Origin of the sequence: Mangrovimonas sp. DI 80 (assembly GCF_001975575.1) — a bacterium.
GTDB classification, from domain to species: Bacteria; Bacteroidota; Bacteroidia; order Flavobacteriales; family Flavobacteriaceae; genus Mangrovimonas_A; species Mangrovimonas_A xylaniphaga.
This window is the reverse complement of record NZ_MSDT01000005.1, coordinates 1-115343: the sequence shown is the minus strand read 5'-3', so window position 1 is coordinate 115343 and position 115343 is coordinate 1. Positions and strand designations below refer to the sequence as shown.

Sequence of the window (115343 nt, the reverse complement as noted above, 5' to 3'; positions counted from 1 at the left end):
AATTGGTGGTAAAACCGGTAGACGAAGCTGGTGGCTATGGTATTTCCATTGGAAACAAACTCACTAAAGAGGAAATTGAAAACGTAAAAAAAGTCGTTAAGGAAAACCCTAGAAAATACATCGCACAGCCCATCATGTCACTTTCTGTACATGCCACTTATATTGAAGATTCCAATTCCTTTGAGCAACGCCATATCGACCTAAGAACCTTTACGCTTTTGGGTAACAATAAGGAATTTGTACTTAAAGGCGGACTAACACGTGTTGCACTGCAGAAAGGAAATCTAATTGTGAATTCTTCGCAAGGAGGAGGCTCCAAGGATACCTGGGTTTTAAAAAAATAACACAATATGCTAGCAAGAGTAGCCAATAATCTTTTTTGGATGGGACGTTATATTGAACGTGCTGAACACACAGCCCGTTTTATGAACGTGAATTACTTTTCGTCGCTTGATGCACCGAATAAACTATCCCAGTCCCGAAAATTTGTACTACAATCCATAGCCACAATGGTTGGGGATGTTCCGAAAAAAGAAAAAGATCTCAGTGAGGAAGATATCATTTATAATGTAGGCTTAAACCCCAAAAAGCCCTATTCCATTTTTAATTGCATAAAATATGCACGGGAAAATGCCAATACTTCCAGAGATTCCATGTCCACAGAATTTTACGAATCCATTAATAAGTTTTACCACTATGTCAATGATTTCCCTAAGGAACTTTTAATTAAAAGTGGACTTCACGATTTTACTACACATGTTATAGAGCAGACCTCTATTTTAAGGGGAAGAATACGCAGCACCTTATTACACGACGAAATTTATGCCTTGGTGCTCTTAGGAATCAACATTGAACGCGCCACACAAATCATCCGCATCATCAAAACCAAACATGAGGACGCCCAAAAGGCCTTGGGAGGTTATTCTAAGCCTATTGAAAACAGTTTTGAATGGACCACGCTTTTAAAGTGTTGCGAATCTTACGATATGAACAGACGGTTTTATAAAAAAACGCCTAATCAAAACACTACGCTGGAATTTTTGTTACTCAACCCAAATTGCCCCAGGTCTGTGATGAATTCCTTGAATCAAATACAAAACCATATGGCAACCATAGATTCCTTAAAGGAACGAGACAAAGCATCGGCAGCGTTTCTTGTTGGAAAAATGCGAGCAGAATACGAATTTAAAACCGTGGAAGAAATTGAAACAGATGTTTCCAAATTTATAGATTACACTTTGCAGGATTTAGCGAACATCTGCACAAAATTAGATTATGAATACTTCAACTATTAACTTTTTTTAACTCAAACTGTTCCTCTCAATAGGTTATTTTTGCATCCCTATTTTATTGAAGACATGGCATTTGACTACACTATTAAATATAAGTCCAATAACACCTACGAAAACCCAGTTTTTGAGGCATATTGGCAATTTATGATCATTCCTGAAAACAATGTTTCCCAAAAGTTGGTGTTCAGTGATTTTAAAACTTCCGTTAATGCCCGAATCGAAAAATCCATCAACGGTTACAACTTTCAAACGGCTAGGATTCATTGCAAGCAACCTTTTGGAGATATTCAGTTTGAAGCGGAATTTAAATTGACCAAAGAGGAAATTAATCCGTTTCAATTTACTTCCAATTTGGAGCCTTCACAAGAATTTGAAGCTATCAATAGTTTAAACTTCAAAATTGAACACGAAAGTTACCTTACCCCCACAGAGCTTACCAAACTTCCATCTAAACATCTTGACCTCTATAAATTTGATCCGTCAATTTCAATTTTGGATAATCTTGTTGCCCTCAACAAATGGACTTACCTATATATCTATTTTAAAGCTGGTGTGACCCATATTGGTTCTTTATTGGATGAAATCATTGAACACCGTCATGGAGTTTGCCAAGATTTTTCGCATCTGTTTATTGCCATTGCACGTCAAAACAACATTCCTGCCAGATATGTTTCGGGCTACCTACATCAAGGAGATGGCTTTTTTGGAGATTCACAAATGCATGCTTGGGTAGAAGCTTATATTCCTGAAGTGGGATGGGTTGGTTTTGATCCTGCCAACGATATTTTGGCCGATCACAACCACATAAAGGTTTCGCATGGAAAAGATTACAACGATTGTTCCCCAATTAAAGGTGTCATTTATTCTACAGGAAAAAATGAAACCCAACATTCCGTAGAAGTCACCTACGAACAATAAAAGCCACCAAAGGTTTAGTCATTTCAAAAATGTGTGTTATTTTTGAAAAAAAATTAATCTTTATGACTACATCCGATCAAATAAAAGATCTTGTAGAACGCCTGGGAGCGTTGAGGAGGTATCTTTGACATTGATGCCAAACTAATCGAAATTTCTAACGAAGAAGAAAAAACATTCGACCCTAATTTTTGGAACGACTCTAAGCAAGCCGAACTGATCATGAAATCCCTCCGGGAGAAGAAAAAATGGGTTGAAGACTACAACACTTCAAAAACACTGGTTGAAGATTTAGAAGTCCTTTACGAATTCTATAAAGCCGATGATGTTTCTGCTGAAGAAGTAGACGCGCAATATGCTAGCGCTTTAGAGCTTATTGAACGCTTGGAATTCAAAAACATGTTGTCTGATGAAGGTGACAGTTTAAGTGCTGTATTGCAAATTACTGCCGGTGCTGGAGGGACAGAATCCTGCGATTGGGCAAGCATGCTTATGCGTATGTATTTGATGTATGCCGAAAAAAACGGATTCAAAGTAAAGGAACTGAACTTTCAGGAAGGTGACGTAGCCGGTATTAAGACAGTAACCTTGGAAATTGAAGGCGATTTTGCCTTTGGTTGGCTAAAAGGTGAAAACGGTGTACACCGATTGGTGCGTATCTCTCCTTTCGATAGTAATGCCAAAAGACACACCAGTTTCGTATCGGTGTATGTGTATCCTTTAGTGGACGATACTATTGAAATTGAGATCAACCCTGCCGATATTGAAATTACAACCGCAAGATCCAGTGGTGCGGGAGGACAAAATGTAAACAAGGTGGAAACCAAAGTACAACTTGTTCACAAACCTACTGGGATTCAGATTTCCTGTTCCGAAACACGTTCGCAACACGACAACCGTGCCAGAGCCTTACAAATGTTGAAGTCGCAGTTATATGAAATTGAGCTTCAAAAACAGATGGAACAACGCGAAGACATTGAAGCCGGTAAAATGAAAATTGAGTGGGGAAGCCAAATTAGAAACTACGTAATGCATCCATATAAATTGGTGAAAGATGTCCGTACGGCTCATGAAACAGGTAATGTAGATGCCGTTATGGATGGCGATATCGAACCATTTTTAAAAGCATATTTAATGATGATGGGACAACAGGAAGCTCCCGAAAATTTATAAACAACATGATTGAGATTTATCACAACCCAAGATGTAGCAAATCCCGAGAAGGCATTGAAATCCTAGAAACTTACGGAGCGCCATTTAAGGTGATTAAATATCTTGAAGACACTCCTGACAAAACACAAGTGGCCAACTTGGTGAAACTCTTGGGGATTTCACCTATTGAATTGGTTAGAAAAAATGAAGCTATCTGGAAAACGGAATTTAAAGGGAAAGACCTTAGCGATGACGACATCATTACGGCTATGGCAAACAACCCAAAACTTATTGAACGTCCAATAGTTATTAAAGGAAACAAGGCCGTTGTTGGAAGGCCTGCTTCCAAAATCCTTACCATTCTATAGCCCTTTCCTTAGGGTTTCTTTAACATAACTTTAACCTATGCTGGCTAAACCTTAAGCTATTTTTGCGGTCAAACACGTAAAAATAGAGGTTTATGCATAGGTTAATTTTGTTTTTTATACTCTTCACTTTAGGAACAACTGCAGTAGTTTCCCAAACTAGCGACAGCCAAAAAAGGGAAATGGAACGCTACAAAGAAAAACTAGAAGAGGAAAAAGAAAATTTCATTCAAGAATTAGTAGATAGTTTGGAAGTGGACGACTTCCAAAAACACATTATCAAACAAAAACTCTACTCCTATTTTGATGCCAAGCAAGAGCTTTATGAGGCTCGTTTGGAAAGTTATGTTCTACAAGAACAACTTGCCGAACTTGACAGAACCCACTTTGCAGATTTAAAAGACATTTGTTCGGAAGAAACCATCCAGAAAGTTCAAGACGCTGTCCAACATCCACAAGAGCAAATTAAGAAGAATAAAAAAAACAAACGAAAGAGAAAAAAAGCTGACAACTAGAAATGAAGTATTTATTAACGACCCTTATTGCTTTAATTTGCTTAAACAACAGTATTTACGCCCAAAAACACAAGGAAATTGTAGTTACAGGAAAGGTTATGGACGCCGATGTGAACCTTCCATTGGAATATGCCACGGTTTCCTTTTTTAATACAAAAGAAAACAAAATAACCACTGGAGGAGTTACCGATACGGAAGGTAATTTTTCCATAAAAGTGCCCACAGGAACTTATAACATTTCTATTGAATATATTTCATACAAGAAAAAAACACTAGAAAATAGAACTTTAGACCACAACACTAATTTAGGAACCATCAACCTTTCATTGGACGTGGAATCCTTAAATGAAGTGGAAGTAATTGCCGAACGTACTTCTGTGGAAATCAAACTGGATAAAAAAATCTATAATATAGGAAAAGACATCACCACGGCTGGTGGTACGGTCAGCGACGCTTTAAATAATGTGCCCTCCGTTTCTGTAGATACCGAAGGAGCTATTAGTCTGCGTGGTAACGAGAACGTGCGTATTTTAATCAACGGAAAACCTTCTGCAATGGCAGGTTTTGGAGACTCGAATATTTTAAGTCAGTTGCCGGCTGAAGCCATTGAACGCGTAGAAGTAATCACCTCTCCTTCTGCGCGCTACGATGCCGAAGGTACTGCTGGGATTTTGAACATCATCTTACGTCAAAAAGAGACCCTTGGTTTCAATGGTTCCGTGAACTTTAACCTTGGTACACCTGATAATGTTGGGTTAACTGCCAACCTTAATTATAGAACCGAAAAGTTCAATTTGTTCTCAAATATTGGGTGGCGTTATTTTGATGCGCCTGGATATTTCTTCAGAGATGTGAACTATTTTGACAAGGAAGAAGATGGTGTGATTGAGGAGCCTGAATTCCGTCGTATTCGTGAAAAGCAAGAAATGGAGCGCTTAAACAGGAACTATAACGGAAACATTGGGATTGAATATTTCCTAACGGAAAACTCTTCGCTTACTGGTAGTGTATTCTATAGATACGGGGAAGATGCCGATCTTTCCACAAACAATAGCCAGCGCTACGATAATGATGGTACAGAGGTTGAAAAAACGCTTCGTCGTGAAAAACAAACTGAAGATGACAACAATTACCAATTCTCTTTGAATTACATCAACCATTTCAATAAAGAAGGACATCAAATTACGGCCGATTTTCAATACGAAAACGATCATGAAAACCAATACACTTTTATTAAGGAAGACTATGTTTTTACAAATGAAGATGATCCAGAACTTATAGTACCTGAACAAATCTTTTCAATAGAAGATAAAAATGAATTCCTTATCCAAACAGATTATGTATTACCATTAGGAAAAGATGGTCGTTTTGAAGCTGGTTATCGAGGGAATTTTAATAATGCGGTTACAGATTATATACTTGAACAGGATAATGATTATAATGGTATATATGAGTTAAACGATACCTATTCCAATATTTTTGAATACACACAAAATGTTAATGCTGTGTATTCGCAATACGGAAACAAGTTTGGAAAGTTTTCGTTCCTTTTTGGATTGCGTTTGGAACAGACACAAATAAAGGGAAAAATTGATTCCAGATTATCTGAAGAAGATTTGAACACTGCCTTTGGATTTCCCATCCAAACCAACTTTAAGAAGGACTATTTAGGATTGTTCCCAACGGTGAATGTGATTTACAACCTTTCAGGAAACTCATCAGATTCAGAAGAGAACATTTCTTTTGGATACAACCGAAGAATCAACAGACCTAGAAGCTGGTTTATCAACCCCTTCCCTACCAGATCTAGTAGTGCCAATGTATTTCAAGGTAATCCTAACCTAGAACCAGCCTTTGCGAGTGCCTTTGATTTGGGCTATTTAAAACGTTGGGATAAATTGACCTTTACGGCTTCGGTATATTATCAACATGAAACCAATTCGTTTCAACGAGTTCAAGAAATTGCAAATCAAGAGAATAATCAAAGCATACAAGTAATCAGAACCATTCCAATAAACCTTTCTACAAATACAAGAACTGGTGGAGAATTTGGAATCCTATACAATCCAAAACAATGGTTGCGATTAAATACAAGCTTTAACTTTTTCCAGTTTAATACAGATGGAGACTTTAATGGTGTAGACTATAGTGCCAAGAACAACAGCTGGTTTGCAAGATTTAGCTCTAAAGTTACTCTACCTTACAAAATAGATTGGCAAACCAACGCCCATTATAGAGGTGCTGTGCAGGATGCACAAAGTGATACCGATGGGATTTTCTCTATGGATTTGGCCTTTAGTAAAGAGATTATTAAAGACAATGCCACTATTTCGTTAAACGTAAGAGACGTATTTAATTCTCGTAAACGAACTTCGTTAACAACAACCGAGTTCTTTACAAGATACAGTGAGAGCCAATGGCGTCAGCGCTCTATAAACTTATCGTTTATATACCGTTTCAACCAACAAAAGCAACGTCAAAGACGTGAAAACAATGGTGGTGACGACATGGATTTTGAAGGATAACTTCAAAATCACTACAAAAAGAAAAGGAAGCCATTTGGCTTCCTTTTTTTATATTGTAAAAAAACAATCGAATATTAACTGTTAATACGACTTGCCTTTTTTTCTTCTCTCATTTCTTTAAGACGTTCCATTAAAGCTCCTCCAATCCAATAAGGAATTACAAACGTCAATAAAAATATCATTAACCAGAATCCAATAGTCAATATGGTTAAAAATGCTAAAAATCCTAAATACTGATCAAACTCAAACATGTGGTGTCTTTTTTATAACTTCCGCAAAGATAACACAAAGTGTTTTGTTTTACAATAAGAGAATGAATTTTATTAACATAATATTAGGAATGTCCATATGAGGGCAAAAACACAAGAAAACAAACAGCTTTTAAAGTATTATATGTAAATAACTTACACATGTTTTGCTTTGTTTCAAATACAAAAATGTATTCAAATACCATTCTTGATAACATTTAGCTTTCAGATAATTCCTTTACCTTTTTTAACGCTTTCGGAAATGTCTCATTGAAATAACCATCAAAACCAGGCACCGTATCCAACTTGACTTCCAACAAAGTGTTTCCTTCATTTTCAGTCAATGTATAAATCTCTTTGGAACCTGCCCAAGATTTTGTTTGTTCATCAAGTGGTTGCTCTTTACCATCCTTGAACATTCCCAAGTGTTGAAAAGCCATTAATTCATTAGTAACCATTTTATCTATTTTACTATACATCCCCTCACCTTTTCCATCCAGAAACAAAATCTTGCCTCCTTCTTTCCAATCGGTTTCAAAATGGGAACCTTCCGTAAATACACTTGTCCAGTTTCTGTAATTCTCATCTTCCCAAAGGGCCTTCCAAACTTTTTCTTTTGGCGCTTCAATAGTAGTAGAAAACGCAATTGTCTGTAACATAATTTAAATTATTAAGCATTTTTATTAAAACTCACCATCCACATCACACCAAATTGGTCTATCACCATTCCAAAATAGTCGCCCCAAAATACATCGGCCATCGGCATAGTAATTTGACCGTTTTCCGAAAGGCCGTTAAACAATTTATCCGCTGCTTCTTTGGTTTCCGCTGAAATTGAAATATTAATGTTCTGTCCAAAACTCACCTCTCCATAAGCAGGATGGTTGTCACTTCCCATCAATATGTGATGTTTCCCAATAGGGAGAGAAACATGCATGATCTTGTCTTGATACGCTTCGGGAATTCCCGGTCCGCTTTCCCCTGGAGGAATTTCGTTAAACCTTCCCAAATACACAAACTCCCCTCCAAAAACCGATTTGTAAAAGTTAAATGCCTCTTCGCAATTACCGTTGAAGGTCAAATAAGGATTTATAGCTGCCATAATTTCAAAACTATTTCACCTTAATTAAGGTTTGGGTGTGGTGTGATACGTAAATAGGGCTTCACTTCGGTATAACCCTTTGGGAACAATTTGGCGATTTCTTCTGTAGTTACCGAGGGTGAGATTACACAATCATCGCCTGCTTGCCAATTAGCTGGCGTTGCCAATTTATGATAAGCCGTAAGCTGCAAAGAATCTATCACGCGTAATAGTTCATCAAAATTTCTACCTGTAGACGCTGGATATGTAATAATCAATTTTACTTTTTTATCCGGATCAATCACAAACACCGATCTTACCGTAAACTTTTCACTGGCATTAGGGTGTATCATTTCATAAAGCTCTGACACTTTCCTATCTTCGTCTGCGATGATTGGAAAATTCACAGTTGTATTCTGTGTTTCGTTAATATCGTCAATCCATCCCTTGTGGGATTCCAGTCCATCTACGCTCAAAGCTACCACTTTAACGTTGCGTTTGTCAAATTCCTTCTTGTACTTAGCCACGGTCCCTAATTCGGTGGTACACACTGGTGTATAATCGGCTGGGTGGGAAAATAAAATCCCCCAACTATCCCCCAGCCATTCATGAAAATTGATATCTCCTTCGGATGATTGCGCCGTAAAGTTGGGCGCTTCATCTCCTAATCGTAATGCTGCCATAATAATTGTTTTTTGATTCCTCTTTAAAGGTAGCAATAAAGCTTCTGAAAACGAAACAGTTAACACAAACATCACTTTTTATTTATCTTAATTTCAACATCTTAAAATACCTGTCAACTACCTTTTTCATACCCAAACTTTCACCATAAATACAAGGAATTTTTATCTCAAACACTATTCAAATTTGATATAGAAAACCACTGTCAATAATTGCTGATTCGTTATTAATTCACCTTCAAATAACTTAAATTTGTGTTTTTAAATAAAAATCCTAATCATCATGAATTATAGAATAGAAAAAGACACCATGGGTGAGGTACAAGTGCCTGCAGACAAACTATGGGGTGCACAAACCGAGCGTTCAAGAAACAACTTTAAAATTGGAGCACCTGCTTCGATGCCATTGGAAATCGTTTATGGATTTGCCTACTTGAAAAAAGCGGCGGCTTATACCAACTGTGACCTTGAGGTACTTTCTGAAGAAAAAAGGGACTTAATTGCTCAAGTATGTGATGAAATTCTAGAAGGAAAACATGATGACCAATTTCCGTTGGTAATCTGGCAAACTGGTTCTGGAACCCAAAGTAACATGAACGTTAATGAGGTTATTGCCAATAGAGCCCACCAAATTGCAGGAAAAGTGATTGGAGAGGGAGAAAAAACCATTCAACCTAACGATGACGTAAACAAGTCACAATCTTCCAACGATACGTTCCCAACGGGAATGCATATTGCTATCTACAAGAAAATTGTAGAAAACACCATTCACGGAGTAATCAAATTACGTAACACACTTCACGAAAAATCATTGGCCTTTAAAGATGTGGTAAAAATTGGTAGAACCCACCTTATGGATGCCACTCCCCTTACTTTAGGTCAAGAGTTTTCTGGTTATGTATCGCAATTGGATCACGGCTTACGTGCTTTAGAAAACACCTTACCTCACTTAGCTGAATTGGCTCTTGGAGGAACCGCTGTTGGTACTGGTCTTAACACACCTAAAGGTTATTCTGAATTGGTTGCTGAATACATTGCAAAATTCACTAACCAGCCTTTCGTGTCTGCCCACAACAAATTTGAAGCTTTGGCGGCTCACGATGCCTTGGTAGAAACCCACGGAGCATTAAAACAATTGGCTGTTTCCTTGAATAAAATTGCCAACGATATTAGAATGATGGCTTCTGGACCACGTTCAGGAATTGGAGAAATCATCATCCCAGCAAACGAACCTGGAAGTTCTATCATGCCAGGAAAAGTAAATCCAACCCAATGTGAAGCTTTAACTATGGTTTGTGCCCAAGTAATGGGTAATGACGTTGCTGTAACTGTTGGAGGTACACAAGGACACTATGAGTTGAACGTATTTAAACCAATGATGGCTGCCAACGTATTGCACTCTGCACAACTTTTGGGTGATGCCTGTGTAAGCTTTGAAGAGCACTGTGCTTCTGGTATTGAACCAAACCACGCCGTTATCAAGCAATTACTGAACAACTCCTTGATGTTGGTAACTGCTTTGAACACCAAAATTGGTTATTATAAAGCTGCTGAAATTGCCAATACTGCCCATAAAAATGGTACTACTTTAAAAGAAGAAGCCATCAATTTAGGGTATGTAACCGCAGAAGACTACGATGCTTGGGTGAAACCAGAAGATATGATTGGAAGTATCAAATAATTGGAAGTATCAAATAATTGGCTCCAATATTCAAAAACTGATAAATATCATAATATCAGATGAAAACGCCGACAATTGATGTCGGCGCTTTTTTTTTAACAAAAAATTGAAGAAATTTGAAAAAAATACTACGTTTTGTCAATACTTATCAAAAACATTAAGGAATTGGTACAGGTTCGAGAAACCAATGTAACCATTGTAAAAGGTAAGGATATGAAAGTCTTACCAACCCTAAAAAACGCCTATTTACTTATTGAACATGACACTATTGTGGAGTTTGGCCCCATGGAAGATTGTGAAGACATCTACGCCGAAGAGGTTATTGATGCTACGGGCAAAACAGTGCTCCCTTCTTGGTGCGACTCACATACCCACATTGTGTATGCAGGCAACCGTTCCAAAGAATTTGTAGACCGCATCAATGGGCTTAGCTATGAAGAAATAGCTAGCCGTGGTGGCGGCATTTTAAATTCTGCTGAAAAACTACAAAACACAAGCGAAGAGGAACTTTACAAGCAATCTTTGGAGCGTTTGAACAAGGTTATCAAACTTGGAACAGGTGCAGTTGAAATAAAATCTGGTTATGGATTGACAGTTCCTGCCGAACTCAAAATGTTACGTGTCATCAGACGTTTAAAGAAGGAATCCCTAGCCTTTATCAAACCCACTCTTTTGGCGGCTCATGCAGTCCCAACAGAATATAAAAATGACAAGCAAGGCTTTGTGGATTTGGTTGTTGATGAAATGATTCCGAAAGCTGCTGAAGATCGATTGGCTGATTATATAGATGTGTTTTGCGAACAAGGATATTTTTCCTTGGAAGATACAGAACGCATCCTTAAAGCAGGAATAGAACATGACCTCATTCCCAAAATTCATGTGAATCAATTTAATGCCTTTGGAGGCGTTGAATTAGGCGTAAAATACAATGCGTTGTCCGTAGACCATTTGGAGGAAATGGTCCCCGAAGATATCGAAGCCCTCAAAGACAGTAATACCATGCCGGTGGCGCTGCCTTCCTGCTCTTATTTCTTAAGCATTCCTTATACACCTGCCAGACAAATTATTGATGCTGGATTACCTTTGGCCTTGGCATCCGATTATAACCCTGGTTCTACGCCAAGTGGCAATATGAACTTTGTAGTAAGTACTGCTTGTATTAAAATGAAAATGACTCCAGAGGAAGCGATTAATGCAGCAACTATTAACGGAGCCTACGCTATGGGAATTAGTAATATGTACGGTAGTATTTGTAGAGGTAAAAAAGCAAATGTTATTATTACGAAACCTATTTCAGGCTACGAATACCTACCTTATGCCTTTGGAGATAATTTGATAGATCAAGTCATCATTAATGGCCAACTTCTGAAATAATCATATTAAAAAAGCCGAAAGTTTAACTTTCGGCTTTTTGCTATCAATCAATCAAAATCTGTGGTTTACTGAAGTGTAAACTCTGTAGTAGATATTAATTCTTTTTCATTGAAAACGTTTACTACATAACGTCCTTCTTCAAAGTTCTCATCTGCTGGAGCAACAAACTCACAAATATTCAAACTTCTGTTCTCGTAGTTAAACTTGCTTATCAAACTATAGTTTAACACTTTATCTTCAAATTGAATTTGCTCATTGGCACCCAATACATTGTCATGTGGATCCAAAACCTGAACATACAATTCTTTGTCGCCCGCTCCTACCAAAGTGTTTTTGGCAACGGTAAAACAAACTCTAATTTTATCACTTCTACGAGCTCTTTCAGTAGGAATCAATTTTCCTGAGCTTCTTTCAATAACTCCAAAACCCTTCAAACCTACTGTTTGTAAAGTAGAAGCATTAGCCATTACGGTTGCCAATTCTGTATTCTCAACTAAAAGAGAATCCGTAAACATGGTACGTTCTGCCAATTCTACTTGTGTACTGTCCAAAGACGCTGCCAAAAGCAATTTTTCAGCTTTCAATTGGTCGTTTTCAACCAAAAGTTGATCAAACTCTTCCTGAAGGGCTAAAAACTTCTTCTTGTATCTCCAAAGACTGTTTACACTGTTTTGAGAGATTTTTAATGAATCCATCAAGCCTTGGATACGCTCTCTAGCTTCTACCAAGTTCTCATTGGCTACTTGATTTTCATTAATAGCAATGTCATACTGCTTTGCCATGTTGGTTAAATCGGCCATCACCTGATCTTTTTCCTTGATTAGTGTAGCTTCAGTTTGCTTTTTGTCAGTGTACAGTTTAGAAGTATAAAATCCAGTCCCGATAAACAGAACCAATAAAATACCAATGGCTACCTTTAATCCCGTACTCTTACTGTTTGTATTCTCCATAATTGTTCTTTTTTTAGTGAGTGTAACGTTAATTCTTAATTGTTTTGTGAGTCGAAAGTAAATAAATAAAACTGTATTTTTACGTTTTTAAAACTAAAAATCCTACATGGATCAACTTATACTTTTTAAAGAGCAAGATTTAAAAAACCTAACTAAAAAAGGTTCAACCGATTCCAAGTTTGGGGCACAGGTCAAATTACTTTCGGGCCTCACAAATATATACGACGATATTGTTAATTTGGACGTTGACTATGTTCTTTTTGGTATTCCTGAAGATTTAGGAATCTTCGCCAACACCAGTAAAATAGGGACTTCCAAGACATGGGAAGTGGTTCTAAAAAATTTAACAAATAGAAACCGTAATACTATTACTACACCCGAAAAAGTACTCATTCTAGGGTCTTTAGACTTTAAAAAAATCCAAAAAAAACTACTTTCCTACGACCCAGATAGCAAAAAAGATATTGCTAAAGCGCGACGTAAAATGGAGTTGATAGATCAAAAAGTATCCTATGTTGTCCATCAAATCATCAAAGCTGGAAAAAAGCCCATAATTATCGGTGGCGGACAGAACAATGCCTACGGAATTCTTAAAGGAGCATCCCTTGCACTGAACACTAGATTGAATGCCATCAACTTATCTTCGCAAACTGGTTTTGTAAAAAAAGAAGGAAGACACAGCGGAAACGGTTTTAGTTACGCATACGCCGAAGGATTTCTAAAGAATTATTTTGTGCTTGGCATTCATGACGAAGCAACTGCTGAAACCACTCTAAGAACCTTGGATAAACTAAAAGCTGTTAAATATGGTAAGTTTGCAGCTTTACAGCAGAAATATGATAAGCAACTACGTCGTGCCACCAAACATATAACTGCAGCCTCATTTGGCTTGGATATAGATTACGGCATTGTCCATGACATTGAACCAACGCCTACCTCCATTCCTGTTGAAAAGGCTCAGGAGTTTATATCACATTTTAGTACCATGCCAGAGGTTTTGTATCTCCATATAAGCAACGCCGTTGTAAATTCTGAAACGAACAAAACGGTGGCATTCAACGTGGCCAACATGATTGTGGATTTTATAAATGGGAACTCGCGTTAATACAAATCAACGCATTTTAGTTTTGTACACTTTTTAATGAATCCAATTGACGCTCCAAATGTTCTATTTCTGCCTTATTAGGATCAACTTTTGGAATGACTTTTAAAGAATCTTCTACCTCTTCCCGTAGGACATCAATATTTTTCGATTGTTCTACATAGTACTCCCCTATCCCTTCACTGGAACGCCAAGCTTCATTCAGTTGGTCGTACACAGCCTTGTCCCAAGTACTAGGACGTTTTACGTCAATCCATACTACATCTCGATATTCACTATCCACCAAAGCTAAATCTGGAGTTGCCGCGCCATCAAAATTTTCAGAATCTTCTCGTACTGCAGAAATAGTCCCTAAGAAGAACATCCGTTTTTTACCCGCAATATTTTTAATATAAGGGCGAAACTCTACAGGTTTGTTCACACTCCAATCAAATTCCTTCCTAGATTCAATTACTTTTAAAGGCATGGCGGAAACCCCGGCATACCCTTGCTTTTTGGCTGCATGGTCGTAATAATACAAGGCATCGGTTCCGTCTGCAGGTATAAATACGCTAAACGTTAAACTGGTACGCTCATCGCCAACCGGCTCCAACCCAAACCAATGGTATAAACCACTATAAGCTCCTGTTTTCGTATCCGAAAAATCACAATCGGTTACGAAAGGTTGCTGATTTTGGTCATCAGGGAGATTTGGAATTTTTACCGCTGTTTTCATGTTCCATGGCAACGGATCTGAAAAACCACCCAAAAACTTTAAGGATTCAGCCTGGATTCGTGATACTTTTTCTGAAAGAATGTTTTGTCTCAAAAGAAAATCATGGCCTTGCATGTTATCTAGACTTACAAAGGTTCCCTTTCCAATAAAAATACGTTCTAAATAATCCTTGAAATCGTGCTCTCCGTTTTCAATAATCATCACACCACCAAAGGTTGGATAAGGAAAGAAAAATCCATTCCACTTTATAAGACTTACTACTTCCACCCATTTCCCTGAATCGTCTTTCATATAGAATACATCCCCCGGTTCGTAGTTCAACAACATCCACGGATTGAATTTCTGCACTACCGCATTGTAAGTGTTTCTACTGAATTTTAAAGACTCGCCTATGGAAAAGGTTACCGGAATTCTATTGTCACTTGAAAATCGAGGAAATGGTGTGGTACTGGAAACCGCGAAGACTTCTTCAGTATTATCATTGATACGTTGCCACACATATTTTTCGGTTGGCTGAATAGCCATGGTCCATTTGTTTTCGCCATCTACCCTAACCAAATGTGGCAACGACACATCCTTGGTTTCGCCAACACTTTCGTTGGCCATGGAGAAAATATTCTGAAGCGGTTGGATACGCTCATTTTGGGTAAGCGGTAAATCGTCTATCTCTACTCTATTTAAATGGTTAAAAACGTTATACGTTTTCATATAATCGTACATTTTGAAATGCCAGCCCAAGACATATAGAAATCCAAAAAACACTAATAAGATTCCTAAAATTAGAATCCGTTTTCCTGTATGGGCTTGATTACGGAATTTATACAACCCAAAGGCCAATACAATTCCCGACAACAAAATGAAAAAGATATATTTTCTAATGAACAACAGCGCTGGTTGGTAATCGTCTCTTAAAATGAATAGTGCAAGCAATATCACGATTCCCAAAATGACAGTGATTTGCTTTTGGCGCTTTCCTTTGTTCCAGTAATTTTTAATCATGGTAGATGTTAGTTCAATTTATAATAGCCCCTTGTCCTTTAAGCGCTCACGAGCACTTTTTTGTTCCTTATCGGTTGGAGTTTCTTTAGGTAATTCCTCTTTTGGAATTTCTTTATCCAAGTTTTTTTGCTTAAAATCGTGTATAAAATCCTTCCCTTTTTCAAAAGTTTCCTGAACTATCCCCTCTAGAGATTCACTTTGCTCATCAATCACCTCATTCGACTTGAATATCAATTGTGCCAAATACGTACCTAAAATAGTCCCTACGATCATAGAGGCAAACAGTGAAATGGCTGCTAGGTCAATGGGTAATAAAAATTGAGCAATGACTATAGCGATCAAGAACAAAAATGTAATAGATACCAACCGGATTAAAAACGACTGCTGATAGACAAAACCCGTTTTGTCTTCAGGCTTCATCTGCAGTTTTTTGGAATTGATTATTTTGTTAAAAGTACGATACATTCCATTTCCGTTGGACTCTCGCCAATAGATAAGAAGTCCAAACAGAATTGAAGCAATAAATACAATGAGTTCGAGTGTCATGACAATGCTTTAAAGGTTATGATACTTACTAAATTAGTCTAAAAAACTTAGATATTGTTACGAATGGTTTGGATCACCCAATCCTGAAGGGAATCCTCCCAATTATTAAACTCTTGGTAAAACGCTTCCTTGTCGTACCAGTAAAAAAACAACACATCTTTTGGTGAAATATTCACTAATAACTGCCAAATCAAATCTTGGTGTTTCGCTTTCAAGGAAGAATGCGGACTATGAAGCGCTTCGTACATTTTTAAGTCTACGATATCCGAAATTTTGTATTGATTGCTCACTTCCATTTTCTCCAAATAACGCTCAACACTCATCACACGCTTACGGCTTTCAATATCCAGTTTGTTCAAATAACTTTTAAACAGGACACTGTCGTTAAGTATATCGCAAATAGGATGATTGGGTTCCGTTAGACTTTCGGCCAGTTCCATTTTCTTGACACGGTCATACCTATCAGTTTTCACAACCTTTTCCAAATCGCATTCAATCAATACATGGTCTCGCAATTTTTCCATTAATTCCGGTTGGAACACATGGTAAATCAACACCTCATAAACCGTATCCTTAATAGCCTCCTTGTACCAATGCAAATCTTCAAACACCACTATCGGCATTATGAAATCACGCAACACATAAACACCTCCAAATGCTCTGGTATAGAAAGACTCGGTAGTAAATTGTAAATCGGGTAATTCTAGATCACGATTGCGTAAATCCCCATATTTATTGGCCGATTCCAGCAATTTTGAATGAAGCCCTTCATCTATAAAGTTTTGATCTTTTTTGAACTTTTCAATAAGTTGCAATTGTTTTTTCTGAGCTTTATCAAGGTCATTGATTAAATGAAACCGTATCTGAACATCCTTATATTTGAGCAAATCCAAGGGTTCGTAAAACACATCTATTTTTTGGTCAAAATCCAAGCAAATGGCACAATCCCTTGTGATATCGGTGATTTTTTGACCATGTATCCTAAATACATATTGCATGATTTCCCTATCAAACGTATGAAAGGGCACATACACAGGCTTCCCTTTTTGTAAAGGCGAAATCAAAATGCCATGTGGATTGGCTTCCCCATTATTGAGGTAGTGTATTTCATTTTTTTCTTCAGCAATTTCTGGACTCCAGCCTATGCCATCAATCGAAAACTGTGTCAATTTTGTAGGCGTAAACCCCAACTTTACCAAGCATTGGTTATACCTCTCTACCAATTTTCCACTTACGGGAAGCAACTCACTTCTAAATAAATTTGCCGCTTTTAGCTTTTCCATCACAATAACTTATGAATTTGGGCATATTGTACTAAAATAATCGTTTTGGCATCTTGGATTTGCCCTTGGGCCATCATTTCAATAACCTCTGAAAACGGCAATTCCATGACTTCTATATCTTCCAGCTCACTCGCAAGACCACCACCTTCATTAACTTTCATTTCGTCTGAATATTCTCCAATAAAATAGTGCATTTTTTCGGTAACTGCTCCAGGAGAAGAATAGGCTTCCATAACTTTTTTTACTTCCTTAATTCTGTAACCTGTCTCCTCTTCTACCTCTTTAATGATACAGTCTTCCGGATGGTCCTTATCCAACATACCGGCACAGGCTTCAACTAAAAAACCATCGGTATTGTCATTTAGATAGGTAGGCATTCGAAACTGCTTCGTTAAAACCACTGTACCCTTTTTCGGATTATAAAGAAAAATAGCGGCACCATCACCTCTATTATAAGATTCCCTATTTTGATGCACCCACTCTCCAGATTTCAATTTGTAATCATAATTGACTTTTTCCAACAAAGCCCATCGGTCCGACAGTATTTCCTTGTTTATATTTTTCACACGATTAGTGCCCATTGTCAAACATTTTTCTTGCTTCCAAATCTATTTTCAATTGTGCTACACGCTCATCTACTTTACGTTTAAAGTCGGTATCAGCAATAGTTGCTACATTGTCCAAATAGCGAACTACCTCCTGTCTTCTAATTTCCGAAAAGTTCAAACCATTCATATTCTCACGCATCAATTCTTTCAACATCCCAAATTTGGTTTCATAATCCTTTTTGAAATAGAATTCTGGATTGTCAAACCAATTTTGATCTAGGTCGAAATCTGTTAAGCGCAATGAAATGGCCGATTGGATATTACGAACATCTCTAGACGAGAAAAAAGGAAATGTAGTTTGAATTTCCTTATACAAATTGGCGTAAAACAAATGCGAATTGGAAGGATATGAAGCTTCCACTCTATCATAAATATCATGCACTCTTGCCTCCGTTGGTTTATCTACAGCCTGAAGAATTTCTCCCATGTTTTTAGCCAATCCTTGATGCTGTAAATAAGTATAATCTTTTGGATTTTCCATATTTACAAAATCTGGCATGGTGTCTTCAAATTTGCGCCACCATAAATAATCCTGATCCAAGAAGTCATGCTCTGTCTGGGCTCCATCAATTTTAAAGCGCCCCTGCACACGTGAAATCACAGCCTTATCCAACATTTCCGGGAGGTTGGTAAACAAACCGATGGAACTATTCCCATAATTCACAGCATAAGCCCCTTCGGTATAACGTAAAAAGACACCAATAACCTCCTTAACTCCTGCCGAGACCCCTTGAGAGGTTCGCTCCTGAAGATTATTTTCTGCATCATCTATAGGGGCAAAAATCAATTTTGAAGGATCCTGTAAGGGTTTCATCCATTCCACCATTTTCTCTGCGGAACCACCCTGAAACGTACTGATTAACGTATCTGGCATTGGGTGAAACAAAAACGGAATGTCCAAATTATCACAATGCTCTTTGAGCCTTGTGGCAATAGCTGCAATCAACATACTTTTCCCTGTACCAGGGATTCCATACCCCATAAAAACCGGCATAAAACCGCCTAATTCTTGAAAAGGATTCTTTTTTTCAATGAAATCATAACTCAACAAACGTTCTGTTAAACGTCGAGCGAAATGTTTAGCATCTCGGTTTCCAACGATTTGTTCAAATTGGACTTTATTGAACTCCACACTTTTGGCAGCCCCCATAAACACATTTTCCCATCCTGAAATGGCAAAATCCGAATTCTCCAATTTATAAGTGCGATCCAAAATGGTTTCTTGATATTCCAAAGTACTTTTACGCATTTGGATTTCAGCAATCAAAGCTTCAAAATACACCACGGTAAAATCAACTACATCTTTGTCTGACTTGATAATATCAGGATGTGACAAATATTTATCATAGTAAAACAACATACAGGAAATTCCTTTTAAAGGAGACAACAATGATACTTCTGGAATGCCTGCAAACTTTTGCTTCATCACACTTAAATCGTCTGAAGCGACAGACTTTAAACGAAACAAAATATTATAAGCCGTGGCGTATAACATAAAAGCCGTTGCCGTTTGCATTTTGCTTTCGTACTCGCGCTTCCCTGAAGTATCCAAAGCCGATTTACGTTCATTCAAACTGGAAAGTCCCGAGGCGTCGTAATAACTATCCTTAATCCAAATACCTAAGGTAATCCCTTCCTGAACTGCATAAAGTGTTTCATTTAAATACAACGGAATAGCCACAGATTCCGGCAATAAACGCTTTTTTAAACCTAAAATCGTTTTGGAAATGGAGGTGATTTCAGTTGCACCACCGCCATTATTTGCTCTGGAGAGATATAGCAAAATAGAATCATCTTTACTATCCTTATCTCTGTTTTTGGCACGCTGCCCCTGTTCCCATTGAATACTTTTTAAATATGAGGTTGCTTCATCGCGAAGCATATCCAATTCATTTTGTTTTATAGGAAAAGTGGAATTATGTTCCATATATTTTCATTCAATATTTTGAAGGTCATTTGTTCTTCTTCTTTTCTCTAAAATGACCTAGGTTGAATACACTTAAATTTTTAGTTGGTTGGCAAACTGCTAATTTCAATAGGCGGTTTTGCCAGTTGATTCATCACTTCTGGAGTCTTGCTGTATAACATTTGGATGATTCTGTGAGGCGCGAACACATACTTTTCCTTTGTTGGTTCACTCCATTTTTGAAAGGTTTGCTTCGAAAAATAACCGCCTTCACTAAAGTCCCCTCTGGAACGCACTTCGTCAATTTCCAAAGACATGGCATAAGATTCCAACGGAATTTCCTTTTTCCCTATTCCCTGTAAAATGGCATGGGTAATTTTGTTTTCATCCTTGGCAAATACATTATGAAGCGGTCCTAAATCAATTCTTTTGATAAGTTTCGGAAGGATATTCGGCAATTTTTTGTCGATACCATAGGCCATGGTGTCCATAGCCATTTTTCTGTCCCCAACCGTTTTAAGCGCTTCATAAATATCATTTTTAATGTCTTCGATATGATTGCTTCCTTTTAAGTCGAAATACATAAAACATATAAAAGGGCGGTTGAGTACCAAATCAAAGAAACTCCAACTGGTCATTAATTCGGTTCGAGCTGTTTCTGGTGCTGCAATAATTTTCCCCTGAACAAAACGATTAAAAATGTAATTTTTGTTCACCGATTGATAATAAGAAATGGAAGCTGCCTGAAACAACCTGCTTCGCTTAACTGGTTGTTTTTTTCGTAACAAGGTATCCAGAAATTCCTCTTGCAACACAGGAATGGGCGTCAACTTTTCCAAATATTGGTCACGAAGTTCAAGGTCGTTGAACAAATACCGGAATTCCAAATAATTTGGAAAGCCAGATTCTGTTAAATCTACCTTCATGTTATCCTCGTCATCATACATATATTTAATACGCATGGCCTCTATGGAATACATCAACAAATCGCAATATTGCTTAAAAAAGACAATTTCCTGTTTGGTGCACAATGCATTGCGCTGTACACTAACAATCAATTCCTTCAAAGCAAAATCTACCATATTGTGGTAAAAATTATAATGTTCCTTTGAATCGAGGAAGGCAGAATCCAAGGGAGTTACAATATGCTCTACAGACATATAAAAATTACTTTAAACTTTTATTTGATTAGATAGACAGTCATGAAGTTTCCAAGTTTCTAACATTTGATCAATTCACCTAAGCGGTGTTTTAAAAAAGAGATTCCCTCTTTCGAGGGAATGCTTCTATTTAACTTAACAAATCGTCGTTACCTTCGTTTGTTTTTTTTGCCGGTTTTGTAGTTTCTACTTCAACCGATTCTTTGGAATCTGCTTTATAGTAATCTTCAAAAATTTCTTTCATATCGATACCATAACGCTCCGCGAAATTCTTTTGAATATCCATATCCTTCTCTCTGATTTCCTGCAAAGCTTCAGCATAACTACTATACACACCTTGCATAACTTTTTCATGAACAGGAATGTTATCCATCATTTCCTGACGAGCTTTAGCACTAGCAGTATGCATTGCAGCTAAAGTCTCCCCAATGTGCTCATCTGTTTTAACTCCCAGATGTTCCAAAATAGCAGCAAATTCTTGATCGGTGCGCGCTTTTAATGCCACTACATAGCCATCATAGTATTTTAAACGCTCTTCAGTATCACTCTTCAATTTCGCTCTATGTGTCTGCAGATTGCTTCTTAAAGATGTCAGTACCTTAATGGTTAAATTGTGCTTGTGCACAAAGCTGTCCTTGGAAGCCGCCAAAGTAGTGTAGGCATTTTTAAGACCTTCCAACTCCTCCACCTTTTGCTCAAGTTCGGTAACTTTTCCAACGGCTTGCGCATATTCAGCAGATTGTTTATCCACAATCTCTTCCAGTTCCTGGCGAGCTTGTTTCAACAAAGCATATTGCTCTTCAAGTTTTGCTTCAACTTCCTTTTTCTTTTCAAGCGCTTTCGTATGGTTTTTGGTAGCTTCTACAATGGCATCCTGAAGCTTATCTTCAACTTCTTTGATTTCCATTTCACGGTTCTTTAATCGAGATACCGCAGCCTGACTCTTGAAAGACAATTCACTTAACAAAGTTTGAACATCTGCAGATTCTATACGTTGCTGAAATAACGCTTTGGCTTTATTATCGGCTGCATCTCTATCTTTTTGCGCATTTTGCAATTCTTGCTCAGCTTCCTTGATTTTACTTTTTCGTCCCCAAAGATTATTCCACCATGTGTCTGGCTTCCCCTCGGCATCTTCAAGTTCAACCCTGGCGCGTTCCAAACGTTTTATAGCGTCATCAATAACTTTTTGCTCTTCAGCATTTAAATGAGAAAAATCCTCAAATATGATTCCTACTTCGTCCTGATAGTCTGTTAAATCCTTTATGGCATCCAACAACGTAGAACGGTCCTTTTCGGCCATATGAACTACGTCATCCAAAGTGGCATTCAAAATCTTTTGACGCACTTCAGGATCGTCCTCTTGAGCTAATTTGGACTTCATGGTGTCAATGGCTTTTCCCCAATTGACATCTACTTTTTCTTGGCTTTGATTGGAGTTGGTTTCCAATAAATCGAAATCATCAGACATATTTTGTTGTAATTTTTTAGTTGAACGTTAATTTTTCGGAAAGGCAATTTCGTTAAAAAAATACCATTTATAAAATTAAATCTCTCTAAAAATATAAGTAGTTTAACAATTTAATTTGTTACATGATATTTATTTAAAATTTCTTATTCTATATTTAACTAAAATCTTATGAACAATAAATTCTACCTTACAATAAGTTTAGCCGCGACCTTACTATCATTTAATTGTAAAAGCGACAAAAAAGAACCAATTGAAACGCCTCCAACGGTGGAAAGTCCAACGGCCACTCCCACTGAAGATGAAGATATTGAAGAGGTAGAAAAGGACTCTTCGGTAACTAATGAAGTGCCCAATAAGAAAGAAACTCCTGCACCCACTGAAAAAAAATCTGATGTTAAAAAGAACATCGCAAGTAATGTTTCTGTAGAAGGAGCCATCAAAATTACGGCCATAGAGCATGCTTCGATGGTTTTAGAAACTAATGGGACAACTATCTATATTGACCCTGTTGGTGGTTCAGGATTTTATAAAGGGATTAACCCTCCTAATTTCATTTTAATAACAGACATCCATGGCGATCATTTGGATGTGCCCACTTTGGAAGCTATTACCGCACCAAATACCATTATTATAGGTCCTCGTGCAGTAAAAGAAAAATTAAGCCCTGCTTTACTCAAAAACTTTGAGCTCATGTTTAATGGCTTGAGCAAAGGGTTTAAAACTTCAAAAGTTGAATTGAATATCGACGCAATTCCAATGTACAATCTTAGAGAAGAAGCTTTACAATTCCACACTAAAGATCGTGGCAATGGTTACGTATTAAGTATTAACGGTACCAGAGTGTATGTGTCCGGAGATACCGAAGACATTCCAGAAATGAGAAGCCTTAAAAATATAGACATTGCTTTTGTATGCATGAATCTTCCTTACACGATGACCGTTGGAAGTGCTGCGAGTGCCGTCCTTGATTTCAAACCTAAAAAAGTATATCCCTACCATTATAAAGGAACTGAGGGTTACAGTGATGTGAAAAAATTCAAGAATTTGGTAAATGCCGGTAATAAAACCATAGAAGTTGTACAGTTGGAATGGTACGACCAAAATATGTAATTCAATTTATTAACAAATTTAGAACGAATAGTTTATGTTAAAATTTATATTGTACCTTTGTTAGGTAAACCCTATCTATCTGTATAATTATGATAACCTTAGCCTATACTTCTCATTTTTTGGTCAGTACTACAGAACTTACATTAATTCTTATTATTACAGCTGCTGTGTTTATTTTTTTTATAGTCATTGCTATAATAAAAATGTATAAACTAAAAGCAGAAAACAAACGGCTAACAGAACTAGAATCCTTCAAAGCTTCGGTAGACGAAAGCTACAAAGACTTTACCGAAGGACATTTATACGATAACAATTAAGAACCTTATTAAGGTTCTTTTTTTATACGTAAAAGTGTCATGAAATTAATTGATTTCACACATTCTTATAAAAATCTTAAAATTAATGAGTAATATTTTCTATTATCACTGTTAAAAAAAATTAACAAGAAAAATCTAATTAATTTTAACAGGTTTTATTAGATTTTTAAGCATATAAGTATATCTTTGGCGACGAAATTTTAATTTTAAAACAACAACTATGAAAAAACTTTTATTATTATGTTCTTTGTTTGTAGGAACATCTGCCCTAGTTTCTTGTAGCAGCAGTGATGACGATTCTTCAGGAGGTGATCCAGTTGCTAATTCCATTACCTTAACTGCTGATGTTACAAGTATCGAAATGGGAAGTTCAGTAAATCTTACTGTAATGAACGATCTTGACGAAAATGTAACTGGAACTTCAACTTATTATGCAAACGGTGCAGTAATTTCTCAAGTATTTACTCCTACCGCTGCAGGTTCTTATACTATCCATGCTGAAAACGGTAGCTTAGTAAGTAATACCGTTACAGTAACAGTTATTGCTGTACAACAAGATAATGCTATATTCTATAATGAAATGAACTATGAATTAGCAAACTCTGTATTAGTATATTATGGAGCAGTTGATGCTTCAGATGACGGAATTGATGAAAACACTCATGGGCTTTGGGCTTTAGTGGCAGGAAATGGTGATTTTCAAACAACAGAGTCAACCAATTACATTCAATTCATTTTATTGACAGACCTCGATACTGAAGGTCTTCCACTTTTCCCTAGCAGCGAAGCTTCAACTTATTACTACTCTTTAGCTTATTTAGCATTAGACGGAGTTGATATTGTTACCGAATTTGGTCATGAAGCTGACCCAGCTTTTGCTATCAATGCTGACTTCTCGGAAACAGCTGATTTTTCATATAGTGCTTCTGTAGATGGTACTCCAATTGCCCTTGATTATGCAACAACCTATTTAGGCTATATTGATCAATCTACAAGCGGACGCCCTGCTGCTGTTACTCCAATTTCTGAAGTAAACACAAAAATTGATCCTATTTTATTGAACGCTTTACTTAAGTAATTCGCGAAATACTTTAAATAAAAAAAAGCCTGCAAATTGCAGGCTTTTTTTTATTTAAATTCAACACTACCAATTACACAATGATTTATCAATGCAACCTAACATTGTTTGTCCATCCAATTCTAAACCAATAAAAGAAATGATTTCTGGCAAAATCTCTTCTGGATGTTCCATTAAATCCTTATAATTCACATACAAAAGTTCCACGCCTGGTTCCTTATCTTTCCAAATTTCAACTTCCTTTAAATGTTTTCGGTAAGCATTCAACAAATTCACTGGTAAATTATCAGTATCCCTACCAATCATTTTTTGCTGAGATTTCACTACACCTGTCAAATCTCGATTCATAAAAATAACTTTATAGCGGTATTGCGGATCTAAAAATTTCAATAACGGAGCTACCACCTTTACAGATTTACCCCTAGCCAAATGTAACCAAGAATTATCCTTATGTATTGACATCACAGGGTTATACTCAAAATACCCTTTGGGATTTGATTCATCTGGTTTCCTTGAAAAATCCGTTAAGACCTCGATACCTCCATTGTGTAACATTTGCATCATTAAAGAAGTCCCTGAACGAGGCAAACCAGACACAACTACTATTTGATTCTTTCTATAGATTGAAGACACTTTATCGTTAGGCTCATTTTGATTGAGTAGTTTTTCTTCTACATTCTCAAGAGCCATGTCCATTCTAGAATTCTTTTTAACTACAAATCTTGAGGCAGTTTCATAAGCAATCTTTGCATTTTGCAAATCTCCCAACTTCTCCAAAGCCTCACCCAATGTGTAGTGTGCAGCAGGATTATATTTTATAAAATTAATACTAGATAGAGCATGATGTGCGGCCCGTTCAAAATCCCCTGTCCGGATGAGAGTTTCAGCCAGTGCCTGGTGATATTTCGCCGAATCACTTTCCATCTTAATAGATTCTTCAAAAGCCGCCTTGGCATCATCAAATTTCTGAAGTTGTCTATATATGATTCCTATTTGGTACCAAACTTCGGAATTTGGCTGGCGTTTTTTTGCAGCGAGAAGTAATTTTAAGGCTTGATCTAACTTTCCTTTTCCTATAAGAATTTTGGCTTCTGAAAAATAAGTGTTTATCTGAAACCTTTTATCCAAAGTACGTAACTTGTTTAAATAATTCTCAGCTACATCAAAATCTTTTTCAGACAAACTAATGGACAATAAATCCATATAATAAGGAATGACATCTATGGGTTGCTCATACTTTATGAGCTCCAAAAGCAATGGCTTTGCCGATTCAAAATCATGCTTTCCTATAAACACCCTTGCCAAATTATGTTTTAAATCGCATTGGGTTTTCAAAATGGCTACTTCAAGTTTTTCATCTGGCTTCTCAACATATCCCAAATCAATCAATTGTTGCATGGTTTCGACATCTGATAGCTCTTCCCTTAATTCATTAGAATCATGTTCTCCAAAATCACCTTTCACTTGTTCCCAACTATCAATAAACTTGGGTGTTTCAGGATTTTCAAATATGTCTAGGGTAACATTGCCATCCATATCCTTACCAATGGGTAAACCATACATATGCAAAATGGTAGGAGCAATATCAATTAGCCTTAAACCAAATGCTTTTTCTTTCTTTTTTATATTGGGGCCAGCGGCTACAAAAATGCCAAATTGCCGATGCTCCAGAGCTGGTGCCGCTGGATATTTTGGCATTTTCAAAATACGTTTGGCACCCGATTCAAAACCGTGGTCGGACATTACAATGATGGTGGTTTCCTCATCCACCAATTCCATCACTCGTTCCAACATCATATCTTGAAAACGATAGGCTCCAATGACCGCCCTATTATAAATATCGTAATGCTCTAGGGAAACACCGTTCAGCTTAGGAGGGTAATACTTCATAAAGGAATGGCAAAAATGGTCTATCATGTCATAATAAACCGCCATAAAATCCCATGCTGTCTCTCGCATAAGATAGGTTGCCACAGCATGTACCGAAGTATTTTGAGCAATTAAATTTGCCAACGACTGTAATCCAAAATCCTTTTCTTGATCAATCTGTGCTGCTTTGGGAATAAAAGGCAAAATATGAGCTTCCGTAACTTCATAGGGGAACATTCGCAAATCCTTGATATCATGAGCCAATTCTTCAGGATGAATCGTGCCGATTTTTATTGGATTTGTTTTTTTGGGGTCTGGATCCACTTTTTGAAATCTATCCGACACCACAACACCATTAATTGGTTCTGCGGGAAAACTTGGCCACCAACCTACCACATTACTTTTTAATCCCTCATGATGCAGGATATTCCAAATGGCTCTAGACTTTCTAGAAGTAGCCGTAACAGGCCTGATTACCTTCATGTTTGGGGCCACTTCCATAAAACCCAATACTCCGTGTTTATCTGGGGTTTTTCCTGTTGCAACTGACGACCATAACATTGGTGAAAAAGGCGGGCTCATTGTTCCCATATTCCCAGAAACACCCTTATCCATTAAACGCTTTAATGCTGGCATTTGGCCCTTTTCCAAAAGCGGTCTTATAATATTCCAATCAGCGGCATCCCAACCAATTAAAAGTACCTTAGTCATTGGGAAAATCTTGTTGACGCATATGATGTTTCTTTACTTCCCTCCAGGCTCTCAAGCCAATATCCCCTAACGCCAATAATCCCAAAGATCCTTCTGGAGTAATAGTATACTTGTATTGCTTAATAAAATGGTTGGTGTGCGATTTCATACTACTAAAATTAAAGTCACATGAAATTAATAAAACTCCACAAATAAAACAACGTAAAAATATAGCTACCAATATTTTAATGTGAATTATTTTAACTGATTATTCATCTTATAATTAATCCACCGACAAAACATATTTGTTTGTCTACAAAACCCCTACTTTCGTCTTCAAATGCTTTTATTACTGGTATATTCAGTAACTTAGGAAATAATACAGTTTCTCTATTTCTCCCTGTATTACATTATTCTCTCTATTCCTTAGAAATTAATTTTTAGTTGAAGTTTGACATGTTTAAGTCTGTTTTAAATCTCGATTTTGCTTTCAACCAGACTAGTGTACCAATGAGGTTTATTCGAAATAACATTTTTCGCCAAAACAATTGCCATGAACACTCCCAACAATAAAAATTTTATTCTGAATTTAACACAATATAGCACACTAGCTATGGCCTTATCTAGTGCCACAGATACCAATGGACAAATTATCTACACAGATGTTGATCCAGATATAACCACAGCATACTACAACTTGGATTTAAACAACGATAGTACCGATGATTTTCAATTTGACATAACTAATTCTTTCGGTACATGGTTTAATTTACAACCTCAAAATTCCAATGCTGCTTTGGGAGAATATGGGTTTTGGTATAACTCCCTAAATGTCTTAAACAATGACCAAGTTATCAGTTTCGGCCTATCAGAATGGGTAAGTGGATGGTTATTTATGTGCAACGGGGCATGGGGAGGTTGGTGTGGCAAAACCGACAAATATATCGGTTTACGATTAAAGATAGGATTAAACATACACTATGGTTGGGTAAGGCTAGATGTAAACATGAATACTTTTACCATTAAAGACTATGCATATAATATAACACCAGGAGAATCTATTAATGCTGGTCAAACTGTTTTAAGTATAGATAATCTTGATCCAAAAGAAATAAAGGTGATTTCATTAGCAAACAGAATTAATCTTTACAATTTACCACAACCATTGGAATATAAAATATTTTCGTTAACAGGGCAATTAGTCCTTGACGGAAAAACGAAAGAAACCACGTATACGATCCATACCAATGCACTTACAAAGGGTGTATATGTTATCGAACTGTTTGACAAACAATGGAAATCAACATTAAAAAAGAAGATTGTCATTTAATCAAAAATAAGTTATGAAAACTCCTACCTCTTCGAATTTACCCAAAAGAATAGCACAATATAGCGCAATGGCAATGACTTTAATGAGCTCGACAAATGTATTGGGACAAATTGTTTATACTGATATAGATCCAGACATAACCACACCAAACTACAACTTGGATCTCAACAATGATAGTACTGATGATTTTCAATTTGACATATCTGATTCTTTGGAAACTTGGGTTAATATACAACCTCAAAATTCTAATGCTGTTTTGGGAGGATATGGACCTTGGTATGGTTCACCAAATGTCTTAAACAATGGCCAAGTGATCAGTTCTGGCCAATCTGAATGGATAACGGCAGGGATATTTATGTGTAACGGATCATGGGGATACTGGTGTGGCAAAACCGACAAATATGTTGGTTTGCGATTCAAGATAGGGTTAAACACACACTATGGCTGGGTAAGGCTCGATGTAAACATGAATACTTTTACCATTAAGGATTACGCCTATAATGGAACTCCTAACGAACCTATTAATGCAGGGCAGACCACGTTAAATGTTAAAGATTTCAATTTAAAAGGAATTAAGGTGGTTTCCCTAACCAACCAAATTCAGCTTTACAACTTACCTGAACCACTGGATTACAGAGTATTTTCTATAACCGGACAAATTATCCTTGAAGGCAAAACCGAAGAAAACACATTTATAATTAACACCAATACATTTGCAAAAGGCGTATATATCATCGAACTGTTGGATATACAATCTAATTCTACATTAAAAAAGAAAATTGTCATTTAATCAAAAAATAAGTTAAACCCCTATTTTAAATACTTTATAAGCTATGAAAACTCAAGCATCTTCAAATTTATCCAAAAGCATTGCCCAATATAGCGCTATGGCATTGGCTTTAAACGGCTCCACAAATGTATTGGGACAAATTGTTTATACCGATGTTGATCCTGATATTACCGGTACTTTTTATAATTTAAACACTAATAATGACAATACCAATGATTTCCAAATTCAAATGGTATTCCCATGGGGTAATATTGTATATCTCCAAACTTTAAACACCAATTCCTTTATGGGAACCGAGAATGGATACAATTGGATTTCAACAACCCCTCTAGATATTGGACAAGCCATTAGTTCTGGACAAAACTGGTTTCAGGGCAATGGATTTATTGCTGGGGGCTATTCAACTTCTATTGCAACACCCAATAAATATGTGGGTCTACGCTTTAAATTAGGTTCAAATACCCACTATGGTTGGGTACGTTTAGATGTAAACGCCAATAACATTACCATTAAAGACTACGCCTATAATACCACTCCAGGCGAATCCATCAATGCGGGACAGACCACATTAAGTATTGAAGATTTCAATCTAAAAGAAATAAAAATAGTTTCCAAAAACAGCGTAATTGAACTATATAACCTCCGTGAATCATTAGACTACAAAATGTTTTCCATAACGGGACAGATTGTACTAGACGGTAAAACTGAAGAAAACACATATACCATTCAAACCAATAGACTTACAAAGGGTATCTATGTCATTGAACTGCTTGACAAACGATCAAAATCTACATTAAGAAAGAAAATTGTGATTTGATAAGTAACATATCAAACAAAAACAGCCTGCAAATGCAGGCTGTTCTATTTTATGTAGTTAAAAAGTATTATCTCACCAACTTCTTGTACTTGATACGTTTTGGCATTAAGTCACCTCCCAAACGTTTCTTTTTATTTTCTTCATATTCGGTAAAGCTACCTTCAAAGAAATACACTTGGCTATCACCTTCAAAGGCTAAAATATGGGTACAGATACGATCTAAAAACCATCTATCGTGACTGATGACTACCGCACATCCCGCGAAGTTTTCCAAACCTTCTTCCAAAGCCCTAAGCGTATTTACATCCAAATCGTTGGTAGGCTCATCCAAAAGCAATACGTTTCCTTCTTCCTTCAGCGTCATCGCTAAATGCAAACGGTTACGCTCACCACCAGAAAGTAAGCTTACCTTTTTGTTTTGTTCGCTACCAGAAAAGTTAAATCGGCTTAAATAGGCTCGAGAATTCACTTGACGCCCTCCCATCATAATCAACTCCTGTTCATCACTGAAATTTTGCCAAATTGACTTTTCAGGATCAATGTTAGAGTGACTCTGATCGACATAGGCAATCTTAGCAGTTTCACCAACCACAAATTCACCTTTGTCCGGAGTTTCCTCCCCCATAATCATTCTAAAAATTGTCGTTTTACCAGCACCATTAGGTCCAATCACCCCTACAATTCCTGCTTGTGGTAAGTTAAAATTCAAATCTTCATAAAGCAATTTGTCTCCATAAGCCTTGCTCACTCCTACTGCCTCAATAACATTGGTACCCAAACGAGGTCCATTAGGAATGTAGATTTCCAATTTTTCATCCAATTGCTTTTGGTCTTGGCTCATCAACTTATCATAATTCTTCAAACGTGCCTTTTGCTTGGTTTGACGTCCTTTAGCACCTTGACGTACCCATTCCAGCTCTCGCTCCAACGTTTTTTGACGTTTGGATGCCGATTTGCTTTCCTGAGCCAAGCGCTTGGATTTTTGATCCAACCAGGAAGAATAGTTCCCTTTCCAAGGAATACCTTCACCTCTATCCAACTCCAAAATCCAACCAGCTACATTGTCCAAGAAATATCTATCGTGCGTTACGGCAATAACCGTTCCTTTATATTGTGCCAAGTGATGCTCCAACCAATGCACCGATTCGGCATCTAAGTGGTTGGTAGGCTCATCCAACAACAAAACGTCCGGTTCTTGCAACAACAAACGACACAACGCTACCCTACGGCGTTCCCCTCCTGAAAGGACTCCAATTTTTTTGTCGCCTTCGGGCGTACGAAGCGCATCCATGGCGATTTCCAATTTGGTATCCAATTCCCATGCATTAGTTGCATCTATTTGGTCTTGAAGTTCCGCTTGGCGATTCATCAACTTTTCCATTTTATCTGGGTCGCTGTAAACCTCCTCCAAACCAAACATATCGTTGATTTTGTTGTATTCTTCCAAGATGGCCACTGTTTCGGCAGCTCCCTCCCTTACAACTTCCATCACCGTTTTATTATCATCCAATTTTGGCTCTTGTTCCAAATACCCAACAGTATATCCTGGAGAGAACACTACATCTCCTTGGTAATTTTTATCTACGCCAGCTATAATTTTTAGCAAGGTAGATTTACCAGAACCGTTAAGTCCCAAGATTCCTATTTTTGCCCCATAGAAAAAGCTTAAATAGATATTTTTAAGCACCGGTGTATTGGCACTTTGAAATGTCTTGGTAACACCAGACATTGAAAAAATCACTTTTTTATCGTCACTCATGTGTTTTGAAATATTATTCCATTAAACTAAAAAGACTCTTAATACTGTAGACTGGTTATACCCTTCCTTTAAGAGCATTAAATACCCAAGCAATTGCAAAAAAGCCAACACCAACAGCAGCAAAGCCCCATCCCGCTACTTCATTGTACCTAAAAGCACCCAATGCAATTAAACCTATTCCTACAAATATCATAATGGTTGTGGCCCAAGCCAAAACCGTATTTTTGTTCATCGCCATAATCTCTATTAAATTTAGATCGTTAGTCGAGTACAAATATCGTGTTTTTAAACTAAAAAATGCGCCACTTTCATGACGCATTTATATTTAATATATTCTGAAAAAGCCCTATATCATTGGTACTTCAATAAATAATATCTCAGAATTTTCATTGGCTGTTATTTCAAAAGTCTCTGTCTCCCAAATACCAATGGCATCTCTAGTATTCAAAACTTGGTCTCCAATTTTAAGTTCCCCATGAATATTCATCACGTAAACTCCGTGGTTAGATGATTTTAATTGATACTCGAAACTTTTTCCCTCATCTAGATCAATTCTTGACAAGACGGCATCCTGGTGGATTTTCAAACTTCCTTCAAAATCTTCATCAATAGAAGACACTAAAGTCTGTAATTTGTTTTTACGCTCGGAAGCATCAAATCCCTTTTGGTCGTAGCGAGGTGCTACATTCTGTTTGTTTGGAAACACCCAAATCTGGAACAAACTTAAATGTTTTTCATCCGAACCATTAATCTCAGAATGCTGTACTCCAGTACCTGCCGACATCACTTGCACTTCCCCTGGCAATACAGATTGCCATTCGTTGTGCATAGAATCTCTATGTTTTAAAACACCTCCCAACGGAATGGTAATAATTTCCATATTATCATGTGGATGTGTCCCAAATCCCATTTTGGGGGCAATAACATCATCGTTAAGTACCCTCAAAGTCCCAAAGTGGATCTTTTCTGGATTATAAAATCCTGCAAAACTGAAGGAGTGATTTGCCTGTAACCAACCATGGTTGGCAAAGCCTCTACTATTTGCTTTATGAACTACTGTTTTCATTGTAATTTCCTTTCTTTTTTCTTCCGTTTAGAAGATTTATTCAACTTAAATAGTTACTCAAATTTTTATTAACGCATTTTATCTAAAAGGTCACTTAATTGACCTGCTTCTTCTTCAGTAAGATTCTTTACCAATTGTACATCAAAATCATCTGCAATAGCATCCAAAAGCTCTAAGCCTTTTTTAGTAATTTCAATAAATACCACCCTTCTGTCGCTCTCACATGGAATACGTTCAATCAAACCCTTTGCGCATAATTTATCCATGAGTCTTGTGGCATTGGGTGCACGATCTATCATGCGTTCCTTAATAGTCTGAACCTTTAAAGAGGACTTTGCTCCTTTTAATATTCGCAATATGTTGTACTGCTGAGGAGAAATGCCAAAAGGCTTGAAAAAATTGTTTTGATGATTTGTTATCCAATTTGATGTATACATCACATTTATCAAAGCCTTTAATTTATTGTTGGCAAAACTTGAATTGATGTCTTTTGAAATATCTCCCATGACTGCAATAGTTTTCTATTTTAAAGCTTCCTTTAATTTGGCAACTTCAACCTTCAATTGTTCATCCAAATCTTTATTTATAATACTTCCTTTGGAAAAATTTTCATTAAAGGATGGCAAGGAAAATTTAGCAACAATATTGGCTCCATGCCTTGGAAACCTCTCGGAAGCCATACCTAAAACCGTAGCTCCTCCTCTTCCCCCTGGCGAAGTAGCCATCAATAACATGGGCTTCTCATTAAATAGATTTCTGTCAATTCTGGACATCCAATCAAATATATTTTTAAAGGCAGCCGTATAAGCGGCATTATGTTCAGCTAATGAAATTACTAAACCATCCGCCCATTGCATTTTTTCCAAAAACAGCTGTGCATTCTCAGGATATCCCTGTTCTTTTTCCAAGTCTACCCCAAATAGTGGTACTGTGAAATCATTCAGATCAAGCAATTCAGTTGTAACATCTTCCATTTGCTCCAAAGTATACTTTACCAATTGTTTATTGATAGAAGTCTTACTGTTACTACCCGAAAAGCCTACAATATGTTTCATGATTTCGAAATTAGCTTCCATGGCAAATATACGACAAAATAAATTATTTTCCAAGGAAACTATTTACATGTAATTTAATAATTCCTATTTATTCTTATCAAAAATTATACTTTCAGCAAAAAACTTATTTTTTTACTTTAGCGAAAATTAAAATTCAGCTATGGACATCAACTTCAACAAAAACGAAGACCACAATAAATTACTTCTCTCCGATCTAAAAAGACGCTTAGCTACTGTAAAATTGGGTGGTGGTAAGAAACGAATAGAAAAACTTCACGAAAAAGGGAAATTATCGGCCCGTGAACGCATTGATTATCTTTTAGATAAAAACTCTAAAAGCATTGAAATTGGTGCTTTTGCCGGTGAAGATATGTATCAAGAACATGGCGGTTGTCCTTCTGGAGGTGTTGTAGTAAAAATTGGTTACATAAAAGGAAAACAATGTATCGTTGTTGCTAACGACCCAACCGTAAAGGCCGGCGCTTGGTTCCCTATTACAGGCAAAAAGAACCTGCGCGCCCAAGAAATAGCCATTGAAAACAAACTTCCTATCATTTATCTCGTGGACAGTGCTGGTGTGTATTTACCACTGCAAGATGAAATATTCCCAGATAAGGAGCATTTTGGACGGATTTTTAGAAACAACGCCGTAATGAGCAGTATGGGAATAACCCAAATTGCAGCTGTAATGGGAAGCTGTGTTGCGGGTGGCGCTTATTTGCCAATTATGAGTGATGAAGCATTAATTGTAGATAAAACAGGTAGCATCTTTTTGGCAGGAAGCTATTTGGTAAAAGCTGCCATTGGTGAAACTATTGACAATGAAACCTTGGGAGGAGCTACAACCCATTGTGAAATTTCGGGAGTCACCGATTATAAAGCTAAAGATGATAAAGATGCTTTGAACACTATTAAGAACATCGTAGATAAAATTGGTGATTTTGATAAAGCAGGTTACAATAGAGCTGCAAGCGCAAAGCCTAAAGAATCTCCAGAAGAAATCTATGGAATCCTTCCTAAAAGTCGAGCCGAACAATATGACATGTACGAAATCATTAACCGTTTGGTGGACAATTCAGAATTTGAAGAGTATAAAGCTGGTTATGGACAAACTATTATTACTGGCTATGCACGTATAGATGGTTGGGCTGTTGGAATTGTGGCCAATCAACGCAAATTAGTGAAAACCAAAAAAGGCGAAATGCAGTTTGGAGGCGTCATATATAACGACTCTGCCGACAAGGCCACAAGATTCATTGCCAACTGTAACCAAAAGAAAATCCCATTGGTGTTCCTTCAGGATGTTACAGGGTTTATGGTAGGTAGTAAAAGTGAACATTCTGGAATCATCAAAGACGGTGCAAAAATGGTTAATGCCGTGAGCAACTCCGTAGTTCCAAAATTCACCATCGTCATTGGAAACAGTTACGGTGCTGGTAATTATGCGATGTGTGGAAAAGCTTACGACCCAAGACTTATTGTGGCTTGGCCAAGTGCTGAACTTGCAGTGATGAGCGGTAACTCGGCTGCAAAAGTATTGTTACAAATTGAAACCGCTGCTTTAAAGAAACAAGGTGAAACGATTACCAAAGAAAAGGAAGAAGAACTGTATAAAAAAATCAAAGACCGTTACGATAATCAAGTATCTCCATACTATGCTGCTGCACGCTTATGGACCGATGCCATAATCGATCCTTTGGACACTCGAACTTGGATAAGTATGGGCATTGAAGCTGCAAATCATGCCCCTATTGAAAAGCCTTTCAACTTGGGCGTGCTACAGGTATAATTTCCTTATCTCGCTTATTTTTTGTAATTTAAAGACTAATAATCAACACTTTATTAGTCATGGGTACCATAAAAACATTGAACAAATGGGCCAATGCGCATACCTATTATCCACTGGATTTATTACGTATTGTGCTGGGAGTCTTTTTGTTTACAAAGGGCATTAGTTTTATGGCCAATAGCCAAATTTTAATGGACCTCTTCTCTCCTATCCAAAATATGGCCGGGGGAATGATAACGGTTCATTATGTTGCACCTGCCCATTTTATCGGGGGTGCTTTAATTGCTTTTGGTCTCCTTACCAGATGGGCCATTATCGCTCAGCTTCCAATATTAATCGGGGCCATTCTGATTAATTTTGTGGGAGAAATGAATACCACCAATTTGGTGGTGGCCACAATTACACTTTTGGTGTGTATTTTCTTCTTGTTCTATGGATCAGGAAAACATTCTGCAGATTATTATTTTAAAATGCAGCAATGAGAAGGCAAAAAAAAAGCCACTCTTAAAAGAGTGGCTTTTTTTTACTTATTAAAATTCTAAAGTTTATTCAATACTATAACAGATTCCACTGTACTAGTAACTTGAACTCCTTGTTGGCTTTGACTTAAATCTTGAGACTGTGTTATTGTTAAGGTTTGTCCATTATTCGTCAAGGTATATTGCCCAGTTTGAGCCTCTCCAAGTGCAGAAGTATCTAGGCCGTCCACTTCCAATTCAAATAGAGAACCATCAAATGTAATTGTGTTGCCACTTGTTGAATAATTTCCATTCCCATCGACATCTGTAAGTGATGATGTGGTTGTGCCATTATCAATTCCATTTACAGTCAAATCAGTTTCGATATCATAACTTCCAGCTGAAGTAAACGAATTTGCTGTAAATGTTACTACATAATCCATATTCACAGCTTCCATAACAGCCTCTACATCCATATTCATACCCCCCATTCCTGTAGAAGTACTCATGGTCGCATTGAAAGAAACTGTATTCCAATCTCCTGACAATTGGGAATTCGCAACATCTTCTTCTATATTAGCAAGCTCAGTATCTATAGGTTCGTTTTCACAGGTAAATGCTGAAAGAAGTACAAATAATGACAAAAGCATTCCTAATTTTTTCATAACAAAGTAGTTTTTTAGTTAATCAATAGTTTTGAGTTGATTCCACAAACATAAACATTTTAATCAGTTTGCAAAACTTGTTTTGGGACACGTAGCAACAAAATGATACCAATCAAAAAGAAAATAAATAAAAATAGGATAGAGTTTCGCATGCTTCCCGTTATTTGATCTATTGTTCCATAAATCACCATACCAATGACAATACCAATTTTTTCAGAAACATCAAAAAAGCTAAAATACGAAGTGGTGTCCTTGGTTTCTGGTAAAAACTTGGAATAGGTAGAACGCGACAATGCCTGAATGCCTCCCATCACCAAACCTACAAATGCCGCAGTAATGTAAAACTGAATAGGCGTTTCCACAAAATACCCATAAAAACAGAGAGCCATCCATATAAAATTGATGACTATCAATGTTGGAATATTACCAAATCTCTCAGAAGTTCGTGAGGTTAAAAATGCTCCCAAGATAGCCACTACCTGAATTACCAAAATACTTACAATTAAACCCAGCGTCTTTTCACTTTCTCCTCCCCAATTAATTTCCTGCTCTCCAAAATAAGTAGCTACCAACATAATGGTTTGAACCGCCATACTATACACAAAAAACGCATATAAATAGCGCTTTAATCTTAGATTATGTGTTAAACCGTCCCATACCTTTTTAAGCTCCTTAAAACCATTAAAAAGTACTTGTTTATTAACTTTTCCATTGCTTTTTGAAAGTCCTTTTGGCAACACTCTAAAGGTATATTGGCTAAACAACACCCACCAAACACCAACAGTAATAAACGAATAACGCATGGCCTTAATGGAGGCTACATCTTTTGCTTTTTGAAGCGCTTCTGCAATTTCAAGCTCAGAGCCTGTTTCTCTTAAGGTTTCTGATATACTAATATCAAACCCAAAGACATTTGGGAACATTACCATGGCTAAATTCAAAAGCAACAACAAAACACTTCCTATATATCCCAAACTAAATCCTTTCGCACTGATTTTGTCCTGTTGTTCTTCAAAAGCTATATCTGGTAAATAGGAATTGTAAAACACCAAACTACCCCAATAGCCAATCAATCCAAAAAAATAAAAGAGTAAGCTTAAATAAATATGATCTAGACTGAACCAATAAAGTCCTAGGCAACCCACAGCTCCTAAATAGCAAAAAAACTGCATGAACACTTTCTTATTTCCAATATAATCGGCCACCCCTGATAAGATTGGAGAAATAAAGGCTACAACCAAAAACGTAAAAGCTGTTATAAAAGTGATTAAAGCTGTGTTTTTAAATTCATAACCAAAAGCGTGAACTTTATTGTCATCAACAAAATTTAAGGTCCCATAAAAAATGGGGAAAATGGTTGAAGCAATGGTTAAAGTATAAACGGAATTGGCCCAATCGTAGAAGGCCCAGGCATTCAGAAGTTTTTTACTTCCCTTGGGGTATGTTGTCATAAAAAGTGGTTATAAAAAAAAGCTACACCTAAGGCGTAGCTTCGAAAGTAAACAAATTTTTAAAATTATAACTTTATTTGATGAAGGATGTCACTCCAAACTTTTTGGCCTCTGCCCTCGCAGTTGGCACCAAAGCCTTCAAATTATTGATTCTTGTTTGATTGGAAGGGTGTGTACTCAACAATTCTGGTGGAGCCTGTCCTCCACTGTCAGCCGCCATACGTTCCCATAAACCAACCGCTTCCGCAGGATCGTACCCCGCTATAGCCATTAGGGTCAGCCCTATTTTATCAGCTTCGCTTTCATGACTACGGCTAAATGGCAACATTCCCAACACATTGGAACCTACCCCATAATAAGAGTTGAAAGCATCCCTATCACTCTCATTGTTGATGGCCATATTACCTGCCAAGGCTATTCCCTGTTGCACATATGCTGCGCTCATTCGCTGTTGGCCGTGATTGGCCAAGGCGTGCGATACCTCATGTCCCATAATGGTTGCTACTCCAGCTTCTCCATTGGCAATAGGTAAAATACCTGTATAGAACACAATTTTCCCTCCAGGCATACACCAAGCATTCTTTTGGTCATCCTTGATAAGATTGTACTCCCACTTGTAATCCTTTAAATAGCCTTGATATCCATTGGCATCCAACCATAGTTTTGCAGCAGCTGCAATTTTTTCTCCTACACGTTTAATCATTTCAGCATCTTTAGTGCCCTTGATTATTTCGTGTTCATTTAAAAACTGATCATATTGTTGAAATGCAGCTGGAAACAATTCTGAATTTGGCACAATGGCCATGGTCTGTTTTCCTGTAAACGGGTTGGTTGCACATGAAATAAATGCAAATGTTATAACAGCAGTAGCTAATAGATTTTTTGAGGTCATGTAATAAAAAGTTCGATTTGAAAATCTAAATTACAAAAATCATTCAAGACAAATTATAATTTAAATTTTCAAAATCTGTTATTTTTCGCCCCTTAGTCGCCAATAATGTGTAACTGAGTGAAGTTCTCGCTCACAATCATACTATTGCTTCCGTTCATTTTAACTTCAGACAAAGGAATATCGACATTGTCAATTTCAATCTTTGTGGCATGAAACGGCAAACCGTGGAATTTCACCATAAAAGTTTTAAGATCCGATTCATACTTACCTTCCTTATGCTGTTGAATAATGAGCTCTTTTGGCTTTCCAGTCAATTTAAAGGTTCTCAAACTATAGCGTCCTTTGGTATAATCGTAACCATCATGGGCATCATCGTACAACACAGAATCTTCCTTGCCTTCCTTATAATAAACTTCCAAGGTCATTTGTTCAATTTCCTTTTCATCTACATATTGCTGAACGGGATACTTTGGAATGATAGCACCTGCCTTAATAAACAAAGGAATAAAGTCAATATCAGCATCTACCCACATTTCTCGACCACCAAGGACTACTTCATCACTCCAGTAGTTATACCATTCACCTCTAGGAATAAACATTCTTCGTCCTCTAGCATTTGGCTCAAGAACAGGACACACCAAAATTTGATCGCCGAATACAAATTCGTCCGTTCTATAGTGGGTGTGAATATCTTCTTGATCAAACAACACCAGAGACTTCAAGATTGGAGTGCCTTCGTCCACCAATTGCCAAAAGGTCGTGTATAAATATGGTAACAATTCATATCTCAACTCAATGAATTTGCGTACAATTTTGGTAACATCGTCGTCAAAAGCCCATGGTTCTTGATTTCCGTGATCTCCCGAGGAATGCACACGACAAAACGGATGAAAAACCCCCAACTGTATCCAACGGGTGAACAATTCGCCTTGAGGTTGCTCAGCAAAACCACCAATATCACTCCCTACAAAAGAATACCCAGACATGGCCATACGTTGCACTTGGATATTAGCTATCCATAGGTGTTCCCAATTGGCTACGTTATCTCCTGTCCATGTGGAAGTGTAACGCTGAGTCCCTGAATAAGCCGCTCTAGTTATGACAAACGGACGTTTTGGATAGGTATAGCGCTTAAGCCCTTGATAGGTAGCTCTTGCCATTTGCATTCCATAAACGTTATGTGCTTTTCTATGACTACATGGATTTCCTTCATAATCGTGACGCACATCATCAGGGAATGTTTTATTCGGCACTTCCATTACGGCTGGCTCGTTCATATCGTTCCAAACTCCCCTTACACCGGTTTCTTCAATAAGTTCCTTAAAAAGTCCAGACCACCATTCCCGAACTTCAGGGTTGGTGAAATCGGGGAAATAGCATTCTCCCGGCCAAACTTTTCCTTTCATATATGGGCCATCGGCACGTTTACAGAAATAGTCATTATCCAAACCTTCCTTAAAAATGCTGTATTCCTTGTCTATTTTAATTCCGGGATCAATAATCACGACTGTTTTAAATCCGTCGTCCATGAGTTCCTGCACCATTCTTTTCGGATCTGGAAAATGCGTTTTATCCCAAGTAAAACATCTAAAACCGTCCATATAATCAATATCCAAGTAAATGGCATCACATGGAATTTTTAAGTCCCTAAATTTTTGGGTAACCTCCTTCACCTTAGATTCCGGATAGTAACTCCATTTACATTGATGGTATCCCAATGCCCATAATGGTGGTAATTGGTGTGGCTTACCCGTTAAATCGGTGTAATTGGCCACCACATCACTCATTTGCGGACCGTAAATGAAATAATAGTTCATTTCCCCACCCTGTGCCCAAAAACTGGTAACATTTCGACGCTCTTGTGCAAAATCGAAAAATGATTTAAAAGTATTATCGAAAAAAATTCCGTAGGACTTATTACCATTCAAGCCTGTATAAAAAGGAATGGCCTTATAGATGGGATCTGTATTTTTTCCGTAGGCATACGAATCTGTTACCCAATTTTCAAACCGCTTCCCTTTTAAATTGAGCTTAACCGGTTTATCTCCCAAACCAAAATAACTTTCGCCATCATGGGAGGTTTTGCTCATCTTTACAATATCTCCACCAATCTCATAACTTTCTTCCCAATGAAAGCCTAATTCATCTTCATTAATCAGGGTTAAATCCTTGGCATCAAACAAAGACACCCTTAAATTTGACTTTGATATATGGCAAATAAGTTTTGACGTGGTGATTTTATATAAAGTAGCTTCTTCTTCTATTTCCAAAAAATTGTAGCCTGTGCTAGCATATTTTGTAATGGCATAGGAAAAATCATTATCGAATGTTCCTGAAGTAGTATATCGAAATCGTAACACACTATCTCTTACAACTGTTAACTCCAGAATAACATTATTCTCTGTAGTAAAATATAAGGTATCAACATCCTTATTATATGCTACAATCTTAGAAGGAAATAAATCTCCCTTTCTTTCTAATTCAGTATTTAAAATCATAAGTAATAGTTCTTATATACAAACAAAAAAACGCATAAGTTTAGAGATAAAAAACACTTAGCAACAAGTTTTACCAATAGTCACAATTTAGCTGTGGTATTTTAGCAATAAAACAACAAAACCCTCTGTTTTATAATAAATTACATTTTAACATTTTGATATTTAAAGGCTACCATTCCCAAAGGTGGAATGGTTATTTCCACAGATTGATCCCGAAAATGCCAAGGCTCATTTTGAGACGTTTTCACTCTGTTTTTATACTCCCCGGTTCCTTCATACTTTTTAAGGTCGCTGTTGAAGACTTCTTTTAGTTTCCCTTTATGTGGCAAGCCTATTCTGTAGTCTATTCTTGGGGTTGGGGTCATATTACAAGCTACCAACACAAGATCCTCTTCATTTTCTCCTTTTCTGAAATACACCAAAACAGAACTCTCAGCATCACTGAAATCAATCCACTCAAAACCATCGTTGGAAAATTGTTTTTCATGAAGCGCCGGCTCTGCCCTATAGAAGGCATTTAAATCCTTTACCAAGTTTTGCACACCTTTATGCACTTTGTACTGTAGCAAATGCCAATCGATGCTTTGGAGAAAATTCCATTCCTCACCTTGTCCAATCTCTCCTCCCTGAAACAGTAATTTTGTGCCCGGGTGTGTAAACATATAGGCGTACATCAACCTAAGGTTAGCGAAACGCTGCCATTCATCCCCTGGCATTCTTCCCAATAAGGAACGTTTTCCATAGACCACTTCATCATGCGACAATGGCAAAATAAAATTCTCTGAAAAGGCATAGGTCATAGAAAAGGTCAAATCGTTTTGATGATATTTTCTATAAACCGGTTCCTTGGAAAAATAGACCAAGGTATCATGCATCCATCCCATCATCCACTTCATCCCAAATCCTAAACCACCTAAATATGTGGGCTTGGAAACCATTGGAAAAGCTGTAGATTCTTCGGCGATGGTTTGAACATCCGGGAAACTTTTATACACTTCCTCGTTCAATTCCCTTAAAAATGAAATGGCTTCCAAATGTTCCCTTCCTCCAAACATGTTAGGTTCCCACTCGCCTTCTTCACGAGAATAATCCAAGAACAACATAGATGCTACAGCATCTACACGCAAACCATCCGCATGGAACTGTTCCAACCAAAACATGGCATTGGAAATCAAAAATGATTTTACCTCATTTCTTCCATAATTAAAAATCAAGCTTTTCCAATCTGGGTGATAGCCCTTACGTCTATCGGGATGTTCGTAGAGACTGGAACCATCAAAATAGCCCAAGCCATGGGCATCTTCCGGAAAATGCGAAGGCACCCAATCTAAAATAATCCCTATATCGTTTTGGTGCAGTTTGTCCACCAAAAATTTAAACTCTTCGGGGTATCCAAAACGTGATGTTGGGGCAAAATACCCTGTAATTTGGTAACCCCAAGAGGGGTCGTAAGGAAATTCCATAATGGGCATGAGCTCTACATGTGTAAAGTTCATGTCCTTCACATATGTCACTAAATCTTCAGCAAATTCGGCATAGGATAAATAGTCCTCGCCATTATTCTTTCTTTTCCAAGATCCTAAATGCACTTCGTACACAGAAAAAGGCGCATTCAAGGCATTGTAATCCTTTCTTTTTGCCATCCATTGCTTATCCTTCCATTTGTAAGTATCGTCCCAAACAATGGAGGCCGTTTTTGGAGGCAACTCGCATCGTCTGCCATACGGGTCAGCCTTTTCTGTGACGATACCATCATGATGGCTGTGGATTTTATATTTATATAAACTTCCTTTGCCTACGCCAGGTATAAAACCTTCCCAAATACCACTTTTATCCCAACGGACATGCAATTGATGTTCTTGGTCATTCCAATAGTTAAAATTACCCACAACAGCAACCGATTTGGCACTAGGTGCCCACACAGCAAAATACGTTCCTTCCTTACCGTCCAAAGTCATGATATGAGAGCCAAACTTCTCGTATAAACGATAATGCTTTCCAGCTTTAAAAAGATCTATGTCAAATTCTGAAAACTTACTGTGTACAATTACTTCGGCCATATAGTATGAAGGTTTTGGTATAACTGCGATGGATATATTATCAATCCATACACACAATTCATAGCTTGTAAAGTTCTAAATTAGCAATTTTAAACGCATAAACCCATTAAGCAACGTAAATAAAATCCTAAGAATTTATTATAACGATTTCGTAATGACATTCTTCCTACATCGACTAAACCCAAAATGTAAGTTTTTTGAATTTGTCCTATCATGAAAAAGATCCTAACCGTTATTCTTATCAGCCTTGCGTTTAGCTGTAATACTAAGGCTCAAAAAGCCAATGAACCTAAAAATGAAACATATAAAATGAATAAAACAGAAGAAGAATGGCGCAAAATACTCACGCCAGATCAATATCATATATTAAGGGAAAAAGGTACCGAGCGCCCTTATACAGGAGAATACAACCTTCATTTTGAAAAAGGGGCCTATACCTGTGCTGCCTGTAGCACTAAATTATTTGAAAGCACAGATAAGTTTAGATCAGATTGTGGATGGCCTAGCTTTGACAATGCCATTGAAGGCACCATCACTTACAAAGAAGACAAAACCCACGGCATGGTAAGGACTGAAATACTCTGTGCCAACTGTGGAGGCCATTTAGGCCATGTATTCAATGACGGCCCAACCCAAACAGGATTGCGTTACTGCGTCAATTCTTTAAGTTTGGATTTTGATAGTGCCGAAACCCAAAAAGATTCTACAGAAAATAAGCTTCCTAAAAATTAAAAAATTCATTTAGGCATTTTAAGGCACTCGCTTTATTTATATGGGCGAAGTGCCTATTTTTTTGTTGGCTAAATTCATATTTAAAAATAGGTTTCGTAAATTCGTAGCGTCAAAAAAATACACTAAACAAATTCTCATGAGTAAATATGATATAATTGTTCTAGGTAGTGGACCTGGAGGCTACGTTACAGCTATTAGAGCGTCTCAATTGGGCTTTAAAACTGCAATAGTAGAAAAGGAAAGTCTTGGTGGAGTATGCTTAAATTGGGGTTGTATTCCTACTAAAGCCTTATTGAAATCGGCACAGGTTTTTGAATACCTTAAACATGCCGAAGACTACGGCCTTTCAGTAAAAGGTGCTGACAAAGATTTTGGGGCTATTGTAAAGCGTAGCCGCGGTGTTGCCGAAGGGATGAGCAAAGGTGTTCAATTCTTAATGAAAAAGAACAAAATTGACGTTATTCAGGGCTACGGAAAACTTAAAACTGGAAAGAAAGTTGACGTAGACGGAAAAGAATATTCTGCAGACCACATTATCATTGCTACCGGAGCACGTTCTCGTGAGTTGCCAAGTTTGCCACAAGATGGTAAGAAAGTAATTGGCTACCGTGAAGCCATGAGCATAAAAGAACAACCTAAGAAAATGATTGTAGTTGGTTCTGGTGCTATTGGGGTAGAATTTGCTTATTTCTACAACTCTATTGGTACCGAAGTAACTATTGTTGAATATTTGCCAAATGTAGTGCCTGTTGAGGATGAAGAAGTTTCTAAACAATTAGAGCGTAGCTTCAAGAAAAATGGCATTAAAATCATGACTTCTGCCGAAGTAACTAAAGTTGACACTTCTGGAGCAGGAGTAAAAGCAACGGTTAAAACCAAAAAAGGCGAAGAAGTATTGGAAGCTGATGTTGTGTTATCAGCTGTAGGTATCAAAACCAACATTGAAAACATAGGCTTGGAAGATGTAGGTATTGCAGTAGACCGCGATAAAATCATGGTAAACGATTACTACCAAACCAACATCCCTGGATACTATGCTATTGGAGACGTAACGCCTGGTCAAGCTTTGGCCCACGTTGCTTCTGCTGAAGGAATCCTTTGTGTTGAAAAAATTGCAGGAATGCATGTAGAGCCAATCGACTATGGAAACATTCCTGGTTGTACTTATTGTGCTCCTGAAATTGCAAGTGTAGGTTTAACTGAAAAGCAAGCAAAAGAGCAAGGATACGAAATTAAAGTTGGTAAGTTCCCATTCTCTGCCTCTGGTAAAGCTAGCGCTTCTGGAGCTAAGGACGGATTTGTAAAAGTAATCTTCGATGCCAAATATGGCGAGTGGTTAGGTTGCCATATGATTGGTGCCGGTGTTACCGATATGATTGCTGAAGCCGTTTTAGGTAGAAAATTGGAAACTACAGGTCACGAAGTGCTTAAGGCAATTCACCCTCACCCAACTATGAGTGAAGCGGTAATGGAAGCTGTAGCAGATGCTTATGATGAAGTGATTCACTTATAAGCAACAAATTCATTGATAAAAAGAAAAGACGATACTTTTGGTATCGTCTTTTTTTGTACCTATAATTTTAGTATTTGATATCACAAAAAACTTTGGATTCCCAATTCGTAGCTTTGTAAACCAAAACCAACAATGACACCTTTCGCATTTGGCGAAATAAACGACATATGCCTAAAAGACTCTCTATCGAAAGTATTGGAGATATGCACTTCCACAACAGGGGTTTCAATGGCAGCCACGGCATCGCCAATACCCACTGAAGTATGTGTATAAGCCGCTGCATTTAAAATAATACCATCATAACTAAACCCAACTTCCTGAAGTTTATCGATCAGCTCCCCTTCTATGTTGGACTGAAAATGTTCCAATTCTACTTGCGGGTATTTGTCAACTACCGTTTCAAAAAATTCATTAAAAGTGAGACTTCCATAAATATCAGGTTCTCGTTTCCCCAATAGATTAAGATTTGGACCGTTGATGATGATGAGTTTCTTCATAAAGTAAATATATTAAAAATAGCACATAAAAAAACCGAAGCCTTTCAGCTTCGGTTTTTCTTTATCATAAATCTCAATAATTAGAACATATACCCAACAGAAAGTTGAATTACGCCATTGTTTACAATAAACTGATCACTATAATCACTATCATTAAGGTTCATTAAACCTAAACTAAAACGAGCTCCAAAATTTAATCCATTTTCCATTTTGTAACCAGCTCCTACATTTAAAGCAAAATCAATGGATTTGATATCTTCCAAATCACCTTCTCCAGACTCATTGACAGAAACACCTCCAAAATCTTCACTATATTCATATTCATACTTTGCAGAAGCTAAAATTCCCAATTGAGGCCCTGCTTCAACGCTAAAACCATTTACAATATAATATTTAAAAGATACCGGAACATTAATATAATCTAGTTTCCAAGTTTCTTCTTCCGAATAACCTTCTCCGGACCAATCATATTTTGCTCCCTGTGTTGAAAATAAAACTTCTCCCTGCAGTCCCATTCTTTCATTGAATTTGTATTCTACGATTCCCCCAATGTGAAATCCTAATCTCATATCAGCATCTTCAATGTCTCCTCCTAGAGTTGCAAAATTTACACCCGTTTTTACACCAAAGTTAAGTTCTTGAGCATTGACATTTGATAATCCTAAAACTGCAATTGCAGCACATAGTAATAATTTTTTCATAATAGATTTGGTTTTGTTTAATTGGGCGGCAAAATTAGAAACTAATTTTGTTCACACAAGAAACTTTATAGATTTTTCTGACATATAAAAAAATTAAAAATGATGCCTGAAAAGAGTCTTTAACATTTCAATATGCTATTAACTAGTAATAAACACCTTGTCAATGTTTAAAATTATAGTTAAAACAAAAAGGTCGAAACTTAAGCTTCGACCTCATAAAAAAAATTATAAACATTGTTTATTCCAGCAGATTAAGAAATTAAAACTGGAACAACACCCCAACATTGGCATTCCCCCAATTAAACCGGTCGGAATAATTCTCATAAGAAACATTGATTTCAATAAAATCCCCCACATCAATTCCTGCAATAGGCCGTACGTAAAAACCACCATCGAGATAGTCCGATATTCCAAAGGCATACCCAACATCTATTCCACCCGTGAATATACCGAATACCTTCACTCTGGCAGCTCCTGCCACAGGTACAAATTGAGCATCGTCCCTGTAGAAGTAGCGATTATTGTTATCAATAAAGAAATTTCTGTAACCGACCGTGGGTCCAAAACTTAAAAAGGCATCATTATACCCAAACATATAATAAGCATCAACACCTAAGGACAAATCGGAACCGTTCAACGCATCGGATGAAGCCAATCCTACATTGGCCCCTAACTTGAAAACTCCTTGCGCTTTGCCAAAGAAGGAGATTCCAGCGATAAGAACCACAGTTAATAATAGTTTTTTCATGATTAATAGCTTTATGTTTACATTTTAAAAAGAGTATTCAATACCAATATTAAAGGAATTAAATCCATTGACATTGTAGAAATAGCCTTGTGCCGAATGGTCTACTTCTGCTGTAATTACCTGAAAGGAAGCCAATAGATTAATCATCCCCAAATTGTACCCAAACTTAGGTCTAAAGTACATTCCTGTATCCGCATCTCCCGACACATTTAGGGCAAATCCAAGATCTAAAGCGGCAAAAAATGCATGATCCATAAAATGATAACGAGCAGAAGCGGCAATAGGCAAAAATGAATTACTATCATTGTCTATCCTTATCGATGTTCCATTTGATCCTCCATTGTTGGGAAGATAACGCTCATAATAACCGTCTCCAGAAAAATGAGTATACCCAACCAAACCTCCTACCTCAAGATTTTCTGCAACTTCAACCAAATAAGTACCATAAAACCCAAAATTAAAATTGGAAATATCTGTGGTTCCGCTCAATGGAAACCCTACATCCGCTCCAATTTTAAACCCTCCTGTCTTTATTTTTTCTATCATATCATCACTTACTTCTTCACTATCAGTTTGAGCCTTAGCAGCAATAATTGACATGGACATAAAGATGGCTAAGCATACAATTCTTTTCATACGTATTCTAATTTTAATGAATTACTATTTAGTTAATTGGAATTTTAATCATTGTTTCTCTTACCGTCAACAACACTAACAAATTTACTTATATAACTTATTTAAAACACTTTATCTGCATATTTTTTTTACAATCCCTACGAAACCCCCTTCTAATCTGTATTTTAAATTTTGAATATTCCCTTAAAATAATAGTACATTTAGCCAATGAATTGGCAAAACGCGCTTCAAGATTACAAACACTATTTAAAGATAGAACGGGGCCTATCCCAGAACTCTATTGATAATTATGAGTACGATATCCTAAAGCTCATTAATTATTTACAGCAAAATGATATTTCTGTTTTACCTCTAGATATTACAAAGGAATCAGTTCAACCTTTCATTTATGAAATCTCCAAAAGTATCAACGCTAGATCCCAATCACGATTGATTTCTGGACTGCGAAGCTTTTTTGGCTATTTGGTATTTGAAGAATATCGGGATACCAACCCTATGGATCATATTGAATCACCTAAAATTGGAAGGAAACTACCTGACACTTTAAGCGTTGACGACATAGACCATCTTATTGCCGCCATAGATTTAAGTAAAGACGAAGGTGAACGCAACCGAGCCATTTTGGAAACCCTTTATAGCTGTGGCCTTCGTGTGAGCGAGTTGACCAATCTAAAATTGTCTGATCTCTATTTTGAAGAAGGCTTTATAAAAGTAACTGGAAAAGGAGATAAACAACGCTTTGTGCCTATTGATCCACAAACACAGAAATACATCAATATTTACAGGAAAGAAGTGCGCGTTCATCTTCCTATAAAACCTGAATTTAAAGATACCTTGTTCCTTAACCGAAGAGGCAGACAGCTTACTAGAGCCATGATTTTTACCATCATCAAACAATTAGCTGTTAAAATCAATCTTAACAAAAGTATTTCACCTCATACCTTTCGACACTCCTTTGCAACACATTTATTGGAAAATGGTGCCGATTTAAGGTCCATACAAATGATGTTGGGCCACGAAAGCATTACCACTACAGAAATCTACATGCATTTGGATAGAAGCCACTTAAAAGAAGTACTGATGACGTATCATCCTAGAAAACCAAAGGAAGAGGAAAACGAGGGAGAAGGTATTAAAGAACAAATCGATTCTGACAACTCTGGTAAATAACAAAAAAGGCATCCGAATTGGATGCCTTTTTTATGATTAATTTTCTTAAGTTATTTAGCAATGTTCACCGCTCTAGTTTCTCTAATTACGGTAACTTTTACTTGTCCTGGATAGGTCATGTCTGTTTGGATTTTTTGAGAAATCTCAAAAGACAATTTAGCAGCTTGATCATCAGAAACTTTTTCGCTTTCCACAATCACCCTTAGCTCTCTACCAGCTTGGATAGCATAGGCTTTGTTTACACCGCTAAATCCAAAAGCAACATCTTCTAAGTCTTTCAAACGTTGGATATACGAATCCAAAACTTGACGTCTTGCCCCTGGTCTTGCTCCAGAAATAGCATCACATACTTGAATAACTGGCGCCAACAAAGTGGTCATTTCTATTTCATCGTGGTGAGCTCCAATGGCATTACAAACTTCTGGTTTTTCGCCATACTTTTCTGCCCACTGCATTCCCAAGATAGCGTGAGGTGTTTCAACATCTGCTTCGGAATCTGGCACTTTTCCTATATCATGCAATAGTCCTGCACGTTTTGCCAATTTTGGATTTAAGCCCAATTCCGCGGCCATAACTCCACAAAGTTTTGCAACTTCTCTAGAGTGCTGTAATAAGTTTTGACCATAAGAAGAACGGTATTTCATACGCCCGACCAATTTGATCAATTCTGGGTGCAATCCATGAATACCTAAGTCGATTACTGTACGCTTACCAACTTCGATAATTTCCTGCTCAATTTGCTTTTGGGTCTTTTTAACAACTTCCTCAATACGCGCAGGGTGAATTCTACCATCGGTAACCAAACGGTGTAACGATAAACGTGCTACTTCACGACGCACAGAATCAAAACAAGACAAAATGATAGCTTCTGGTGTATCGTCTACTATAATTTCAACACCTGTGGCGGCTTCAATGGCACGAATGTTACGTCCTTCCCTACCAATGATTCTTCCCTTCACATCATCCGATTCAATATTGAAAACTGATACACAGTTATCAATAGCTTCTTCGGTACCAATACGCTGAATGGTATTAATAATGATTTTCTTGGCTTCTTGCTGAGCGGTAAGTTTGGCCTCTTCAATGCGGTCTTGAACATAAGCCATAGCATCCGATTTTGCCTCATTTTTAAGAGACTCTACAAGTTCTGCTTTAGCGTCTTCTGCAGACAGTCCAGAAATCACTTCCAGTTGCTTGATTTGGCTTTTATGAGCCTTTTCAATCTCTACCTTCTTCTTTTCCAAAAACTCCAAACGAAAATCGTAATCCTTAATCTTATCTTCAATGGATTGGTTTGCCTTTTTATGCTTGGCCAACTCATTGGATACCTGAGATTCTTTATCCCTAGTACGCTTTTCTGCTTCGGCAATTTTCTTATCGCGCGATAAAATCACCTTTTCATGCTCCGATTTCAGCTCAATAAATTTCTCCTTAGCCTGAAGTATTTTGTCCTTTTTGATAGATTCTCCTTCGGCAGTAGCCTGCTTGATGATTCCTTCGGCCTCTTGCTTTGCATTGGCGACAACTTTTGATGCATTGTTCTTTTCAAGAGTCTTTGCAACAATATATCCAATGACTACACCAAGTACCACGCCTCCTACAATCAATAAAATTGTGTTCATTTCCATGTTTAGTTAGTTAATATATATAAAAAAGCCTACATCGGTTTAACATTTTGTATAAACTCCTTAAAAACAAGTTTAGGGCTAACAAGCTGATCAACCCTCTGTTCAGAGACAGCTCGGTTTTACAACTTAAACTCACCCTTTTTAAAGAATTAACGTTGAGTTTATCAAAAAAAATAACCAATGTAGGCAGTAACCTTATTTTATTTAAAGAACGTTATGAGTTTAAATGTAGCTGCAGGAGTTCATCCAGGGCCAACAACTTGTTTTCCACCTCTTCGCTTACATTTTCTCGATCTATAGATTTTTGCTCTAATTGGGAGGCAAACTGCAAGGCACACATGGCCAATACATCTTGCTTATCCCTTACAGAATAATTTTGCTCAAACTGGCCTATCATTGCTTCAATCTTCTTCGCCGCCTTTCGCAACCCTTCCTCCTGGCTTGGAGCTATTGTTAAAGGGTACACCCTATTTGCAATGGAAAGCTTTATCTTAAGCTGTTCTGACATACATCATACAATTACATTATTCAGACAATTGCGCAATACAGTGGTCAATATCCCTGATTAATGCGTTTATTTTGAGCTTCGTTTCTCTGTTATCTTCGTCACTGCCCAGTAAGGATTTTGCTACCTTGAGCGCTTCGTATTTTTCAACCCAAGCACTTATTTCTTCCTGGTATTGTAAATTCTTGTGCTGTTGAAGAGCTAATTCCTGCGAAAGCTTAGCATTTGTTTGCCTTAAAACCTCGAGTTTGTGCAAAAGCTTGCTAATTTTATTCTCTAAAGAATCTACAATCTCTTCAATTTTACTCATTTGCAATATCCACTACTGTCTCAACAAAGTTAACATACCAAAACAAAAATCACAATTGTTTTACAATAATTTTTAAAATAATTAATTATACAATGTAAAGTGCTGTTTTCTACTATTTATGGGCAATCCCTTTTGAAGATTAGTACCAAATTAATATTTTAGCCTCTCAAATTTGCTTATGAAAAAGACCCTATTTTTCCTACTGTTACTGTGCCAAATCAGCTTTTCACAAACTGAATACCCTCAGGACTATTTTAGAAATCCTATGGAGATTCCAATTGTGCTTGCCGGAACCTTTGCCGAGTTGCGTCCCAACCACTTTCATGCCGGATTGGACATAAAAACACAACAGCGCGAAGGCTTAAATGTGCATACTTCGGCCCCGGGATATGTGAGCAGAATTAAGATTTCGCATTTTGGCTACGGTAAGGCACTATATGTCACCCACCCAAATGGTTACACCACAGTATATGCCCACTTGCAAAAGTTTTCAGATAAAATTGAAAAGTATATCAAGGAATGTCAATATCAAAAGGAAACCTACGAAGTAGAAGTCTTCCCTACACCAGATGAACTTCCTGTGACGCAGGACGAAATCATTGCACTTTCAGGAAATACCGGAGGTTCTTTTGCTCCCCATCTGCATTTTGAAATTCGTGATAACGAAGAGCGCCCGATGAACCCCATGCTTTTTGGTTTGAATGTAAAAGATTCGCGAAAGCCTACCATAAATGGAATTTTTGCCTATGCCAAAAATGAAAAATCGCATGTAAATGGGTCTCAAAAACGAATCGAGCTTCGATTGATTCCAACCGCAGGCAGCGATTTCAACGTTGAAGAAATTGAAGCATTAGGAGATATTGGATTCGGAATTAACACCTACGACAGGTTGGATGATGCGCCCAATAAAAATGGTGTAAATAGCATTCAGTGTTTTTACAACGGAAGTAAACATTTTGAAATTGATTTTAAACGCTTTAGCTATTCAGAAACGAAACATATCAACCGCTTGATAGATTTTGAAAACTATAAGACCAAGCACAATTACATCCAAAAACTCTTTGTTGAACAAAACAATCCATTGAGCCTTTATAAAGATGTGGAAAACAACGGCTATGTAACTGTTCAGGACAGTACTTCCTCTGTATATAAAATCAGGGTAAAGGATTTTAAGGACAATGATGTTTGGATTACCATTCCTATTAAAGGAACCGAACTTGAGTTGCCAAAACAAGAAGAAGACATCAAACCTATGTATTATGCGTTGCCTGGAAAAGCTACCAACTTGGAAAAAGGCAATATTTCAGTTAACATTCCCCAAGGAACCTTTTATGATGATACCTATTTGGATTTTGATGTGAAAGCAGACACCCTTTTGTTAGGAAAAGATATTGTCCCGCTTCAAAAAAGTTTCTCCATTAAATATGATATCAGTAATTATCTAGATGACGACAAAGAGAAGCTTTACATTGCCGAACTAACAGGTTATAACAAAACGCCAAGATACCTCACTACCTCCCGTCAAGGCGAAACCCTTGCTGCTAAAACAAAATCTCTGGGTACTTTTACCCTAGAATCCGATTTGGTACCACCAACCATTACACCCGTAAATTTTTATGATGGTAAATGGATGAGTAATGCCACTGAATTAAAAGTGAAAATTGGAGACAAAGACTCCGGCATCAGCAACTATCGCGCAACCATTAACGGAAAATGGATTTTAATGGAGTATGAATACAAAAAAGGCACTTTGACCTATAATTTTGAGGATAACATTATTAGCGATACAGAAAACAATTTGAAGGTCATCGTTACGGATAATGTAGGAAATAGTTCTACATTTGAAGCTACGTTTTTTAGAAAATAAAATCTCAACTATTGAAACCTAACGTTTATCTCGTAATTTTTGCATTTTTCTGTTTCTCCCTTTTAGGATTTTCGCAGCAGGCCACTATTAAAGGAGTTATTTTGGACGACACCCAACTTCCGGTGCCAAATGTTTCTATAAAAGCAGGTGCCTCAGGCACTTCTTCCAACAGTAATGGATTTTATGAGCTAAAAATTCCTTCCAATACAGAGGTGACTATTGAGTTTACTCACCTCTCCTACAAACGTGTGGTGGTGACCTTCAACCTTAAAAATGGGCAAGAATTGGAGTTCAATCCTGTGATGAAGGTGGATATAGAGCAAATCGCTACCGTGGTTATAAATACCAATACAAGACAATCTGTAAATGGGGTTACCACAATTGCCCCAGAAGTTATCAGAACCATAAAAGGCGCGCAACCAGGCGTAGAAAATATTTTGAAGACACTTCCTGGAGTCAATGTTTCCAATGAATTGAGTACGCAATATTCGGTTAGAGGTGGAAATTTTGACGAAAACTTGGTATATGTCAACGAGATCGAAGTCTACAGACCGTTCCTGATCCGTTCGGGCCAACAAGAAGGTTTGAGCTTTGTAAATACCGATTTGGTTCAAAATGTAGATTTTTCCGCCGGTGGATTTCAAGCCAAATATGGAGACAAGCTATCCTCTGTTTTAGATATTACCTATCGAACGCCAGTTAAATTTGGAGTCCGAACTGATTTAAGCTTACTTGGCGGAAGCATTGCGGCAGAAGCCATCAGTAAAGATTCTAAATTCTCTGGAATTGTTGGATTACGTTACCGCGACAATAGTCTGCTCATTAATTCTATGGAAACGGAAACCAATGTAAAACCAGTGTTTGCAGATGCCCAAACTTATTTAACTTATAAGTTTTCAGATAAATTTCATTTGAATTTCTTAGGAAATTTCTCTGTCAACAAATACCATTTTGAACCACAGAACAGACAGACCAACTTTGGAACTTTAACCGACCCTATTGCCCTTTTGGTATTTTATGAAGGTCAGGAAAAAGACGAATACGTTACCAATTTTGGAGCATTTAAGGCCAATTACTTCGTGTCGGATAAATTGACCTTAAAATTAATAGCTTCTGGATATCACACCACAGAAGAGGAATATTTCGACATTTTGGCCCAATACCGTCTTGGAGAAGTCAACAGTAGTATTGGAGATGAAAATTTGGGAGAAGTGGAATTTAGTGAAGGGATTGGTTCACAGCTTACTCATGCGAGAAACGATTTAGACGCCCTTATTTTTAATGCAGAACACAAAGGAGATTACAAACCAAGTGAAAACACCACTATTGAATGGTCTGTAAAATATACCCATGAAGACATTAGAGACCGTTTGGTAGAATGGGAAGTTATTGACAGTGCAGGTTTTTCCATCACGCCTCCTACCCTTCACATTCCCAACAATCAGCCTTATAGTCCATACGAAGGTCCTTTGGTAGCGTTTCAAAACGTGAGGGCTACCAACAAGGTTCAGATCGATCGTTTACAGGCCTATGCCCAATGGAGCAAACGATCCACTTTAGGAAATCATGAGGTCTTTTATAATTTAGGAGCTAGAGCCCATAATTGGACCGTGAGCGGAGACGGGGTTGAAACCGTAACACAAACCGTGATTAGTCCTCGTGGACAATTTGCCATAAAACCAGATTGGGATAAAGACATGCTCTTTAGGGTTGCAGGAGGGCTGTACTACCAACCTCCTTTCTACAGAGAACTTAGGGATTCTTCAGGAGTTGTACAACCTCATGTAAAAGCCCAAAAGTCAACCCATATCGTATTTGGGAATGAATACAGCTTTGAGCTTTGGGACAGACCTTTTAAATTGGTTTCTGAAGCTTATTACAAGCACCTTTCGGATGTGAATCCATATACTTTGGAAAATGTTCGTATTCGCTATCGCGCAAAGAATAATGCCAAAGCTTACGCCTATGGATTGGATATGCGACTTAATGGAGAATTTGTAAAAGGCACCGAGTCTTGGTTCAGCTTTGGATATTTAAAAACTGAAGAAAACATCGAAGACCAAGGTTATATTGCCAGGCCTACAGACCAACGTTTAAAGTTTGGAATTCTCTTTCAGGATTATGTGCCAAGCATCCCAGAACTTAAAATGTACTTGAATTTGGTTTACAATACGGGAGTTCCCGGAGGTTCGCCAAGTTATGCCAATCCTTACCAATACCAAAACAGGCTTCGCGACTACAAACGTGCCGATTTAGGGGTAAGCTATGTATTGGTAGATCAAAACAAAACTTACGATAGCTGGAAGCGTCATTTTAAAGACCTTACCTTAGGATTTGAAATCTTCAACATGTTTGATGTGCAAAACTCTATTACCAATACTTGGGTGAGGGATGTTTACAGCAAGCGTCAGTATGCCATTCCAAACTATTTAACGCCTAGAGTTTTCAACGTAAGATTATCAGCTCGTTTATAATCCCAAAACAACTGCCCATATTTTTGTAAATTAGAGAAGCTAATTCACAAATAGTCAAATTATGGGCAATAGACGGTCATTTCTAAAAACTTCAGGGATTCTTTTGGCGGCAAGTGCATTGCCTCTATCCAGTTTTATGATTCCACAAAGGAAATCAAAGTTAGGAGTAGCTTTGGTGGGTTTGGGCTATTACAGTAAAGATATTTTGGCACCTGCACTCCAGTTAACCAAATATTGTGAGTTGAGAGGTATTGTAACTGGATCCCCAGAAAAAATTCCTGTTTGGCAAAAGAAATACAAGATCCCAGATGCGAATGTTTACAATTATGAAAACATGCATACCATAGCAGATAATGATGATATTGACATCGTTTACATTGTCCTTCCCAATTCCCTTCATAAACCGTATAGTATTATTGGCGCCGAAGCAGGGAAACATGTGTGGTGCGAAAAACCAATGGCCATGAATGTTTCGGAATGTGAAGCCATTATCCAAGCCTGTAATAAAAACAAAGTGCAGTTAACCATCGGTTACCGCCTTCAGCATGAACCAGTAACCCAAACCATCATAAAATGGTCACAAACCAAACCGTATGGCACTATAAATTCCTTATATGCCGAAGCGGGTTTCTATAATAGAGCAAGCGACCACAATAATTGGAAACTTCATAAAACTTTAGGTGGTGGCGCTATGTATGACATGGGGGTATATCCACTCAATGCCGTACGTTATGCTACAGGACTGGAACCAATTTCTGTGAGTGCCACGCATGAATATACACGACCAAATGTTTTCATTGCAGATGAAATTACCCATTTCAACTTAGAATTTCCAAATGGCATCACGGCTCAATGCAAAACCTCTTTTGCAGAAAACATTAATACCATGAAAGTTGACTGTGCCAATGGCTGGTACAAAGCCGAACCTTTGCAATATTATAACGGTGTTAGTGTGCTAGGAAGTGATGGACAAAAAGTATCACCATTTCAAGGAAACCAACAAGCGAAACAAATGGATGATGACGCATTGGCGATCATGAATAAAACGGCACCTATAGTCCCTGGTGAAGAAGGTTTTAAAGATATTAAAGTGGTTGAAGCCATCTACAAATCAGCGGCTCAAAATGGAAAAAGAATTCCTATTGCCTAGTATTTGTATAGGTTCGGAACTTAATTTTCTTCTCAATATCCCATAGTCAATCTTCGAGTAATTTGGAATAACTATTCAATAAGAATACTTTATATTTATACCAATAAATGACGTGTCACATTGAGAAATATACAATATCTTCTACGCATTAATTTCAATACTTTAAAATATTGTTTTAAGCCTATGGTTTTTACCATGTTTTATCTCTTTGTTTTGGGGTGTACTACAACCAATTCCACAGATAAAAGTAATAATTCTAGGGAGCGAATTTCAATAAATGAAGGTTGGAAATTCATGAAATATGAATCGGAAACATTGGCCGACAATCTCATTTATGATATAAGACCTCACATTGAAAATGTTGATGACACCAAAGAAGCGGATTCCAAACCAACCGAAGCTGTTGAAATAGCTACTTCTTCCGAAGTTCTAAAACCCTATATTTTACCAACCGCTAATCCTTTTATTAAGGACAGTAACAAGCATCACAAAAGACCTCAGGGTAATCCTGGTAAAAACTTTCCTTTTGTGCAAACTAATTTTGACGACAATACTTGGGAAACGGTGGATTTACCCCATGACTGGGCCATTAAAGGTCCTTTTATGAAAGGCGATGATTCTGAAGTTGGAGGAGGCATGGGACGGTTACCTAGTAATGGTGTGGCATGGTACAGAAAGCAATTGGAAATTCCCGAAACCGATAAAGAAAAATCTATTTTTTTGGATATAGATGGAGCCATGTCCTACGCTATGGTATGGCTTAATGGTCATTTGATTGGTGGTTGGCCCTATGGTTACAATTCATGGCAATTGGATTTAACACCATATATCAAATTTGGAGGAAGTAACCAACTAGCAATTAGAATTGATAACCCAAACCATTCCGCGCGTTGGTACCCTGGAGGTGGGATTTATAGAAATGTTTGGCTTACCAAAACTAACAAAATTCATGTTGGTCAATGGGGAACCTATGTCACTTCCAAAGAAGTTTCTAAAGACTCCGCAACCATAGATTTTGAAATAACTATCGACAATGATGCCTTGAGTAATACAACTGTTGATGTCGTAACAGAAATTTATCCCTTGGAAAATGGCTTCAAAAGATTAGGATTAAGAGCTGCGAGCATCAAGGAAAATAACATAATCCTAAACTCTAACAGTCGCAAAACAATAAAAGGATCCGCCGTCATAAAACATCCAAAATTATGGGGACCGCCACCAACCCAAACACCAAATCTTTACAAAGCGATTACAACCATTCATTCTCAAGATGGCACTATTATAGACAATTATGAAACTGTTTTTGGCATTCGCGAAGTTATTTTTGATGCCGACAAAGGACTTATAGTGAATGGAGAAACTATAAAAATACAAGGTGTTAATCAGCACCATGATTTAGGTGCTTTAGGGGCAGCCTTCAACCTAAAAGCGGCCAAACGTCAATTGGAAATCCTAAAAGAGTTAGGATGCAATGCCATTAGGATGGCGCACAACCCTCCTGCTTCAGAACTTTTGGAGTTAACAGACCAAATGGGATTTTTGGTAATTGATGAAATATTCGATAGCTGGGAACGTAAAAAAACACCACATGATTTCCATCTTATTTTTGATGATTGGCTTGAAGCCGACACACGCTCTTTTGTACGACGAGATAGGAACCATCCTTCCGTAATATTATGGAGTTTCGGCAATGAAGTTGGAGAGCAGTATACAGATGAAGAAGGTGCCAAAGTGGGGGCTGAATTAAGTGCTATTGTAAAAAACGAAGACCCCTCAAGGCCAACTACCGCCTCAATGAACTATGCCAAGCCCAACATGCCCTTCCCTTCCATTATGGATGTTATCAGCTTAAACTATCAAGGAGAAGGTATTAGAGATGCCCCCGCTTATGCTCATCTACAAGGTATCAAAACGTCCCCCTTGTACCCTGCCTTCCACCAAGCATTTCCAAACAAAGCTATTATCAGCAGTGAAACGGCTGCGGCATTAAGTTCGAGAGGAACTTATCTGTTTCCAGTAACAGGAGATATTAGTTCTCCTATTTCAAATGGTATTGGAGGGGATCCCAAAACTGGTTATGTGAGTTCGTATGAATTGTATACTGCCAATTTTGGATCTTCCGCAGATAAAGTATTTGCATCGCAGGACAAACACCCTTTTGTAGCAGGGGACTTTGTCTGGTCCGGATGGGATTATTTGGGAGAACCTACTCCCTACTATTCTTCTAGAAGCTCCTATTTTGGACTTATTGATTTGGCAGGCTTTAAAAAGGACCGTTTTTATTTATACCAAGCCAGATGGCGACCTGATTTACCCATGGTACATATTCTTCCGCATTGGAATTGGCCAGAACGTATCGGACAAATTACTCCTGTGCATATTTTCACCTCTGGAGATGAAGTAGAATTGTTTTTGAATGAAAAATCCTTGGGACGCAAAAAGAAAGGACCTTTTGAATACCGTTTACGTTGGGATGATGTTGTATATAATCCGGGAACCCTAAAAGCTGTAGCTTATAAAAATGGCCAATTTTGGAGTGAAGAAACTGTTCACACCACTGGGGAACCTTCAAAATTGGACTTAAAAACAGATCAGGACGATTTGTTATCAAATGGAAAAGACTTGGTATTTATTACAGTAAAAATCACAGACAACAAGGATCTTTTTGTGGCCAATGCCAACAATCTCATATCCTTTACAATTGAAGGCCCTGGTGAGATAGTTGCCACTGACAACGGAGATCCAACTGATTTGACCTCCTTTGCTTCCTCAGAAAGAAATGCATTTAATGGATTGGCTCTGGTTGTTATTAAAGCAAAGAAAGGGGCTAACGGCCCAATAAAAGTAACAGCGAATTCTAGTGGTTTACAGAGTGGTTCTGTAACCATAAATTGCCAATAAACAGGATCACGACTATTTACCTATAATCCAATAAAAAAGGAGTATAAATTTTATACTCCTTTTTTATTTATATGTTTTGAAATATTAGGCTTCCGGTTCCTCATTTCTACCTCCAAACAAACGCTTTCTAAAACCACTGAATAAAGCCACAGCTCCAACGGCAATAACTTTCCAAAATTTTAGAAGCAATGCAAAAAAGCCTGCTTTAGCCAGTACCTTACCGGCAATAAGTCCACCAATTCCATAGGCAGCCACTTCGTCTAAATCAGGATTAAAATCGGAGTAGCGATTTCCTTCCGAAAATCTTACACTCTCAATAATTTGATCTCTGTCTCGGTTGAATGTATCCAACATATCGATATCCCCAATGGCATTCAAATTAAGGTATCCCTTTCTCCCCAGCACTCTAATGTTATAATTCAACGTATTGATATCTGTTCCTTCAAAATGTATTTCCTTTGCCCAGTGCAGCTTTTTAGTCACATTATCATAGTACGGTGCAGAGGCCCATCCTACCAATTCCATTTCGCCATACCCTTGTGCCACACGCTCTGGGTTACCTGCTTTGATATCTTCCTGCATTTCCTCTAAAAGATCGTCATAGTCCAAATCTTCAGCATCTTCATCTTCAATATAACCTTCTTCGGAATACCCTAATTCTACGCAATAGGTGAAGTTATCACTAAGAGGAAACATGTTCTCTGGAAATAACAACCCTAAGGTTTCACTTGGTGGATTTTCCCAAAGCTCTGTAAGCACGTAATTACTTTGTTCTGGATCTAGATATTTAAAGCCTTGAGGGACTTCCAAAGTGGCAATGCCATCCTGCAAAGTGATTGTTCCCTTTTGAAATTCAAAGGAATTGTTGATGCTATCTGTGTAAAACTTTACAACATCCAAGTCAAAGGAAATGGTGTCAGTTTCAGTTTGGGAATAGCCCAACTGTAATAGCATTAAAAAGCATAGGTTAAGTAAAATCTTTTTCATGATTTAAGATTAGGTTTGGTTATTGTTAAAGAGTTGAAATATAAAAAAATAATGTCCCCTTTTGACCAATAAATCTTAACAAATAAAGAAAATACTTAACCTATGAATATAACTTAATAAGTGTCAAACCTATAACACATTATCCATAATCTCCTGAACTACCTCAGGGTTTAACAATGTGCTTGTATCTCCAAGATTAGAAGTGTCGTTACTCGCAATTTTACGAAGAATACGACGCATGATCTTACCACTTCGTGTTTTTGGCAATCCTTGGGTAAACTGAATTTTGTCCAATTTCGCAATAGGTCCAATACGATCGGTTATCAATTGGTTGATCTCCTTACGAAGGTTCTCATGGTTTCTGCTTTCACCCGTATCTTTCAAAGTTACATAACCATATAGCGCATTTCCTTTCACATCATGCGGGAACCCAACAATTGCGGATTCTGACACTGCAGGATGTTCGTTGATGGCGTCCTCAATTGGTGCTGTTCCAAGGTTATGTCCAGAAACAATAATTACATCATCCACTCGACCTGTGATACGATAGTAGCCAACTTCATCTCGCAAGGCTCCATCCCCTGTAAAATATTTATTTTCAAAAGCAGAAAAATACGTGTCCTTATATCTTTGGTGATCTCCCCAAATGGTTCTGGCCATAGAAGGCCAAGGGAATTTAATACACAATTTACCATCTACTTGGTTGCCTTTTATTTCCTGTCCATTGTCATCCATTAACGCAGGTTGCACCCCAATAAACGGCAAGGTGGCATAGGTAGGTTTTGTAGGTGTTACAAAAGGAATTGGCGTGATCATGATGCCTCCTGTTTCAGTTTGCCACCAGGTATCAACAATAGGGCTTTTCCCTTTCCCTATGGTATCGTTATACCAGTGCCAGGCCTCTTCATTGATAGGCTCACCAACCGACCCCAACACTTTCAAGGAAGACAAATCATATTTATCAACCAATTCCACACCTTGTTTTGCTAAAGCTCTAATGGCCGTAGGCGCGGTATAAAATTGGGTGACTTTGTGTTTCTGAACAATTTCCCAGAAGCGTCCAAAGTCAGGGTAACTTGGCACACCTTCAAACATTACGGTGGTGGCGCCATTTGCCAACGGTCCGTAAACAATGTAACTATGCCCCGTAATCCAACCTATATCTGCGGTACACCAAAAAATGTCATGTTCTCTATACTGAAACGTGTTTTTAAATGTGTAGGCTGTATACACCATATAACCAGCCGAAGTATGTACCATCCCTTTTGGTCTTCCCGTAGATCCAGAAGTATATAAAATGAACAAAGGATCTTCGGCATTCATGATTTCTGCTTTTCCCTCTTTGGAAGCCTTATCCAATAAAGGTTGCAACCAATGGTCACGACCTGCTTCCATATGGACCTCTTCATTGGTGCGTTTGGCTACCAAAACACTTTTCACGGAAGGACAGTTCTGCAAGGCTTCATCTACAATTCCTTTTAAATCGATGGTTTTTGCTCCTCGATACGAACCATCTGCAGTAACTACCAGTTTACATTCACTATCGTTGATTCTTGTAGCTAATGCTTTGGAAGAAAAGCCTGCAAATACCACCGAGTGAATAGCCCCAATTCTAGCACAGGCCAAAATGGAAATTGCCAATTCAGGAATCATCGGCACATAAATACATACTCTATCTCCTCTTTGAATGCCCTGTTCCTTTAGCACATTGGCAAACTGATTAACCCGTTCATAAAGTTGTCTGTAGGTAATGTGTTCTGCAGGTTCACTTGGGTCATTCGGTTCAAACAGAATCGCGGTTTTGTCCCCTCTCGTAGATAGATGTCTGTCGATACAGTTTTCTGTTATGTTCAATTGAGCCCCTTCAAACCATTTTACTTCCGGTTTGGCAAAATCCCAACTAAGGACTTTATCCCATTTTTTCCGCCACAAAAAGTGTTCTTCTGCAATTTCTTCCCAAAAATTTTCTGGTTCCCTTACCGACTTTCGGTACACTTGGTAATATTCTTCTAAATGTTTTATATGATAATGACTCATGTATTAAAATTTGTATCCCAATTTTGACAAATTGAGAGAATTGATTTGGTTCTAAGGTATAAAAATTATGTTTAGAGACAGTTCTTTTTCTACCGACAACATTTTTCTGTCGACGGAAGTATCCTACCCAAAAGATTAATGATAAATCCTACTCTTTTTTATTGAAAAAGGCTTCTTCCGCTTCGGTCAACAACCTTGAATGAATCAAAAACCTGACACCCAGAGGTATTTCCAGAGAGAAACTAGCCCCTCTTCCCTCAGTGACATCTATTGTTAAATGGGTGTGTTTCCAATATTCAAACTGATCGCGATTCATATAAAAAGGAAGGTCCTGCAGATAGCCCAATAGCACATCGCTCTCATCAATATACATGTCTTCTTTTTCTAAAATCATTGGCGAAGACCCATCGCAACAGCCACCACTTTGATGAAAAATAAGCGCTCCATACTTCTGCTTTAGTGTCTCTACTATTTCAGCGGCCTTTTCTGTAATTGCTATTCGTTCCATAGTTATAAGATAAAAAAAAGGCTGACTTTGGGGACATCAGCCTTCTTCAATTGCTATCAATTACTTCTAAAAAAAGCCTAGTTTATTCTTATCATAAGAAATGAGCATATTCTTGGTTTGGCGGTAATAGTTAAGCATCATAACATGGTTTTCTCTACCAAATCCTGATTTTTTATAGCCTCCAAACGGTGCATGCGCAGGATAGGCATGGTAACAGTTTACCCAAACCCTACCCGCTTTTATTGCTCTAGGAATTTGATACAATTGGTGGGCATCACGTGTCCATACACCTGCTCCCAAACCATAAAGCGTATCATTGGCAATTTCAATGGCTTCAGCTTCGTCCTTGAATTTCGTCACACAAACTACAGGGCCAAAGATTTCCTCCTGAAATACGCGCATCTTGTTGTGCCCTTCCAAAATGGTTGGCTTAATGTAAAATCCGTTAGCAAAATCACCATCCAACTTATTGGCCTCTCCTCCCGTGAGTACTTTGGCACCTTCTTCTTTCCCTATTTTTAAATAAGATTGAATCTTTTCATATTGATCATTCGAAGCCTGAGCTCCAACCATTGTACTAGTATCATAAGGATTCCCTTGAACGATGGCGTTGGTTCTTGCAATAACGCGCTCCATAAACTTATCGTAGATATCCTCTTGAACCAACAATCTAGAAGGACACGTACAAACCTCCCCTTGGTTAAAGGCGAACAACACAGCACCTTCAATGGCCTTGTCTAAATAGGCATCATCTGCGTCCATCACACTATTGAAGAAGATATTGGGGGATTTACCTCCCAATTCCATAGTCACAGGATTTAAGTTTTTAGACGCATATTGCATGATTAATTGTCCTGTGGTGGTTTCACCAGTGAACGCTACTTTATCCACTCTTGAACTCGATGCCAAAGGTTTTCCTGCCTCTGGTCCAAAACCATGCACTACATTAACAACACCAGGAGGAAACACATCCGCTATTTTTTCCATCAATAAAGTAGCTGAAGAAGGGGTTTGTTCGGCTGGTTTCAACACCACGCAGTTCCCTGTAGCCAAAGCTGGTGGTAATTTCCATGATAACATTAATAGAGGAAAATTCCAAGGAATGATTTGCCCCACCACACCAAGTGGTTCTTTAATATTCATGGAAAGTGTATTGGCGTCCAATTCGGAAGCCGTCCCTTCTTCTGAACGAATACAAGCCGCAAAATAGCGCCAATGATCTACCGACAATGGCACATCGGCATTTAAGGTTTCACGGATTGGCTTTCCGTTATCGCAGGTTTCCACCAAAGCAAACTCTTCCAAATTGGCTTCAATAATATCGGCTACTTTGTTCAATAATAAAGAGCGCTCAGTGGCCGAAGTATTGCCCCACGCTTCTTTGGCTGCATTGGCCGCATCCAAGGCCAATTCTATATCCTCTTTTTGTGATCTAGGATACTTAGCGATTAAGCTATTATCAATTGGTGACGTGTTTTCAAAATAATCGCCCCCAACAGGTGGCACAAACTTGCCGTTGATAAAATTGTGGTAGGTGTCCTTAAATTTTGGTTTAGAATAACTCATTTTTTTAACTTTTTAGGTTTAACTTTTAAACAACTCCAAATCAAAACGTTACAAAACAAACTGAAATTGTCATGTTTACAATATGAAGCATAAATATTTGACTATTGTGTAACTTTTATAAATATATTTTACCATATTAGCAATTTATTGAACATAATTATCATATTTTTGAACAAACCTATCATTTCAACCTTTTTTTGAATAATTTGAAAATCACGCTATGAATTCCTTGTTGAATCAACATAAAAAACACAGGAAACTAACCACACTTGTAGAGAACAGAACAACCTACAATGCGGACTATGCCGAATTGAATATTTACGAAACCCACGCCTATGCAGAACAGGTTTCCTTAACATTCGATTTCCCAATTATTGCCAGTATGCTTACAGGTAAAAAAGTGATGCATTTGGATGGCATGCCTGCCTTTGATTTTTATCCGGGTGAATCGGTAGTGATGCCCACCAACAAGGAAATGGTTATTGACTTTCCTTTGGCAACCGCTGAAAGCCCAACACAGTGTTTGGCTTTGGGAATTGATGAAGGCAAAATAGATGAAGTGGTAGAAAAGTTTAATCAAAAGGTGACCATTGAGAATGAAAACAATTCATGGAAACTGAATGAAACGGCCTCTCACCTAATCAACAATACCGATGTAAACCATTTGGTGGAGCGCTTGGTGTATACTTTTACCAATAGTAACAAATCCAAAGATGTGCTTTTGGATTTGATGATCCAAGAGTTAATTGTAAGGTTATTACAAACAAAAGCCAAGGCCTTTTTACTAAATGACCCTGACCATATGTTTAATGATACCCGTATTGGAATGGTCCTTAAGTATATTAAGGACAATCTTACCAACAAGGATATAACCGTAGATTTATTGGCTGAAAAAGCCTGTATGAGTACCTCACATTTCCATAAGAAATTCAAAAATACCTTAGGTATTTCCCCTATAGATTACATAAACTCCGAAAAAATCAAGTTCTCGAAAAAGTTAATGAAGGAAGTCAAGGATTTTAGAATGTCTGAAATTGCATTTAAATCAGGGTTTAACAATACCAGTTATTTCAACCGACAATTCAAAAAACTGGAATTGATGACACCGCAACAATTTAAAGCCTCTATCACCAAGTAATTATTGCTTTAAAAAGTCTGCAAACCATTTTGCCGAAGCTTTAGGTGTGCGCTCCAAAGTATCAAAATCTACATAGTGCATTCCAAAACGCTTGCTGTAACCTGACGCCCATTCAAAGTTATCCATAAAAGACCAAGCGAAGTAGCCTGTTAGGTTTACCCCCTCTTCAATGGCTTTGGCACATTCTTCCAAATAACCTTTAAAGAATTCCACACGCTTTTCATCGTTGACTTCTCCATTTACAAGTTGGTCGTCATAAGCACAGCCATTTTCGGTAATGACAATATTTGGATGGTCATAACGATCGGAAATCCAATGCAACAATTTCCTACAGCCCCAAGGCACCACAGCCCATTGCATTTCGGTTAATTCCCAATTGGGATCCAATGCTAAATTCACATCTTGATCCTCACTCAAACCTCCGTTACCATAAACCGAACCTGCATTAATTTGTTTAGCTTCCGAAGCCAACATGGTTGTATAATGGTTCAATCCAAAAAAGTCCGTGGATCCTAAAAGCATTTGGCGCTCCTTCTCTGTAAACTTAGGCAAACGATCTCCCAATCTGTCCTCCATACATTTTGGATATTTTCCAAAATAAATGGGATCTGCAAACCAAGCCAAGAAGAATTCCAAAGCACGTTGAGCGGCTTTTTGGTCTTCAACCGCATCGGTTAAAGGCTCTCTCCAATCACAATTATTGGTAATACCTATTTTCCCTTGTTGTTCCTTTTGAAATTTAGTTCTGTAAAGTTGTACCGCCTTGGCATGGGCAATCAAAATATGGTGTCCAGCCAAATAAGGCTCTGTATTCGAAATACGTCCCGGTGCAAACACGCCTTGACCGTAACCCAAAATAGCAACAACCCAAGCCTCATTGAACGTAATCCAATGTTTTACACGGTCTCCAAAACGCTCAAAACACAATTGGGCATAGTCCACAAATACATCGGCGATGTCCTTGTTAAGCCAACCGTCCATTTCCAACTGAAGTGCCAAAGGCAAATCCCAATGGTACAAAGTCACCCAAGGCTCTATGTCATTTGCCAAAAGCTCGTCAATTAACTCTGAATAAAATTGAATTCCCTTTTCGTTGATTTCGCCTTGTCCCTGAGGAAAAATACGCGACCACGAAATAGAAAATCGGTAGGCCGTAAGCCCCATTTGCTTCATTAGGGCCACATCTTCCTTCATTTTATGATAATGATCACAAGCAACATCGCCCGTATCTCCTTCAAACACTTTGCCCGGTATTTGGCAAAAAGCGTCCCAAATAGATGGCCCTCGACCATCTGTATTCCATGCACCTTCAATTTGATAGGAAGAGGTTGCCGAACCCCATACAAAATCCTTCGGAAATTTCATTTTTCAGTAGTTTTTATTGAGTCGGCAAGTTATTTATTAATGCGCAGACATGGTAGTAATATTTTGTCAAAATTGAATAAAATATAACAGCAATAGTCAGAAACTTTCTCTAATGTCCCTGCGCTTCTTTGGCACCACTCGGAATTCTAATCAATTCCACAATTTCCTGAACATCCTCTGGCGGTGCTTTTGTAAACTTCATGATGACAATAGACACTACAAAATTGCAGAGCATCGCAATACTCCCAAAGCCTTCAGGAGAAATACCAAACCACCATTCACTTTTATCCGGAAGCTCTTCATCCAACCAACCCAATTTGTATTTGATCATGTAGAATAGCATTAAAGAAATCCCCACAATCATTCCTGCAATAGCCCCTTCTTTGTTCATTCTTTTATTGAAAATCCCCAAAATAATAGCAGGAAAAAAGGAAGCGGCGGCCAACCCAAAAGCCAAAGCCACAACAGCCGCAACGAAATCTGGAGGATTGATACCGAAATACCCAGCCACACAAACCGCACCAACAGCCGATAATCTTGCCGCGATGAGCTCTCCATTTTCAGAAATGTTTGGTTTGATGATTTTTTTGATCAAGTCATGAGATACTGATGCCGAAATCACCAACAGTAAACCTGCAGCTGTAGACAAGGCCGCAGCCAATCCTCCGGCCGCTACAAGGGCAATCACCCAATTGGGCAATTTGGCGATTTCTGGATTTGCCAAAACCATAATATCATTATCAACCTTGAGTTCATTTTGAGTTTCATCTGCCACATAATTGATGATTCCATCATTATTTTTATCCGTAAAGGAAATTAAACCTGTAGTTTCCCATTTTTTGAACCAATCCGGAACAGAAGCATAGGCTTTATTCGACACCGTTTCAATCATATTGGTTCTAGCAAATACCGCCACAGCTGGAGCCGTGGTGTACAAAATAGCAATTAGCAACAATGCCAATCCTGCCGATTTACGGGCATCCTTTACTCGTTTCACCGTAAAAAACCGAACAATCACATGCGGCAATCCAGCCGTTCCAACCATTAAGGCCAAAGTAATAGCGAAAACATCCGTCAAAGACTTTGAGCCGTTGGTATATTCTGAAAAGCCCAGTTCGGCACTGAGGCCATCCAATTTATCCAATAAATAGGTTTCGGAACCATCCGCCAACTGACTTCCAAATCCCAATTGCGGAATCGGGTTTCCCGTCATTTGAATAGAAATAAAAATGGCAGGAACCATAAAGGCGAAAATCAAGACGCAATATTGAGCCACCTGTGTATAGGTGATGCCTTTCATGCCTCCCAAAACAGCATAAAACAAGACAATAAGCATCCCGATGATCACACCGGTATCAATATCCACCTCCAAAAATCTCGAAAATACCACGCCCACACCACGCATTTGTCCTGCCACATAGGTAAAGGACACCAACAAAGCACAAAACACGGCCACGATTCGTGCGGTTTTAGAATAATAGCGATCGCCAATAAAATCTGGCACAGTAAACTTCCCAAACTTTCTGAGATAAGGCGCCAACAACAAGGCTAATAACACATAACCTCCAGTCCAGCCCATAAGATAAACGGAACCGTCATACCCACTGAAAGAGATGATTCCTGCCATGGAAATAAAGGACGCCGCACTCATCCAATCGGCAGCGGTGGCCATTCCATTGGCCAAAGGAGAGACACCTCCACCCGCAACATAAAATTCGTTGGTAGATCCTGCCCTGGACCAAATAGCAATGCCTATATACAATGAAAAAGTTACTCCCACCAAGATATAGGTCCACATTTGCACATCCACTGTCAAAAAGATATTATTCATCATAGCCATACTTTTTATCCAATTTGTTCATCAACCTCACATACACGAATATCAAAACCACAAATACATACATGGAGCCTTGTTGGGCAAACCAAAACCCTACTTTAAATCCACCAATTCTTATGGCATCCAATTCCTCTTTTAATAAAATTCCGGCACCATAGGACACCGCGAACCATATGGCCAACAAAATGAGTACATACCTAATGTTTTCTTTCCAATAGGCTTTAGATCTTTCTTTATTATTCATTTGATTTTAGTTTTTGAAGATATTTTTGCAATTCTTTCACGACTCTAAGTGCCATGATCAACGTGGCAATCATCGTGGGGAATGCCATCAAGGCAAATACCCCATCTATTAAATTGATTACTAGATTTAACTTAGTGGCAGCACCAAGGATGATACTTCCTATATAGAAATAATTGTAATAGTGTTTTTTATCGGCTCCAAACAAAAAGGACATGCACTTTCCTCCGTAATAAGAATAGGTAAACAAGGATGAGAAGCTGAATACGGCAATACATAATAAAAGAAGATAAGTTCCTATATGCGGAATTGCCTCTGAAAACGCCATGGCAGTTAAGGATACCCCATCTACATCTGAAGATTGCCACACTCCTGTGACCAAAATGGCTAGAGCTGTTAAAGTACAAACCACCAAGGTATCAATGGCAGGACCTAACATAGCCACTAGACCTTCTCGCACAGGTTCCGATGTTTTGGCGGCACCATGTGCCATGGGGGCTGTCCCTATTCCAGCTTCGTTGGAAAAAGCGCCCCGCCGAATTCCCAAAAGGATCAATCCACCGACCATGCCTCCCAGAAAAGCATCACCCTTAAAATTATTGGCAGCGAAAGCATCTGTAAAAATCATCAGTAAATATTTGGGTACTTCCTTAAAATTCACCGCAAGAATGATCATGACCAAACCAAAATACAATACCACCATGCCCGGCACCAATTTGGAGGCCGTTTGACTGATACGTTTCAATCCTCCTAATACCACCAAAGCCGTGATGGATGCCAAAACAATTCCCAAGACAATTTTGGATTTCCAATCTACAGAAATCCCATTTGGAATCAACAAAATATCATTGATGGCTTGCGCCAATTGGTTGGCATTAAATACTGGCAATGCTCCAACCAAACCAGCCATACTAAAGAATACAGCCAAAGGTTTCCATGACTTTCCTAGTCCTTCTATGATAAAGTACATAGGCCCTCCTTGCAATTCACCTGCACTGTCCTTTCCCCTGTACATTATGGCTAAAGTGGACGTAAAAAACTTGGTAGACATCCCAACCACAGCACTAATCCACATCCAAAACACAGCTCCAGGACCTCCTATAGAAATGGCAACCGCCACTCCCGCAATGTTTCCCATACCAATAGTTGAAGACAATGCTGTGGTCAAGGCTTGAAAATGACTAATTTCTCCAGGATCGTTAGGATTGTCATATTTTCCCCTTAAAACGTGAACGGCGTGACCAAAAAGCCTAAAGGACATAAATCTAGATAGCACCAATAAATACAAGCCTCCCCCTATTAACAATATCAATAATGGCAATCCCCAAGCAAGCGAAGAAAAGTCGGAGACGAGTTGGTTAAGTTGGTTCATATTGGCTTTTGTGGATTATAAATGTAAGAAAAGCCAATGAATATTTTGAACTTTATATTTTTAGAGCTACACTTCTTTAAGGATACTTTAATTATAATCCCATTTTTTTATAAATCAAACATAAACCCAAAACTGATACGCATGGCATCCCGTTTAAACGTATCGTCAAAATAGATGCCGTCAATATTTCCATCGAAATTCACGGACTTCACCCCATAGTCAACTTCCAAGCCTAAAGTCATTCTATCATAAGCATCGTACATCAGGTTAAGAATACCATAATAATGTCTATGACGGAAATCTCCTGCGATATAGTCTAATTCAGCTTCCGATTCATCAATAACAACATAGCGTTCGGAATCATCCGTACTATAACGTGTGTACCCAAAAACTGCATTGCCGTGCAGCTTTTCATTGAAAAAATATTCATAAGTAACCCAGCCTCCAAAGGCCAAAGTTCCTTTGAAATCATTCCCAACGGCAGGGTATCCATCATATCCAAACCCTGAGATGGTTGTGAGATAAGAAGAGATTCCTTCACCTCCAACCAGTTGAAATTGGAAACAGTTACGACCTACGGTATGCTTACCACTAAATGTTGCACCATAGCCAAAAAAGTTATCAACTTTATCGTTGAGTTTATATTTAATGTTCCTTAAAATAGATGCCAAACGCAAATGTCCCCAAGCCTTCTGATAGGTCATTGCAAAAGTGACGTCTGGTGTAGACTGATGTGTATCATCCAAAAAAGGCTGAATTTCCTGAAGGGTGAAATAATCATCTTGAGGCGCTTCCAGGCTTATTTCGTACTTCCATTTTTCATCATTGAAAGTATTCATATATTTCACATGAGGGTTACGAAGCCAAATTCCAGAAGGAGGCCCTTCCAACTCCATAATATTGGGCCAAAGATCTTCATCCCCAAAATTGTTCCAGTTTTGCCCTATTTGCCAATGCTTACTTTCCACATAGGCTTTCCTTAAACGTACATGCCCATTGCCACCCCAAAAATCGGATTCTACTATGGCCTTAATCTTTTGCCCATCTGGCATCACAATAAAAGTTGACCACCTAATCTGGGTTTGGTACATATCCACATTAAGACTTGTTTCATCATCATCTCCAAATACATTGATATAACCAATATTAAAAGTGTCATTCCCCTGAAGTCCTCCAAACAAATCCAAATAACCATTAAGTTTCATATGCACCCCCATACTACTTTTAAATTTGGGAGCACCATTAATAGAATCTTTAGAGGTTATGGTGAGATAGGGATCTTGTGCGAAACAATCTGTGGTAAAAACAAGGCACAAAAAAAAGCTAAGAATATTGAGTGGTTTCATGGTTAATTAATTTACGATTAAAGTTAAAAAAATTAACACACAAACCACACTAACTTACTCTAAAAGAAAAAGGTAGCCTTAAAAAAACTACCTTTTATAACATCCAAAATGGAGTATTGTTTTTATTTTAAATATTCCAAAACATTAGCTTCTATCCTGCTTTGAATATCGCTTACATCTGCCTTTACGAAAGTTTCTCCTGTGATGTTTTCGAAAAGCTCAATATATCGTTCACTTACCGTTGTAATGTACTCATCTGTCATTTCTGGAACCGTTTGGCCTTCCAAGCCTTGGAATCCATTAGAGATTAACCATTGACGTACAAACTCTTTAGACAATTGCTTTTGTGCTTCTCCTTTTTCTTGACGCTCTTCATAGCCTTCAGCATAAAAATAACGAGAAGAATCAGGCGTATGGATTTCATCGATCAATACAATTTTACCTTCCTTGGTTTTACCGAATTCATACTTGGTATCTACTAAAATCAAACCTCTAGAGGCTGCGATTTCAGTTCCTCTTTGGAATAATTTACGCGTGTAATCTTCCAATACCAAATAATCTTCTTCAGAAACAATCCCTCTAGCCAAAATATCTTCACGGGAAATATCCTCATCGTGGTCACCTTGCTCCGCTTTGGTTGCAGGAGTGATGATTGGCTGTGGAAATTTACCATTTTCCTTCATACCTTCAGGCATCTCCACACCACATAACACACGCTTTCCTGCTTTATATTCCCTAGCAGCGTGACCAGACAAATACCCACGAATTACCATTTCTACTTTGAAGGGCTCACACATAGCACCTACCGCTACGTTAGGATCTGGAGTAGCTGTTAACCAGTTAGGCACCAAATCTTCGGTAGCTTTCATCATGTTGGTCGCAATTTGGTTTAAGATTTGCCCTTTGTATGGAATCCCTTTTGGCATCACCACATCAAAAGCACTTAAACGATCTGTTGCAATCATGACCAATTGCTCGTCGTTGATATTGTATACTTCCCTAACTTTTCCTTTGTAAACGCTTTTTTGTCCAGGAAAATTAAAATTGGTATCTATGATAGTATTACTCATAAGGTCTTAAAAATTGTCTGTATAGTTTGATCAATAAAAATTAACCCGATTGGATTAATCGGTGCAAATTTACAAAATAGTTAAGCAACCTGTATCATTAAAAAAGGTTACTTACATCAAAATTTACAGGCACAAACTATTCCCTGTTTTCAATGCTTTTATAAGCCTCAATGACCTTCTTCACCAATTTATGACGAATCACATCTTTGTCATCCAAGAATACCATCCCTACCCCTTCTACATTTTTTAAAATGAGTAAAGCTTCCTTAAGACCTGAAATGGTACGCCTAGGCAAATCGATTTGTCCTGGATCTCCCGTCAATAAAAACTTGGCGTTTTTTCCCATACGGGTCAAAAACATTTTCATTTGGGCGTGAGTGGTATTTTGACCCTCATCCAAAATCACAAAGGCATTATCCAAGGTACGTCCTCTCATAAAGGCCAAAGGCGCAATCTGGATCGTACCGTTTTCAATAAGCGTCGTCAATTTTTCAGCAGGAATCATATCCCTTAACGCATCGTACAAAGGTTGCATGTAAGGATCTAATTTTTCCTTTAAGTCCCCTGGTAAAAACCCAAGATTTTCCCCAGCTTCCACAGCTGGCCTTGTAAGGATAATTCGTTTGACCTCTTTGTTTTTAAGAGCTTGGACGGCTAGCGCAACTCCCGTGTAAGTTTTTCCTGTCCCCGCAGGGCCAATGGCAAAAACCATGTCGTTTTTACGCATACTTTCCACCAATTTACGTTGGTTTAGGGTTTGGGCCTTTATCAGTCTTCCACCCACACCGTGTACAATGGTTTCTCCACTTTGCTCTGAAGTTGTGTAATCATCAGTGCTTTGGCTAGTCAATACACGTTCTATAGCGTTTTCATCCAGTTTGTTGTATTTGCCAAAATGGCCCATCAACATAGTAAGGCGGCGGTCAAATTCTTCGAGTAAATCTTCGTCGCCATAAGCTTTAATTTTATTGCCTCTTGCGACAATCTTCAGTTTGGGAAAGTACTTTTTAAGAAGTTCGATATTTACATTGTGCGCTCCAAAAAACTCTTTTGGAGCAATTTCTTCCAATTCAATTATAAGTTCATTCAAAAGCTAAGTGATTTAGTACATTATTCTGTTTTTGTTTTATTAGTTTTGTGGTAAATAAAACGGGCGCCATTTTTTTAATTCTCCGAATAAAAATAGCAGAAATAAATTGTAATTAAATTGACTTCGGTTATTTTTATTTGATTTTTTTACACAATGGAAAGCTACATAATTTTAATGAAATTTAGGTTAAAAAACTATCAACAATTTTAAATGGCAATTATCACATTAACGACCGATTTTGGAGAAAAAGACCACTTCGCCGGAGCCGTTAAAGGCGCTATTTACAGTCAACTTCCTGACGTTCGCATTGTTGATATCTCGCATTCGGTGTCCCCTTTCAATGTTCCCGAAGCTGCCTATATCATCCAAAGTGCCTATAGCAGTTTTCCAAAGGGAACCATCCACGTTATCGGGATTGATTCTGAATTAAACCCTGAAAACAAGCACATTGCCATTAAATTGGACGGCCATTATTTTATCTGTGCGAACAACGGCATTATGAGTATGATTTGCTCCGAAATTGCGCCAGAGAAAATTGTGGAAATCAACATACACGATAAAATTGAAACCAATTTCCCTGTGCTGGATGTGTTTGTAAAAGTGGCTTGCCATATTGCCAGAGGCGGAACCCTTGAAGTGATAGGTAAAGTAATCAGTGATATCAAACCTATTAAAAACCTAACTCCTTTTGTTAATGATGAAAAAAACCAGATTATTGGTAACGTCATTTACATTGATAACTACGGAAATGTGGTAACCAACATCAAACGTAAATTTTTTGAATCCATCCAAAAAACACGTGCATTTGAAATTTCGGCACGCAGCTACAAGTTCAAGGAAATTTATAATAAATACAGTGATGTTATCAACTTCGACATTCCTGAAGAAAAACGTTACGACCAAGGAAAAGGTCTCGTGGTGTTCAATTCTTCCAACTATATAGAAATTGCCATTTACAAAAGTAACAGCAGTACTGTAGGAAGCGCCTCTACCCTTATGGGACTGCAGATGCGGGATACGGTGACCATCAACTTTTTTTAGCGCAAGACCCTTTAATATTCAATTAACTAAATTACACATATGTTTGTACGGATCGTGAAAATGAGTTTTCAACCCGATAAAATTGACACATTTCTTTCCAATTTTGAAGCCAATAAAACTAAAATACGAGCTTTTGAAGGCTGTCAGTTTTTGGAATTGTACCGAGACAAAAACAACCCCAACATTTTTTTCACATACAGCTATTGGGACACCGAAAACGATTTGGAAAACTACAGACATTCGGAACTGTTCAAAGGTGTTTGGGCCAATACCAAACCTCTCTTTAATGCCAAACCAGAAGCCTGGAGCGTTGATAAGTTGGAATCATTGGCTTAATACGTTCCTTCTCTCAAAATCTTCAAAGGCAATCCCATTTATTTTTTTACTTTTAACACCTAAAGTCAAGAAATGCTAGCTATACTTAAAAAAGAAATCAATTCGTTTTTTGCCTCCCCCATAGGCTACCTTGTTATTGCGTTGTTTTTATTGCTCAACGGTTTATTTTTATGGGTCTTTAAAGGCGATTTTAATATTTTGGACAATGGTTTTGCAGACCTGACCACCTTCTTTACCCTAGCACCTTGGATTTTAATTTTCTTGGTTCCCGCCATCACCATGCGAAGTTTTTGTGATGAGAAAAAACAAGGTACCCTGGAACTTCTGCTCACAAAACCGGTGAGCCAAATTCAAATTGTGTTGGGTAAATATTTAGGCTCCCTGCTGTTAATTGTGATGGCTTTATTACCTACGCTGCTTTATGCTTATAGCATTTATAAACTAGGAAACCCTGAAGGTAATTTAGATGTGGGCAGTACCCTTGGTTCGTATTTTGGATTGTTGTTTTTAGCCGCCGCTTATACTGCCATTGGTATTTTTTCTTCGACACTTACCGACAACCAAATTGTAGCGTTTATCAGTGCGGTATTTTTATGCTTCTTCTTCTACTTTGGATTTGAAGGGCTTTCCAGTCTCAACCTTTTTGGAGATACGGTTTACCTAGAAAAACTAGGGATGGAAAACCATTTTAAAAGTATGAGTCGTGGGGTTTTGGACACTCGGGATTTACTGTACTTTTTGAGTATCATTGCAATTTTTGTGTTGCTGACTGCTAAACGCATCCAAACAAAAAACATCAATAAAAAAGATATCATAGGGCTATCTACATTTGTAATAGGCTTATTGGTTCTTAATGTTATTGCCCAAAGCATCTACAAAAGATTCGACCTTACCCAAGATAACCGGTATACACTGTCGCAAGCTGCTTTAAATACAGTTTCAGAAGTAGATTCTCCTTTAATTGTAGATGTATTTTTGGAGGGAGATTTCCCTTCGGAATTTAGACGCTTAAAAGAAGAGACCCGTCAAATTTTGGAAGAGTTTGCTTTATACAATTCCGATGTGACTTTCAATTTCATCAATCCAGTAGCGGATGAAACAACTCGTGACCAAAACATTCAACAATTGGCACAACGTGGCCTACAGCCCTTTCAATTGTCGATAAAGGAAAGCGGCAAATCGTCACAAGAACTTATTTTTCCTTGGGCTTTGGCCAGCTATAATGAGCAAACAGTTAAAATTCCGTTGTTGAAAAACAATATTGGAGCCACAGACCAAGAACGTGTGAACAATTCCATTCAGCATTTGGAATATGCCTTTGCTGAGGCTTTCAAAAAACTTACCACTACAAAAGAAAAGAAAATAGCCATCCTCAAAGGAAATGGCGAACTGGAAGACATTTATATCGCCGATTTCTTAAAGACCTTGAAAGAGCATTATAATATTGCGCCTTTCACCATGGACAGTGTTGCCAAGGCTCCTGAAAAAACGTTGAAACAGTTAGAAGGTTATGATCTGGTTATTGCTGCAAAACCAACCGTTCCTTTTTCCGAAGAAGAAAAATATGTTTTGGACCAATACACCATGAACGGTGGTAAAAGTTTGTGGTTAACGGAAGCTGTGATTATGGATAAGGACAGTTTGCTTAATGAAACTGGACGTGCCATTGCCGTTATGAGAGACAATAACCTAAATGATTTCTTCTTCAAATACGGAGTCCGAATTAATCCTGTCCTAGTTAAGGATATGTATTCGGCGCCAATTACTTTGGCGATTGGAGAAGGTAACAATACACAGTTCCAGCCACTACAATGGCCGTATTCGCCTTTAGCTGCCAACAATCCCAACCACCCTATCACGAACAATATCAACTTGGTGAAATTTGATTTTGCCAGTCAGATAGACACCTTGAAAAACAGTGTTGACAAAACCATTTTATTGAGAAGTTCCAGCCTTACGCAGTTGGAAGGTGTGCCACGCGAAATAAGTTTAGAGATCGTTACCCAAGAGCCAAATCCGGAAACCTTCAACAAAGGGCACCAAACATTGGCGGTTCTTTTGGAAGGCGAATTCACTTCGGTATACAACAACCGTGTAAAACCTTTCAAACTTTCCGAAGATAAAACTACCAGTGCCCCCACCAAAATGATAGTAGTGGCCGATGGTGACGTGATCAAAAATGACGTGGTTAGAAACCAACCTCAGGAATTAGGATTTGATTTCTTTACCAAGCGTAATTTTGGCAACAAGGAGTTCTTGGAAAATGCCGTAAATTACCTTTTGGAGGATGATGGACTTATAAACATTAGAACCAAGGAAATTGATTTGGCCTTTTTGGATCCTCAAAAAATAGTCGAGCAAAAAAACAAGTGGCAGCTTATAAATCTTGTACTTCCACTCCTTTTATTGGCCCTTTTTGGACTAGGTTTCAACTACGCCAGAAAGCGAAAATACACTTAACAGTTGTTAATAAGTTTGTTTTAATTTAAAAGTGGTTTAGGATATATTTGTAGGACAATCTAGTATATAAAAACAAATACATGAAGTTTATAGTATCGAGTACGTATTTACTTAAACAATTACAGGTTCTGGGAGGCGTGATCAACAACTCCAATACGCTACCTATTTTAGATAATTTCCTTTTTGAATTAAATGATTCCAAGCTTGTAGTTTCTGCAAGTGATTTAGAGACTACCATGTCTTCTGTGATAGATGTAGAAAGTGATAGTACAGGAAGTATTGCCCTACCAGCGCGCTTGTTACTTGATACCTTAAAAACATTCCCTGAGCAGCCCTTAACTTTTGTGGTTGAAGACAACAATACTGTTGAAATTAGTTCTAACCACGGTAAATATGCTTTAGCATATGCCGATGGCAATGAATTCCCTAAAGCTATTGCTCTTGAAGATCCAAGTACTACAACTATTGCTGGTGATATTTTGGCGACTGCCATTAGCAAGACCATTTTTGCTGCTGGTAACGATGATTTGCGTCCTGTAATGAGTGGTGTGTTCTTCCAGTTTTCAACAGAAGGCTTGACCTTTGTGGCAACCGATGCCCATAAATTGGTAAAATATACCCGTGAAGATGTAAAAGCCTCTCAAGTGGCGGAATTCATCATGCCTAAAAAACCTTTAAATCTTTTAAAAGGAATTTTGGCCACTAATGAAGATGCCGTAACTATTGAATACAACGATTCTAATGCCAAGTTCATTTTTGACAACTCGGAGTTGGTATGTCGTTTGATTGATGGAAAATACCCTAACTACGAAGCGGTAATTCCTAAAGAAAATCCAAATAAACTTTCCATAGACCGTACGCAGTTCTTAAACTCGGTACGTCGTGTGAGCATCTTCTCTAACAAGACGACTCATCAAATTAGATTAAAAATTGCTGGTGCAGAATTAAATATTTCTGCGGAAGATATTGATTACTCAAACAAAGCCGAAGAGCGTTTAACTTGTGATTATCAAGGAGACGATATGCAAATTGGGTTCAACTCACGTTTCTTAACTGAAATGTTGAACAACCTAAACTCTGATGAGGTACAATTGGAAATGAGTTTACCAAACAGAGCCGGTATTTTGACTCCTGTCGATGGCTTAGATGAAGGAGAATTGATTACCATGTTGGTAATGCCAGTAATGCTAAATTCATAATTAACTGACCCAAAATAAGTGTTAAATAAAAAAGAGCTCACAATTTTAGTGAGCTCTTTTTGGTTCATCTCTTTATAAAAATAACTAACTAATAAAATTAAGAGATAAGGGATATTTAGGAACTTCTCCGTTACTTGCTTTTATGGCGTTAATGATTGGAAATGCCAATGAAATCAATCCTACTACAATCAAGGTTACAATTCCAAGACCCAACAGAAAAATCAAAGGAATACTTAAAAGCGAGTATACAATGATGCTTAATTGAAAGTTTACAATTTCCTTTCCCTGTTGGTCCATAAAGTACACACGGTCCTTTTGGGTCAACCAAAGCACCAAAGGCACTATGAGCCCTCCAACACCAGTAAGACATGTCAACAACTGGCTTAAATGCGTTACTACCAATAGTTGTTTATCTTCTCTCATCGCTATTAATTAAATTGATTACACCTATTGGTAGGATAAATTTCAAAAACGTTACAAAGCAGATAAAATATTTTTATAAACTCTTCTTAAAAACGAAAAAGGCCAATTCGCGATTCACGAATTGACCTTTTTCCATCTATATTAGTTTTTGTCTTACTTTAATGTAGAAGGACAAACATAATTGGTTACGGGAATACCTGCATTTTTAATGGCTGCAAATCCTCCTGCAACATCCACCAAATTGTGGATCCCACGGCTCTTTAAAATCGACGCTGCAATCACTGAACGGTATCCTCCGGCACAGTGTACATAGAATGTTTGATCCTCCGGGAACTCTGCCAAGTGATCATTTAAGAAATCTAACGGCGTAAAATGAGCAGTCTCAATATGTGAGGCAGTAAACTCTCCATCTTTTCTAACGTCAAAAATTGGCAAGTCTTCTTTTTCCATACGGGATTTCAATTCTTCTGCAGAAATTGAAACTAAACTGTCGGTCTCCTTCCCTGCTTCACTCCAAGCTTCAAAACCACCTTTTAAATAGCCAAGGGTATTATCAAAACCAACTCTTGACAATCTAGTCACGGTTTCTTCTTCTCTTCCTTCTGGGCATACCAATAATATTGGTTGTTTGGTGTCTTTTATCAAAGCACCTACCCATGGCGCAAATCCACCATTGATTCCAATAAAAATAGAACGTGGAATATGACCTTTTACAAAATCTTCCGGATTACGAACGTCCAACACGATAGCACCAGTTTCATTGGCGGCCACCTCAAATTCTTCAGGACTTAAAGCTCGTGTACCACGTTCCAATACCTCATCGATATCTTCGTAACCTTCCTTGTTCATTTTTACATTCAATGGGAAATATTGTGGAGGCGGCAACAATCCATCGGTTACTTCCTTAATGAATTCCTCTTTGGTCATGTCTGCTCTCAAAGCATAATTCATCTTTTTCTGGTTACCAAGGGTATCTACCGTTTCCTTCATCATGTTCTTTCCACAGGCAGAACCAGCACCGTGTGCAGGGTATACAATCACCTCATCTGCCAACGGCATGATCTTGGTACGCAAGCTATCATAAAGATATCCTGCCAAATCTTCCTGAGTCAATTCTTTTCCTTTTTGAGCTAAATCTGGACGTCCTACATCTCCCAAAAACAAAGTATCTCCACTGAAAATAGCGTAGTCCTTTCCGTTTTCGTCTCTCAATAAATAGGTGGTACTTTCCATAGTATGCCCTGGTGTATGTAGAGCTATAATGGTAACATTCCCCAATTTAAACTCCTGACCATCCTTAGCGATAATTGCCTCAAAAGAAGGATTGGCATTTGGTCCGTACACAATTGGGGCTCCTGTTTGCTTGGACAAGGTAACGTGACCACTCACAAAATCGGCATGGAAATGGGTTTCAAAAATGTATTTGATGGTTGCATTGTTTGCTTCTGCTCTATCTATATAAGGCTGTACTTCCCTTAACGGATCAATTATGGCCACTTCACCATTACTTTCTATGTAATAGGCTCCCTGCGCCAAACATCCTGTGTATATCTGTTCTATCTTCATAATAAATGATTTTCTTAATTATTCGCCTACAGCACTTTACAAAGTTACTATATGCTTTATTACCATTGAATAAATTCTTTAATTATAATATAAACTGCCATGATCAATATAAACCAACCAAAACTCTTTTTAAGCTTGGAATTTGACACATATTTTGAAAGGGAGCCCCCAATCAAAATACCGATAATGGTCAATGCTGAAAACAACAGTAAAAATGTCCAATTGATGGTTTGCGTATGAACGTCTCCCAAAAATCCAATAAGGGAGTTGATGGCAATAATCACCAAAGAAGTTCCTACGGCCTTCTTCATGGACAAGCCGGCCCAAAGTACCAATGCCGGCACATATAAAAATCCCCCGCCAGCGCCAATAACACCTGTAATGACACCAATAACCATTCCTTGAACAAAGGTTTTGTAATATGGTTGTGGTTTATGGACTTCTTCTGTTTTTCCCTTCTTTTTAATCATGGAAGTAGCTGCCATAAACATGACTACTGCAAAAAATACCATGATTAACATATCCTTGGAAAGGACATAACCTCCAACATTGAATATTTCATCGGGAATATGCGGTACCAAAAAGCGTCTTGACATATAAACCGCCAAAAACGACGGAAAGGAAAAGGCTAATCCGGTTTTAAAATCAACTTGCTTCTTTCTGTGCTTTTGAACCACACCCACCAAAGAAGATGAGCCTACCACAAATAAGGAATAGGCCGTAGCCACAACAGGGCTATAACCCAGAAGATACACCAATAAAGGCACTGTAAGTATGGAACCTCCTCCACCTATCAAACCTAAAACCACTCCAATTACCAGAGCTGCAACATAACCAACTATATCAATCAATGTCTTTAATTTTGGTGCAAAAGTAATTTACTTACCGCAATTGATGGTAACATTGGTTACAGTTTATTATAGATCTAAGACTTTGATGCTGTTACGATGAAGTTTGATATGCCCTTCCTTTTCCAAGGATTTTAGAAGTCTAGAGATTACTACTCTGGAAGTATGCATATCATTGGCAATTTCTCTATGGGTTACATTTATAAGGTCATCATGATTGGCCATAGCCTTGTCCTTTAGGTATTTTAACACCCTTTTATCCATTTTTAAAAAGGCAATGGCATCAATGGCTTCCAACAACTCCGTCATGCGTTCATTATAGCTCTGAAGAATAAAATTCTGCCAACTTTTGTATTTGGTCATCCATTCTCCCATTTTTTGAACAGGAATCATGATCAACTGCGCATCTGTTTCGGCAACCGCTCTAATTTCGCTTTTCTTCTGCTCCATACAGCAGGATAAGGTCATGGTACAGGTATCGCCTCTTTCAATAAAATATAGAATCAGTTCGTCACCCTCTTGATCTTCGCGTAAAATTTTAATGGCTCCAGAAATCAACAAAGGCATAAACTTGATGTACTCTCCTATTTCTATCAAAATATCCCCTTCCTTGACCTCCTTAAAGGTTCCAAATTCCTGAATTTCCTCAAGCAATTCATCTTCAAACAAATAACCGTAATATTGTTGTAACGCGTCCTTCATAAATGTGTATTCTAAGAGGTGTTAAAGATAAGATTATAAAACTAATGTACCACACCCCTATTTCCACAAATCCCTAGAAGAAATTTATCGTATTGAATACCAAAGCAAAACAACTTTAACCAGCATAAAAATACATGTAGAAGAAGAAAAATTTAAGGAATATTCGTTATATTCACCAAGAAATAACGATAGTGAAATCATGATATCCGTATCCGAAGCTTTAAACATATTAAAAGGCATCAATATTCCGCATAAATCAGAAATATGTCCTTTGGATGAGGCATTGGGAAAAGTTTTATTTGAAGACATTTATTCTCCTATTGATATGCCTCCGTTTCGTCAATCGGCCATGGATGGCTATGCCATAAAATGGAGTAACGCCAAAAGCTATAGGCTAATCAATGAATCGAAAGCCGGCGACACGCTTAACCATTCTTTGAATGACGGCGAGGCAGTACGTATTTTTACGGGAGCTTTGGTCCCTGATGCTGCAGACACCATTGTGATCCAGGAACACGTTACAAGGAACAGTGATGCTATTACTATTGATAAACTACCAGAAAAGTCGGCTAACATTAGACCAACTGGGGAACAGATAAAAAAGGGAGACCTCTCCCTAGCAAAAGGAACCAGTCTTAATGAAGCCGCTATTGGCTATTTGGTCAGCTTGGGCATTCATGAAGTAAAAGTTTACACCTCTCCAAAGGTTACCATTGTGGTTACTGGAAATGAACTACGTGCACCCGGTACTATGCTTAAGCCAGGAGAGATTTACGAAAGTAACGCCGCCATGCTATCGGCTGCTTTGAGAAAAATTGGCATTACCAATATAACAAAGTATAAAGTAGAAGATACTTTAGAAGCTACTGTAACAACGATTTCCAAAGCCATAGCTGCTTCCGATGTAGTATTTGTCTCAGGGGGAATTTCTGTGGGCGATTATGATTTTGTAAGAGAGGCATTATTAAAAAACAATGTCGAAGAAGTGCTTTACAAAATCAATCAAAAACCGGGGAAACCTTTGTGGTTTGGACAGAACAAGGACACCTTTGTGTTTGCGCTTCCCGGTAATCCTGCATCGGCTTTAACCTGTTTTTATGTCTATGCGCTTCCTCTACTAAAAAATTATATGGGATTTAATAATGGAGCATTACAGCGCATACAGGCCAAAACCAAACGCGATATTAAAAATCCTTCGGGGAAAACATTGTTTTTAAAAGCGCATTTGGAACATGATGCTGTAGAAGTTTTACAAGGGCAAAGCTCTTCTATGTTGTATACGTTTGCGCTTAGCAATGCTTTAGTCTGTATCCCAGAGCATATTACAGAAGTATCAAAAGGTGACATTGTTGAATGTATCAAATTGAATGAACAATGAACATTAAAAGTAGGGTTTGGATCGAGAACGACGGTAAAACCTTTTTAGGTTTCGGACGTATTTTGCTGCTCAAAAAAGTGGAAGAAACCTCCTCTATCAATGCTGCGGCCAAGGCCATGAATATGTCCTATAAAAAAGCATGGAAATTGATGAACGACATGAACGATGTTTCCAAAGAACCCATTCTTATAAAAAACATCGGAGGTAAAAATGGTGGAGGTACGACGCTTACCCCTTACGGAAAAGCCTTGATTGAACAATTCGAAACCATCAACAACAACTGTATGGCCTATTTGGAATCGGAATTTAAAAAATTGGAACTATGAGCATGCTAAGCACAGAAGCCTTCATCCTTTTTGCAATTATTTTAGTTGTGATTGCCTTTTTGTACGCTAGTGTTGGTCATGGTGGTGCCAGTGGCTATTTAGCCTTAATGGCCCTGTTTTCATTCCCTATTGCCTTTATGAAACCAACGGCCCTTTTACTGAACATTTTTGTGTCTGGGATTTCCTTTTGGTTTTTCAAAAAGAATAAACACTTTAGGTGGCAACTGTTCTACCCCTTCGCTATTACGTCTATTCCTGCGGCATTCTTGGGAGGCTACCTAAGTATCAACCCAACCTTATACAAACAAGTTTTAGGGGTGTTTCTAGCCATTGCCATCATGAGAATTCTTGGTCTATTTGGAAAGGAACAAAACATTCAAAAGCCTATTAAGCTTCCCTTGGCATTGGCCATTGGTTTTGGAATCGGCCTCTTTTCTGGAATGATTGGTATTGGCGGCGGGATTATCCTTAGCCCTGTCATTATTCTATTGGCTTGGGGAAATATGAAAGAAGCTGCGGCTGTTTCGGCACTGTTCATTTTCGTGAATTCCATTTCAGGGATTTTAGGTTTCACCTATAACCAGAATACCATTCCTATGGAATCTTTTGTATTTATTCCCATCGCTTTAATTGGTGGGACCTTAGGCGCGCTCTACGGAAGTAGAATTTCTACCAATGTCCAATTGAAGTATATTTTATCGATAGTCTTACTGATTGCCTCCATTAAATTAATGACCTTATGAGTTTTGCGTCCAACATAACGGCTTATATTTTGTGCGGTGGCGCCAGCAAGCGTATGCAGGAGGAAAAGGGCTTGGTACTTTATAAGGGGCAACCATTCGTTAAACATGTCATCGACGCCGTGAGGCCTATTACATCCAATATCTATTTGGTGACTTTCAATGAAGCCTATCGCCAATTTGGATTGGAATTGCTCCCCGATTTTTATAGTAACAAAGGTCCTGTTGGAGGTATTTACACCGCGTTGAAGCATTCTTCAACAGCAAATAATCTTATCTTGAGTTGCGACATTCCAGAAGTGTCTACCAAAGTCGTTTCAAAATACATCATAGCAAATCTTTCTGAAGCCGATGTAACCTATGTTAGCAATGGAACGGATAATTTTCCCCTTATTGCAGCTTATTCCAAAACATGTTTACCAATTTTTGAAAAAGCCTTAGCGCAAGACAATTTGAAATTGCGAAGCGCAATTGAACAATTGAATTGTAATCGGATTATTGTTGAAGAGGAAGACCAATTGGCGCTAAGAAACATCAACACGAAGGAAGAATTACAAACTTTAATCAATGAAACCCGAGATACCTTAGGGAACTAAATTGCAAATTATGGAAACAAACGAATTATATCCCATTTTTGTAAAAGTACACCAACTCAATGTGCTTATTGTTGGCGGTGGCAATGTTGGTCTGGAAAAGTTATCATTTATGCTGAAATCCAGCCCCCGTGCCAATGTAGAGGTGGTTTCTATTACATTTCATGAAGACTTGATTGCATTGGCAAATAAACACCCTAGTGTAAAGCTTACTCAAAAAGCTTATGACATTTCAGATTTGGAAAATAGGCATTTGGTAATTGGCTGTACCGATAATCTTGAAGTCAACTTACAGATAAACAAGGATGCCAAAAGCAAACACCTTTTGGTGAACATAGCCGACACCCCAGATCAATGCGATTTTTACCTAGGTGGAATTGTTACCAAGGGCAATGTAAAAATTGCCATTTCCACAAACGGTAAATCTCCCACTACCGCCAAGCGTATCAGGCAGTTTTTGGAAGATGTCATTCCGGAGGACATCAACCAATTGGTCAACAATCTTAACACCTACAGAAAAACCATTAAAGGCGACTTTGAAGAAAAAGTAAAACAAATGAACCAAATCACAAGTGGTTTGGTCAATAAAAAAGAATAATATGGCTGTTATAAAATATTTTGGTGCGGTTGCTGAAATTACACAGTGTACAGAAGAACATATAGAAGTGAAGAATGAAACATTAAGTGACATCCTTGAACAATTATTTAAGAAATATGAACTTCAGCAATTGCCAATCCATATTGCTTTAAATGCCAATTTAGTTAGCATTGAAGCCGAAACGGCAATAGCAAATACCGATGAAATAGCTTTATTACCACCATTTGCAGGAGGATGATTATGAACAGATACAGCAGACAAATTAATTTGCCCCAAGTGGGCATTTCTGGGCAACAAAAACTTACCGATGCTAAAGTGTTGGTTGTGGGTGCCGGTGGTTTGGGCTGTGCTATATTGCCTTATCTCACATCAGCGGGAATTGGTACCATAGGTATTATTGATGGCGACACCGTGGATGAAACCAACTTACATCGCCAAACACTTTTCAGCGAAAAAGACATCAATCTCAACAAAGCAAAAACTGCAGCAGACCATTTAAAAAAGAACAATTCAACGGTATCCATTGAAACCTATGATGCATTTTTAAATGGGAAAAATGCTTTGGACATCATTCCTAAATATGATTTGGTAATTGACGCCTCAGACAATCTTGCTACTCGCTATCTCATCAACGATGCCTGTGTGTTGTTTGACAAGCCTTTTGTCCATGGCTCGGTTCATCAATTTGAAGGACAGGTCTCGGTATGTAATTATCAAAATGGGCCAACTTACCGCTGTTTGTTCCCCGAAGCCAACGGCAATGTTCAAAATTGTGAAGAAGCAGGCGTTTTAGGAACTACGGTTGGCCTCATAGGTATGTTGCAAGCCAATGAAGCTATGAAACTCATTTTAGGTATTGGCGAACTGTTATCAGGAAAACTATTGGTGTATAATACCTTGACCTCGTCACAACACATCTTTTCTTTTTCTAAAAAGCAGGAGCCAGTTATTGACAAGACATTTTATTCTGCCCAATATTTAAATAGTTATGTTAGGAATCAATCCATTACTGAAGCACTTCAAAATGATATAACCCTTATTGACGTTAGAGAAACAGGAGAATTGCCTTCTATAGAACACCCTAATGTACTCAAGCTTCCGCTTTCTACATTGGAATTAAATCTAGACAGTTTAAATCCTGAAAATATCTATGCTGTTTTCTGCCAAAGTGGGGTAAGAAGCAAGCAAGCTGCTAACATTTTAAAACAACAACAATTCAAATCCATTATATGTATCACCGATGGCGCCGAAGCCATTTCAAAACTATTGAAAGATGAAAAAAGTATTCATTGACGGTCCTATTTCACCGGAATTCATTTCAGAATCCATTCGCAAGCACCAAACAAAAACCGATATTGGTGCCCACAATATCTTTTTGGGACAGGTTCGAGCCGATGTGGTGAACAACAAAACGGTCGCTGCTATCGACTTTACCTGTTATGAAGCCATGGCCAATGAAATACTAACTGATATCAGGGAAAAGGCCTTCAAAACCTTTAACCTTACCTGCATGCATATTTACCATAGTTTGGGAACCGTGAAAGCTGGAGAAATTTGCTTTTTTGTGTTCGTTTCGGCTAAACACAGTTCGGAAGTCTATGAAGCCACCCAATACTTAGTGGATATTGTTAAGAAGAAAGTGCCTCTGTTTGGAAAGGAGATTTTTGAAGACGAAACCCATCAATGGAAAACCAATAAATAAACAATGGTAGACATAACCCATAAAATAAAAACCTTAAGAGTTGCTACAGCCCAAGCTGTAGTTAAAGTAAGTAAACAAGACACAATAGATGCCATCAAAAACAATATGGTGCCAAAAGGAAACGTGTTTGAAATGTCCAAAACTGCAGGACTATTTGCCGTAAAGAACACGCATAACATTATCCCGGATTGCCACCCCTTACCTATTGAGTTTACTTCTGTTGAATTTGAAATTAAGGATCTTGACATCAAAATTGATGTTACCATAAAAACCATATACAAAACAGGGGTTGAAGTTGAAGCTATGCACGGTGCTTCCGTGGTTGCCTTGACACTTTATGACATGCTAAAGCCTATCGACAAACAGATTGAAATTGGCACGATTAAACTTTTGGACAAAAAAGGTGGCAAAAGTAGTTTCAACAACAAACATAGATCGCAACTTAAAGCTTGCTTGTTTGTATGTTCCGATACTATTTCTGCAGGTTTAAAGGAAGACAAGGCAGGTAAAGCCATCATTGAGAAACTCGAACAAAATGATGTGGCCATTTCCAAATACGAAGTGATTCCAGACGAGATCGATATTATAAGAGAAAAAACAATCACGAATTCCGAGAACCATAATCTTATCATTTTTACCGGAGGTACAGGATTATCATTTAGGGATGTTACCCCAGAAGCATTGGAACCTATTTTGGAGCGACGTATTCCTGGTATTGAAGAGGCCATCCGCAGTTATGGCCAAGAGCGCACGCCTTACTCCATGTTATCCCGAAGTGTTGCAGGAACACTAGCCGATTGTTTGGTTTTAGCCTTACCAGGATCTACCAATGGCGCTAAAGAATCTATGGATGCCGTGTTCCCTCACCTTCTCCATATTTTCAAAATTTTAAAAGGACAGCAACACGAATAGATGCAAAAAAACGATTCCATATTGACCGATAGTTTTGGGCGAAAGCACAACTATCTCCGCATTTCATTGACTGAAAAGTGCAATCTACGCTGTACTTATTGTATGCCAGCCAATGGAGTTCCATTGACTCCCAAAAGCCATTTAATGACGGCCGATGAAGTTTTTGATATCGCTAAAATATTTGTAGAAAATGGCGTGACCAAAATACGGCTTACAGGTGGCGAACCATTGGTGAGAAAGGACTTTACAGACATCCTAAAACGTCTTTCAACATTACCTGCAAAACTGTCTATTACTACCAATGCCGTACTTTTGGACCGGTTTGTTGAAGACTTTAAAACTAATGGCCTTCAGGATGTCAACATTAGTTTGGATACACTCAATCCTGATAAATTCCAACTGATTACCCGAAGAAATGAATTTCAAAAGACCTATCAGAATATTTTGCTTGCCTTGGAAGAAGGCTTCAACGTTAAAATAAATGTCGTTTTGATGAAGGGCTTCAATGATGACGAAATAGTGGATTTAATTACTTTAACCAAAAATCTTCCAATCTCTTTAAGGTTTATCGAATTCATGCCTTTTGATGGGAACAACTGGAATAAGGACAAGTTGGTTTCCCAAGAAGAAATTCTCAATCAAGCACAAGAGCATTTTGGAGTTTCTGAAATTTCAACATTAGAAAACGAGCAAAATTTCACCTCAAGAAACTATAAAATCAAAGGATTTAAGGGTCAGTTTGGAATCATCAGTACAGTTACCAATCCTTTTTGTGATAGCTGTAACCGTGTTAGGTTAACGGCCGATGGAAAGCTTAAAAATTGTCTGTTTTCAAACAATGAAACCAATTTGCTCACATCCCTTAGAAATAACGAATCTATTGAACCTTTAGTTCAATTGGCATTAGTCAAAAAGAAAGCTACTAGAGCAGGCCTTTCAAGTTTTGAAGAATTCAACAATACTGAACTCCACAACAACCGAAGTATGATTACCATTGGGGGTTAATTTCCTAACAATCTTCTATTTTCTATTGAAAAACAGTCTTGAGATTGGAATTAACATTAGTCCTGAAAATACGAAGACAAAAAAGGCATATCGCAATCCAAAAGCGTGTGCTAAATACCCCACCATTGGAGGGCCTATCAACATTCCGATGGTTCCATAAGTAGAAATAATCGAAATAGCCATTCCTGCCGAGTACTTTTGGGAAGTTCCAGCCAAACTGAAGGCCATTGGGAATACAGAAGCAGTACCAAAACCAACTAAACAGAATCCGAACAAAGCTGGCCAAAAGTAAGGCCAAATAATCGAAATCAAAATTCCAATCGCTACACTAACGGCACTAATTGCAAAGGTTTTTGGCATTCCCAACAACTCCACTAAACGATCTGAAAAGAAACGTGACAACGCCATAAAGGTCATAAAAATTAAATACCCATAGGTAAAGACTTCTGCCTTGACCACTTCCTTAAAATACACCCCACTCCAATCGAACATCCCTCCTTCACACAAGGCTGCAAAAAACACCAAAAGTCCCAAATACAAGATAAAAGCATCAGGTTTACCTAAAATCAACTTATTACCAGAAGGCGCTTTGTCATTAGTCAATGTAAAAAAATAAGCTACAATGGAACATACCAGAGTTACTATTGAAACCACCATCAAGTGAACAGGCATTCCAATATTAAGTTTTACCATTAAAGTTGAAAACCCAACACCAACCAAACCTCCCGTACTCCATAATCCATGGAAGGAACCTACAATTCGCTTTTCATATTTCTTTTGCAACGTGATTGATTGGGTATTCATGGAAATATTAAGAATCCTCATAAAAAAGGAAAACACACAAATGCTTGCCACCAGTAAAAACGGTGTTGTGACAAAACCTATGGCCATAAGTGCCAAAGCAAAGCAAACAAACGCCACCACCAACGGTCCACGGCTATTATACTTGGAGATCAACCAACCAGACACAGGCAACCCAATAATAGAACTGATGGGCATGGCCAAAAGAATCGTCCCTAATTCCGCCTCATTAAAATTGAAATAGGTTTTAATACTTGGAATCCTCGATGCCCAAGTAGCAAAGGTCAAACCAGATAAAAAGAAATAGGTGTTTAAGGCAATACGTTGTTTTACTCTCTCTTGCATAACGAGACTTTGGTAAAAATTTAAACCGAATTAAGCCTACAAAATTAAATGAAAATGAGTTAGATAAATATCCTTAACACCCCATTTTAAAAAAATTACAGTTTCCTCATTTTTAAGAAGTTTTATTATCAAAGAACTAGTTATAACTATAATTTTCTTCCTCCTACTTAAATTCTTAGATGTTAAAACCTAAATTCCACAAAAACAACTCTAAAACAACAACTTACAGGAAACCCTTGAAAAACACAGAAAACTTTATTGAAAATCACATTAAATTAACCTAAGTTTGATATCATTTTTTCAATTTTAACCAACCAACTGTTTATGCTTTCTGCCCAAAAATCTGTTTTAAAAACAGCCAAACCACACTTACTTTTTATACTAGTATTTTTTTCATTCCTGAACACTTACGCCCAAATAACTTTTGAAAAAGGGTACTTTATTGATTATTCTGGTAAAAAGATAGAATGCCTCATAAAAAACACGGATTGGAGATACAACCCAACTGAGTTTAAGTACAAATTAGCTGAGGATTCTAAAGTTGAAACGGGTAATATCAACACGGTAAAAGAATTCGGAATTTACGACAGATCAAAATATTTAAATGCTTCTGTAAAAATTGATATTTCCTCAACGGACCTATCAAAACTCGGCTATCAAAAAGAACCTATTTTTAAAGAAAAACAACTGTTCTTAAATGTTTTATTAGAGGGAAAGGCTAATTTATACCTCTTTGTAGACGGTGGTATTAGACGATACTTTTTCAATACAGATATCAACCCAATAGAACAATTAATTTATAAGGAATATAAAGTTGAGGAAAATAAGATAAAAGCAAACAACGAGTTCAAACAGCAATTATGGAATTCATTGAAATGCGAGACCATTACTATGGGGCAAATTAAAGCCCTAGACTATCACAAAGATGATTTGCTCAATATTTTTATTGATTATAACGAATGTAACAACTCAGCTTACACAACTTTTAAAGAGAAAAAGAAGATTTCTTTTAATTTAGCCCTTCGCCCTAGACTTAATATTTCATCATTAAGTGTAGACAACCTTAGTTCAGATTTTAAAGATACAGAATTCGACCAAAGTTTAAATTTTGGATTTGGAGTGGAAGCAGAATTTGTTTTACCCTTCAATAAAAGAAAATGGGCCATTATTCTTGAACCTACATTTCAATATTACAAATCTGAAACTGAAAATGTCGAAAGTAATGTGGCGGCTGGAGAATTAAAAGCTACCGTAGACTACTCGTCAATAGAAATTCCTCTTGGATTGCGATACTACTTCTTTCTTAACGACAATTCTAAACTCTTTATTAATGGACTAGCTGTTTTTGATGTTGGTATAAAACAATCTGATATTAAATTTGAACTTAGTTATGCTTCCTTAAACCCGCTACAAATAAACACTTACCTAAATGCCGCTTTTGGCGCTGGTTATAAGTTCAGGGACAAATATAGTCTGGAGTTCAGATATTTTACAACAAGAGATCTAGTAACCCATCACTTGAATTATGATTCAAGCTACCAATCTATGTCTCTTATTCTAGGCATATCCATACTTTAGAGCGCTAATTACTCATTTTTAGATATTTAATAAATTAAAAATTAGGGCTACGCTTTAATTTTAGTATCTTGTAGTGTCATTAAACACTAAGAATTATGCGCTCAATTTATACTATTTTATTCATACTCTCAATATTTATCACTGGCTGTAACGCCTCTAAAAAAGAGAACACTATGTCATACGAATCACATGAATCTGAAATGAAAAACACCAATTCCCTGGAAGGCACATGGGAAGCCAATTACATAATGGGAGGTCCAAAAGATTTCAGTGACATCTATCCTCATGGAGCTCCAAAAATTACTTTTGATTTAGAAAAAGAAACGACCGCAGGGCAAACTGGATGTAATAATTTTAGTGGTCCTATAAAAATTGACGGCAATAGCATTCAGTTCAATGAAGCAATGGCTGTTACCCGAAAAATGTGTCCAGATATGACAGGGGAAAAGTTATTTCTAGACACCTTAAAAAAAATAAACAAATTCTCAATCAGCGAAGAGGGCCATACACTCAACTTAATCATCGGAGATATTGCTGCTATGAAGCTTCATAAACTTTAAGGAAGCACTTTTAAAATTCATTTCATTGGAGGAATTTCTATATTGTATCCTCCTTACATAAATCGAATTTTAGAAATCCAACCAACCCCTTAGTTATTTACTTACAGATAGTTACATTTTATTTCTTCAAAAATAACTATATTAGACTTGTAAAGAAACACTTGCGTTTTTTATAACAGTCTTACAATAAGAACGACTTTGAACTTAGTTCTCAACAAACATTTACTGATTATAATTTTATTAGTTACTATTTTGGGATGCATTTAAGAACCTTTTCCATAACACTAATTGCTCTACTATTCTTTTGTAACCTAAAGGCTCAAGAAAAGACTAAGAAGAGCGATACCCTACAGCTTATTGTAAAACCCTATGGCAGTTTTAGAGGTCATATGGCGGTATTTGAAAGGGAGTTGGAATTTCAGGAAAATGCCTCCAGAATTGGCTTAAATATTGATATTAAGGCCAAAGGTGTCACTTTTTTTATGGGAAGTGAACTTCAACTTAAAATGTTCAAGGGAAACTTAGGTTTTAATGCAGATGCTAATTTATCAGGAGGCTTTTTGGTTGCCGATTCCCCCCAGTCCGAACAGGTATTTGGTAGTCGCTTGGGATATTTAGGTTTTGACCTTAAACAATATGGTAAATTCACATTTGGAAAACAATGGAGCGTCTTTTATGATGTCACCGGACTTACGGACTGTTTAAATGTTTTTGGAGGCCGTGGTTCACCTACCTATTACGGAGGGACCGATGGAGGTACTCTTGGTACAGGAAGGGCCGACCAGGCCTTTGTATACAGAAATTCCCTTGGGCCAGTTTCACTCGGGCTTCAAATTCAGGCTAGGTCTGCTACTAACAACAAGTTTTTTGACAGTTATGGTGCCTCCTTAAGAATAAAGTTTTTAAAACACTTTTTAATTTCAGGGGCTTACAATAAAGCTTATTTAAATGAAACCCTAATTGAAGACCATTTGGTTTTAGGACTTGAAGGACAACCCCAGTACTATGCTTTTGGACTGCAATACAAGGACAAAAAACTACAGTTGGCGGCAGTGCTGTCACACCAAAACAATGGCGATTTAACTCATGGTGTTTTAATAGTAGATTCAGAAATCACCTCTCCCTCCGTAGTTTTTGATGCCACCGGATTTGAGTTCTACGGAAGATACCAATACCACAGTGCTATTTTTATTGTAGGGTATAATCTATACAATCCAGAAACCCAAGAAATCTCCGCACCCGATGGTCAAAAACCTGTTGTTGATGGGTTCAAAATTGAAGATTTTATCCTTGGCGCCGAATACCGCCCACTAAAACGAGCGTATTTTTACTCGGAATACAGAATTTCCAATGGAAGATCCTCCCTTGGTGTTAAAGATTATGATGTATTCACAATTGGAATTAGAATCAATATTGAAAAAACGTACAAAACCAAAATCAAAAAATTAATTTAGGCTTTTATATCAAAGTACACTTCTGATCTATTCGCCAACGGCCACTGTACTTGCTTCTATTTTCCCATCATAAGTAATCCGATTTCTATTACTACTGCTCACAGACAGATTAGAATTTCCGTTTCCATAAATTGTTAGAATCATTTTAAAGTTTTCTGAATTGTTTTTAACTGAAAAACTAATGGTAATTCTTCTTTTCTTTTCATCTATTTTTTGGCTGTAGTTATAAATATCTCCCTTCGCTACAACACCTCCACTGGAACTCGATCCATATCCAGAAGCTACCTGAGCTACCCCAAAATAAGGCAAATCTGCATCTACTTTTTGATGGTCCAATCTTAAAAAATTAGGATTGCCTATTAAATTAATTCTGCGTCCCTTTTGTGTAGTTGCCCAATCGGCTGTAAAGGTAAACACCTCCCCTTCCACAAGAGTTTTAGTTTTCGCAAACTCTTCTTGTTCCTGAGCTTCTTTTATCGCTTTTTTCTCTGCTTTTGTTTGGGCATTTACTGTTGTAACCGCAACAAGCAAAAAGAATAGGCTAACTACTATTTTTTTCATAACAATTGATTTTTTTTTTACTCTATATAAACCTTTTAAAACCTTTAATCCTCATCCCTTTTTCGTGACAATCCTCAAAAAAAGATATCCCAACAATCCTGAAATAAGAGATCCGGACAGAATTCCCAATTTGGAAAGTTCAATGAAATTTGGTTCGTCTTCAAAGGCCAGATTTGCAATAAAAATAGCCATGGTAAATCCCACACCTGCCAAAAGGCTCACCCCTACAATATGTTTAAAGTTGAGTCCCTTGGGTAAAGCAGCCATCCCCAATTTTACCCCTAAAAACGAAAAGGAAATCACCCCTAAACTCTTTCCCAACAATAAAGCCAACGCTAAATTTATGGCTAGGCTCATATCCCCCGAATTACTTCCTCCTAAAGGAATTCCGGAATTGGCAAAGGCAAATATTGGAATGATAAAATAGGCTACCCATCCATGTAAGTTGTTCTCCAATTGCTGCAAAGGAGACTGTACGTTGGCCACCCAATCCTGAATACCATCAATCAAGTAAATTTGCCGCTTTGAAAGCATTTCTCCTCCATCATTACTGGTTCTGTGAAGCTTAGTCGTTATGTCATCAAGGTAATCAATACTATCCTTTAAAGGATGTTTTCTTCGAATGGGAATAATCAATGCTACTAAAACTCCTGCAATCGTAGGATGTATTCCGGACTTTAAAAACAATAGCCACACAAGGGTTCCGCAAGCAGCATAAATATACATATTGAAATACCTTTTGGCACTCAAAGCCACCAAAATCAGCAACACCAATAAAGCATAGCCAATAAGCACCCAATCTATATGATGACTATAAAATATGGCAATGGCCAAAACCGCCATTAAATCGTCCACAATAGCAAAAGCAGTCAGAAATATTTTAAGCGACAAGGGCACTCGATCTCCTAACAATTGTAAAATGGCCAAAGAAAATGCAATATCTGTGGCCATAGGAATTCCCCATCCATCTGCTGTCAAAGGATCTTTGTTTAAAAACAAGAACAACCCTATTGGAATAAAAACGCCTCCTACCGCTGCAAAAATAGGTAGTGACGCTTTTTTTAAACTATTCAGTTCCCCCAACAAAATTTCACGCTTAATCTCAAGACCTATCAAAAAGAAGAATATGGCCATAAGCCCATCATTTACCCAAAGCGATAAAGGCTTGGATAATTCAAAACTCCCTATCTCAAAGCCTATATGATGGGTCCATATGTTTTGATAAGATTCAACGTAAGGAGAGTTGGCCCAAATTAAGGCAGTAATAGTGGCCGTAAACAACAAAATCCCACTTAAACTCTCAATTTTCACAAATTTGGCAATAGGAGCAACGATGGATCTGTTTAACTTTTTGGCCATTTTGGATATTTTGTATTAAAGGTATAAAAATACTTTGACCATCGCTAAAAAGCGATGGTCAAAGTGAGATGTAACACCCAATAAACAAACAATTTAGTTTAGCTTCTCGGCTTTAACAAGATCTTTAATAATAAGAACATTGGAAGGCACTTTCACTCCGTTTTTGAGAGTCATTGGGGAAACGGGAGGTTCATTATCGGATATTATAGAAGTTAGATGAGTTGTAGAATTTTCTATTTTATATTCACTTCTAAACCCAACCAAACTAATGTCTATATGTTTTTCTTTGGAACCTGTTTTTGCAAATTCCTTTATAAGCTGCAATACATCATGGTCTATATAAATTGTATTTGAGGCATCTACAATTAAACGGCTATTTTCCGGGAGATGCGCAAAAGTCTGCTTAATTGCTGCCTTGTTCAAAAAGGATACCTCTTGGGCCAGTTCCATATGAATGGTCTTACCCTCTGGATGTTCGTCCTTCTTAAAGAAATAGGCCAATTTCAAATTCCCTCTTAAAATAAAATATATACTCACAGCCAATCCAATGGTAACCCCAATCAACAAATCAGTCAATACAATAGCTATTACGGTAACGACAAAAGGAATAAATTGAAATTTCTTACTATTTCTCCACATGTGCATAAACACTTTTGGACTTGCCAAATTATATCCAATAACTATCAATACTGCCGCCAAGGAAGCCAGTGGAATTTTGTTCAAAATACTAGGAATGGCCAATACGGCTAGCAACAAAAAAAATCCATGTGAAATCGTTGCCAACTTGGTTCTTCCTCCCGAATCAACATTGGCCGAAGATCTTACAATTACAGAGGTCATTGGAATCCCTCCTATCATACAGCTCAGCATATTTCCAACCCCTTGAGCTTTCAATTCTCTATTGGTATTGGTATAACGCTTTAGAGGATCCAATTTGTCAGAAGCTTCAATACACAAAAGTGTCTCTATACTTGCTACAGCTACAATAGTTAGGGCCACTACCCATACCTGTGGATTCACAATTTGGGTGAAATCTGGCAAACTAAATTGTCCCCAAAACGCGGCCATAGAATCTGGTATAGGTAAGCTTACCAAATGTTCTGAACTTATAGCTAAACTAGACCCTGTATATACAAACACTTCGTTGATGGCCACCCCAACCAAAACTGCGACCAAGGAACTAGGAACCGACTTGATTTTTTGTAATCTCGGCACTTTTCTAAAAGCAATAATTACTCCAAGAGAGGCTAACATTACCAACACAGCACCCAAATGCACATAATTAATGGCATCAATTATTGTGGAAAACCAATCATGCCTTCCCTCCTTGTTAACGTGAAAAAAATCTCCCTCATTAATCACATCATACCCTACAGCATGAGGCAATTGGGTTAAAATAATTAGAATTCCTATCCCTGCTAGCATTCCCTCAATAACATTGGAAGGCAAATAGTTTGAAATAACACCTGCCTTTAAATACCCCAACACAATCTGAAGCACCCCAGCAATAACCCCAGCCAATAAAAATGCCTGAAAGGAGCCTAAAGTTGAAATAGCTGTAAGAACAATGGCTGTCAACCCTGCCGCAGGACCTGTAACACTTAAAGGTGAATTGCTTAAAAACCCAACCACGATACCTCCCACTACACCAGAAATAATACCTGCAAACAAAGGTGCGCCACTTGCCAAGGCTATTCCCAAACAAAGTGGTAAGGCTACCAAAAATACAACTAACCCAGATTTCAGGTCAGATTTTAAATATGTTGTATCCAATAATTTCATATCAATAGTTTATTTTAAGTGTAACTTCAGAAAAAGTGTATCCAAAATCCCATCAGATTTCCTTTCATTCTCAGTAACAGCATTATTGCTATTAACTTCTATATATTTAATGTCACTATTTCTTATAAATGGGGAGATATCAAAACACCTTTTAGAAGCAAAATTTTTATAACTCGTACTCGGAATCAGTGCTTCATCAATACTGTATATTTCCATAAACCCCTTAAATGCAAATCTATTTGTTCCATCAAAAACTACATTCTGAACATTTTTCACCTTGTAGCCATGATCTTCGAACAACTGCTTTTGCGCCTCCAAATACCCTGGAGATACTATGGAATTAAGAATTCTAGTGTTCGATAAATTCAGGTAATCGAACAAGGATTCACCAATTCTATAACCTGAAGCAAACACAATGCTCAAGGTATCCTCAGGAAAATTCAAGACAGCACTTTTCAATAACTGCAACGAATTTTCACTAAAATCTGTTGGTATTAATACGGTTTTCATTGCTCTAATTTTTACAATACAAACGTATTACAGCCAAATTAGAGCCGTTTAAGAACGAGATTAGAAAACGATTAGAATTTTAAAACCCAAGTAGAAAGCGCCATCATGACAATGAAGCCCTGGGAATTATTAACGAGAAAATAGTCCCTTTACCTTCCTCTGAATAAACTTCAATATTCCCTCCATGAAGTTTTAGTATTTTATTAGTGAAGGGCAATCCAAATCCGTATCCTTTTACGTTTCGTGCATTGGACGCTCGAAAAAAAGGTTGATAGATATTTTTGATGTCTTTGGAAGGAATGCCCACCCCTTGGTCTGTAACTGTAATTATTGAATTGTTTTCATTGAATGTAATTTTAACCACAACTTTTTTATTGTCCGAAAACTTACAGGCATTATCCAAGACATTGTTGAGCGCTATTTTAAGCAGCCCATAATTTCCTTGAACAACCAAACTGTCAGGATCTTCGGGAACACTGCTCAAATCCAGTTGAATTTGGTGTTCGGGACGAATTAAATCCATACTCTGTATCACTTCCATAACCAGTTCATCCAATCTCACCTCTTGAATAAGCCCTTCACTTCCTTGATTGGTCTGTGCAAACTTCAGCAAGCTGTTTATTAGTAGATCCAATCGTTGAGCTTCCTGTTCGATTCCTTTCAAGGTATCTTGGTATTCCTCTGGATTCCGTTCCTTTATCAAGGCTATTTCTGTTTGAGTTAGAATAGCTGTCAACGGACTTTTAAGTTCGTGCGATGCGTTGTTAATGAAATTGCTCTGCACTTCAAAAGAAGTTTCCAACCTATCCAACATATCGTTTATGGTTTTGGACAGTTCATTCAATTCATCTTTATTATTGTTTACCGTTAACCGTTCAAAAAGATTACTAGCCCTTATAGAATTGGTTTTCTTAACAATTTTAGAAAGAGGGCTCAACAACCTGCTCGCAAAGTACTTCCCGAGGAAATACAACAAAACACTACTGAACAAATAAATCAAAATCAAGATATTCCGGAGGTTATTTAACCCCATATTGCCATAAATATCAACTGCAGACAATACCAGATTAAAATCTCCTTGATTATCTTCTTGGATACTTCCCACATAGAAAACATTTTCTATTTTGGTTTCGTACACTTCACCTTTTCTGAGGTTTTCCAAAACTTGAGGAGGAAGCTCATCCAAACCAGTTATATCACCTTGCTCTACAGAAAAAATATATTCTTTTTCTTCAGGAAGCTTCTGTAAATGCTTGTTACGGATATCTTCATAAATTGGCGTATTGAGTTCATCTTTATCGGCATACGCTTTTGCAGCTATAGAAGCCCTTTTGGCCAAGCGATCGCTAAAGCTATCTTCAAAGTAATTTTTGGCGAGGAAATACACCAATACAAAGGCCAACAATTGCAAAGCCCCTGCTAACCCCATAAAGATTAAGGCTATTTTATTCCTAATCTTCATTTTCCGAAACTTTTAAAATATAGCCCATCCCAACTACCGTATGGATTAATTTAGACTTAAACTTCTTGTCAATTTTATTTCTTAGATAGTTAACATACACATCTACAACATTGGTTCCCATATTAAAATTGATATCCCAAACATTTTCCAACAAGTCTACCCGTGAAAGTACCTTGTTTTTATTTTTCATAAAGTACTCAAGCAAACGGTATTCGGTGGAAGTCAATTTTATTTCACTTCCACACCTAGAGGCAATTTTTGTGTCTAAATTCAATTCTAAATCGGAAATGGACAGAACAGAACTTGTTACTGCCTTTTTTTGATGGCGCCTAGAAACCGCCCTTATTCGGGCCAATAATTCTGAAAACTTAAAAGGCTTGGTCATGTAGTCATCGGCACCTGTATCCAAACCTTTCACTATATTCTCTGTAGTACCCAAAGCAGAAAGAAAAATTATTGGTATATGCCCAAACCCCATAGTCTTGATTTCTTTGGAAATATCAAAACCGTTCATTCCAGGAAGGATGACATCCAACAAGATTAAGTCTACTTTTTTTTGCTTCAGCAACTCAAAAGCAGTGGGTCCATCATAAGCTATCATGGCCTCAAACCCTGATTCATCCAACCCCTTTTTCAAAGAAGTGGCCACATTGTATTCGTCTTCAACAATTAGGATATTTTCAACCATTGATTGATGCTTTTGCTTCTCTAAAATAATTCATTTTTTTAAGATAGACAGTGTTCCTATACCTCTTAAAAACAAAAAGCCCGACTATAAAGTCAGGCTTTTGCATATTCAAAAAGCTTGATACTATCTTTTCAATCCTTTAACTACATACAACATACTTCCTTCATTGGAAGCCGTTACAGGATTGGCATTAGGATCTGTAAAACTTGGATCTACCCAACCGTGGTTTTGAGTAATCAAAAGGAAGGTTTTATCAACTCCCACAACATCTGAGATATCAATCATTCCAGTGATTTCCCAAGCATTGTTGGTCGTACCATAACCCAATTCCTGTGCGTCTGTTTGGTTACACTCCAAAACGGTTTTCAATTGGTATGAATTTAAGCTGTACTCATACAAGGAGGCAAAATGCTGTTTGTCTGCAGAATCCCAATATCCATTTGGATCTTCTTGGATGTAGATATAATTTTCAGTTACCACAATATTATCTGGACTATGGAATCTTTTAGCCTCTCCATCAACAATATCACCATCCAAGATACAAGTAATGGTTCCTGCTTGTGTTGGATCTTCTGGGTTTAAAGTTACTTTATAAACACGACCATAGATAGAACCTTTCCCTACCAAATCATTCTTTTTTCTTCCTGTTACACAGAAATAGATTTCTCTGTTGTTTTCAGCAGAACCTTTTCTCCAATCGATATCTTCCAACCTAGAGAATCCCATCACTCCTTTAGCTTTACATTCAGCATCCAAAAGGTTGATCTCAGTTTCTTCCAATTGTACAAACTCCATTGGATACGATTGGCCTTGTTCCATGTCCATTTCAAATTCCACATTAGGATCTGTCACTTTCAAGCCATAAAGGTTTCCACCGTCCAAATCGCCCATATTACCTACATACATCCCTAATTGACCTGAAGGTACTACGTTGTCTGAATGGTCATCTCCAATAAACACCACGGTTTTTCCTGGATAGGCATCCTTACCAATAGCAACCGCATTTTCTGTAGACCATTGCCCCATAGCTGGTAACATAGTGGCTACAGAAGCATCGTTGGCATCTTTATAAGGATTGGTTACAAACACTCCTTTGGAAGCCCCTCCCCATTCACCTCCAGAAAGATAAAGCGGTCCAAAACCATGTTCTTCTGGAGTAATCAAAGATCCAGAACACTGTGCAGTAGACCCCGTTGCTTCAGCATTTAAAATATATTCACCATGAACTGGCTTAAAGTTTTCATTCAAGGTAATTCTGGCGATAGAATAGTCTGCCTCTATGTTATTGATCAATGTATAAGTACCCTCGTCGTTTTTCAAAAGTCCAGCACCATCTGCCATGGATCCGTAAACGAACTCAGGAGAGTTTTCAAGGACATCTTCTGAAGATAAAATAGGATAAATCTCAATGTTTTTGAACCCAGGTTTCACCTCCAATAAAGAAGGTGTAGAAGAATAACTTTGGAATTGGATGGTTCCCGGCTTTTTTGCTGCAGAAGCAACCTCTACATTTTGAGCCAGGTCTTCTTTAGCTACCTCATTGTCACAGGACAACAATGAACAAACTGCCAAAGACGATAAAAAGAAAATTTTTTTCATTTTTTTAGTTTTTAGAATGGATTAATGTTTTGATAAAAATATTTCAACAAATCCTCCCTGTGGTTAACTAAAAATTGGTATTAAATGAAAAAATTGTTTCGAAAATGTTATCAATGTAAATTTTAAGGAATTGTTTAAAACCATTCCAAATAAAACATTGTCAATCAGTTAAAAAAGTAAAATTAAACAAAAAAGTTCCCTGTAGAACTATTAAAAGCCAAAACCTAGTCCAAAGCTTACACGAGGCCCATCCACCGAACCAAATACCCCAAGATTGGCAGTCAACAAATCGGCACCGTTTACAAACAAACCACCTCCATAAGAATTGTGCCATCTATCAGAATCTTCATGAGTCCACCAAACGCGTCCGTAATCAAAACTTCCGTACATCCCTATTTTGATAGGAACCAAGGCTGTTTTTAAATTACTGAAACTATATCGCACATCCGTATTCTGATAAAAGGCTATTTTTCCTGTAAAGCGTTGGTTTCGGAAACCTCTTAAACCGTCCAAGCCACCTATAGCTGCCGCTTGATAAAATTCAAAATCATCTCCCATATTGATATGTCCCTTCAAGGTTGTGGCCAAAACCAACTTGCCAGAAGGGTTTAGTTTATGGGCAATGCCGAGTTTTGAAATAAGATACCCATAGCCTCTATTTCCCTTATCCAAATTCTGTTTATAACCCAAGTCCAAATTGAACAACAAACCCATAGTTGGATAGGCTCTACTGTCATAATTCACAAAATGATAGCGTGCATTGACCCCTCCAAACTGAACTTCATCAAAAATATATTCCGGCAACTCTCCACTATGCTCATACACATATCTGTTTTGTGTATCATGGACTTCAGTAGATTCATACCCTACAGCAAGGCTAAGTTCACTTCCTCGTTTTGAATTCCAAACCAAAGCTGGTGCCACCAAAAAGGACCGGACCTTAACCCTATTGTAATTCAGTCCATAATCATCATCGTAATTCGATGTCTCATTACCATAGCCAAAGAAGTTTAACGTGTAATTAGGACTTTGAAAACCTGCATTAAAACGCAGATTTAAACCTCCCACAACATTGGCAAATTCTCCCCTGTACAATAACTCATAACCATCTGTAGCAAAATAATAGGCGGCCCGAAACTTATGCTGTGAAGTAAAAGGATTTCTCTCAAAACCGTATCTAGTGTAAGTATCCGATATCCCTATTTTCAAACCATCGTCTGGATTAGCTCCCAGAATTGGAATTAATTGATTGACATTATTCTTGATCTTTTTATAATCGTAAACATTGGTATTATAGTCATCCCTTAATTTAATGTGAGCCTTTTTAGCTTGACTCAAATCGTTTTTTTTGGACTTATAATCATAGATGACCACGTTTTTTCCTTTTTTTACAATAAATTCATCATTGTTCTGTCCTCCAACCAACCGAATTTTGATTCGCTTACTTTTCCCTTTCACTTCAAAGGTATCGTCATCATCCAAACCATAAATCCAAATTTCATTAGTTTCTTTAGGGTCATAAATTCTATGGTGAAATTGGTCCTTTACAGTTCCATCCTTTTTCCTGAGTACGGTTACTTCAACCTTGCCATCCTCCAAAGCTTGCACCAAAATATAATCGTCCTTATTGGTCGCTGTCAACACCCCAAATCGGCTAATCAACTTATAATACCTATCGGAAATTATCTGTAAATTAGAACGACGCTGTTTTAAAATACGTTTGATTCTGTCTACGGTTTCATCCTGAACTTCCTTAGGCAAATAGGCAAAGGCCTCTTCTATCACTTCGTCGGTAACATGCTCTTGAATATAGGCCACCTGAGCGTCCCAAACCGACTTATCCACATCTACCAAAAATGCCATATCCAAAGGAAAAGGCTCCGCATTGACACCTTTCACATCCTTCAAATCCGGTGTATACGATCTCAAGACTCGAGCGGCAGGAATCAAAGTCACCCCTGCCCCTAACATAAAACCTTCCGACATCATACTAAACGACTGATCCCTGTCGCGCGGCAAAGCACGATAGACCTTTTTACCGTCCTCCTTGAATTCCATCCAACGCCATTGGTCATGATGCCTATCCCAATCACCTATGAGCATGTCAAACAATCTGGAACGCACAAAATGTATTTGGTCAATTCTCACATCTTCATCGGAATGCACTTCCTTGATAACGTCCAAAGTACTGATGATATCCCCTGTAAATCCTCCTTCTGCAAGATGCATGTGCCCATCGGAGCCATGCTCTTCCAAAAGATACAGTTCATTCCCAAATTCATCATTAAACTCCTTAAGGGCAATTTGCTTTGGTACATAATATAATTTTGGATTCAAATGATACACCCCAACCGCATTAGACAACGTACCAACCGTTAAAGGAGCATATGGATGGGCACCCGTAAAAACATCCAGCACCAACTGTTCACTGGCCGTATCATCAAATTGGCCTTCTACATATTGATCCTTGAACATGGAAGCCTGAATGTATTGGGTGGCACTCTTACGCACTGCTCGCATCACATATTGTTTCCCATCGGCATCCTTCAAGCGCAAAGAACGTGACTGTGTACCCCCTCCTTTTCTTATGGGAATCAGCCCTCCATACAAAGTATCTAAATTGACGGTTTTGACTGTAACCGGAGTGTTGTAATACTGTCTATAGCGTTCTCCCCACAAGAATTTATAAAAATTAGATTTCTCGGTTTCTTCTTTAGAATATAGCGAAGCCAAAATGGAATCCTGAAATTGCTCAGGATAATTCACAGTAGAATGTTGTTTTGCTTGGTGGATCTGCTTTTTGAAAACACAGTTGTTGGAATAGGTTTCAAAAAACTGAACGTCGGTAGATTGGTCCTTATGAATGTTCAAAAGTGCAAAACCGTACTTTCCCCATCCAAAATCACCTTCTCTATATCGTACTCCCGTTTCTTTGGAACCTGAACCACTAATGATCTGTGTTAAATTATCCCTTTGAAGAAACTGTATACTATGTTCATGCCCGGAAAGGAAAATCACCTTGTCATTTTGTTGGGCTGCTGCAATCAAGTTTTTACGCAAATCGTTATAAAACCAATTGGAAATATCGGCATTGGAAATCCCAGAAGTACTTCGCAAAATATTCTTGAAAGTTCCCAAACCAGGTAAAGGTTTCATATGGTCTAAAAACGTATACTGCCCGCCATGAGGACCATTGGTAAACATGGGGTGGTGAATGGCCACCAAAGTGGTTTTCCCCCGCGCCTTTTTAATTTCACTTCTGAACTCATCCAAAAAAAGGGCTCTAGTATTGATGTCACATTCATCATTAATGGTCGGGAACTTATTCCAATTGGTAATGTACCATTGCGAATCTACTAACAACAATACCACATCATCACTAAGGTTCACTTTTTCAATAGGACAGCCATTTTCTGGCTGAAAGGTATTTTTACCCAAAGCCTTTTCTACATACTTTTCTTGACGCTTCAAGCCATCAAGTCCAGAGTACCAGTCGTGATTTCCAGGAATAAAATAGACCTTTCCTGGAAATTTGGCAGCAATGTCCGTTTGTAGCTGCAAAGCCTTTTCGGCTGCTTCGTGTCCTTTATGGTCTTTATCAGGGAATCCTTTGGGGTAAATATTATCCCCAAGAAACATTAAAATATCATTTTCATCGGCGGCTTGAAAATTATTATAGAGTGCATTCAATGACCTCGAAGGCCCTCCATCATCATCTGGTTTTCCCGCATCCCCTATTAAAAACACATTAAGCGTTTCCTTATCTACATGCTGAATCTGCTCAGGTTGTGGCTGATCATAAAAATAGTTATGGCTTGCACAGCCAACCAACATTACAGAAAGGAGAACAAATAATTTGTACTTCATAGAAAAGGATATCTTATAGGGAAACTTCCAAATCGGCAATAGAGGCCAAAGTTCCCAACTTTTTAAGGTTAGGATTGATTTCTGCCCGCAAAGCCTTAATGCCACTGGCTCCTTGAAGTTCTTCCAATTCCACAATTTCTATGGAACTGCCTATATATTTTTTAGATTGTAAAAACTCAAAATAGTTGAGATATTCCTGTTCTACTTCATTGCTGGAATACACTACACACAACTTATGGGGCTGTGTCAAACGCTCATTGGTTCCCTTTATATGGGCCTTGTCAATGCGCTTCTTAATCATTTCGTAGCGCACATTGTAGGCTCCATCCACATCAAAATGCTTTTCATCAATACGGTAGCGAATGGTCAAAGGCACATCATAAACCAAAATCAAAGAGGCCACTTCCAACTGAATTGGGAACTTGTCATGCTGATCGTAGTACATGGCTTCCATTTCGCACATCACCTGAAGCTGCCACAACCTTAGATTATACAGAACAGACTCATGATAATTGCCATGCTCGGCAATAGACTGCCCAACATACATATTGTGCTCGATGCCGTCTGTTTTGAATTTTTCAAAATAATGAGGAAAGATTGCCTGAGCTCTTTCTTGCTGTTTATCCAAAAATGCCGAAAGCTTTTTATTAATCAGGTTAACCGTTTGGTCATAATCCTTTCTGGCAAGGTAAAGCGATCCTGTTTCTTCATCTAAGGATTTCAAGAATGCCTTTACAGAATCGGTTTGTGTACCCGAGGCAATCAAATGGTCAAACAATGGCAAGATATGTTGATCAAAAAACAGGTGAATTTCCTGTTCCGTATTACTATGAAAATCTGCTTCCAATTCAAAAACATGCTTGTCTATTTGATACACCAACTGTTCGTAAAATGGCATGTTTTGACTGGCTATCAATTCCTGCAGGATCAATTTGGACTGCTGCAAGGCCAACAACAAATCTTGTTTTATGGCTCTATTTCTAGCATCAGATGAGCCTACAACATCTATTTGTCCATACAAAGGATGTACATTTTCAAATACAATTTCATGGAAGGTTGGCGATTCACCCAAACTTTTATTTTGAATATAGGCATTGGCCTCTTCCACAAAACGCCATTGCACTGAAGGATGAATAGAGGTACACTCGTTTTGTATCACGGCACTCACCTCATTTTCATACTCGGTAATGGTACGTTTTACATAACTCAATATAAACGGCATAATGCTATCCAACTTCACCATATTAATGGCATTAAGCTGATTGGCCTGATAGGTGGCCAATTCTATAATAAACTGAAGTTCTCCATCAATTACCATAGGCAGTAGCACCGCACTTTTCAATTCCTTTTCCACTAAGGAATCCCGCAAACGATTCCCTTTTGATTCTTTTTGGTAACGATCTATATTTGGAATGATCACTGGCTGGTGCTCCACAAACAAACGTTTATAGATGTATTTACAGGCATAATTGCTACAGGTAAGCTTATCTCCCTTTTTCAATGTCAGAGCTCCCAAACCTTTATCAAACGGAGGTAAAAGCTGGTTGCCGTCTACCTTGTAACTACCAACCTCCAAATCCTCTATGCCAAAAATCTTTCTGATATCTTCAACTATGGCTTCGTAACTCTCTTTACCCGGTTGAATTAGATGGGTTTTAAAAGCTTCAATTTGATGGTCCAAGGTTACATCTATCATATTCACAATACCGAAACCTTCCACCGTCCAAGAATCCTTTGGGAAATAGCGTCCCCAAACACTGGTATCATGGGCATTGGTCAATAATTCATTCAAGATATCTTCCGTAATCTCTATCGCACTGGTATTGGGATACATATCTATAAAATCGGCATTGTAAGTTACCCTATAAACCTTTGTATTTCCTTCTTCGTCCTGTAAACTAATTTGTTTCGGTTTTCCAAAATCGACATTAAAACCGTAGTGTTTATTGAGAATGATGGCATATGGCATAAGGTTTAGCGCCTCTTCGGATTCCTTATAAAGCTTTCTTAGGGCTTCCCCTGTATTCGAAATGGTATGATTGTTAATCTCTTTAAACCTTTCGGAAACGTAAAAAAACTGATTGGAATATGGAAATACCGCAGCCTTGATCTCATTACTGCCCAAAACCGCCGGGAACAGAAAGGCCATGACCTGATCAATTTCCTTTCGGTAGGCATCAAATTCCTCTGTAGAAGAGGTGCCCGTTATCAAGGCTGGACATTGCTCAAAAATAGCCAATACCTGTTCTGCTTGAAAACGCTCCATTGAATTACTGGAATCCAACAAGCCCTCAAAGCGATCCTTTAAGTATCTAAATGAGATAATAGGTTTAAAAGGTCCTGTGTTAAATTTTTCCATAGGCTATTAGGTTACTTAATGTTCGCCAAAAAATGATAGCTCATCACAAAAGACAGTGCCGATATAATAATGCCTATCATAAATACTGTATAGGTGATGCGCAACAGGCGATACTTACGCTCCAAGACCAATCCCAAATAATATAAATCTCTGGTCATGGAATTGTATAATACATCTTCATTTTGAATCAAATAGTCGATACCCCATTCAAAATCTTGCAACGACATTTTATAAAAGTTGCCAAAAAACAGCAAATTGGTCTGTTTGGACTTAATCAAATCGCGGGTTAGGGTTTCGTTAAAATTGGCATCGTTGGAAATATTCGGGCGTGTAGACAGCACCGACAATACTACCGAAGCCACACTAAAAATCATTAATATAAGTGTAGGATATACCAAAAAAGTATTGGACTCATTGTCCAATTTTGGCACCAATCCAGAGAGCGCCACCGAAATGATAATGGCATTTACCGAAAGTAAAATATTGGCCTTGGTATCGGCAATGGCACTAAGTTCAATATGGTTTTTTAGGGTGACCCTAAACATGGTATCTACCCCTCTACCAAAACCTTTATTTTTGGTTTTGTTACGCTGTTTATCTTCTATTTTCCTGATTTTCTGGTCCAGCTCAAAGTTGTTCATTTCCTTGATTGGCTGCCATTTTGAAAGCGCATAATCCGTATAAAACCGATGTTTGTTCATAAACTGCTTGTTCTGTTGCAGCCATTCCATCTCCGTAATCTCCTCTTCCTTTTTGTACTTTTCCTCTCGTCTCAGTTTTTCTGAAATATCAAAAAAGGCCTCTGAAGCCACATGCCCACAATCGGCATCCTTAATCAATCCTTCTAGTGCATTGGCAGGCTTTTTATCCATTTTGGTAGCCAAAATAAGTTGCTCCACCCTTGTAATGTCATCGTGGGATACATTCTTGGACTCTAAAAACTGTTTGGCCAAAGCAGCACTTACCTCTTCATGGCCCAAATCCTTTTCTATAAAGCCCGTATCGTGGAACCAAGCAGCCATTTTCAACCAAAAAGCATCCGTGTCATTAAGGCCCTCCTTGGCACTCAATTGCGTAACCGCTTCTACCACTCTACACGTATGTTCTATGTTGTGATAAAAGTTTTTAGGGGACAGTTTCGTTTCAAAAAGCTGACTTACAAAGTCTTCAGCCTGCTGTAGAAGTGCTTCTTTCATAAAATAAAGATAACGAAATTTGGCTACAAAAATACCCTTGGTAACTTTGGTCACATTTATAAAGTAGCACCCCTTAATTTTTAGGTTATTTCACAACATACTTCAAGGATTTTAAATACTATTATCCCAATATCTCCGTTTCCTATAACCCAAAGGAAAAGGCTTGTTTTTATTTCACTAATTTAGCTTGATATCCATAACACCTATCACATGACAGTGGCCAAACATATATTGACACTTCTTTTTTGTTGTACGTTTTCGCTTTTCGACGCAGCAGCTCAGGAAATAAAAACGGTTCAAGTGGCGGACAACCTTTACTTTGTAGGTGATCGTGCATTTTCCTGTTTTTATATCACGGAAGCGTCTGTTATCGTCATAGATCCTTTAGATGCTCCAAGAGCAGAAGCTACTTTGGCAGCCATTAGAAAAGTTACCAACAAGCCCATTTCCAAGGTGTTTTATAGCCATAACCATTGGGACCATATTAGTGGCGGAAAGGTGTTCCAAAATGCTAACACAAAATTCATAAGCCATATTGAAGCCAAAAACAGCATCACACCCAATAATGCTGTGGTCACTCCAACCGAGACTTGGCAGGGCACCACTACCTCCTACGATTTTGGAAATGGTCAAATATTGGAACTCTTCTATTTTGGGCCAAACCATGGCGCAGGCATGACTGTATTCCGATTTGCCGAGCACAATGCAGTTTTTATTGTAGACCTTGTGGTACCAGACCGTGTGCTGTATGCCTATCTGCCAGATGCTAAGCCCAAACATTGGGTAGAAAGCTTGGAACACATCCAAAAACTGAAATTTGATAAAGTATACATGTCACACATGCGAGTAGAAGGCACGAGAAAAGATGTCACTTTTATGCAAGAATACTTCAAGGCACTATATGATGCTGTTGACAAGGAGCTCGCAAACAAAACGCCTTTTTTTGACATTCCAACCACAGTAAAGCTTCCTCAATATGCCCATCTTAAAAACTACGACCAATGGCTACCTATGAATGTATGGCGTATTCTTATGGAAAAATCCATTGGCCAATAGGTAATTAACACATCAAAAACAACCATGCAAATAATTAACAATCAACTATTTATACGTAAAATATTTCTAAAATTCAATATTAAAAATCGAAAATAGCTCCTTATTTTTACTTTGAACATCGCAACCCTTATCACTATGATTCATAAAAAGCTTCTCTTAGGAATAACCGCCCTTACATTTTTTGCCTGTAAAACAGATTCTAATACTCCTACAGTTTCCGAAACCTACCCTGATATCGCTATTGTTCGCGCTATGAAAAATGTCATGTGGGACGGCGCTTTGGATGGCGCTATTTTATTGGATACCATAGCTAACAAGAATGGACTCTACGGTCTTGGCCCCAAAAGTTTTTTAACTGGAGAACTGACTATTTTTGATGGACACAGTTATGTTTCTAAAGTCACCTCCGATTCTACTATGGTAGTGGAGGAATCATACAATGTATCGGCTCCCTTTTTTGTACATGCCAACATACAAGAGTGGGAAACCATCGAACTCCCAACCTCTCTAAAAACCTTAACGCAATTGGAACTCTTCATTGATAGTAACACCAAAGCCTTTAAGCGACCATTTACCTTTAAAATGCGAGGAAAGGCATCTAAGGCCACAATACATATACAAAACTTGCCAGAGGGCTCTAAAGTATCCTCTCCTAAAGAAGCCCACCAAGGACAGGTTAATTATCCATTGGAAAATGAAACTGTAGACATCGTTGGCTTTTTCTCAACCGAACACCAAGGAATCTTTACACACCATGACTCCTTTATGCACATGCACCTTATTACCCAAGACCGAAAAAAAATGGGCCACTTGGATGATATAGAAATAGAAAATATGGTATTGTATTTACCGAAACTATAAATACCATCTGTAAATTTCAAGGCCACTCTCAAATAAATTATTTGTGATTGGCCTTTTCTAATTTCTGCTTAAAAGCCAAATACACGCCATTACTCCATCCAAAGCCATCCTGTAAAGGGTACTCGCCTCCACCTGCTTCCAAAGTAAGGTCTTCTACATTATATTTCTCCATAAACCTCCCTGTAGCAGCATACACCTTTTCATTTAAAGCCACCCATCGCTGCATTATGGTCTTTGCTAGGTCATGGTGACCATAATTTTCCAACCCTATTACAGCCATCCATTGTAAAGGTGCCCATCCGTTTGGCGCATCCCACTGTTGTCCTGTAGGATAATTGGTCGTCACTAGCCCTCCTGGTTTCAGGAATTGGGTAGAAACAACATTGGCAACTGCATCGGCCTGCTCTTGTGAAACCATTTTAAAATACAAGGGATACACCATAGCCAAAGACAAACGCCCAGTTGGTTGTTGAGCCAGCCAATTGTAATCTTCAAAAACTCCCAATTTTTGATTCCAACTGATGGTGTTTAGAAACTCTATTCTATTTTGCTGACTCTTCTTTAATTCTAGGATAAAATTAGGGTCCTCGTTTTCAAAACACTTAATCAACACTGTCTCCATCCCATAGAGTAAAGCATTGAGATCAACTGGAAGGATCTCCAAAGTATTCATTGTGTTTAAAAGGGAGGCATCTCTCAACCAACGGGAGCTAAAGTCCCAGCCAGACTCTGCGGCTGCCCTCACGTGTCGATAAAATAAGGAATCCGTTGTTCCTTCATTCTTCAAATTGTAGTCCTCTTTATATGATTCATCCCTTGGTTTGTTTAAGGCATCATAATAACGATTCATTAATCCAAATTCTGTAGAAACTAAATGCTTATAAGTTTTCTCTGAATTGTCATAAGCCATCCAAAACTCGTATTCCTTGCGTAATGCTTCTCGATATTTCAGATAGACACTATCTCCTTTATAACTTGCAAAAAGTTCAATCATTTGAGAGAAAAAGGGAGGCTGCGACCTTGAGATATAATAACTACGATTGCCATTTGGAATGTGTCCAAAAACATCAATGAGGTAAGCAAAATTATCCAACATGGCTTCGATGGTTGCAAACTTTCCGCTTTCCACAAGGCCCAACATGGTAAAATAGGAATCCCAATAATACACCTCCCGAAAACGTCCTCCAGGCACTACATAGGCATTGGGCAGAGATATCAAACTATTCCTCCCGTGCATTGTATCAGCTACATGGGTTAAATAGGGCCATAAATCTTCGATATGCTCCTTTGCTGTGTTTTGAGCATCGTATTCAAAGCTTGATTGATGCTCCTTAGGAAGTTCAAAATTATCAGCTACAAACTTTCCAAATTTGAAATCTAACGTCGTTTTTTCTCTATGATACATCTCTAAAATGGAATCGTAAGGCAGTTTGGCTGTACAATCCACGAAAGTCTTGCTATCCCCAAACACATCCGATAATTGCACATCTACAAATAAATCCTTTAACACTTCACTTGGAGCCTTATAAGACGTTTTTTGCAGTTCCTTTTGTAAAACACTCGAAGTGGTCTCCGTTTTACAAGACCACAACAAAAAGCACAGCACCCAAATGTAAAATCTCATATATCAAGGTTTAAGCTTCCTTTAAAATACGCTTTTTTAAGCAATAGGAAAACCTACAAAAAAGAAACTGCCCCTTTTGGGGCAGTCACTCCGTACACAATCCTGTATACACCTTAATCTGAAAACTTAGCTTTTTATGTCGCTATGACAATTTCTTATTATTATCTATACAGTGTAAAATGTCCAACAAACTCTCTGTCG

At 37.8% G+C, this 115343-nt stretch carries 102 protein-coding genes and 1 other RNA gene (1 of these 103 running past the window's edge); 44 read left to right on the top strand and 59 right to left on the bottom strand.

The genetic code is table 11. The features are described from left to right. From BKM32_RS10225 to BKM32_RS10195, 7 genes are all read left to right on the top strand, one after another. A protein-coding gene (locus BKM32_RS10225) for a circularly permuted type 2 ATP-grasp protein (RefSeq protein WP_076663714.1) crosses the window boundary here: on the top strand, positions 1 to 344 show its 3' end. 1123 nt of this gene lie to the left of the window's left edge; the window shows 344 of its 1467 coding nt (coding positions 1124–1467); its start codon lies beyond the left edge, outside the window; the stop codon is at positions 342 to 344. A gap of 6 nt (positions 345 to 350) precedes the next feature. After that, a complete protein-coding gene (locus BKM32_RS10220) occupies positions 351 to 1295 on the top strand; it encodes an alpha-E domain-containing protein (RefSeq protein WP_076663713.1) in 945 nt (314 codons plus the stop codon). 39 nt (positions 1296 to 1334) lie between these two features. Next, the gene (locus tag BKM32_RS10215) at positions 1335 to 2210 is read left to right on the top strand and encodes a transglutaminase family protein (protein ID WP_253187449.1); all 876 of its coding nucleotides are present in this window, start codon (positions 1335 to 1337) and stop codon (positions 2208 to 2210) included. A gap of 62 nt (positions 2211 to 2272) precedes the next feature. Next, a protein-coding gene (prfB, locus tag BKM32_RS10210) for a peptide chain release factor 2 (RefSeq protein WP_123812102.1) occupies positions 2273 to 3380 on the top strand; the annotation gives its coding sequence in 2 pieces (ribosomal slippage) (positions 2273 to 2335 and positions 2337 to 3380; 1107 coding nt in all). A 5-nt stretch (positions 3381 to 3385) separates the two neighbouring features. Beyond that, positions 3386 to 3727 carry an arsenate reductase (glutaredoxin) gene (gene arsC / locus BKM32_RS10205; RefSeq protein ID WP_076663711.1) on the top strand — a complete coding sequence of 114 codons (342 nt, stop codon included), beginning with the start codon at positions 3386 to 3388 and terminating at the stop codon, positions 3725 to 3727. Between the two features lie 92 nt (positions 3728 to 3819). Then, positions 3820 to 4239 carry a hypothetical protein gene (locus BKM32_RS10200; RefSeq protein ID WP_076663710.1) on the top strand — a complete coding sequence of 140 codons (420 nt, stop codon included), beginning with the start codon at positions 3820 to 3822 and terminating at the stop codon, positions 4237 to 4239. A 2-nt stretch (positions 4240 to 4241) separates the two neighbouring features. Then, a complete protein-coding gene (locus tag BKM32_RS10195) occupies positions 4242 to 6764 on the top strand; it encodes a TonB-dependent receptor domain-containing protein (protein WP_076663709.1) in 2523 nt (840 codons plus the stop codon). Positions 6765 to 6838: 74 nt separating this feature from the next. Here BKM32_RS10195 and BKM32_RS16480 read toward each other — a convergent pair whose 3' ends face one another. The 4 genes from BKM32_RS16480 to BKM32_RS10180 form a co-directional block, all read right to left on the bottom strand. After that, on the bottom strand, positions 6839 to 7015 hold the full coding sequence (locus tag BKM32_RS16480) for a hypothetical protein (protein ID WP_168155232.1): 177 nt from the start codon (positions 7013 to 7015) through the stop codon (positions 6839 to 6841). Between the two features lie 215 nt (positions 7016 to 7230). Beyond that, the gene (locus BKM32_RS10190; protein WP_076663708.1) at positions 7231 to 7671 is read right to left on the bottom strand and encodes an SRPBCC domain-containing protein; all 441 of its coding nucleotides are present in this window, start codon (positions 7669 to 7671) and stop codon (positions 7231 to 7233) included. Between the two features lie 11 nt (positions 7672 to 7682). Then, positions 7683 to 8114, bottom strand: a complete 432-nt coding sequence (locus BKM32_RS10185; RefSeq protein ID WP_076663707.1) for a VOC family protein — start codon at positions 8112 to 8114, stop codon at positions 7683 to 7685. Positions 8115 to 8134: 20 nt separating this feature from the next. Then, positions 8135 to 8776: a peroxiredoxin gene (locus tag BKM32_RS10180; protein ID WP_076663991.1), complete on the bottom strand. Its 642-nt coding sequence runs from the start codon at positions 8774 to 8776 to the stop codon at positions 8135 to 8137. A 280-nt stretch (positions 8777 to 9056) separates the two neighbouring features. On the opposite strand from BKM32_RS10180, the gene fumC reads away from it, so the two are divergent. Together fumC and hutI are read left to right on the top strand one after the other, a co-directional pair. Then, positions 9057 to 10454: a class II fumarate hydratase gene (gene fumC, locus BKM32_RS10175; RefSeq protein ID WP_076663706.1), complete on the top strand. Its 1398-nt coding sequence runs from the start codon at positions 9057 to 9059 to the stop codon at positions 10452 to 10454. A 135-nt stretch (positions 10455 to 10589) separates the two neighbouring features. Then, positions 10590 to 11828 carry an imidazolonepropionase gene (gene hutI, locus BKM32_RS10170; RefSeq protein ID WP_076663705.1) on the top strand — a complete coding sequence of 413 codons (1239 nt, stop codon included), beginning with the start codon at positions 10590 to 10592 and terminating at the stop codon, positions 11826 to 11828. Between the two features lie 65 nt (positions 11829 to 11893). Here hutI and BKM32_RS10165 read toward each other — a convergent pair whose 3' ends face one another. Further along, the gene (locus tag BKM32_RS10165) at positions 11894 to 12778 is read right to left on the bottom strand and encodes a hypothetical protein (protein WP_053977973.1); all 885 of its coding nucleotides are present in this window, start codon (positions 12776 to 12778) and stop codon (positions 11894 to 11896) included. A 106-nt stretch (positions 12779 to 12884) separates the two neighbouring features. Between BKM32_RS10165 and BKM32_RS10160 the strand changes: the two genes are divergently transcribed. After that, on the top strand, positions 12885 to 13883 hold the full coding sequence (locus BKM32_RS10160) for an arginase family protein (protein WP_076663704.1): 999 nt from the start codon (positions 12885 to 12887) through the stop codon (positions 13881 to 13883). Between the two features lie 16 nt (positions 13884 to 13899). On the opposite strand, the gene BKM32_RS10155 is transcribed toward BKM32_RS10160, so the two are convergent. The 7 genes from BKM32_RS10155 to BKM32_RS10125 all read right to left on the bottom strand — a co-directional run bounded on the left by BKM32_RS10155 (position 13900) and on the right by BKM32_RS10125 (position 22568). Then, positions 13900 to 15594, bottom strand: coding sequence for a hypothetical protein (locus BKM32_RS10155; RefSeq protein WP_076663703.1), 1695 nt, complete (start codon positions 15592 to 15594; stop codon positions 13900 to 13902). A gap of 18 nt (positions 15595 to 15612) precedes the next feature. Further along, positions 15613 to 16140 carry a magnesium transporter gene (locus BKM32_RS10150; protein ID WP_076663702.1) on the bottom strand — a complete coding sequence of 176 codons (528 nt, stop codon included), beginning with the start codon at positions 16138 to 16140 and terminating at the stop codon, positions 15613 to 15615. Between the two features lie 47 nt (positions 16141 to 16187). Next, entirely contained in the window at positions 16188 to 17423 is a 1236-nt protein-coding gene (locus tag BKM32_RS10145) for a DUF6638 family protein (protein ID WP_076663701.1), read from the bottom strand. After that, positions 17423 to 18004, bottom strand: coding sequence for an NUDIX domain-containing protein (locus BKM32_RS10140; protein ID WP_076663700.1), 582 nt, complete (start codon positions 18002 to 18004; stop codon positions 17423 to 17425). The genes BKM32_RS10145 and BKM32_RS10140 overlap by 1 nt, the downstream gene beginning before the upstream one ends. Beyond that, positions 17994 to 19958, bottom strand: coding sequence for an AAA family ATPase (locus tag BKM32_RS10135; protein WP_076663699.1), 1965 nt, complete (start codon positions 19956 to 19958; stop codon positions 17994 to 17996). Before BKM32_RS10135 ends, BKM32_RS10140 begins: the two co-directional genes overlap by 11 nt. Positions 19959 to 20038: 80 nt before the next feature. Beyond that, positions 20039 to 21097: a hypothetical protein gene (locus BKM32_RS10130; protein WP_076663698.1), complete on the bottom strand. Its 1059-nt coding sequence runs from the start codon at positions 21095 to 21097 to the stop codon at positions 20039 to 20041. Positions 21098 to 21227: 130 nt separating this feature from the next. Beyond that, a complete protein-coding gene (locus BKM32_RS10125) occupies positions 21228 to 22568 on the bottom strand; it encodes a microtubule-binding protein (protein WP_076663697.1) in 1341 nt (446 codons plus the stop codon). Between the two features lie 168 nt (positions 22569 to 22736). Here BKM32_RS10125 and BKM32_RS10120 point away from each other — a divergent pair, with 168 nt between their 5' ends. Further along, positions 22737 to 23678, top strand: a complete 942-nt coding sequence (locus BKM32_RS10120) for an MBL fold metallo-hydrolase (protein ID WP_083702159.1) — start codon at positions 22737 to 22739, stop codon at positions 23676 to 23678. 537 nt (positions 23679 to 24215) lie between these two features. Further along, positions 24216 to 25073, top strand: coding sequence for a hypothetical protein (locus BKM32_RS10110; RefSeq protein ID WP_076663695.1), 858 nt, complete (start codon positions 24216 to 24218; stop codon positions 25071 to 25073). A gap of 66 nt (positions 25074 to 25139) precedes the next feature. Here the strand turns inward: BKM32_RS10110 and BKM32_RS16330 are convergent, their stop codons facing one another. Continuing rightward, positions 25140 to 27653 (bottom strand): alkaline phosphatase family protein, encoded by a 2514-nt coding sequence (locus tag BKM32_RS16330; RefSeq protein WP_083702158.1) that lies wholly within the window; start codon positions 27651 to 27653, stop codon positions 25140 to 25142. Further along, a complete protein-coding gene (locus BKM32_RS16475) occupies positions 27646 to 27801 on the bottom strand; it encodes a hypothetical protein (RefSeq protein ID WP_171971862.1) in 156 nt (51 codons plus the stop codon). The genes BKM32_RS16330 and BKM32_RS16475 overlap by 8 nt, the downstream gene beginning before the upstream one ends. Before the next feature lie 384 nt (positions 27802 to 28185). On the opposite strand from BKM32_RS16475, the gene BKM32_RS10085 reads away from it, so the two are divergent. The 3 genes from BKM32_RS10085 to BKM32_RS10075 are packed head-to-tail and all read left to right on the top strand — an operon-like array spanning position 28186 to position 30569. After that, positions 28186 to 28962, top strand: a complete 777-nt coding sequence (locus BKM32_RS10085; protein WP_083702157.1) for a T9SS type A sorting domain-containing protein — start codon at positions 28186 to 28188, stop codon at positions 28960 to 28962. Between the two features lie 13 nt (positions 28963 to 28975). After that, a complete protein-coding gene (locus BKM32_RS10080; RefSeq protein WP_123812101.1) occupies positions 28976 to 29752 on the top strand; it encodes a T9SS type A sorting domain-containing protein in 777 nt (258 codons plus the stop codon). A 43-nt stretch (positions 29753 to 29795) separates the two neighbouring features. Beyond that, positions 29796 to 30569, top strand: a complete 774-nt coding sequence (locus tag BKM32_RS10075) for a T9SS type A sorting domain-containing protein (protein ID WP_076663692.1) — start codon at positions 29796 to 29798, stop codon at positions 30567 to 30569. 67 nt (positions 30570 to 30636) lie between these two features. Here the strand turns inward: BKM32_RS10075 and ettA are convergent, their stop codons facing one another. The 5 genes from ettA to BKM32_RS10050 all read right to left on the bottom strand — a co-directional run bounded on the left by ettA (position 30637) and on the right by BKM32_RS10050 (position 34449). Next, entirely contained in the window at positions 30637 to 32328 is a 1692-nt protein-coding gene (ettA, locus tag BKM32_RS10070) for an energy-dependent translational throttle protein EttA (protein WP_053977989.1), read from the bottom strand. Positions 32329 to 32383: 55 nt separating this feature from the next. Continuing rightward, entirely contained in the window at positions 32384 to 32566 is a 183-nt protein-coding gene (locus BKM32_RS10065; protein ID WP_053977990.1) for a CAL67264 family membrane protein, read from the bottom strand. A gap of 108 nt (positions 32567 to 32674) precedes the next feature. Continuing rightward, a complete protein-coding gene (locus BKM32_RS10060; protein WP_076663691.1) occupies positions 32675 to 33394 on the bottom strand; it encodes a pirin family protein in 720 nt (239 codons plus the stop codon). Between the two features lie 68 nt (positions 33395 to 33462). Continuing rightward, positions 33463 to 33900 carry a MarR family winged helix-turn-helix transcriptional regulator gene (locus BKM32_RS10055; protein ID WP_076663690.1) on the bottom strand — a complete coding sequence of 146 codons (438 nt, stop codon included), beginning with the start codon at positions 33898 to 33900 and terminating at the stop codon, positions 33463 to 33465. Positions 33901 to 33915: 15 nt separating this feature from the next. Next, positions 33916 to 34449, bottom strand: coding sequence for an NADPH-dependent FMN reductase (locus BKM32_RS10050; protein ID WP_076663988.1), 534 nt, complete (start codon positions 34447 to 34449; stop codon positions 33916 to 33918). 160 nt (positions 34450 to 34609) lie between these two features. Here BKM32_RS10050 and BKM32_RS10045 point away from each other — a divergent pair, with 160 nt between their 5' ends. Both BKM32_RS10045 and BKM32_RS10040 read left to right on the top strand, forming a co-directional pair. Then, a complete protein-coding gene (locus BKM32_RS10045) occupies positions 34610 to 36238 on the top strand; it encodes an acyl-CoA carboxylase subunit beta (RefSeq protein WP_076663689.1) in 1629 nt (542 codons plus the stop codon). Between the two features lie 59 nt (positions 36239 to 36297). Then, positions 36298 to 36720: a DoxX family protein gene (locus tag BKM32_RS10040; RefSeq protein WP_053977994.1), complete on the top strand. Its 423-nt coding sequence runs from the start codon at positions 36298 to 36300 to the stop codon at positions 36718 to 36720. Between the two features lie 56 nt (positions 36721 to 36776). On the opposite strand, the gene BKM32_RS10035 is transcribed toward BKM32_RS10040, so the two are convergent. From BKM32_RS10035 to glgB, 5 genes are all read right to left on the bottom strand, one after another. Further along, positions 36777 to 37361: a hypothetical protein gene (locus BKM32_RS10035; protein WP_076663688.1), complete on the bottom strand. Its 585-nt coding sequence runs from the start codon at positions 37359 to 37361 to the stop codon at positions 36777 to 36779. A 59-nt stretch (positions 37362 to 37420) separates the two neighbouring features. Next, complete coding sequence (locus BKM32_RS10030; RefSeq protein WP_076663687.1) at positions 37421 to 38812, bottom strand: MFS transporter; 1392 nt, start codon at positions 38810 to 38812, stop codon at positions 37421 to 37423. Between the two features lie 73 nt (positions 38813 to 38885). Next, positions 38886 to 39704 (bottom strand): M48 family metallopeptidase, encoded by an 819-nt coding sequence (locus BKM32_RS10025; RefSeq protein WP_076663686.1) that lies wholly within the window; start codon positions 39702 to 39704, stop codon positions 38886 to 38888. 92 nt (positions 39705 to 39796) lie between these two features. Next, entirely contained in the window at positions 39797 to 42202 is a 2406-nt protein-coding gene (locus BKM32_RS10020) for a glycoside hydrolase family 31 protein (protein ID WP_053977998.1), read from the bottom strand. 140 nt (positions 42203 to 42342) lie between these two features. Continuing rightward, positions 42343 to 44262 carry a 1,4-alpha-glucan branching protein GlgB gene (glgB, locus tag BKM32_RS10015; protein ID WP_076663685.1) on the bottom strand — a complete coding sequence of 640 codons (1920 nt, stop codon included), beginning with the start codon at positions 44260 to 44262 and terminating at the stop codon, positions 42343 to 42345. Positions 44263 to 44571: 309 nt separating this feature from the next. On the opposite strand from glgB, the gene msrB reads away from it, so the two are divergent. Further along, complete coding sequence (msrB, locus tag BKM32_RS10010) at positions 44572 to 44994, top strand: peptide-methionine (R)-S-oxide reductase MsrB (RefSeq protein WP_076663987.1); 423 nt, start codon at positions 44572 to 44574, stop codon at positions 44992 to 44994. A gap of 136 nt (positions 44995 to 45130) precedes the next feature. Continuing rightward, entirely contained in the window at positions 45131 to 46507 is a 1377-nt protein-coding gene (gene lpdA, locus BKM32_RS10005; protein WP_076663986.1) for a dihydrolipoyl dehydrogenase, read from the top strand. An 80-nt stretch (positions 46508 to 46587) separates the two neighbouring features. Here the strand turns inward: lpdA and aroQ are convergent, their stop codons facing one another. From aroQ to BKM32_RS09985, 4 genes are all read right to left on the bottom strand, one after another. Next, a complete protein-coding gene (aroQ, locus tag BKM32_RS10000) occupies positions 46588 to 47004 on the bottom strand; it encodes a type II 3-dehydroquinate dehydratase (RefSeq protein ID WP_053978000.1) in 417 nt (138 codons plus the stop codon). An 80-nt stretch (positions 47005 to 47084) separates the two neighbouring features. Then, entirely contained in the window at positions 47085 to 47705 is a 621-nt protein-coding gene (locus BKM32_RS09995) for a porin family protein (protein ID WP_076663684.1), read from the bottom strand. A gap of 259 nt (positions 47706 to 47964) precedes the next feature. Next, positions 47965 to 48453 carry a hypothetical protein gene (locus BKM32_RS09990; RefSeq protein WP_076663683.1) on the bottom strand — a complete coding sequence of 163 codons (489 nt, stop codon included), beginning with the start codon at positions 48451 to 48453 and terminating at the stop codon, positions 47965 to 47967. A 24-nt stretch (positions 48454 to 48477) separates the two neighbouring features. Next, positions 48478 to 49089 carry a hypothetical protein gene (locus BKM32_RS09985; protein WP_123812100.1) on the bottom strand — a complete coding sequence of 204 codons (612 nt, stop codon included), beginning with the start codon at positions 49087 to 49089 and terminating at the stop codon, positions 48478 to 48480. Between the two features lie 207 nt (positions 49090 to 49296). Between BKM32_RS09985 and xerD the strand changes: the two genes are divergently transcribed. Beyond that, positions 49297 to 50259: a site-specific tyrosine recombinase XerD gene (xerD, locus tag BKM32_RS09980; protein ID WP_083702155.1), complete on the top strand. Its 963-nt coding sequence runs from the start codon at positions 49297 to 49299 to the stop codon at positions 50257 to 50259. Between the two features lie 50 nt (positions 50260 to 50309). On the opposite strand, the gene rny is transcribed toward xerD, so the two are convergent. The 4 genes from rny to BKM32_RS09960 all read right to left on the bottom strand — a co-directional run bounded on the left by rny (position 50310) and on the right by BKM32_RS09960 (position 52702). Next, positions 50310 to 51887, bottom strand: a complete 1578-nt coding sequence (gene rny / locus BKM32_RS09975; protein WP_053978005.1) for a ribonuclease Y — start codon at positions 51885 to 51887, stop codon at positions 50310 to 50312. 53 nt (positions 51888 to 51940) lie between these two features. Further along, positions 51941 to 52048: non-coding RNA, 6S RNA (ssrS, locus tag BKM32_RS09970), on the bottom strand. 53 nt (positions 52049 to 52101) lie between these two features. Beyond that, complete coding sequence (locus BKM32_RS09965; RefSeq protein ID WP_053978006.1) at positions 52102 to 52395, bottom strand: cell division protein ZapA; 294 nt, start codon at positions 52393 to 52395, stop codon at positions 52102 to 52104. Between the two features lie 16 nt (positions 52396 to 52411). Further along, positions 52412 to 52702, bottom strand: coding sequence for a hypothetical protein (locus BKM32_RS09960; RefSeq protein ID WP_076663681.1), 291 nt, complete (start codon positions 52700 to 52702; stop codon positions 52412 to 52414). A 178-nt stretch (positions 52703 to 52880) separates the two neighbouring features. On the opposite strand from BKM32_RS09960, the gene BKM32_RS09955 reads away from it, so the two are divergent. The 4 genes from BKM32_RS09955 (at position 52881) to galB (ending at position 61094) form a co-directional block, all read left to right on the top strand. Continuing rightward, positions 52881 to 54569 carry a M23 family metallopeptidase gene (locus BKM32_RS09955; protein WP_076663680.1) on the top strand — a complete coding sequence of 563 codons (1689 nt, stop codon included), beginning with the start codon at positions 52881 to 52883 and terminating at the stop codon, positions 54567 to 54569. A gap of 11 nt (positions 54570 to 54580) precedes the next feature. Next, positions 54581 to 57043, top strand: a complete 2463-nt coding sequence (locus tag BKM32_RS09950; RefSeq protein WP_076663679.1) for a carboxypeptidase-like regulatory domain-containing protein — start codon at positions 54581 to 54583, stop codon at positions 57041 to 57043. 61 nt (positions 57044 to 57104) lie between these two features. Next, positions 57105 to 58193 (top strand): Gfo/Idh/MocA family protein, encoded by a 1089-nt coding sequence (locus BKM32_RS09945; protein WP_076663678.1) that lies wholly within the window; start codon positions 57105 to 57107, stop codon positions 58191 to 58193. A 195-nt stretch (positions 58194 to 58388) separates the two neighbouring features. Then, complete coding sequence (gene galB / locus BKM32_RS09940) at positions 58389 to 61094, top strand: beta-galactosidase GalB (protein ID WP_171971861.1); 2706 nt, start codon at positions 58389 to 58391, stop codon at positions 61092 to 61094. Between the two features lie 84 nt (positions 61095 to 61178). On the opposite strand, the gene BKM32_RS09935 is transcribed toward galB, so the two are convergent. The 4 genes from BKM32_RS09935 to BKM32_RS09920 form a co-directional block, all read right to left on the bottom strand. Then, a complete protein-coding gene (locus BKM32_RS09935; protein WP_076663676.1) occupies positions 61179 to 62081 on the bottom strand; it encodes a DUF2167 domain-containing protein in 903 nt (300 codons plus the stop codon). 129 nt (positions 62082 to 62210) lie between these two features. Continuing rightward, the gene (acs, locus tag BKM32_RS09930; RefSeq protein WP_076663675.1) at positions 62211 to 64118 is read right to left on the bottom strand and encodes an acetate--CoA ligase; all 1908 of its coding nucleotides are present in this window, start codon (positions 64116 to 64118) and stop codon (positions 62211 to 62213) included. A gap of 148 nt (positions 64119 to 64266) precedes the next feature. Next, complete coding sequence (locus BKM32_RS09925) at positions 64267 to 64626, bottom strand: DUF779 domain-containing protein (protein WP_076663674.1); 360 nt, start codon at positions 64624 to 64626, stop codon at positions 64267 to 64269. Positions 64627 to 64692: 66 nt separating this feature from the next. After that, positions 64693 to 66192: an aldehyde dehydrogenase family protein gene (locus tag BKM32_RS09920; RefSeq protein ID WP_076663673.1), complete on the bottom strand. Its 1500-nt coding sequence runs from the start codon at positions 66190 to 66192 to the stop codon at positions 64693 to 64695. Between the two features lie 220 nt (positions 66193 to 66412). Between BKM32_RS09920 and BKM32_RS09915 the strand changes: the two genes are divergently transcribed. Further along, positions 66413 to 67330 (top strand): AraC family transcriptional regulator, encoded by a 918-nt coding sequence (locus BKM32_RS09915; protein WP_076663672.1) that lies wholly within the window; start codon positions 66413 to 66415, stop codon positions 67328 to 67330. Here the strand turns inward: BKM32_RS09915 and BKM32_RS09910 are convergent, their stop codons facing one another. The 7 genes from BKM32_RS09910 to BKM32_RS09880 form a co-directional block, all read right to left on the bottom strand. Continuing rightward, complete coding sequence (locus BKM32_RS09910; protein WP_076663671.1) at positions 67331 to 68695, bottom strand: GH1 family beta-glucosidase; 1365 nt, start codon at positions 68693 to 68695, stop codon at positions 67331 to 67333. A 109-nt stretch (positions 68696 to 68804) separates the two neighbouring features. After that, a complete protein-coding gene (locus tag BKM32_RS09905) occupies positions 68805 to 70505 on the bottom strand; it encodes a sodium:solute symporter family protein (protein WP_076663985.1) in 1701 nt (566 codons plus the stop codon). 13 nt (positions 70506 to 70518) lie between these two features. Further along, the gene (locus BKM32_RS09900; RefSeq protein ID WP_076663670.1) at positions 70519 to 70776 is read right to left on the bottom strand and encodes a DUF4212 domain-containing protein; all 258 of its coding nucleotides are present in this window, start codon (positions 70774 to 70776) and stop codon (positions 70519 to 70521) included. Next, positions 70769 to 72145, bottom strand: coding sequence for a sodium:alanine symporter family protein (locus BKM32_RS09895; protein WP_076663669.1), 1377 nt, complete (start codon positions 72143 to 72145; stop codon positions 70769 to 70771). Before BKM32_RS09895 ends, BKM32_RS09900 begins: the two co-directional genes overlap by 8 nt. Before the next feature lie 107 nt (positions 72146 to 72252). Continuing rightward, positions 72253 to 73491: a hypothetical protein gene (locus BKM32_RS09890; RefSeq protein WP_076663668.1), complete on the bottom strand. Its 1239-nt coding sequence runs from the start codon at positions 73489 to 73491 to the stop codon at positions 72253 to 72255. 122 nt (positions 73492 to 73613) lie between these two features. Continuing rightward, complete coding sequence (locus tag BKM32_RS09885; protein WP_076663667.1) at positions 73614 to 74561, bottom strand: phosphoribosylaminoimidazolesuccinocarboxamide synthase; 948 nt, start codon at positions 74559 to 74561, stop codon at positions 73614 to 73616. A gap of 136 nt (positions 74562 to 74697) precedes the next feature. Then, on the bottom strand, positions 74698 to 75651 hold the full coding sequence (locus tag BKM32_RS09880; protein WP_053978022.1) for a PhoH family protein: 954 nt from the start codon (positions 75649 to 75651) through the stop codon (positions 74698 to 74700). 210 nt (positions 75652 to 75861) lie between these two features. Between BKM32_RS09880 and BKM32_RS09875 the strand changes: the two genes are divergently transcribed. From BKM32_RS09875 to dnaN, 4 genes are all read left to right on the top strand, one after another. Next, positions 75862 to 76692 carry an S-adenosyl-l-methionine hydroxide adenosyltransferase family protein gene (locus BKM32_RS09875; RefSeq protein WP_053978023.1) on the top strand — a complete coding sequence of 277 codons (831 nt, stop codon included), beginning with the start codon at positions 75862 to 75864 and terminating at the stop codon, positions 76690 to 76692. Between the two features lie 39 nt (positions 76693 to 76731). Further along, on the top strand, positions 76732 to 77028 hold the full coding sequence (locus BKM32_RS09870) for a putative quinol monooxygenase (protein ID WP_076663666.1): 297 nt from the start codon (positions 76732 to 76734) through the stop codon (positions 77026 to 77028). Positions 77029 to 77100: 72 nt separating this feature from the next. After that, positions 77101 to 79488 carry a gliding motility-associated ABC transporter substrate-binding protein GldG gene (gene gldG / locus BKM32_RS09865; RefSeq protein WP_076663665.1) on the top strand — a complete coding sequence of 796 codons (2388 nt, stop codon included), beginning with the start codon at positions 77101 to 77103 and terminating at the stop codon, positions 79486 to 79488. Positions 79489 to 79568: 80 nt separating this feature from the next. Further along, positions 79569 to 80687, top strand: coding sequence for a DNA polymerase III subunit beta (dnaN, locus tag BKM32_RS09860; RefSeq protein ID WP_053978026.1), 1119 nt, complete (start codon positions 79569 to 79571; stop codon positions 80685 to 80687). A gap of 84 nt (positions 80688 to 80771) precedes the next feature. Here the strand turns inward: dnaN and BKM32_RS09855 are convergent, their stop codons facing one another. The 4 genes from BKM32_RS09855 to BKM32_RS09840 all read right to left on the bottom strand — a co-directional run bounded on the left by BKM32_RS09855 (position 80772) and on the right by BKM32_RS09840 (position 84226). Continuing rightward, complete coding sequence (locus tag BKM32_RS09855; protein WP_076663664.1) at positions 80772 to 81110, bottom strand: DUF4870 domain-containing protein; 339 nt, start codon at positions 81108 to 81110, stop codon at positions 80772 to 80774. Positions 81111 to 81263: 153 nt separating this feature from the next. Further along, positions 81264 to 82676 (bottom strand): rhodanese-like domain-containing protein, encoded by a 1413-nt coding sequence (locus BKM32_RS09850; RefSeq protein ID WP_076663663.1) that lies wholly within the window; start codon positions 82674 to 82676, stop codon positions 81264 to 81266. A 59-nt stretch (positions 82677 to 82735) separates the two neighbouring features. Beyond that, positions 82736 to 83527, bottom strand: a complete 792-nt coding sequence (locus tag BKM32_RS09845) for a sulfite exporter TauE/SafE family protein (protein ID WP_053978029.1) — start codon at positions 83525 to 83527, stop codon at positions 82736 to 82738. A gap of 66 nt (positions 83528 to 83593) precedes the next feature. Further along, a complete protein-coding gene (locus BKM32_RS09840; RefSeq protein WP_053978030.1) occupies positions 83594 to 84226 on the bottom strand; it encodes a Crp/Fnr family transcriptional regulator in 633 nt (210 codons plus the stop codon). A gap of 199 nt (positions 84227 to 84425) precedes the next feature. On the opposite strand from BKM32_RS09840, the gene glp reads away from it, so the two are divergent. Genes glp through moaA form a run of 10 tightly spaced genes read left to right on the top strand, consistent with a single transcriptional unit; the run spans position 84426 to position 91480 of the window. After that, entirely contained in the window at positions 84426 to 85604 is a 1179-nt protein-coding gene (gene glp, locus BKM32_RS09835) for a gephyrin-like molybdotransferase Glp (protein WP_076663662.1), read from the top strand. Then, entirely contained in the window at positions 85601 to 85930 is a 330-nt protein-coding gene (locus tag BKM32_RS09830) for a winged helix-turn-helix domain-containing protein (RefSeq protein WP_053978032.1), read from the top strand. Before glp ends, BKM32_RS09830 begins: the two co-directional genes overlap by 4 nt. Further along, positions 85927 to 86673, top strand: coding sequence for a sulfite exporter TauE/SafE family protein (locus tag BKM32_RS09825; RefSeq protein WP_053992405.1), 747 nt, complete (start codon positions 85927 to 85929; stop codon positions 86671 to 86673). The genes BKM32_RS09830 and BKM32_RS09825 overlap by 4 nt, the downstream gene beginning before the upstream one ends. Next, a complete protein-coding gene (locus BKM32_RS09820) occupies positions 86670 to 87266 on the top strand; it encodes a molybdenum cofactor guanylyltransferase (RefSeq protein WP_076663661.1) in 597 nt (198 codons plus the stop codon). The genes BKM32_RS09825 and BKM32_RS09820 overlap by 4 nt, the downstream gene beginning before the upstream one ends. A 10-nt stretch (positions 87267 to 87276) precedes the next feature. Beyond that, positions 87277 to 87861 (top strand): bifunctional precorrin-2 dehydrogenase/sirohydrochlorin ferrochelatase, encoded by a 585-nt coding sequence (locus BKM32_RS09815; RefSeq protein WP_076663984.1) that lies wholly within the window; start codon positions 87277 to 87279, stop codon positions 87859 to 87861. Position 87862: 1 nt separating this feature from the next. After that, a complete protein-coding gene (locus tag BKM32_RS09810) occupies positions 87863 to 88099 on the top strand; it encodes a MoaD/ThiS family protein (protein WP_076663660.1) in 237 nt (78 codons plus the stop codon). A gap of 2 nt (positions 88100 to 88101) precedes the next feature. After that, positions 88102 to 89154, top strand: a complete 1053-nt coding sequence (locus tag BKM32_RS09805; RefSeq protein ID WP_076663983.1) for a HesA/MoeB/ThiF family protein — start codon at positions 88102 to 88104, stop codon at positions 89152 to 89154. Next, positions 89135 to 89563: a molybdenum cofactor biosynthesis protein MoaE gene (locus BKM32_RS09800; RefSeq protein ID WP_053978035.1), complete on the top strand. Its 429-nt coding sequence runs from the start codon at positions 89135 to 89137 to the stop codon at positions 89561 to 89563. Before BKM32_RS09805 ends, BKM32_RS09800 begins: the two co-directional genes overlap by 20 nt. A gap of 3 nt (positions 89564 to 89566) precedes the next feature. Next, positions 89567 to 90475 (top strand): bifunctional molybdenum cofactor biosynthesis protein MoaC/MoaB, encoded by a 909-nt coding sequence (gene moaCB / locus BKM32_RS09795; protein ID WP_076663659.1) that lies wholly within the window; start codon positions 89567 to 89569, stop codon positions 90473 to 90475. After that, positions 90476 to 91480, top strand: coding sequence for a GTP 3',8-cyclase MoaA (moaA, locus tag BKM32_RS09790; RefSeq protein WP_076663658.1), 1005 nt, complete (start codon positions 90476 to 90478; stop codon positions 91478 to 91480). A 15-nt stretch (positions 91481 to 91495) separates the two neighbouring features. On the opposite strand, the gene BKM32_RS09785 is transcribed toward moaA, so the two are convergent. Next, entirely contained in the window at positions 91496 to 92626 is a 1131-nt protein-coding gene (locus tag BKM32_RS09785; RefSeq protein WP_076663657.1) for an MFS transporter, read from the bottom strand. Between the two features lie 324 nt (positions 92627 to 92950). On the opposite strand from BKM32_RS09785, the gene BKM32_RS09780 reads away from it, so the two are divergent. The 3 genes from BKM32_RS09780 (at position 92951) to BKM32_RS09770 (ending at position 96218) form a co-directional block, all read left to right on the top strand. Next, positions 92951 to 94204, top strand: coding sequence for a porin family protein (locus tag BKM32_RS09780; RefSeq protein WP_083702154.1), 1254 nt, complete (start codon positions 92951 to 92953; stop codon positions 94202 to 94204). A gap of 173 nt (positions 94205 to 94377) precedes the next feature. After that, positions 94378 to 94764, top strand: a complete 387-nt coding sequence (locus BKM32_RS09775; protein ID WP_171971860.1) for an META domain-containing protein — start codon at positions 94378 to 94380, stop codon at positions 94762 to 94764. Between the two features lie 257 nt (positions 94765 to 95021). Further along, on the top strand, positions 95022 to 96218 hold the full coding sequence (locus BKM32_RS09770) for a porin (RefSeq protein WP_076663655.1): 1197 nt from the start codon (positions 95022 to 95024) through the stop codon (positions 96216 to 96218). 27 nt (positions 96219 to 96245) lie between these two features. Here the strand turns inward: BKM32_RS09770 and BKM32_RS09765 are convergent, their stop codons facing one another. The 10 genes from BKM32_RS09765 to BKM32_RS09720 all read right to left on the bottom strand — a co-directional run bounded on the left by BKM32_RS09765 (position 96246) and on the right by BKM32_RS09720 (position 111601). Next, a complete protein-coding gene (locus tag BKM32_RS09765; RefSeq protein WP_076663654.1) occupies positions 96246 to 96779 on the bottom strand; it encodes a DUF4251 domain-containing protein in 534 nt (177 codons plus the stop codon). Between the two features lie 51 nt (positions 96780 to 96830). Further along, positions 96831 to 98138, bottom strand: a complete 1308-nt coding sequence (nhaA, locus tag BKM32_RS09760; protein ID WP_076663653.1) for a Na+/H+ antiporter NhaA — start codon at positions 98136 to 98138, stop codon at positions 96831 to 96833. 93 nt (positions 98139 to 98231) lie between these two features. Beyond that, positions 98232 to 99920 carry a SulP family inorganic anion transporter gene (locus tag BKM32_RS09755; RefSeq protein ID WP_076663652.1) on the bottom strand — a complete coding sequence of 563 codons (1689 nt, stop codon included), beginning with the start codon at positions 99918 to 99920 and terminating at the stop codon, positions 98232 to 98234. A gap of 9 nt (positions 99921 to 99929) precedes the next feature. Beyond that, a complete protein-coding gene (locus tag BKM32_RS09750; protein ID WP_076663651.1) occupies positions 99930 to 100430 on the bottom strand; it encodes a hypothetical protein in 501 nt (166 codons plus the stop codon). Positions 100431 to 100533: 103 nt separating this feature from the next. Next, entirely contained in the window at positions 100534 to 101892 is a 1359-nt protein-coding gene (locus tag BKM32_RS09745) for a HAMP domain-containing sensor histidine kinase (RefSeq protein WP_076663650.1), read from the bottom strand. Continuing rightward, positions 101882 to 102580 carry a response regulator transcription factor gene (locus tag BKM32_RS09740; RefSeq protein ID WP_076663649.1) on the bottom strand — a complete coding sequence of 233 codons (699 nt, stop codon included), beginning with the start codon at positions 102578 to 102580 and terminating at the stop codon, positions 101882 to 101884. The genes BKM32_RS09745 and BKM32_RS09740 overlap by 11 nt, the downstream gene beginning before the upstream one ends. 123 nt (positions 102581 to 102703) lie before the next feature. Beyond that, positions 102704 to 104179: an alkaline phosphatase PhoX gene (locus BKM32_RS09735; protein ID WP_076663648.1), complete on the bottom strand. Its 1476-nt coding sequence runs from the start codon at positions 104177 to 104179 to the stop codon at positions 102704 to 102706. A 210-nt stretch (positions 104180 to 104389) separates the two neighbouring features. Next, positions 104390 to 108046 (bottom strand): metallophosphoesterase, encoded by a 3657-nt coding sequence (locus BKM32_RS09730; RefSeq protein ID WP_076663647.1) that lies wholly within the window; start codon positions 108044 to 108046, stop codon positions 104390 to 104392. A 13-nt stretch (positions 108047 to 108059) separates the two neighbouring features. After that, entirely contained in the window at positions 108060 to 110405 is a 2346-nt protein-coding gene (locus tag BKM32_RS09725) for a hypothetical protein (protein WP_076663646.1), read from the bottom strand. A gap of 11 nt (positions 110406 to 110416) precedes the next feature. Further along, on the bottom strand, positions 110417 to 111601 hold the full coding sequence (locus tag BKM32_RS09720) for a Pycsar system effector family protein (protein ID WP_076663981.1): 1185 nt from the start codon (positions 111599 to 111601) through the stop codon (positions 110417 to 110419). Between the two features lie 210 nt (positions 111602 to 111811). On the opposite strand from BKM32_RS09720, the gene BKM32_RS09715 reads away from it, so the two are divergent. Together BKM32_RS09715 and BKM32_RS09710 are read left to right on the top strand one after the other, a co-directional pair. Next, on the top strand, positions 111812 to 112657 hold the full coding sequence (locus BKM32_RS09715) for an MBL fold metallo-hydrolase (protein WP_076663645.1): 846 nt from the start codon (positions 111812 to 111814) through the stop codon (positions 112655 to 112657). A 135-nt stretch (positions 112658 to 112792) separates the two neighbouring features. After that, positions 112793 to 113518, top strand: a complete 726-nt coding sequence (locus BKM32_RS09710; protein WP_076663644.1) for an acetolactate decarboxylase — start codon at positions 112793 to 112795, stop codon at positions 113516 to 113518. Between the two features lie 37 nt (positions 113519 to 113555). Here the strand turns inward: BKM32_RS09710 and treF are convergent, their stop codons facing one another. Continuing rightward, entirely contained in the window at positions 113556 to 115142 is a 1587-nt protein-coding gene (treF, locus tag BKM32_RS09705; RefSeq protein ID WP_076663643.1) for an alpha,alpha-trehalase TreF, read from the bottom strand. Positions 115143 to 115343: the final 201 nt, after the last annotated feature.

What these genes read in the sequence shown, in the direction of transcription:
- BKM32_RS09820 (WP_076663661.1), top strand. Translation starts at nt 86,670, where the DNA reads ATGAGTTTTGCGTCCAACATAACGGCTTATATTTTGTGCGGTGGCGCC.
- BKM32_RS10155 (WP_076663703.1), bottom strand. Translation starts at nt 15,594, where the DNA reads ATGATTAAAAATTACTGGAACAAAGGAAAGCGCCAAAAGCAAATCACT.
- BKM32_RS09750 (WP_076663651.1), bottom strand. Translation starts at nt 100,430, where the DNA reads ATGAAAACCGTATTAATACCAACAGATTTTAGTGAAAATTCGTTGCAG.
- BKM32_RS09745 (WP_076663650.1), bottom strand. Translation starts at nt 101,892, where the DNA reads ATGAAGATTAGGAATAAAATAGCCTTAATCTTTATGGGGTTAGCAGGG.
- BKM32_RS09910 (WP_076663671.1), bottom strand. Translation starts at nt 68,695, where the DNA reads ATGAAATTTCCGAAGGATTTTGTATGGGGTTCGGCAACCTCTTCCTAT.
- BKM32_RS10140 (WP_076663700.1), bottom strand. Translation starts at nt 18,004, where the DNA reads ATGGGCACTAATCGTGTGAAAAATATAAACAAGGAAATACTGTCGGAC.
- BKM32_RS09775 (WP_171971860.1), top strand. Translation starts at nt 94,378, where the DNA reads ATGTCATACGAATCACATGAATCTGAAATGAAAAACACCAATTCCCTG.
- BKM32_RS09815 (WP_076663984.1), top strand. Translation starts at nt 87,277, where the DNA reads ATGGAAACAAACGAATTATATCCCATTTTTGTAAAAGTACACCAACTC.
- arsC (WP_076663711.1), top strand. Translation starts at nt 3,386, where the DNA reads ATGATTGAGATTTATCACAACCCAAGATGTAGCAAATCCCGAGAAGGC.
- BKM32_RS09925 (WP_076663674.1), bottom strand. Translation starts at nt 64,626, where the DNA reads ATGGAACGAATAGCAATTACAGAAAAGGCCGCTGAAATAGTAGAGACA.
- BKM32_RS09765 (WP_076663654.1), bottom strand. Translation starts at nt 96,779, where the DNA reads ATGAAAAAAATAGTAGTTAGCCTATTCTTTTTGCTTGTTGCGGTTACA.
- BKM32_RS16475 (WP_171971862.1), bottom strand. Translation starts at nt 27,801, where the DNA reads ATGAAATCGCACACCAACCATTTTATTAAGCAATACAAGTATACTATT.
- BKM32_RS09945 (WP_076663678.1), top strand. Translation starts at nt 57,105, where the DNA reads ATGGGCAATAGACGGTCATTTCTAAAAACTTCAGGGATTCTTTTGGCG.
- BKM32_RS10030 (WP_076663687.1), bottom strand. Translation starts at nt 38,812, where the DNA reads ATGACAACATACCCCAAGGGAAGTAAAAAACTTCTGAATGCCTGGGCC.
- gldG (WP_076663665.1), top strand. Translation starts at nt 77,101, where the DNA reads ATGCTAGCTATACTTAAAAAAGAAATCAATTCGTTTTTTGCCTCCCCC.
- rny (WP_053978005.1), bottom strand. Translation starts at nt 51,887, where the DNA reads ATGGAAATGAACACAATTTTATTGATTGTAGGAGGCGTGGTACTTGGT.
- BKM32_RS10200 (WP_076663710.1), top strand. Translation starts at nt 3,820, where the DNA reads ATGCATAGGTTAATTTTGTTTTTTATACTCTTCACTTTAGGAACAACT.
- BKM32_RS10180 (WP_076663991.1), bottom strand. Translation starts at nt 8,776, where the DNA reads ATGGCAGCATTACGATTAGGAGATGAAGCGCCCAACTTTACGGCGCAA.
- BKM32_RS09990 (WP_076663683.1), bottom strand. Translation starts at nt 48,453, where the DNA reads ATGAAAAAACTATTATTAACTGTGGTTCTTATCGCTGGAATCTCCTTC.
- BKM32_RS09710 (WP_076663644.1), top strand. Translation starts at nt 112,793, where the DNA reads ATGATTCATAAAAAGCTTCTCTTAGGAATAACCGCCCTTACATTTTTT.
- BKM32_RS10110 (WP_076663695.1), top strand. Translation starts at nt 24,216, where the DNA reads ATGAAAAAACTTTTATTATTATGTTCTTTGTTTGTAGGAACATCTGCC.
- xerD (WP_083702155.1), top strand. Translation starts at nt 49,297, where the DNA reads ATGAATTGGCAAAACGCGCTTCAAGATTACAAACACTATTTAAAGATA.
- msrB (WP_076663987.1), top strand. Translation starts at nt 44,572, where the DNA reads ATGAATAAAACAGAAGAAGAATGGCGCAAAATACTCACGCCAGATCAA.
- acs (WP_076663675.1), bottom strand. Translation starts at nt 64,118, where the DNA reads ATGAGTCATTATCATATAAAACATTTAGAAGAATATTACCAAGTGTAC.
- BKM32_RS10220 (WP_076663713.1), top strand. Translation starts at nt 351, where the DNA reads ATGCTAGCAAGAGTAGCCAATAATCTTTTTTGGATGGGACGTTATATT.
- BKM32_RS09935 (WP_076663676.1), bottom strand. Translation starts at nt 62,081, where the DNA reads ATGAAAAAGATTTTACTTAACCTATGCTTTTTAATGCTATTACAGTTG.
- glp (WP_076663662.1), top strand. Translation starts at nt 84,426, where the DNA reads ATGATATCCGTATCCGAAGCTTTAAACATATTAAAAGGCATCAATATT.
- BKM32_RS10120 (WP_083702159.1), top strand. Translation starts at nt 22,737, where the DNA reads ATGAACAATAAATTCTACCTTACAATAAGTTTAGCCGCGACCTTACTA.
- BKM32_RS09985 (WP_123812100.1), bottom strand. Translation starts at nt 49,089, where the DNA reads ATGAAAAGAATTGTATGCTTAGCCATCTTTATGTCCATGTCAATTATT.
- BKM32_RS10125 (WP_076663697.1), bottom strand. Translation starts at nt 22,568, where the DNA reads ATGTCTGATGATTTCGATTTATTGGAAACCAACTCCAATCAAAGCCAA.
- BKM32_RS09915 (WP_076663672.1), top strand. Translation starts at nt 66,413, where the DNA reads ATGAATTCCTTGTTGAATCAACATAAAAAACACAGGAAACTAACCACA.
- BKM32_RS10135 (WP_076663699.1), bottom strand. Translation starts at nt 19,958, where the DNA reads ATGGAACATAATTCCACTTTTCCTATAAAACAAAATGAATTGGATATG.
- BKM32_RS09895 (WP_076663669.1), bottom strand. Translation starts at nt 72,145, where the DNA reads ATGAACCAACTTAACCAACTCGTCTCCGACTTTTCTTCGCTTGCTTGG.
- BKM32_RS10130 (WP_076663698.1), bottom strand. Translation starts at nt 21,097, where the DNA reads ATGTCTGTAGAGCATATTGTAACTCCCTTGGATTCTGCCTTCCTCGAT.
- BKM32_RS09850 (WP_076663663.1), bottom strand. Translation starts at nt 82,676, where the DNA reads ATGAAGATAGAACAGATATACACAGGATGTTTGGCGCAGGGAGCCTAT.
- BKM32_RS10195 (WP_076663709.1), top strand. Translation starts at nt 4,242, where the DNA reads ATGAAGTATTTATTAACGACCCTTATTGCTTTAATTTGCTTAAACAAC.
- fumC (WP_076663706.1), top strand. Translation starts at nt 9,057, where the DNA reads ATGAATTATAGAATAGAAAAAGACACCATGGGTGAGGTACAAGTGCCT.
- BKM32_RS09830 (WP_053978032.1), top strand. Translation starts at nt 85,601, where the DNA reads ATGAACATTAAAAGTAGGGTTTGGATCGAGAACGACGGTAAAACCTTT.
- galB (WP_171971861.1), top strand. Translation starts at nt 58,389, where the DNA reads ATGTTTTATCTCTTTGTTTTGGGGTGTACTACAACCAATTCCACAGAT.
- BKM32_RS10190 (WP_076663708.1), bottom strand. Translation starts at nt 7,671, where the DNA reads ATGTTACAGACAATTGCGTTTTCTACTACTATTGAAGCGCCAAAAGAA.
- BKM32_RS10075 (WP_076663692.1), top strand. Translation starts at nt 29,796, where the DNA reads ATGAAAACTCAAGCATCTTCAAATTTATCCAAAAGCATTGCCCAATAT.
- BKM32_RS09725 (WP_076663646.1), bottom strand. Translation starts at nt 110,405, where the DNA reads ATGGAAAAATTTAACACAGGACCTTTTAAACCTATTATCTCATTTAGA.
- BKM32_RS09800 (WP_053978035.1), top strand. Translation starts at nt 89,135, where the DNA reads ATGAAAAAAGTATTCATTGACGGTCCTATTTCACCGGAATTCATTTCA.
- BKM32_RS10145 (WP_076663701.1), bottom strand. Translation starts at nt 17,423, where the DNA reads ATGGAAAAGCTAAAAGCGGCAAATTTATTTAGAAGTGAGTTGCTTCCC.
- BKM32_RS09855 (WP_076663664.1), bottom strand. Translation starts at nt 81,110, where the DNA reads ATGAGAGAAGATAAACAACTATTGGTAGTAACGCATTTAAGCCAGTTG.
- nhaA (WP_076663653.1), bottom strand. Translation starts at nt 98,138, where the DNA reads ATGGCCAAAAAGTTAAACAGATCCATCGTTGCTCCTATTGCCAAATTT.
- BKM32_RS10080 (WP_123812101.1), top strand. Translation starts at nt 28,976, where the DNA reads ATGAAAACTCCTACCTCTTCGAATTTACCCAAAAGAATAGCACAATAT.
- lpdA (WP_076663986.1), top strand. Translation starts at nt 45,131, where the DNA reads ATGAGTAAATATGATATAATTGTTCTAGGTAGTGGACCTGGAGGCTAC.
- BKM32_RS10185 (WP_076663707.1), bottom strand. Translation starts at nt 8,114, where the DNA reads ATGGCAGCTATAAATCCTTATTTGACCTTCAACGGTAATTGCGAAGAG.
- BKM32_RS10045 (WP_076663689.1), top strand. Translation starts at nt 34,610, where the DNA reads ATGGACATCAACTTCAACAAAAACGAAGACCACAATAAATTACTTCTC.
- BKM32_RS10035 (WP_076663688.1), bottom strand. Translation starts at nt 37,361, where the DNA reads ATGAAAAAATTAGGAATGCTTTTGTCATTATTTGTACTTCTTTCAGCA.
- BKM32_RS09755 (WP_076663652.1), bottom strand. Translation starts at nt 99,920, where the DNA reads ATGAAATTATTGGATACAACATATTTAAAATCTGACCTGAAATCTGGG.
- BKM32_RS10085 (WP_083702157.1), top strand. Translation starts at nt 28,186, where the DNA reads ATGAACACTCCCAACAATAAAAATTTTATTCTGAATTTAACACAATAT.
- BKM32_RS10165 (WP_053977973.1), bottom strand. Translation starts at nt 12,778, where the DNA reads ATGGAGAATACAAACAGTAAGAGTACGGGATTAAAGGTAGCCATTGGT.
- BKM32_RS09995 (WP_076663684.1), bottom strand. Translation starts at nt 47,705, where the DNA reads ATGAAAAAATTATTACTATGTGCTGCAATTGCAGTTTTAGGATTATCA.
- BKM32_RS10020 (WP_053977998.1), bottom strand. Translation starts at nt 42,202, where the DNA reads ATGATTTTAAATACTGAATTAGAAAGAAAGGGAGATTTATTTCCTTCT.
- BKM32_RS09730 (WP_076663647.1), bottom strand. Translation starts at nt 108,046, where the DNA reads ATGAAGTACAAATTATTTGTTCTCCTTTCTGTAATGTTGGTTGGCTGT.
- BKM32_RS09875 (WP_053978023.1), top strand. Translation starts at nt 75,862, where the DNA reads ATGGCAATTATCACATTAACGACCGATTTTGGAGAAAAAGACCACTTC.
- BKM32_RS09720 (WP_076663981.1), bottom strand. Translation starts at nt 111,601, where the DNA reads ATGAAAGAAGCACTTCTACAGCAGGCTGAAGACTTTGTAAGTCAGCTT.
- BKM32_RS09900 (WP_076663670.1), bottom strand. Translation starts at nt 70,776, where the DNA reads ATGAATAATAAAGAAAGATCTAAAGCCTATTGGAAAGAAAACATTAGG.
- BKM32_RS09955 (WP_076663680.1), top strand. Translation starts at nt 52,881, where the DNA reads ATGAAAAAGACCCTATTTTTCCTACTGTTACTGTGCCAAATCAGCTTT.
- glgB (WP_076663685.1), bottom strand. Translation starts at nt 44,262, where the DNA reads ATGGCCGAAGTAATTGTACACAGTAAGTTTTCAGAATTTGACATAGAT.
- treF (WP_076663643.1), bottom strand. Translation starts at nt 115,142, where the DNA reads ATGAGATTTTACATTTGGGTGCTGTGCTTTTTGTTGTGGTCTTGTAAA.
- BKM32_RS09965 (WP_053978006.1), bottom strand. Translation starts at nt 52,395, where the DNA reads ATGTCAGAACAGCTTAAGATAAAGCTTTCCATTGCAAATAGGGTGTAC.
- BKM32_RS10040 (WP_053977994.1), top strand. Translation starts at nt 36,298, where the DNA reads ATGGGTACCATAAAAACATTGAACAAATGGGCCAATGCGCATACCTAT.
- BKM32_RS09770 (WP_076663655.1), top strand. Translation starts at nt 95,022, where the DNA reads ATGCATTTAAGAACCTTTTCCATAACACTAATTGCTCTACTATTCTTT.
- aroQ (WP_053978000.1), bottom strand. Translation starts at nt 47,004, where the DNA reads ATGAAGAAACTCATCATCATCAACGGTCCAAATCTTAATCTATTGGGG.
- BKM32_RS09920 (WP_076663673.1), bottom strand. Translation starts at nt 66,192, where the DNA reads ATGAGTTATTCTAAACCAAAATTTAAGGACACCTACCACAATTTTATC.
- BKM32_RS16330 (WP_083702158.1), bottom strand. Translation starts at nt 27,653, where the DNA reads ATGACTAAGGTACTTTTAATTGGTTGGGATGCCGCTGATTGGAATATT.
- BKM32_RS09890 (WP_076663668.1), bottom strand. Translation starts at nt 73,491, where the DNA reads ATGAAACCACTCAATATTCTTAGCTTTTTTTTGTGCCTTGTTTTTACC.
- moaA (WP_076663658.1), top strand. Translation starts at nt 90,476, where the DNA reads ATGCAAAAAAACGATTCCATATTGACCGATAGTTTTGGGCGAAAGCAC.
- BKM32_RS10055 (WP_076663690.1), bottom strand. Translation starts at nt 33,900, where the DNA reads ATGGGAGATATTTCAAAAGACATCAATTCAAGTTTTGCCAACAATAAA.
- BKM32_RS09960 (WP_076663681.1), bottom strand. Translation starts at nt 52,702, where the DNA reads ATGAGTAAAATTGAAGAGATTGTAGATTCTTTAGAGAATAAAATTAGC.
- BKM32_RS10025 (WP_076663686.1), bottom strand. Translation starts at nt 39,704, where the DNA reads ATGACCTCAAAAAATCTATTAGCTACTGCTGTTATAACATTTGCATTT.
- BKM32_RS10060 (WP_076663691.1), bottom strand. Translation starts at nt 33,394, where the DNA reads ATGAAAACAGTAGTTCATAAAGCAAATAGTAGAGGCTTTGCCAACCAT.
- BKM32_RS16480 (WP_168155232.1), bottom strand. Translation starts at nt 7,015, where the DNA reads ATGTTTGAGTTTGATCAGTATTTAGGATTTTTAGCATTTTTAACCATA.
- BKM32_RS09805 (WP_076663983.1), top strand. Translation starts at nt 88,102, where the DNA reads ATGAACAGATACAGCAGACAAATTAATTTGCCCCAAGTGGGCATTTCT.
- BKM32_RS09740 (WP_076663649.1), bottom strand. Translation starts at nt 102,580, where the DNA reads ATGGTTGAAAATATCCTAATTGTTGAAGACGAATACAATGTGGCCACT.
- BKM32_RS09840 (WP_053978030.1), bottom strand. Translation starts at nt 84,226, where the DNA reads ATGAAGGACGCGTTACAACAATATTACGGTTATTTGTTTGAAGATGAA.
- BKM32_RS09810 (WP_076663660.1), top strand. Translation starts at nt 87,863, where the DNA reads ATGGCTGTTATAAAATATTTTGGTGCGGTTGCTGAAATTACACAGTGT.
- BKM32_RS09885 (WP_076663667.1), bottom strand. Translation starts at nt 74,561, where the DNA reads ATGAGTAATACTATCATAGATACCAATTTTAATTTTCCTGGACAAAAA.
- BKM32_RS09780 (WP_083702154.1), top strand. Translation starts at nt 92,951, where the DNA reads ATGCTTTCTGCCCAAAAATCTGTTTTAAAAACAGCCAAACCACACTTA.
- dnaN (WP_053978026.1), top strand. Translation starts at nt 79,569, where the DNA reads ATGAAGTTTATAGTATCGAGTACGTATTTACTTAAACAATTACAGGTT.
- moaCB (WP_076663659.1), top strand. Translation starts at nt 89,567, where the DNA reads ATGGTAGACATAACCCATAAAATAAAAACCTTAAGAGTTGCTACAGCC.
- ettA (WP_053977989.1), bottom strand. Translation starts at nt 32,328, where the DNA reads ATGAGTGACGATAAAAAAGTGATTTTTTCAATGTCTGGTGTTACCAAG.
- BKM32_RS10150 (WP_076663702.1), bottom strand. Translation starts at nt 16,140, where the DNA reads ATGACACTCGAACTCATTGTATTTATTGCTTCAATTCTGTTTGGACTT.
- BKM32_RS09825 (WP_053992405.1), top strand. Translation starts at nt 85,927, where the DNA reads ATGAGCATGCTAAGCACAGAAGCCTTCATCCTTTTTGCAATTATTTTA.
- BKM32_RS10050 (WP_076663988.1), bottom strand. Translation starts at nt 34,449, where the DNA reads ATGAAACATATTGTAGGCTTTTCGGGTAGTAACAGTAAGACTTCTATC.
- BKM32_RS10065 (WP_053977990.1), bottom strand. Translation starts at nt 32,566, where the DNA reads ATGGCGATGAACAAAAATACGGTTTTGGCTTGGGCCACAACCATTATG.
- BKM32_RS09870 (WP_076663666.1), top strand. Translation starts at nt 76,732, where the DNA reads ATGTTTGTACGGATCGTGAAAATGAGTTTTCAACCCGATAAAATTGAC.
- BKM32_RS09715 (WP_076663645.1), top strand. Translation starts at nt 111,812, where the DNA reads ATGACAGTGGCCAAACATATATTGACACTTCTTTTTTGTTGTACGTTT.
- BKM32_RS09735 (WP_076663648.1), bottom strand. Translation starts at nt 104,179, where the DNA reads ATGAAAAAAATTTTCTTTTTATCGTCTTTGGCAGTTTGTTCATTGTTG.
- BKM32_RS09785 (WP_076663657.1), bottom strand. Translation starts at nt 92,626, where the DNA reads ATGCAAGAGAGAGTAAAACAACGTATTGCCTTAAACACCTATTTCTTT.
- BKM32_RS10160 (WP_076663704.1), top strand. Translation starts at nt 12,885, where the DNA reads ATGGATCAACTTATACTTTTTAAAGAGCAAGATTTAAAAAACCTAACT.